General features: G+C 74.3%; 112 protein-coding genes, 1 other RNA gene and 3 pseudogenes (2 of these 116 cut by a window edge). 66 read left to right on the forward strand and 50 right to left on the reverse strand.

Going from position 1 to position 111,074, the window contains the following annotated elements; translation table 11 throughout:
• Window positions 1-477 carry the start of a bifunctional [glutamine synthetase] adenylyltransferase/[glutamine synthetase]-adenylyl-L-tyrosine phosphorylase gene (locus QSK03_RS18170; RefSeq protein ID WP_285654731.1) on the reverse strand. The gene continues 2,607 nt to the left of window position 1, outside the view, so 477 of the gene's 3,084 nt are visible here — the first part of the coding sequence; it begins with the start codon at window positions 475-477; its stop codon lies off the left edge, out of view.
• Between QSK03_RS18170 and QSK03_RS18175 the strand changes: the two genes are divergently transcribed.
• Window positions 476-745, forward strand: a complete 270-nt coding sequence (locus QSK03_RS18175; RefSeq protein WP_285654734.1) for a DUF4177 domain-containing protein — start codon at window positions 476-478, stop codon at window positions 743-745. The genes QSK03_RS18170 and QSK03_RS18175 overlap by 2 nt on opposite strands.
• Here QSK03_RS18175 and glnA read toward each other — a convergent pair.
• Window positions 742-2,085, reverse strand: a complete 1,344-nt coding sequence (gene glnA / locus QSK03_RS18180; RefSeq protein WP_285654737.1) for a type I glutamate--ammonia ligase — start codon at window positions 2,083-2,085, stop codon at window positions 742-744. The genes QSK03_RS18175 and glnA overlap by 4 nt on opposite strands.
• 85 nt (window positions 2,086-2,170) lie before the next feature.
• Entirely contained in the window at window positions 2,171-3,745 is a 1,575-nt protein-coding gene (locus QSK03_RS18185) for an alpha/beta hydrolase (RefSeq protein ID WP_285654740.1), read from the reverse strand.
• Between the two features lie 182 nt (window positions 3,746-3,927).
• Here QSK03_RS18185 and panB point away from each other — a divergent pair, with 182 nt between their 5' ends.
• Window positions 3,928-4,776, forward strand: a complete 849-nt coding sequence (gene panB, locus QSK03_RS18190) for a 3-methyl-2-oxobutanoate hydroxymethyltransferase (RefSeq protein ID WP_285654742.1) — start codon at window positions 3,928-3,930, stop codon at window positions 4,774-4,776.
• A gap of 51 nt (window positions 4,777-4,827) precedes the next feature.
• Here panB and QSK03_RS18195 read toward each other — a convergent pair whose 3' ends face one another.
• From QSK03_RS18195 to QSK03_RS18210, 4 genes are all read right to left on the reverse strand, one after another.
• A complete protein-coding gene (locus QSK03_RS18195) occupies window positions 4,828-5,652 on the reverse strand; it encodes an alpha/beta fold hydrolase (protein WP_285654744.1) in 825 nt (274 codons plus the stop codon).
• 53 nt (window positions 5,653-5,705) lie between these two features.
• Window positions 5,706-8,510 (reverse strand): ATP-binding protein, encoded by a 2,805-nt coding sequence (locus QSK03_RS18200; protein ID WP_285654746.1) that lies wholly within the window; start codon window positions 8,508-8,510, stop codon window positions 5,706-5,708.
• A gap of 94 nt (window positions 8,511-8,604) precedes the next feature.
• On the reverse strand, window positions 8,605-9,294 hold the full coding sequence (npdG, locus tag QSK03_RS18205) for an NADPH-dependent F420 reductase (RefSeq protein ID WP_285654748.1): 690 nt from the start codon (window positions 9,292-9,294) through the stop codon (window positions 8,605-8,607).
• A gap of 49 nt (window positions 9,295-9,343) precedes the next feature.
• The gene (locus QSK03_RS18210) at window positions 9,344-10,273 is read right to left on the reverse strand and encodes an alpha/beta hydrolase fold domain-containing protein (protein WP_285654750.1); all 930 of its coding nucleotides are present in this window, start codon (window positions 10,271-10,273) and stop codon (window positions 9,344-9,346) included.
• A 288-nt stretch (window positions 10,274-10,561) separates the two neighbouring features.
• On the opposite strand from QSK03_RS18210, the gene QSK03_RS18215 reads away from it, so the two are divergent.
• The 7 genes from QSK03_RS18215 to QSK03_RS18245 all read left to right on the forward strand — a co-directional run bounded on the left by QSK03_RS18215 (window position 10,562) and on the right by QSK03_RS18245 (window position 14,860).
• The gene (locus QSK03_RS18215; protein WP_285654752.1) at window positions 10,562-10,879 is read left to right on the forward strand and encodes a hypothetical protein; all 318 of its coding nucleotides are present in this window, start codon (window positions 10,562-10,564) and stop codon (window positions 10,877-10,879) included.
• Between the two features lie 138 nt (window positions 10,880-11,017).
• Window positions 11,018-11,395, forward strand: a complete 378-nt coding sequence (locus QSK03_RS18220) for a hypothetical protein (RefSeq protein ID WP_285654754.1) — start codon at window positions 11,018-11,020, stop codon at window positions 11,393-11,395.
• Between the two features lie 33 nt (window positions 11,396-11,428).
• The gene (locus QSK03_RS18225; RefSeq protein WP_285654756.1) at window positions 11,429-11,560 is read left to right on the forward strand and encodes a hypothetical protein; all 132 of its coding nucleotides are present in this window, start codon (window positions 11,429-11,431) and stop codon (window positions 11,558-11,560) included.
• 475 nt (window positions 11,561-12,035) lie between these two features.
• Complete coding sequence (locus QSK03_RS18230) at window positions 12,036-13,166, forward strand: alpha/beta fold hydrolase (protein WP_285654758.1); 1,131 nt, start codon at window positions 12,036-12,038, stop codon at window positions 13,164-13,166.
• 98 nt (window positions 13,167-13,264) lie between these two features.
• Window positions 13,265-13,711, forward strand: a complete 447-nt coding sequence (locus tag QSK03_RS18235; RefSeq protein WP_285654759.1) for a DUF6918 family protein — start codon at window positions 13,265-13,267, stop codon at window positions 13,709-13,711.
• An 88-nt stretch (window positions 13,712-13,799) separates the two neighbouring features.
• Complete coding sequence (locus QSK03_RS18240; protein ID WP_285654761.1) at window positions 13,800-14,096, forward strand: EthD family reductase; 297 nt, start codon at window positions 13,800-13,802, stop codon at window positions 14,094-14,096.
• A gap of 134 nt (window positions 14,097-14,230) precedes the next feature.
• Window positions 14,231-14,860, forward strand: a complete 630-nt coding sequence (locus QSK03_RS18245) for a class I SAM-dependent methyltransferase (RefSeq protein WP_285654762.1) — start codon at window positions 14,231-14,233, stop codon at window positions 14,858-14,860.
• A 1-nt stretch (window position 14,861) separates the two neighbouring features.
• Here the strand turns inward: QSK03_RS18245 and QSK03_RS18250 are convergent, their stop codons facing one another.
• On the reverse strand, window positions 14,862-15,521 hold the full coding sequence (locus QSK03_RS18250) for a biliverdin-producing heme oxygenase (RefSeq protein WP_285654763.1): 660 nt from the start codon (window positions 15,519-15,521) through the stop codon (window positions 14,862-14,864).
• 98 nt (window positions 15,522-15,619) lie between these two features.
• Here QSK03_RS18250 and QSK03_RS18255 point away from each other — a divergent pair, with 98 nt between their 5' ends.
• Window positions 15,620-16,444: an NAD-dependent epimerase/dehydratase family protein gene (locus QSK03_RS18255; protein WP_285654764.1), complete on the forward strand. Its 825-nt coding sequence runs from the start codon at window positions 15,620-15,622 to the stop codon at window positions 16,442-16,444.
• Here QSK03_RS18255 and QSK03_RS18260 read toward each other — a convergent pair.
• Complete coding sequence (locus QSK03_RS18260; RefSeq protein ID WP_285654766.1) at window positions 16,428-17,177, reverse strand: GNAT family N-acetyltransferase; 750 nt, start codon at window positions 17,175-17,177, stop codon at window positions 16,428-16,430. The genes QSK03_RS18255 and QSK03_RS18260 overlap by 17 nt on opposite strands.
• Window positions 17,178-17,245: 68 nt before the next feature.
• Here QSK03_RS18260 and QSK03_RS18265 point away from each other — a divergent pair, with 68 nt between their 5' ends.
• The 3 genes from QSK03_RS18265 (at window position 17,246) to QSK03_RS18275 (ending at window position 18,373) form a co-directional block, all read left to right on the forward strand.
• On the forward strand, window positions 17,246-17,533 hold the full coding sequence (locus tag QSK03_RS18265) for a putative quinol monooxygenase (RefSeq protein WP_285654769.1): 288 nt from the start codon (window positions 17,246-17,248) through the stop codon (window positions 17,531-17,533).
• A gap of 99 nt (window positions 17,534-17,632) precedes the next feature.
• The gene (locus tag QSK03_RS18270; RefSeq protein WP_285654772.1) at window positions 17,633-17,806 is read left to right on the forward strand and encodes a hypothetical protein; all 174 of its coding nucleotides are present in this window, start codon (window positions 17,633-17,635) and stop codon (window positions 17,804-17,806) included.
• Window positions 17,807-17,881: 75 nt separating this feature from the next.
• On the forward strand, window positions 17,882-18,373 hold the full coding sequence (locus QSK03_RS18275; protein ID WP_285654775.1) for a pyridoxamine 5'-phosphate oxidase family protein: 492 nt from the start codon (window positions 17,882-17,884) through the stop codon (window positions 18,371-18,373).
• 3 nt (window positions 18,374-18,376) lie between these two features.
• Here QSK03_RS18275 and QSK03_RS18280 read toward each other — a convergent pair whose 3' ends face one another.
• From QSK03_RS18280 to QSK03_RS18305, 6 genes are all read right to left on the reverse strand, one after another.
• Window positions 18,377-19,234: a polysaccharide deacetylase family protein gene (locus QSK03_RS18280; protein ID WP_285654779.1), complete on the reverse strand. Its 858-nt coding sequence runs from the start codon at window positions 19,232-19,234 to the stop codon at window positions 18,377-18,379.
• Window positions 19,235-19,464: 230 nt separating this feature from the next.
• The gene (locus QSK03_RS18285; protein WP_285654782.1) at window positions 19,465-20,562 is read right to left on the reverse strand and encodes a class I SAM-dependent methyltransferase; all 1,098 of its coding nucleotides are present in this window, start codon (window positions 20,560-20,562) and stop codon (window positions 19,465-19,467) included.
• A gap of 8 nt (window positions 20,563-20,570) precedes the next feature.
• Window positions 20,571-20,876 (reverse strand): hypothetical protein, encoded by a 306-nt coding sequence (locus QSK03_RS18290; protein WP_285654785.1) that lies wholly within the window; start codon window positions 20,874-20,876, stop codon window positions 20,571-20,573.
• 253 nt (window positions 20,877-21,129) lie between these two features.
• Complete coding sequence (locus QSK03_RS18295; RefSeq protein ID WP_285654786.1) at window positions 21,130-22,455, reverse strand: extracellular solute-binding protein; 1,326 nt, start codon at window positions 22,453-22,455, stop codon at window positions 21,130-21,132.
• Window positions 22,452-23,690, reverse strand: a complete 1,239-nt coding sequence (locus QSK03_RS18300; protein ID WP_285654789.1) for a vWA domain-containing protein — start codon at window positions 23,688-23,690, stop codon at window positions 22,452-22,454. Before QSK03_RS18300 ends, QSK03_RS18295 begins: the two co-directional genes overlap by 4 nt.
• A gap of 927 nt (window positions 23,691-24,617) precedes the next feature.
• Window positions 24,618-24,968, reverse strand: coding sequence for a VOC family protein (locus tag QSK03_RS18305; protein WP_285654792.1), 351 nt, complete (start codon window positions 24,966-24,968; stop codon window positions 24,618-24,620).
• A 31-nt stretch (window positions 24,969-24,999) separates the two neighbouring features.
• On the opposite strand from QSK03_RS18305, the pseudogene QSK03_RS18310 reads away from it, so the two are divergent.
• Window positions 25,000-25,299, forward strand: a pseudogene (locus tag QSK03_RS18310) (MmcQ/YjbR family DNA-binding protein); the annotation flags it as partial.
• 85 nt (window positions 25,300-25,384) lie between these two features.
• Here QSK03_RS18310 and rnpB read toward each other — a convergent pair.
• Window positions 25,385-25,783, reverse strand: an RNA gene (rnpB, locus tag QSK03_RS18315) — RNase P RNA component class A.
• A gap of 179 nt (window positions 25,784-25,962) precedes the next feature.
• Here rnpB and QSK03_RS18320 point away from each other — a divergent pair.
• Window positions 25,963-26,673 carry a GntR family transcriptional regulator gene (locus tag QSK03_RS18320; RefSeq protein WP_285654795.1) on the forward strand — a complete coding sequence of 237 codons (711 nt, stop codon included), beginning with the start codon at window positions 25,963-25,965 and terminating at the stop codon, window positions 26,671-26,673.
• On the opposite strand, the gene QSK03_RS18325 is transcribed toward QSK03_RS18320, so the two are convergent.
• The gene (locus QSK03_RS18325) at window positions 26,604-28,034 is read right to left on the reverse strand and encodes an MFS transporter (RefSeq protein ID WP_285654797.1); all 1,431 of its coding nucleotides are present in this window, start codon (window positions 28,032-28,034) and stop codon (window positions 26,604-26,606) included. The two genes, QSK03_RS18320 and QSK03_RS18325, sit on opposite strands and share 70 nt — an antisense overlap.
• 66 nt (window positions 28,035-28,100) lie before the next feature.
• The gene (locus QSK03_RS18330) at window positions 28,101-29,117 is read right to left on the reverse strand and encodes a 2-dehydropantoate 2-reductase (protein WP_285654798.1); all 1,017 of its coding nucleotides are present in this window, start codon (window positions 29,115-29,117) and stop codon (window positions 28,101-28,103) included.
• A 210-nt stretch (window positions 29,118-29,327) separates the two neighbouring features.
• Between QSK03_RS18330 and QSK03_RS18335 the strand changes: the two genes are divergently transcribed.
• The 6 genes from QSK03_RS18335 to QSK03_RS18360 all read left to right on the forward strand — a co-directional run bounded on the left by QSK03_RS18335 (window position 29,328) and on the right by QSK03_RS18360 (window position 38,214).
• A complete protein-coding gene (locus QSK03_RS18335; RefSeq protein ID WP_285654799.1) occupies window positions 29,328-31,064 on the forward strand; it encodes a thiamine pyrophosphate-binding protein in 1,737 nt (578 codons plus the stop codon).
• Between the two features lie 25 nt (window positions 31,065-31,089).
• Complete coding sequence (frc, locus tag QSK03_RS18340; RefSeq protein WP_285654800.1) at window positions 31,090-32,319, forward strand: formyl-CoA transferase; 1,230 nt, start codon at window positions 31,090-31,092, stop codon at window positions 32,317-32,319.
• Window positions 32,319-34,511: an acetate--CoA ligase family protein gene (locus tag QSK03_RS18345; protein ID WP_285654805.1), complete on the forward strand. Its 2,193-nt coding sequence runs from the start codon at window positions 32,319-32,321 to the stop codon at window positions 34,509-34,511. The genes frc and QSK03_RS18345 overlap by 1 nt, the downstream gene beginning before the upstream one ends.
• A gap of 133 nt (window positions 34,512-34,644) precedes the next feature.
• Window positions 34,645-36,105, forward strand: coding sequence for an OFA family MFS transporter (locus QSK03_RS18350; protein WP_285654807.1), 1,461 nt, complete (start codon window positions 34,645-34,647; stop codon window positions 36,103-36,105).
• 107 nt (window positions 36,106-36,212) lie between these two features.
• Window positions 36,213-36,971, forward strand: coding sequence for a sulfite exporter TauE/SafE family protein (locus QSK03_RS18355; RefSeq protein WP_285654809.1), 759 nt, complete (start codon window positions 36,213-36,215; stop codon window positions 36,969-36,971).
• A gap of 1 nt (window position 36,972) precedes the next feature.
• Entirely contained in the window at window positions 36,973-38,214 is a 1,242-nt protein-coding gene (locus tag QSK03_RS18360) for an SLC13 family permease (RefSeq protein ID WP_285654812.1), read from the forward strand.
• On the opposite strand, the gene QSK03_RS18365 is transcribed toward QSK03_RS18360, so the two are convergent.
• Complete coding sequence (locus QSK03_RS18365) at window positions 38,192-39,064, reverse strand: helix-turn-helix domain-containing protein (protein ID WP_285654814.1); 873 nt, start codon at window positions 39,062-39,064, stop codon at window positions 38,192-38,194. The genes QSK03_RS18360 and QSK03_RS18365 overlap by 23 nt on opposite strands.
• Window positions 39,065-39,165: 101 nt before the next feature.
• On the opposite strand from QSK03_RS18365, the gene QSK03_RS18370 reads away from it, so the two are divergent.
• The 3 genes from QSK03_RS18370 to QSK03_RS18380 all read left to right on the forward strand — a co-directional run bounded on the left by QSK03_RS18370 (window position 39,166) and on the right by QSK03_RS18380 (window position 42,030).
• Entirely contained in the window at window positions 39,166-40,020 is an 855-nt protein-coding gene (locus QSK03_RS18370; protein ID WP_285654819.1) for an oxidoreductase, read from the forward strand.
• 64 nt (window positions 40,021-40,084) lie between these two features.
• Entirely contained in the window at window positions 40,085-41,203 is a 1,119-nt protein-coding gene (locus QSK03_RS18375) for a DUF2332 domain-containing protein (protein ID WP_285654822.1), read from the forward strand.
• A gap of 92 nt (window positions 41,204-41,295) precedes the next feature.
• Window positions 41,296-42,030 (forward strand): MerR family transcriptional regulator, encoded by a 735-nt coding sequence (locus tag QSK03_RS18380; RefSeq protein ID WP_285654825.1) that lies wholly within the window; start codon window positions 41,296-41,298, stop codon window positions 42,028-42,030.
• 143 nt (window positions 42,031-42,173) lie between these two features.
• Here QSK03_RS18380 and QSK03_RS18385 read toward each other — a convergent pair whose 3' ends face one another.
• From QSK03_RS18385 to QSK03_RS18395, 3 genes are read right to left on the reverse strand one after another with little or no spacing between them, the layout of a single operon-like run.
• Entirely contained in the window at window positions 42,174-42,839 is a 666-nt protein-coding gene (locus tag QSK03_RS18385; RefSeq protein WP_502872188.1) for a histidine phosphatase family protein, read from the reverse strand.
• On the reverse strand, window positions 42,839-43,582 hold the full coding sequence (locus QSK03_RS18390) for a zinc ribbon domain-containing protein (RefSeq protein ID WP_285654828.1): 744 nt from the start codon (window positions 43,580-43,582) through the stop codon (window positions 42,839-42,841). Before QSK03_RS18390 ends, QSK03_RS18385 begins: the two co-directional genes overlap by 1 nt.
• Entirely contained in the window at window positions 43,579-44,400 is an 822-nt protein-coding gene (locus tag QSK03_RS18395) for a Nif3-like dinuclear metal center hexameric protein (RefSeq protein ID WP_285654830.1), read from the reverse strand. The genes QSK03_RS18390 and QSK03_RS18395 overlap by 4 nt, the downstream gene beginning before the upstream one ends.
• 143 nt (window positions 44,401-44,543) lie before the next feature.
• Here QSK03_RS18395 and QSK03_RS18400 point away from each other — a divergent pair, with 143 nt between their 5' ends.
• Genes QSK03_RS18400 through QSK03_RS18410 form a run of 3 tightly spaced genes read left to right on the forward strand, consistent with a single transcriptional unit; the run spans window position 44,544 to window position 46,690 of the window.
• Entirely contained in the window at window positions 44,544-45,005 is a 462-nt protein-coding gene (locus QSK03_RS18400) for a low molecular weight protein-tyrosine-phosphatase (RefSeq protein WP_285654833.1), read from the forward strand.
• A 41-nt stretch (window positions 45,006-45,046) separates the two neighbouring features.
• Window positions 45,047-45,814 carry a fructosamine kinase family protein gene (locus QSK03_RS18405; RefSeq protein ID WP_285655056.1) on the forward strand — a complete coding sequence of 256 codons (768 nt, stop codon included), beginning with the start codon at window positions 45,047-45,049 and terminating at the stop codon, window positions 45,812-45,814.
• A gap of 30 nt (window positions 45,815-45,844) precedes the next feature.
• On the forward strand, window positions 45,845-46,690 hold the full coding sequence (locus tag QSK03_RS18410) for an SURF1 family cytochrome oxidase biogenesis protein (protein ID WP_285654836.1): 846 nt from the start codon (window positions 45,845-45,847) through the stop codon (window positions 46,688-46,690).
• A gap of 31 nt (window positions 46,691-46,721) precedes the next feature.
• Here the strand turns inward: QSK03_RS18410 and QSK03_RS18415 are convergent, their stop codons facing one another.
• Together QSK03_RS18415 and QSK03_RS18420 are read right to left on the reverse strand one after the other, a co-directional pair.
• Entirely contained in the window at window positions 46,722-47,738 is a 1,017-nt protein-coding gene (locus QSK03_RS18415) for a cobalamin biosynthesis protein (protein ID WP_285654839.1), read from the reverse strand.
• Window positions 47,739-47,777: 39 nt separating this feature from the next.
• Complete coding sequence (locus tag QSK03_RS18420) at window positions 47,778-49,409, reverse strand: purine-cytosine permease family protein (protein ID WP_285655059.1); 1,632 nt, start codon at window positions 49,407-49,409, stop codon at window positions 47,778-47,780.
• Between the two features lie 131 nt (window positions 49,410-49,540).
• Between QSK03_RS18420 and tenA the strand changes: the two genes are divergently transcribed.
• On the forward strand, window positions 49,541-50,212 hold the full coding sequence (tenA, locus tag QSK03_RS18425; RefSeq protein WP_285654841.1) for a thiaminase II: 672 nt from the start codon (window positions 49,541-49,543) through the stop codon (window positions 50,210-50,212).
• 1 nt (window position 50,213) lies between these two features.
• On the opposite strand, the gene QSK03_RS18430 is transcribed toward tenA, so the two are convergent.
• Window positions 50,214-50,537, reverse strand: a complete 324-nt coding sequence (locus QSK03_RS18430; RefSeq protein ID WP_285654843.1) for a hypothetical protein — start codon at window positions 50,535-50,537, stop codon at window positions 50,214-50,216.
• A 27-nt stretch (window positions 50,538-50,564) separates the two neighbouring features.
• Entirely contained in the window at window positions 50,565-50,951 is a 387-nt protein-coding gene (locus tag QSK03_RS18435) for a hypothetical protein (protein WP_285654846.1), read from the reverse strand.
• 125 nt (window positions 50,952-51,076) lie between these two features.
• Here QSK03_RS18435 and QSK03_RS18440 point away from each other — a divergent pair, with 125 nt between their 5' ends.
• Both QSK03_RS18440 and QSK03_RS18445 read left to right on the forward strand, forming a co-directional pair.
• Window positions 51,077-51,316 carry a hypothetical protein gene (locus QSK03_RS18440; protein ID WP_285654849.1) on the forward strand — a complete coding sequence of 80 codons (240 nt, stop codon included), beginning with the start codon at window positions 51,077-51,079 and terminating at the stop codon, window positions 51,314-51,316.
• A 42-nt stretch (window positions 51,317-51,358) separates the two neighbouring features.
• Window positions 51,359-51,898 (forward strand): GNAT family N-acetyltransferase, encoded by a 540-nt coding sequence (locus tag QSK03_RS18445; protein WP_285654852.1) that lies wholly within the window; start codon window positions 51,359-51,361, stop codon window positions 51,896-51,898.
• 74 nt (window positions 51,899-51,972) lie between these two features.
• Here QSK03_RS18445 and QSK03_RS18450 read toward each other — a convergent pair whose 3' ends face one another.
• Window positions 51,973-52,101: a hypothetical protein gene (locus QSK03_RS18450; protein ID WP_285654855.1), complete on the reverse strand. Its 129-nt coding sequence runs from the start codon at window positions 52,099-52,101 to the stop codon at window positions 51,973-51,975.
• A gap of 318 nt (window positions 52,102-52,419) precedes the next feature.
• On the opposite strand from QSK03_RS18450, the gene QSK03_RS18455 reads away from it, so the two are divergent.
• Both QSK03_RS18455 and QSK03_RS18460 read left to right on the forward strand, forming a co-directional pair.
• On the forward strand, window positions 52,420-53,835 hold the full coding sequence (locus QSK03_RS18455) for an MFS transporter (protein WP_285654858.1): 1,416 nt from the start codon (window positions 52,420-52,422) through the stop codon (window positions 53,833-53,835).
• 70 nt (window positions 53,836-53,905) lie between these two features.
• Window positions 53,906-55,324 carry a glucose-6-phosphate dehydrogenase gene (locus tag QSK03_RS18460; RefSeq protein ID WP_285654861.1) on the forward strand — a complete coding sequence of 473 codons (1,419 nt, stop codon included), beginning with the start codon at window positions 53,906-53,908 and terminating at the stop codon, window positions 55,322-55,324.
• A 54-nt stretch (window positions 55,325-55,378) separates the two neighbouring features.
• Here QSK03_RS18460 and QSK03_RS18465 read toward each other — a convergent pair whose 3' ends face one another.
• Window positions 55,379-57,754 (reverse strand): xanthine dehydrogenase family protein molybdopterin-binding subunit, encoded by a 2,376-nt coding sequence (locus QSK03_RS18465; protein ID WP_285654863.1) that lies wholly within the window; start codon window positions 57,752-57,754, stop codon window positions 55,379-55,381.
• A 188-nt stretch (window positions 57,755-57,942) separates the two neighbouring features.
• Between QSK03_RS18465 and QSK03_RS18470 the strand changes: the two genes are divergently transcribed.
• Window positions 57,943-58,872: an SCO6745 family protein gene (locus tag QSK03_RS18470; protein ID WP_285654864.1), complete on the forward strand. Its 930-nt coding sequence runs from the start codon at window positions 57,943-57,945 to the stop codon at window positions 58,870-58,872.
• Here the strand turns inward: QSK03_RS18470 and QSK03_RS18475 are convergent.
• Complete coding sequence (locus QSK03_RS18475; RefSeq protein ID WP_285654866.1) at window positions 58,869-60,947, reverse strand: NAD(+) synthase; 2,079 nt, start codon at window positions 60,945-60,947, stop codon at window positions 58,869-58,871. The two genes, QSK03_RS18470 and QSK03_RS18475, sit on opposite strands and share 4 nt — an antisense overlap.
• Before the next feature lie 46 nt (window positions 60,948-60,993).
• On the reverse strand, window positions 60,994-61,275 hold the full coding sequence (locus QSK03_RS18480) for a PspC domain-containing protein (RefSeq protein WP_285654868.1): 282 nt from the start codon (window positions 61,273-61,275) through the stop codon (window positions 60,994-60,996).
• Between the two features lie 318 nt (window positions 61,276-61,593).
• Between QSK03_RS18480 and QSK03_RS18485 the strand changes: the two genes are divergently transcribed.
• The 4 genes from QSK03_RS18485 (at window position 61,594) to QSK03_RS18500 (ending at window position 64,337) form a co-directional block, all read left to right on the forward strand.
• Window positions 61,594-62,046 (forward strand): DUF6220 domain-containing protein, encoded by a 453-nt coding sequence (locus QSK03_RS18485; RefSeq protein ID WP_285654871.1) that lies wholly within the window; start codon window positions 61,594-61,596, stop codon window positions 62,044-62,046.
• A 15-nt stretch (window positions 62,047-62,061) separates the two neighbouring features.
• The gene (locus tag QSK03_RS18490; RefSeq protein WP_285654874.1) at window positions 62,062-63,561 is read left to right on the forward strand and encodes a multicopper oxidase family protein; all 1,500 of its coding nucleotides are present in this window, start codon (window positions 62,062-62,064) and stop codon (window positions 63,559-63,561) included.
• A gap of 70 nt (window positions 63,562-63,631) precedes the next feature.
• Window positions 63,632-63,958 carry a hypothetical protein gene (locus QSK03_RS18495; protein ID WP_285654876.1) on the forward strand — a complete coding sequence of 109 codons (327 nt, stop codon included), beginning with the start codon at window positions 63,632-63,634 and terminating at the stop codon, window positions 63,956-63,958.
• A 223-nt stretch (window positions 63,959-64,181) separates the two neighbouring features.
• Window positions 64,182-64,337 (forward strand): hypothetical protein, encoded by a 156-nt coding sequence (locus QSK03_RS18500; protein WP_285654879.1) that lies wholly within the window; start codon window positions 64,182-64,184, stop codon window positions 64,335-64,337.
• 46 nt (window positions 64,338-64,383) lie between these two features.
• Here QSK03_RS18500 and QSK03_RS18505 read toward each other — a convergent pair whose 3' ends face one another.
• Window positions 64,384-65,919: a serine/threonine-protein kinase gene (locus QSK03_RS18505; RefSeq protein WP_285654882.1), complete on the reverse strand. Its 1,536-nt coding sequence runs from the start codon at window positions 65,917-65,919 to the stop codon at window positions 64,384-64,386.
• A gap of 286 nt (window positions 65,920-66,205) precedes the next feature.
• On the opposite strand from QSK03_RS18505, the gene QSK03_RS18510 reads away from it, so the two are divergent.
• The gene (locus QSK03_RS18510; RefSeq protein ID WP_285654885.1) at window positions 66,206-67,405 is read left to right on the forward strand and encodes a fatty acid desaturase family protein; all 1,200 of its coding nucleotides are present in this window, start codon (window positions 66,206-66,208) and stop codon (window positions 67,403-67,405) included.
• A 50-nt stretch (window positions 67,406-67,455) separates the two neighbouring features.
• On the opposite strand, the gene QSK03_RS18515 is transcribed toward QSK03_RS18510, so the two are convergent.
• From QSK03_RS18515 to QSK03_RS18525, 4 genes and pseudogenes are all read right to left on the reverse strand, one after another.
• Entirely contained in the window at window positions 67,456-68,055 is a 600-nt protein-coding gene (locus QSK03_RS18515) for an NAD(P)-dependent oxidoreductase (protein WP_285654889.1), read from the reverse strand.
• A 70-nt stretch (window positions 68,056-68,125) separates the two neighbouring features.
• A pseudogene (locus QSK03_RS33165) lies at window positions 68,126-68,470 on the reverse strand (NAD-dependent formate dehydrogenase); the annotation flags it as partial.
• Between the two features lie 56 nt (window positions 68,471-68,526).
• Window positions 68,527-69,381: an SDR family oxidoreductase gene (locus QSK03_RS18520; protein WP_285654893.1), complete on the reverse strand. Its 855-nt coding sequence runs from the start codon at window positions 69,379-69,381 to the stop codon at window positions 68,527-68,529.
• Window positions 69,382-69,481: 100 nt separating this feature from the next.
• Complete coding sequence (locus tag QSK03_RS18525; protein WP_285654896.1) at window positions 69,482-69,994, reverse strand: hypothetical protein; 513 nt, start codon at window positions 69,992-69,994, stop codon at window positions 69,482-69,484.
• A gap of 209 nt (window positions 69,995-70,203) precedes the next feature.
• Here QSK03_RS18525 and QSK03_RS18530 point away from each other — a divergent pair, with 209 nt between their 5' ends.
• The 5 genes from QSK03_RS18530 to QSK03_RS18550 all read left to right on the forward strand — a co-directional run bounded on the left by QSK03_RS18530 (window position 70,204) and on the right by QSK03_RS18550 (window position 76,148).
• Entirely contained in the window at window positions 70,204-72,177 is a 1,974-nt protein-coding gene (locus QSK03_RS18530; RefSeq protein WP_285654899.1) for a molybdopterin oxidoreductase family protein, read from the forward strand.
• A 4-nt stretch (window positions 72,178-72,181) separates the two neighbouring features.
• Window positions 72,182-74,083, forward strand: a complete 1,902-nt coding sequence (locus tag QSK03_RS18535; protein WP_285654901.1) for an NAD(P)H-dependent oxidoreductase subunit E — start codon at window positions 72,182-72,184, stop codon at window positions 74,081-74,083.
• Window positions 74,083-75,261, forward strand: coding sequence for a 2Fe-2S iron-sulfur cluster-binding protein (locus tag QSK03_RS18540; RefSeq protein WP_285654904.1), 1,179 nt, complete (start codon window positions 74,083-74,085; stop codon window positions 75,259-75,261). Before QSK03_RS18535 ends, QSK03_RS18540 begins: the two co-directional genes overlap by 1 nt.
• A gap of 172 nt (window positions 75,262-75,433) precedes the next feature.
• A complete protein-coding gene (locus QSK03_RS18545) occupies window positions 75,434-75,670 on the forward strand; it encodes a hypothetical protein (protein ID WP_285654906.1) in 237 nt (78 codons plus the stop codon).
• A gap of 55 nt (window positions 75,671-75,725) precedes the next feature.
• On the forward strand, window positions 75,726-76,148 hold the full coding sequence (locus QSK03_RS18550) for a hypothetical protein (protein ID WP_285654908.1): 423 nt from the start codon (window positions 75,726-75,728) through the stop codon (window positions 76,146-76,148).
• Window positions 76,149-76,281: 133 nt separating this feature from the next.
• Here QSK03_RS18550 and QSK03_RS33430 read toward each other — a convergent pair.
• From QSK03_RS33430 to QSK03_RS18565, 3 genes and pseudogenes are all read right to left on the reverse strand, one after another.
• Window positions 76,282-76,503: pseudogene (locus QSK03_RS33430) on the reverse strand (hypothetical protein); the annotation flags it as partial.
• 68 nt (window positions 76,504-76,571) lie between these two features.
• The gene (locus QSK03_RS18560; RefSeq protein ID WP_285654911.1) at window positions 76,572-77,540 is read right to left on the reverse strand and encodes a ferritin-like domain-containing protein; all 969 of its coding nucleotides are present in this window, start codon (window positions 77,538-77,540) and stop codon (window positions 76,572-76,574) included.
• A 151-nt stretch (window positions 77,541-77,691) separates the two neighbouring features.
• Window positions 77,692-78,405: a HemK2/MTQ2 family protein methyltransferase gene (locus QSK03_RS18565; protein WP_285654914.1), complete on the reverse strand. Its 714-nt coding sequence runs from the start codon at window positions 78,403-78,405 to the stop codon at window positions 77,692-77,694.
• A gap of 225 nt (window positions 78,406-78,630) precedes the next feature.
• Between QSK03_RS18565 and QSK03_RS18570 the strand changes: the two genes are divergently transcribed.
• On the forward strand, window positions 78,631-79,665 hold the full coding sequence (locus QSK03_RS18570) for an iron-containing redox enzyme family protein (RefSeq protein ID WP_285654916.1): 1,035 nt from the start codon (window positions 78,631-78,633) through the stop codon (window positions 79,663-79,665).
• On the opposite strand, the gene QSK03_RS18575 is transcribed toward QSK03_RS18570, so the two are convergent.
• From QSK03_RS18575 to QSK03_RS18595, 5 genes are read right to left on the reverse strand one after another with little or no spacing between them, the layout of a single operon-like run.
• Entirely contained in the window at window positions 79,557-79,823 is a 267-nt protein-coding gene (locus tag QSK03_RS18575; protein ID WP_285654918.1) for a CDGSH iron-sulfur domain-containing protein, read from the reverse strand. The genes QSK03_RS18570 and QSK03_RS18575 overlap by 109 nt on opposite strands.
• 24 nt (window positions 79,824-79,847) lie before the next feature.
• A complete protein-coding gene (locus QSK03_RS18580) occupies window positions 79,848-80,906 on the reverse strand; it encodes a LacI family DNA-binding transcriptional regulator (RefSeq protein ID WP_285654920.1) in 1,059 nt (352 codons plus the stop codon).
• A gap of 22 nt (window positions 80,907-80,928) precedes the next feature.
• Entirely contained in the window at window positions 80,929-82,101 is a 1,173-nt protein-coding gene (gene galK, locus QSK03_RS18585; RefSeq protein WP_285654923.1) for a galactokinase, read from the reverse strand.
• The gene (gene galT / locus QSK03_RS18590) at window positions 82,098-83,084 is read right to left on the reverse strand and encodes a galactose-1-phosphate uridylyltransferase (RefSeq protein WP_285654926.1); all 987 of its coding nucleotides are present in this window, start codon (window positions 83,082-83,084) and stop codon (window positions 82,098-82,100) included. Before galT ends, galK begins: the two co-directional genes overlap by 4 nt.
• Window positions 83,081-83,206 (reverse strand): hypothetical protein, encoded by a 126-nt coding sequence (locus QSK03_RS18595; RefSeq protein ID WP_285654928.1) that lies wholly within the window; start codon window positions 83,204-83,206, stop codon window positions 83,081-83,083. The genes galT and QSK03_RS18595 overlap by 4 nt, the downstream gene beginning before the upstream one ends.
• Before the next feature lie 107 nt (window positions 83,207-83,313).
• Here QSK03_RS18595 and QSK03_RS18600 point away from each other — a divergent pair, with 107 nt between their 5' ends.
• Window positions 83,314-84,975, forward strand: a complete 1,662-nt coding sequence (locus QSK03_RS18600) for a sodium:solute symporter family protein (protein WP_285654929.1) — start codon at window positions 83,314-83,316, stop codon at window positions 84,973-84,975.
• A gap of 10 nt (window positions 84,976-84,985) precedes the next feature.
• Entirely contained in the window at window positions 84,986-85,288 is a 303-nt protein-coding gene (locus tag QSK03_RS18605; RefSeq protein WP_285654931.1) for a hypothetical protein, read from the forward strand.
• 67 nt (window positions 85,289-85,355) lie between these two features.
• On the opposite strand, the gene QSK03_RS18610 is transcribed toward QSK03_RS18605, so the two are convergent.
• Window positions 85,356-85,718, reverse strand: a complete 363-nt coding sequence (locus QSK03_RS18610) for a VOC family protein (protein ID WP_285654933.1) — start codon at window positions 85,716-85,718, stop codon at window positions 85,356-85,358.
• Window positions 85,719-85,812: 94 nt separating this feature from the next.
• Window positions 85,813-86,163: a PadR family transcriptional regulator gene (locus tag QSK03_RS18615; RefSeq protein ID WP_285654936.1), complete on the reverse strand. Its 351-nt coding sequence runs from the start codon at window positions 86,161-86,163 to the stop codon at window positions 85,813-85,815.
• Window positions 86,164-86,307: 144 nt separating this feature from the next.
• Between QSK03_RS18615 and QSK03_RS18620 the strand changes: the two genes are divergently transcribed.
• From QSK03_RS18620 to QSK03_RS18650, 7 genes are all read left to right on the forward strand, one after another.
• The gene (locus QSK03_RS18620) at window positions 86,308-86,781 is read left to right on the forward strand and encodes a YbaK/EbsC family protein (RefSeq protein WP_285654939.1); all 474 of its coding nucleotides are present in this window, start codon (window positions 86,308-86,310) and stop codon (window positions 86,779-86,781) included.
• Between the two features lie 29 nt (window positions 86,782-86,810).
• Window positions 86,811-87,662 (forward strand): aminoglycoside phosphotransferase family protein, encoded by an 852-nt coding sequence (locus QSK03_RS18625; RefSeq protein WP_285655063.1) that lies wholly within the window; start codon window positions 86,811-86,813, stop codon window positions 87,660-87,662.
• An 82-nt stretch (window positions 87,663-87,744) separates the two neighbouring features.
• On the forward strand, window positions 87,745-88,488 hold the full coding sequence (locus tag QSK03_RS18630) for an SDR family oxidoreductase (protein WP_285654942.1): 744 nt from the start codon (window positions 87,745-87,747) through the stop codon (window positions 88,486-88,488).
• 2 nt (window positions 88,489-88,490) lie between these two features.
• Window positions 88,491-89,093 carry a TetR-like C-terminal domain-containing protein gene (locus QSK03_RS18635; RefSeq protein ID WP_285654945.1) on the forward strand — a complete coding sequence of 201 codons (603 nt, stop codon included), beginning with the start codon at window positions 88,491-88,493 and terminating at the stop codon, window positions 89,091-89,093.
• A 121-nt stretch (window positions 89,094-89,214) separates the two neighbouring features.
• A complete protein-coding gene (locus tag QSK03_RS18640; protein ID WP_285654948.1) occupies window positions 89,215-89,394 on the forward strand; it encodes a hypothetical protein in 180 nt (59 codons plus the stop codon).
• A gap of 129 nt (window positions 89,395-89,523) precedes the next feature.
• A complete protein-coding gene (locus QSK03_RS18645) occupies window positions 89,524-90,153 on the forward strand; it encodes a TetR/AcrR family transcriptional regulator (protein WP_285654951.1) in 630 nt (209 codons plus the stop codon).
• Window positions 90,150-91,268 carry an FAD-dependent oxidoreductase gene (locus tag QSK03_RS18650; RefSeq protein ID WP_285654954.1) on the forward strand — a complete coding sequence of 373 codons (1,119 nt, stop codon included), beginning with the start codon at window positions 90,150-90,152 and terminating at the stop codon, window positions 91,266-91,268. Before QSK03_RS18645 ends, QSK03_RS18650 begins: the two co-directional genes overlap by 4 nt.
• Before the next feature lie 7 nt (window positions 91,269-91,275).
• Here QSK03_RS18650 and QSK03_RS18655 read toward each other — a convergent pair whose 3' ends face one another.
• On the reverse strand, window positions 91,276-93,051 hold the full coding sequence (locus QSK03_RS18655) for an ABC transporter ATP-binding protein (protein ID WP_285654957.1): 1,776 nt from the start codon (window positions 93,049-93,051) through the stop codon (window positions 91,276-91,278).
• A gap of 90 nt (window positions 93,052-93,141) precedes the next feature.
• Here QSK03_RS18655 and QSK03_RS18660 point away from each other — a divergent pair, with 90 nt between their 5' ends.
• A complete protein-coding gene (locus QSK03_RS18660; protein ID WP_285654960.1) occupies window positions 93,142-93,567 on the forward strand; it encodes a MarR family winged helix-turn-helix transcriptional regulator in 426 nt (141 codons plus the stop codon).
• Window positions 93,568-93,611: 44 nt separating this feature from the next.
• On the forward strand, window positions 93,612-94,688 hold the full coding sequence (locus QSK03_RS18665) for a saccharopine dehydrogenase NADP-binding domain-containing protein (protein ID WP_285654963.1): 1,077 nt from the start codon (window positions 93,612-93,614) through the stop codon (window positions 94,686-94,688).
• Here QSK03_RS18665 and QSK03_RS18670 read toward each other — a convergent pair whose 3' ends face one another.
• Both QSK03_RS18670 and QSK03_RS18675 read right to left on the reverse strand, forming a co-directional pair.
• The gene (locus QSK03_RS18670; protein WP_285654966.1) at window positions 94,689-95,558 is read right to left on the reverse strand and encodes an alpha/beta fold hydrolase; all 870 of its coding nucleotides are present in this window, start codon (window positions 95,556-95,558) and stop codon (window positions 94,689-94,691) included.
• Between the two features lie 67 nt (window positions 95,559-95,625).
• Complete coding sequence (locus tag QSK03_RS18675; RefSeq protein WP_285654968.1) at window positions 95,626-96,102, reverse strand: MarR family winged helix-turn-helix transcriptional regulator; 477 nt, start codon at window positions 96,100-96,102, stop codon at window positions 95,626-95,628.
• 76 nt (window positions 96,103-96,178) lie between these two features.
• Here QSK03_RS18675 and QSK03_RS18680 point away from each other — a divergent pair, with 76 nt between their 5' ends.
• Window positions 96,179-96,589 carry a DUF5313 family protein gene (locus QSK03_RS18680; RefSeq protein WP_285654970.1) on the forward strand — a complete coding sequence of 137 codons (411 nt, stop codon included), beginning with the start codon at window positions 96,179-96,181 and terminating at the stop codon, window positions 96,587-96,589.
• A gap of 30 nt (window positions 96,590-96,619) precedes the next feature.
• Window positions 96,620-97,069 carry a DUF5709 domain-containing protein gene (locus QSK03_RS18685; protein WP_285654973.1) on the forward strand — a complete coding sequence of 150 codons (450 nt, stop codon included), beginning with the start codon at window positions 96,620-96,622 and terminating at the stop codon, window positions 97,067-97,069.
• A 4-nt stretch (window positions 97,070-97,073) separates the two neighbouring features.
• Here QSK03_RS18685 and QSK03_RS18690 read toward each other — a convergent pair whose 3' ends face one another.
• Window positions 97,074-98,576: an MFS transporter gene (locus tag QSK03_RS18690; RefSeq protein WP_285654976.1), complete on the reverse strand. Its 1,503-nt coding sequence runs from the start codon at window positions 98,574-98,576 to the stop codon at window positions 97,074-97,076.
• Window positions 98,577-98,794: 218 nt separating this feature from the next.
• Here QSK03_RS18690 and QSK03_RS18695 point away from each other — a divergent pair, with 218 nt between their 5' ends.
• The 4 genes from QSK03_RS18695 to QSK03_RS18710 are packed head-to-tail and all read left to right on the forward strand — an operon-like array spanning window position 98,795 to window position 100,373.
• Window positions 98,795-99,259 carry a DUF7144 family membrane protein gene (locus tag QSK03_RS18695; RefSeq protein ID WP_285654978.1) on the forward strand — a complete coding sequence of 155 codons (465 nt, stop codon included), beginning with the start codon at window positions 98,795-98,797 and terminating at the stop codon, window positions 99,257-99,259.
• 21 nt (window positions 99,260-99,280) lie between these two features.
• Window positions 99,281-99,877: a potassium channel family protein gene (locus QSK03_RS18700; protein ID WP_285654981.1), complete on the forward strand. Its 597-nt coding sequence runs from the start codon at window positions 99,281-99,283 to the stop codon at window positions 99,875-99,877.
• The gene (locus QSK03_RS18705) at window positions 99,874-100,110 is read left to right on the forward strand and encodes a hypothetical protein (protein ID WP_285654985.1); all 237 of its coding nucleotides are present in this window, start codon (window positions 99,874-99,876) and stop codon (window positions 100,108-100,110) included. The genes QSK03_RS18700 and QSK03_RS18705 overlap by 4 nt, the downstream gene beginning before the upstream one ends.
• The gene (locus tag QSK03_RS18710) at window positions 100,110-100,373 is read left to right on the forward strand and encodes a DUF3040 domain-containing protein (protein ID WP_285654987.1); all 264 of its coding nucleotides are present in this window, start codon (window positions 100,110-100,112) and stop codon (window positions 100,371-100,373) included. The genes QSK03_RS18705 and QSK03_RS18710 overlap by 1 nt, the downstream gene beginning before the upstream one ends.
• Window positions 100,374-100,376: 3 nt before the next feature.
• Here the strand turns inward: QSK03_RS18710 and QSK03_RS18715 are convergent, their stop codons facing one another.
• Window positions 100,377-100,613, reverse strand: a complete 237-nt coding sequence (locus QSK03_RS18715; RefSeq protein WP_285654989.1) for a DUF8691 family protein — start codon at window positions 100,611-100,613, stop codon at window positions 100,377-100,379.
• 187 nt (window positions 100,614-100,800) lie between these two features.
• On the opposite strand from QSK03_RS18715, the gene QSK03_RS18720 reads away from it, so the two are divergent.
• The 5 genes from QSK03_RS18720 to QSK03_RS18740 form a co-directional block, all read left to right on the forward strand.
• A complete protein-coding gene (locus QSK03_RS18720) occupies window positions 100,801-103,170 on the forward strand; it encodes an arylsulfatase (protein ID WP_285654992.1) in 2,370 nt (789 codons plus the stop codon).
• A gap of 247 nt (window positions 103,171-103,417) precedes the next feature.
• Complete coding sequence (locus QSK03_RS18725; RefSeq protein ID WP_285654994.1) at window positions 103,418-106,063, forward strand: winged helix-turn-helix domain-containing protein; 2,646 nt, start codon at window positions 103,418-103,420, stop codon at window positions 106,061-106,063.
• Window positions 106,064-106,086: 23 nt separating this feature from the next.
• Window positions 106,087-107,373 carry an MFS transporter gene (locus QSK03_RS18730; RefSeq protein ID WP_285654996.1) on the forward strand — a complete coding sequence of 429 codons (1,287 nt, stop codon included), beginning with the start codon at window positions 106,087-106,089 and terminating at the stop codon, window positions 107,371-107,373.
• Window positions 107,374-107,377: 4 nt separating this feature from the next.
• Entirely contained in the window at window positions 107,378-110,113 is a 2,736-nt protein-coding gene (locus tag QSK03_RS18735; protein ID WP_285654998.1) for a winged helix-turn-helix domain-containing protein, read from the forward strand.
• Between the two features lie 119 nt (window positions 110,114-110,232).
• A protein-coding gene (locus tag QSK03_RS18740; RefSeq protein ID WP_285655001.1) for a winged helix-turn-helix domain-containing protein crosses the window boundary here: on the forward strand, window positions 110,233-111,074 show its start. The gene runs 1,855 nt beyond the window's last position; the window shows 842 of its 2,697 coding nt (coding positions 1-842); the start codon lies at window positions 110,233-110,235; its stop codon lies beyond the right edge, outside the window.

The following is a 111,074-nucleotide window of genomic DNA, read 5'->3' on the forward strand; positions in this document are numbered from 1 at the left end:
GGTCGCCCAGGGATCGTCGACGGACGCCCCCACCGCCCCCAGCAGCGTCGCCGTCCGCTCTGCGAGGTCGGGCAGCTGGGACGCGTCGTAGGTCCGGCCCGGGGTGCCCTCGCTGCGCAGCGTGCGCCAGCGCTCGGGATGGGCGACGAGGTGGTCGCCGAGCGCGGTCGACCCGCCCAGGACGCCGAACAGCCGTCCCCGCAGGCCCTGATCGCAGCGCAGCGCCTCGACGAGCGCGCCCCACTCGGTCTCGCCGAGCGCCTCGCGCAGCCGCTCGAGGGCCAGCAGGGCGAGGTCCGGATCGGGGCTGCGCGCCAGCGCCCACACGGTGGGCTCGGCGTCCGCCGTCGGCGCGTCGCCGTCCCACCACCCCAGGGCGGCGAGCCGCGGGCCGGCGTCCGGGTCGGTGAGCCCGAGTCGCGCCGGGGCCCGCCCCGTGCGGTCGCGGCGCCGGCTCGACATCGCGGACTCGGTCATGCCCCGAGGATTCCAGCTCGCGACGCCGCGGGCCCGTCCGCTGGCAGGATCGGCGGACATGCAGCGCTTCGAGTACAAGGTCGTCCAGCTCCGCGAGAGCCTCATGGGCGGCAAGCTCTCCGACGACAAGCTCGAGAAGGTCCTCAACGCCGAGGCCGCCGACGGCTGGCAGCTCCGGACGATCACCAGCGCCGACGTCAAGGGCCGCATCGGGCCGGGCGGCGTCGACGGGCTGCTGGTGACGTTCGAGCGCCCGGTCCAGCGCTAGAGCGTCGGCAGGTAGGTCGCCAGCTCGTAGGGCGTGACGTTGCGGCGGTAGGCGTCCCACTCCGAGCGCTTGTTGCGCAGGAAGAAGTCGTAGACGTGCTCGCCGAGGACCTCGGCCATCAGTTCGGAGCGCTCCATCGCCGCGAGCGCGCCGTCGAGGTTCTGCGGCAGCGTCTCGTAGCCCATCGCCCGGCGCTCGTTCTCCGAGAGCATCCAGACGTTGTCCTCGGCGGCCGGCGGCAGCTCGTAGCCCTCGGCCACGCCCTGCAGGCCGGCGCCGAGGATCGCGGCGTAGGCGAGGTACGGGTTGGCCGCGGTGTCGATGGTGCGCACCTCGACGCGGCGCGAGGACGCCTTGCCCGGCGAGTACATCGGGACCCGCACGAGCGCGGAGCGGTTCGCGTGGCCCCAGCACACCGTCGTCGGCGCCTCGCCGCCCACGATGAGGCGCTTGTAGGAGTTGACGAACTGGTTGGTCACCGCGGAGATCTCGCGGGCGTGGCGCAGGATGCCCGCCACGAACGCCTTGCCCGTCTTCGAGAGCTCGTAGGGCTCGGCGGCGTCGTGGAAGGCGTTCTGGTCGCCCTCGAAGAGGCTCACGTGCGTGTGCATCGCCGAGCCGGCGTGCTCGGTGAACGGCTTGGGCATGAAGGACGCGCGCACCCCCTGGGTGATCGCGACCTCCTTGACGATGTAGCGGAAGGTCATGATGTTGTCCGCCATCGTCAGGGCGTCGGCGTAGCGCAGGTCGATCTCCTGCTGGCCGGGGCCGCCCTCGTGGTGGCTGAACTCCACCGAGATGCCCATCGCCTCGAGCGACTCGATCGCCCGGCGCCGGAAGTGCGGCGCGGCGTCGTGGCTCGCCTGGTCGAAGTAGCCGCCGGTGTCGGCGGGGACCGGCGGCGTCCCGTCACCGGGCAGGTCGCGCAGCAGGTAGAACTCGATCTCCGGGTGCACGTAGCAGGTGAACCCCGCCTCGGCCGCCCGCGAGAGCCCGCGGCGCAGCACGTGGCGCGGGTCGGCCCACGACGGCGAGCCGTCGGGCATCGTGATGTCGCAGAACATGCGCGCCGAGTAGTGCCCGCCGCCCGCGGTCTCCCAGGGCAGCACCTGGAACGTCGACGGGTCGGGCTTGGCGACCATGTCGGACTCGTAGACCCGCGCGAAGCCCTCGATCGCCGAGCCGTCGAACCCGATGCCCTCCGCGAAGGCCCCCTCGAGCTCGGCCGGAGCGACGGCGACCGACTTGAGGTACCCGAGCACGTCGGTGAACCACAGCCGCACGAAGCGGATGTCGCGTTCCTCCAGCGTGCGCAGGACGAACTCCTGCTGGCGATCCATGGGGCGACCCTAAGTCCGCGTTCAGACGCCCGAAAGCGGGGGACCGGTCACACGGGTGACGGGCGACCGGGCGTTCACGTGGCCGTCACGTCGCCGGGCACGTCGCCCCGGGTGGCGCCGGGGTGTTGTCGATCAGGTACCGCGTGACGATGTCGTCGACGCACGGGGAGTTCTGGAACGTCGCCGTGTGCTCGTCGCCGATCTTGGTCAGCAGCGAGCCGCCGAGGGCCCGGGCCAGCTCGACCCCGGCCTGGTACGGCGTCGCGGGGTCGCCCGTGGTCGACACGACCAGCGGCGGCGTCAGCCCGGGCACCTGCGGGACGTGGGGCTGGCTGGTCGGGGGCACCGGCCAGAACGCGCAGCTGTCGCGCGCGGCGGACACGCCGCGCCCGCTGTCGAGGAACGGCGCCGCCTGGTTGTAGGCCTCGGCGCGGGCGAGCGACTGGGCCGGGTCGGTGACCCGCGGGTCATCGACGCAGCGGACGGCCTCGAACGCGTCCTGCGAGGAGGCGTAGGTGCCGTCCGGGTTCCGCTCGTAGTACTCGTCGGCCAGGGTCATCAGCCCGTTGCCCTGCCCGGCGCGCAGGTCGGCGAGCGCGCGGTTGAGGCGGGGCCAGTAGGCCTCGACGTAGAGCGCGTTGATCGTGCCCTGCTGCGCGTCGGCGTAGGACAGCACGCGGCCGCCCGCCAACGGCAGCGGCCGCGCGATCAGCGGCCGGGTCAGGTCCTGGTAGACGCGGGTGGCCTGGGCGGGGTCCTGGCCCAGCGGGCAGTTCGGGCGGGTGGTGCAGTCGCGCGCGAAGGCGTCGAACGCCCCCTGGAAGCCCCGGCCCTGCTCGACCAGCTCCGTCGTCGGGTCCTGGTCGGGGTCGAGCGCGCCGTCGAGCACCATCGCCCGCACGTTGCGCGGGAACTCCTCGGCGTAGGTCGAGCCGATCCGCGTGCCGTAGGAGAAACCGAGGTACGTCAGCCGCGGGTCGCCGAGCGTCGCCCGCAGCACGTCCATGTCCTTGGCGACGTCGCGCGTGCCGACGTTCGCGAGCACGTCGACCCCGCTGCGCTGGGAGCACAGGTCGACGGTCTGGCGCTCCTCGGCCTCGGTGGACGCGACGCCGGCGGGCGACGGGTCGGTGTCGTCGTCGCGGCGGTCGGCGTCGCGCTCCGGTCCGGAGAGGCAGCGGATCGCGGGCTCGCTCGCCCCGACGCCGCGGGGGTCGAAGCCGACGATGTCGAAGCGTCGCCCGACCTCGGTCGAGGACAGCGACGACGCCAGGTAGGCGGCGGTCTGGATGCCCGAGGCCCCCGGCCCGCCCGGGTTGAGCACGAGCGAGCCGATGCGCTGTGGCGAGGCGGGCGCGGCGTGGCGCAGCACCGCGATCGAGGCGGTGCGGCCCTGCGGCGCCGCGTAGTCGAGCGGGACCTGCATGCGCCCGCACTGCAGGGCGGGGTCCGCGTAGATCTGGCGGTCCTCGTCGGTGGCCGCGAACGGCGCGCACGGACCCCAGTCGATCTGCTGGCCGTAGAACGTCTCGAGCCCGGCCGGTGCGCTGCCGGCGGCGTCGGGCACGGCCACGCCGGGCACCACCTGCGCGCACGCCCCGAGCAGGAGGGCGGCGAGCCCGGCGATCACGGCGACGACGGGGGCTCGGCGGGGACGCACGGCGGTCACCCTGCCACGGGCGCCGTCGCGCTCCGGTGACGGGATGCACCGGCCCCGGCGCTGTGAGTCTGGTCCCAGCGGGCGGCCGGGGAACGCCGCCGGTGACACCGTGGCGCTACTCCCACCCCGACGACCCGGGGACCCGCCGCAGCCGGTGGGCCTCGAGGCAAGGACGGACGACGATGACGTCACCCTCCGGCACGGTGTCGACCCCCGCTGGGCGCCCGAAGCGCACCCGCGTCCACCACCTCCAGGAGATGAAGGCCCGCGGCGAGCGCTGGCCGATGCTCACGGCCTACGACGTGAACACCGCGCGGATCTTCGACGAGGCGGGCGTGCCCGTCCTCCTCGTCGGCGACTCGGCCGGCAACACCGTGCTCGGCTACGACACGACCGTGCCGGTGACCACCGAGGAGCTGCTGATCCTCACCCGCGCCGTGGTGCGCGGCGCGCCGAACGCCCTCGTCGTCGCCGACCTGCCCTTCGGCAGCTACCAGGTCTCGACCGAGCAGGCCGTGGCCACCGCCGTCGAGTTCATGAAGAGCGGCGGCGCCCACGCGGTGAAGCTCGAGGGCGGCGCGCACTACGCCGACCGCATCCGCGCGATCGTCGACGCCGGCATCCCGGTGATGGCGCACCTCGGCTTCACCCCGCAGAGCGAGCACGCCCTCGGCGGCTACCGCGTCCAGGGCCGCGGCGACGACGCGGCCGAGAAGCTGATCGCCGACGCCCGCGCCGTCACCGAGGCGGGCGCCTTCGCCGTCGTGCTGGAGATGGTGCCCGCGCACGTCGCCAAGCGCGTGACCGCCGACGTCCCGATCCCGACCGTCGGGATCGGCGCCGGGCCGGAGTGCGACGCCCAGGTCCTCGTGTGGACCGACATGGTCGGCCTCTCGGACCCGGCACGCCGCACCCCGCGCTTCGTCAAGCGCTACGCGGAGATCGGCTCCGCGCTCTCCGACGCCGCGAGCACCTACGCCCGCGAGGTCCGCGACGGCGTCTTCCCCGGCCCGGAGCACAGCTTCGAGTAGGTGCGTTGCGCGCACGTGAGCAGTGTGGACGGCTATCGCTGTCCACACTGTTCACATGGCGTCAGCCACCATCCGCGCGACCAGGGCGGGGTCCTCGAGGGTCATGGCGTGGCCGACGCCGGGCAGGGCGACGAGCTCGGCGCCCGGGATCCAGTCCGCGAGCATGCGGGTGGTCTCCTCGTGGGCCTTCGTCGCGGGGGCGGCGCCGTAGGCGAGCGTCGTCGGCGCCGTCACGCGGGCGGCGGTCTGCTCGTCGATCGGCCACTCGACGGCGGCGACGATCTCGTCGGTGAGGAAGAAGCGCGAGTCGCGCAGCAGCCGGTCCAGTCCCTCGCCGCCGAAGCGCTCCCGGACGAGGTCGGCCCAGTGGGGACCGCAGACGCCGGTCATGAACGCGTCCGTGGCACCCCGGAAGTCCCCGGCCTGCGCGGCGCCCATCGCCGGCCCGACCGCGGTCCGGACCAGCTCCTCGGAGGACGGTCCCCGCGGGCTCGGCGCCGGCTCGATGAGGACGAGGCGCTCGACGGCGCCGGGCGCGTCGATCGCCCCCTGCAGGGCCATGCTCGCGCTCGACGAGTGCCCGACCCAGGTGGCGCGCTCGATCCCGAGGACGGCGAGCAGCTCGCGGACGTACCGGGCGTGGTCGGCGAAGGTGGCGTGGCCCTCGGGCGTGGAGCTCGCGCCGTACCCCGCGCGCTGCACCTCGACGAGGCGCACCCCGTCGAGGGCCGGTTCGTCGAAGACCGGGGCGAACCACTCCCCGAACCCGCCGGCGTGCATCAGCACGACCGGCGCGCCGGAGCCGCGCTCGCGGTAGTGGAGCCGGACCTCGCCCAGGTCGACGTCGCCGGTGGTGATCTCGTGTGTCTGCGTCATGTCCGGGACGGTGCCGCCCGCGCGGCGTGGCCGGATCCGTGCGGCGCACGGAGTTACGGCGGCGGCTGCACGGAGTCAGCCAGCCCGGCGCGGCCCGTCGTCCCGGTCTTGGCCAGCAGGTTCCCGACGTGGGTCTCGACCGTGCGCCGCGAGAGGTGCAGCCGGGCCGCGATCTCGGGGTTGGCCAGTCCCTCGCCGACGAGGCGAAGGACCTCCATCTCGCGCCCGGTCACGCTGCGCGCCCGCAGGTGCGGCGGCACGTCGGTGGTGTCGCGCTGCGGGCGCGGCACGGGCGCCCCGAGGGCTCGCAGCCGGCCGCGGCACCACGCGGCGAAGCGGATCTCCTCGGTGCCGGCGGCCCAGACCAGGACCTCGTGCAGGACGGGCACGGGGTCCCCGAGGACCGTGTGCTCCAGCAGGAAGCAGCGCAGCAGGTGCCGGAAGAAGGGACGGCTCGCGAGCAGCTCGTCGGCCGCCGCGAGATCGGGGTCCGGGTCGTCGCCCCGCTCGGCGGCGGCCACGGCGTCGCAGAGGTGCAACGCCCCGCGGTTGAGCGACTGGACGAGCACGTCCGAGTGGCGCAGCTCCTCGCGCGGGCCGGCGTCGGCGGGATCGAGCGCGGTCCGCAGCACCGCCCGTTCCCCCCACCCCGGGGTCGGGCTCGTGCCCTCGGCGCGGCGCAGGAGGTCGACGGCCTCGTCGTACGCGGGCACGGCGCCGGCCGGGTCGTCGGCGAGCCAGCGGTCGTGGGCGCGGGTGAGCGCGCGGGCGCTCGCGATGTGCACCGGGTTCGCCGCGAGCCCCGCCGCCTCGGTCAGCAGCGCGTCGACCCCGTCCATCCGGTCGGCGAACACCCGGCCCCGGGCCACGAACCCCAGGGCCTGCGCCCGCATCCCGCGCAGCCCGAGGCGCCCGGCCCGCGCCGCGGTCCGCGCGGCCTGCTCGCCGGCGGCCACGGGTCCGATCCGCCCGTTGTCGACCGCCACGAGCTGCAGCTCGAGCATCGTCGCCGTGCCGAGCATGCCGGCGTCCGCGGCCAGCCCCCGCGCCTGGCGCAGGGCGGCACCCTCGCCGGGCCCGAAGATGTCGGCCACCCCGAGCTCGGCCAGCGCCCGGATCCGCCAGGCCGTCAGGCCGTGCTGCCCGGCGATCTCCGCCGCCCGGACGAACGCGGCCGCCGACCGCTCCGGGTCCCCGCGGCGGTGCGCCCGGCCGACGACTTCGAGGGCCTCGCACGCGGCCTCCGGGAACGCCGGGTCCACGGCCGGTTCCGCCAGGCGCAGCGCCTCCGCGACCTCCCCCGCGCCGAGGGCCACGTGCGCGGCCAGCGCGAGGACCCGCGGATCCTCGGGGTCGCCGGCGCGGGCTAGCATCCCGCGGGCGTCGTCGAGGCGGTCGGCGGCCACGCAGGCGCGGGCGAGCGCCAGGGCGAGCGCCGTCCGCTCGACGCCCCGGGCCGCGCCGAGCAGCGGTTCGCCGACCCCCAGCGCCTCGTCGGTGCGGGCGACGAGGGCGAGCACCTCGACGCGCTCGAGCACGACGGGCACGCGGTGCGCGGTGCCCGCGAGCGCCGTCGCCTGCTCGAGGACGGCGAGTGCCGCGGCCGGCGCTCCCGCCGCCCGGTGCTCGCGGGCGTGCCGGAGCAGGAGCTCGGCGGCGCGGTCGGGGTCGCCGCCGCGGGCGTGCAGCTCGGCGACCCGGGCCAGCAGCGGGCCCGCGAGGTCGGCGCGGTCGGACGAGTCGAGCGCGCGGGCGGCGCCGGCGGCCAGGACCGCCCGCTCCGGCCCCGTGAGCGCGGAGAGCACCGCGTCCTGGGTCAGGGCGTGGCGCCAGCGCAGGCTCCCGTCCGCGCCGGCCACGAGCAGCCGCGCGTCGACGGCCCGGCGCAGCGCGCGGGCGGCGGCGGCCGCGTCGACCTCGGCGGCGGCGGGCAGCAGGTCCCACGGCAGGTCCCGGCCGAGCAGCGCGGCGACGCGCACCACGTCGCGGGCGTCCGGGTCGAGCGCGGCAACGCGCGCCCCGACGGCCTCGGCGAAGGCCTCGGGCACCTCGCGCGGGAGCGGGCCTGCGGCCACCCACCGGCCGTCGCGCCGGACCACGGCGCCGGACTCGGCGAGGCGGGCCGCCAGCTCCTCGACCAGCAGCGGCAGGCCCTCGGCGGCGTCCACGACGTGGTCGCGCACCTCGTCGGCGAGCTCCGCGCCGAGCACCGCGGCGGCGAGCCCGCCGGCGTCGTCCGCCGCGAGACGCCCGAGCTCGACGGTCGTGACCCGGGCGCCGCGGCGCAGCGGCGCGAGGCCGTCCGGGGGGTGCTCGTCGGAGCGCACCGACGCGAGGATCCGCGTCCCGTCGAGGCGCCCGCCGACGTACTCGAGGACGGCGAGCGTGTCGCGGTCGGCCCAGTGCAGGTCGTCGAGGACGACGAGGACCCGCCCCTCCCCCGCGATCACCCCGAGCAGGTCGGCGACGGCCTCGCCGAGCACCAGGACCGGGTCGACCAGGTGCGGCCCGGCGCCGCCGTCGGCCGGCGCCGCGGTCCAGGCGGGCAGGATGCGGGCGAGCACCGCCCGGAACGGCGCGAGCCGGGGGTCGTCGGCGAGCGCGGGGTCCGCGGCACCGGCGAGGGCTTCGGCGAGCGGCCGGTACGGACCGCCGCCGGGCACCGCGTGGCCCCGCAGGACGCGCGCGCCCGCCGCCGCGGCGCGCGCGGCGACCTCCTCGAGCAGGCGCGTCTTCCCGCTGCCCGCCTCGCCGCTGACGAGCGTGACCCCGCCGGGGCCGGAGAGCGCGGCGCCGACCAGCGCCCCGATCTCGTCCCCGCGCCCCACGAGCGGCGCGCCCCCCGGCGTGACCTGCACCGACGCAGTATCGGTCGGCGCACGCGGTTACTGGCTGGTATCGCTCGCTGAGCGAGCGATACCAGCCAGTAACCGCCGTCGGCGAGCCCCGGCGTCAGTCCAGGTCGGTGATCTTGATGCCCGCGTGGACCTTGTAGCGCCGGTTGATCGCGATGAGGTTCGCCGTCAGGCACTCCACCTGGTAGGCGTTGCGCAGCCGGCCGCCGTAGATCCCGCGCACCCCGGGAATGGCGTCGGCGAGGGCGCGCACGACGTCGGTCGCCTCGCGGTCGTCACCCAGCACCAGCACGTCGCAGTCGACCTGCGGCTGTTCCAGGTCGGCGAGCAGCACCGCCGACACGTTGTGGAACGCCGCGGTCACCCGCGTGTCGGGCAGCAGCTGCTCGGCCTGCTGCGCGGCGCTGCCCTCCTCGACGGGCAGCGGGTAGGGACCCTTCTTGTCGAACCCGATCGGGTTGACGCAGTCGATCAGGATCTTGCCCCGCAGCGGCTCGGCCAGGCCCTGCAGGGTCTCGGCGTGCGACTCCCACGGGACCGCCGCGAGCACGACGTCGGCCTGCGCGGCGCAGCTGGCGTTGTCGGTGCCGCTGACGTGGTCGACGCCCGTGGCCTCGCAGTACTCGTGCGCCGAGTTCTCGGCCCGCTCGGCGGCGCGCGAACCGATGATCACCTTGATCCCGGCGGCCGCCCAGCGCAGCGCCAGGCCCTTGCCCTGGTTACCGGTGCCGCCGAGCACACCGACGGTGAGCGTGGTCGGGTCGATGGCCTCGCTGGCGTCGGTCACGCGGTGGCTCCCTGGCACGAACGGTCAGAACGGACTGTTTCTATCACGGTCAGCCCGCCAGCAGCCCGGCGAGCTCGGCGTGCAGCGCCCCCACGGCGGCGTCCGCGGCCGGGACCGCGGCGGTGAACCCGTAGAAGCCGTGCACGAGCGCGGGATGCTCGCGGCGGCGGACGTCCACACCCGCGGCGGCGACCGCGTCGGCGTACGCGTGTCCGGCGTCGCGCAGCGGGTCGAAGCCGGCCGTGGCCACGATCGTCGGCGGCAGCCCGGCCAGCGACGCCGCCCGCAGCGGGGAGAGCCGGACGTCGCCACGCGGGTCGTGGCCCGCGAGGTAGAGCTTGGAGCAGGCGCGCACGTCGCGCGCGGTCAGCCAGTACCCCTCGGCGTTCTCGGTCACCGAGGGATAGCGCCCCTCGAAGTCCGGCGGCGGGTAGACCAGCAGGCTCGCCGCCGGCGCCCGGCCCTCGTCGCGCAGCGCGAGCTCCGCGGCCGCCGCCAGGTTCGCCCCGGCGCTGTCGCCGACGAGCGCCCACCGGGACGGGTCGACGCCGGCGGGCGGCGCGTCCTGCAGCGCCCGGATCGCGGCCTGCGCGTCGTCCAGGGCGGCCGGGAACGGGTGCTCGGGCGCGAGCCGGTAGTCGACGGCGGCCACCACGGCCCCGAGATCGTCGGCGAGCCGGGCGGCGACGGCGTCGTAGGCGTCGCCGCCGCCGAGCACCCAGCCCCCGCCGTGGAGGAACACCGCCCACGCGTCGGACGTGGACGCGGCCGGCCGGTGCACCCGGACGGGGACGCCGCCGGCGTCGCGGACCTCCGGCACACGCGGAGCCGGGCCGGCCGACTCCGTGAGCTGGGCGATGAACCGGGCCCGCGGACCGGAGACGTCCTCCGCCGTCGCCCCCTCGAACATCGCCGGGTCGCCCGACCAACGCCCGAGCAGCGCACGCACCCCGGGGTCGGGCTCGGTGGGAGCAGTCATCGGCGACACCCTAGAGCGGCCGCAAGGATCACCCTCTCAGGTCATCCCGTCCATGTGGGTGACAGGTGGACGATGGGCACCGACGCCGGGCACCCGCCGTTGCCGAATCGATACCGAACTGCCGGGAACCCGCTGGAACCCCCGGGCGTCATGTCGGGTGTCGATCCCCGCGACGCCCCGGAGCGCGGCCGGGTGGCCTTCGAGCCACCCGGAGCCACCCGAGCTCCGGCGCGGTCTCCCGACGCGCCCCGCTGGACCCTCACGACCCCGAAGGACCGACGCACCCCGATGGCTCTCCCCTGGCCGCACAGCACCCCGACCCTGCCCCGCCCCGTCCCCGCCGCGCCGCGACCCGCCGCGCGCGCCGGAGTCGCCGGCCTGGCCGACCGCGCCGGCACGGCGGCCCGCCGCAGCCCGCGACTGGCCCGCCTCGGCGCGTTCGCGACCAACCCGCTGACGGCCCTGGTCGTCATGCTCGTCGGCCTGGCACTGCTCTTCGTCCTGCCGCTGGTCGGGCTGCCGTTCGTGGCCGTCGTCGTCCTGCCGGCCGTGATCTACCACCTGCGCCCCGAGCACCGCACCGCGCTGCGCCGCCCGCGCGGCTGAGCACGGCGCCACCGGTCCCACGCACCGACGGCCCCGTCTCCGCTCGAGGGGGACGGGGCCGTCGGCGTTCCCGGGAGCTGTCAGCCGTCGGCCGCACCCGAGGACGGCGGCGTCGAGCCGCTCTCCGGTGCCGAGGACGTGGGCTCCTGGCTCGACGGCTCGGACGGCGCGGAACTCGACGACGGCGAGCTCGGCTCGGAGCTGGGCGACTCGGAGGCCGGCGGCTCGGAGCTCGCGGGCGGGCTCGACGGGCTCGACGGGCTCGACGGTCTCGTCGGCTCCGAGGTCTCCGACGACGGCAGCGGGGTGCCGCCCCCGGTCGACGGGGTCGTGGTGCCCGTCGGGGTGCCGCTCGGCGTGCCCGTCCCCGGCGCGGATGTCGGCCGGTCGACGCGTGCCGGCGGCCCCGCCGCGCCGGGCCCCGGCACTCCGGCGAGCGGACCGCCGGCGGTCGGGACGCCGAGGGCGGGCGAACCCGGCGCCGGCGGCGCCGCCGTCCCCGGGAGGGGCTGCTGATCGGCGCGCAGGGCCAGGTCGGCGACGGTCGGGGTGATCGTCGCCGACGACGAGGGCGCCCCGGCCGGCACCGCGGTCGCCGCGCCCCACGGCAGTGGCGTGTCGATCTCCGCCACCTCGCCCGGCAGGCTCACCGTCGTCGAGGACTGGGTGATCGTCTGGTAGACGGCGGTCGTCAGGGAGGCCGCGCCCATGAGCCCGACGCCCAGGCCCGCGGTGACCCGTGAGCGCCGGCGGCGCCGGTCGTCGTGATCGCTCCGCGGCGGGTCGCAGGGCGTCTCGCTCCGGATGTCGCCCCGGGGCGCTCCCCCGAACATCGCCCCCGCCGCACGCTCGACCACGGTGCCCGCTCTCCTCACCCCGTCCGGCGGCCCCGGTGGAGGGCGCCTCGCCGCCCCGAGCGGTGGCCCGGGGCGGCGCCACTTGATCCAACGCGGTGCGGGTGTAGTGGTGGCTCGGACGATCGGGCGGAGCAGCGACGGCCCGGACGGCCCAGCCCCGGCGGACCGGATCTCCGCATCGAGCTGCGGGAACGGACGTGACGCCCGCGAGGACGTGTCACCGACCGTGAGGATCGATCACGACGCGTGAGTGACGTGCGCGTATCGGGACGCCACGGACGGCCCTACCATCGGCCCGCGTGACCGCCGAGCAGCTGCCCCACGAAGAGGCCTCCGCGCCGTCGACCGGAGGCTCGGCACACGGCCCGGACCCCACCCGCGCCCTCGTGAAGGCCTGGGACAACCTCGGGGACTGGGTCACACGCGGGCATCTCGCCGACACCCGCCGGATGCCGCGGCTGCCCGTGCTGCTGGGCGACGGCTACACCGTGCACCGCTACGAGCCGACGGTGACGCCGGACCCGGCGCTCGCCCCGTTGCTGCTCGTGCCGCCGCTCGGGGCGCCGGACTTCGCGTTCGACCTGCGCCGCGGCGCCAGCCTGGTCGAGGACCTGCTCGCGACCGGGCGCGAGACCTACATCGTCACCTACGACGCCACGGGCCGGGCCGCCGGTCGGCGGGGGCTCGAGCTGTGGGTCGACGAGATCGTCCCGGCCGCGCTCTACGCCGTCGCCGGCCGGCACGACGACACCACCGTGCACCTGGCCGGCTGGAGCCTCGGTGGGCTGTTCACCCTGCTCACCGCGGCCAGCGGCGTCTCGAGCGCCCCGATCCGCTCGGTGACGGCGTTCGCGTCGCCCGTCGACGTCTCCGCGGTGCCCCTCGTGGCCCCGTTCCGTTCGGTGGCCGAGTACACCGGTGGGCGGGTGTTCTCGGCGGCGTACCGCACGCTCGGGTCGTTCCCGGCGACGGTGGTCAAGTGGGCCTTCCAGCTCAGCAGCGTCGAGCGCTACCTGACCAAGCCGGTGACGGTGCTGACGCACCTCGACGACCGGCAGCTGCTCGAGCAGATCGAGGCCGTCGACCTGCTCATGGACAACATGACGGCCTACCCCGGGCGGGCGTTCGGGCAGATCTACCACCACGTCGTCCGGTCGAACGACCTCGCCGAGGACCGCCTCGCGCTCGCCGGGCGACCCGTCCGCCTGGCCGACGTCCGGGTCCCGGTGCTGCTCGTGGCGGGTGCCGACGACGTCATCGCCCCGGTCGCGGCGGTCGAACGGGCCACCGAGCTCCTCACCGCGAGCCCCGATCTGCGGTTCGTCGTGCGCCCGGGCGGACACCTCGGCGTGCTGGCCGGGCGCCGCGCCCGCGAGAACTCCTGGGCCGACCTCGAGACGTTCCTCGCGGCCCACGACGACCGGTCCTGAACCACATCGGTGTCGTTCGGCCGGGGACCTGCCGGAGATCCCTCCCCCGACCTGTCGTACGGTCGGCCCCGCTCCCTGCTCCCCGAGGAAGGACAGCGATGGCCGAGACGCTCAAGGCACGCCTTCTCGACACGGATCGTCGCGGCGCCGTCGTCGACGACCTGAACGCTCTCGTCGACAGCGAGGTCGCGAACAAGAGCGGCCTGTCGGGCGGGGTCGTCAAGACCGGCTACGCGGGTGTCAAGAAGGTCAAGCCGGGCTTCGTCCGCGAGGCGATCGACAAGATGCTCGACGACTTCGTCGAGCAGCTCGAGCCCTTCTGGGCGACGTTCACCACCGAGGCCACCGGCGACTTCGGCACATTCCTGGCCACCCGTCCGCACGAGGCCTCCGAGGCCCTGCTGACCGTGACCGACCGGCGCGCCGAGCGCAGCAACCGCGCGGCGGTCACGTCGATCTACAGCAAGCTGCGCCCGAAGGCGCAGGAGAACGTCATCGAGGCCCTGCCCGGCCTCGGTGCCGTGATCGAGAAGCACGGCCGCTGACCCGGCCCGCTCCCCTCGACGGCCCCGGCGCCCGGACCTTCGCTTCTGGTCCTGGCTCCGGGGCCGTCGTGCGTGGTGGGGTGATCCGATGCACATCGTCACCGTCCTCTACGGCCACCCGACCGACCCCGCGGCGTTCGACAAGCACTACCGCGAGGTCCACGCGCCCATGGTCGACCCGATCCCCGGCCTGAAGTCGTTCTCCTACCGGCACTGCGCCTCCCTGGACGCGAACCCGGCGCCCTACTACCTCATCGCCGAGCTCGCCTTCGACTCGCTCGAGGACCTGCAGGCGGGGATGGGCTCCGAGGCCGGCCAGACCGCCGCCGGGGACGTCCCGAACTTCGCCTCGGGCGGAGCCACGATGTTCGTGGCGCACGACTGACAAGAGAGATCGACGGCGCGCCCCCGCCGGCGGCGGGGCCGCCGTCACCTCCGCGGCTCCCGATCCCTTGACCTCGACGAAGGTCGAGGTCACAGGATCGGATGCGTCACCGTCCGCGACCCCCGGAGGTCCCCATGACCACCCCCGCACCCTCGGCCTTCCAGGAGGCCTACGTCTCCGGCGAGCCACCGTGGATCATCGGCGAGCCGCAGCCAGCCGTGATCGCCGCCGAGGCCGAGGGCCTGCTCCGCGGTCGGGTGCTCGATCTCGGCTGCGGCACCGGCGAGCACGCCGTCCTGCTCGCCGAGCGCGGCTACGACGTCGTCGGCGCGGACTCCGCGCCGGCCGCGCTCGACCGGGCGCGTGCCGTCGCGGCCGCCCACGGCGTCGCTCCCGAGTTCGTCGAGGCGGACGCCATGCACCCGTCGGAGCTGCGCGGATTCGACACGGTGCTCGACAGCGCCCTGTTCCACATCTTCGACGGCGACGACCAGGCGCGGTACGTCGATGCGCTGCGCGACGTCGTCGTCGACGGGGGTCGCGTCGTGCTGCTGGGCCTGGCGCCCGGCCCCGCGTTCGGCCCCGAGGTCACCGACGACGAGATCCGGACGGCGTTCAGCAGGCCCGGCTGGACCCTCGAGGAGATCCGGGAGAGCACCTACCGGGGCCGGGTCCCCGACGACGACCAGGCCGCGAAGCTCGGCGTGCCGGTCGGCGGGCACGTCGACCTGCCCGCTTGGCTGGCGCTCGCGCGGCGCACCTGACTCACGCCGCGAGGTTCTCCGGCGGCACCGTGCCGGCGAGGTCGGCGAGCATCGCGATGTTGAGCTCGAACGCGTGGCACGCCTCGTCGGCGATCCGGGCGCGCTCCACGTCGTCCCACGCGGCGGTGTCGAGCAGGGCCCGGTACCGCGTCCGGAACGGCGGCACGGGGCCGAGGGCACCGAAGTCGTAGAACCGCGCCCCGTCGCCCGTCACGCCGTAGGTGCGCCGGAGCAGGCCGCGCACCGCCTGGCCGCCGGCGAGGTCGCCGAGGTACCGGGTGTAGTGGTGGGCCACCCAACCGCCGGGCCACTCGTCGACCATGGCGCGGATGCGGGACGCGTAGCGCGCGGTGGCCGGCAGGGGCGGGAGGTCGTCGGCCCAGCCGGGACCCCGCAGGGCGGCGAGGTCCGCCGCGATCGCCTCCCGGCGCCGCAGCGCGTCGACCGCGAAGCCGCCGACCACCGGGTCGTCGGCCAGCCGGTCCGCCCCGTCCTCGAGCGCGCCGTAGACGTGCCAGTACTGCACGACGAGCGTCGCGTAGTCGTCCAGCGCGAGCCGCCCGCCGAGCAGGGCGTCCATGTAGGTGGAGTGGTGGGCGCGCTCGTGGGCCGCGGCGGTGGATCGCCGCAGGAGCTGGGAGAAGGGCTGGTGCTCGCTCACGGTCCGGCCTCCGGTGTCGCTGGGCTACCGCTGACGACACTAGGGTCCGCGCCCGGGTAAGGCTAGCCTCACTTCGATCGTGTGCGAGGCTCCCGGCCGTGCGGGTGGCGGTGACGGGCGCCGGCGGCTTCGTCGGGCGGGCGGTCGCGTCCGCGCTGGGCGGCGCCGGTCACGACGTCGTGCCCGTGACCCGCGCGGTCGCCGACGTCGAGCGGCCCGACCAGGTCGCGGCCGTGCTCGCCGACGTCGAGGCGGCGTGCCACCTCGCCGCGGTGGTGCGGGTGCGCGACTCGCTCGCCGACCCGCTGGGCACCTGGCGCACCAACCTCGGCGGCACGCTCGCCGTCCTCGGCGCCCTGCGGCCGGGCGCGCGGCTCGTCCTCGCCTCGACCGCGGCGATCCACGACGACGTCCCGCCCGCGCACCCCTACGGCGCGTCGAAGCTCGCCGCCGAGCTCGCTGCGCGGGACGCGTCGGCCACCGGCGCGCTCGGCACGGTCTCGCTCCGCCTGGCCAACGTCGCCGGCCCGGGCGACACCGACGGTTCCCGGCTCCTGCCCGCGATCCTCGCCGCGGCCTGCGGGGGCACGCCGTTCACCGTGAACGGCGACGGCTCGGCGGTGCGGGACCTGGTGCACGTCGACGACGCCGCCGCCGCGTTCGTGGCCGCGCTCGACGTCGCCGCGCCCGGGTCGTTCCGGGCGGTCCCGGTCGGGAGCGGCCGGCCGGTGACCATCCGGGAGGTGCTGGCGTCGGTCGAGCGCGTCACCGGCCGCGCGGTCGCCGTGGCGTACCGCGACGCGGCTCCGGAGCCTCGAACGGTCACCGTCGACCCCACGGAGGCGCGGTCGGCGCTGGGCTGGGCCCCGCGGCGTTCCACGATCGACCGCATCGTGCGCGACGCGCTCACGTCGGGGGCGTGAGCGAGCGGAGGATCACCGTCGGCCGGAAGCCGAGACGCGCGTACCACCTCATCGGGGTGTCCGACGGATCCGCACCGATGACCACCGGGCCCGCGCCGCCGACCCGCGCGTCGGCCACCGCCGCGCCGATCAGCGCCCGGGCGTAGCCGCGGCCACGACGGTCCTCGTGGACGAAGAGGTCCTCGACCACCCCGGTCCCTCGCGCGCCGCCGGCCCAGCTCGCGAAGAACCCGACCGGGCCCTCGCCGTCGTCCGCGACGAACCAGTGCACCGACGGCCCGAGCGCCCACCGCTCCTCGACCGTCGCGTCGGTGCGCTCCTCGCTGCGCGCCGCTCGCCCCGACCGGCGGTCCGTCTCGAGGTGGTCGGCGCGGAAGAGCGCGCGGAGCGCCTCGCGGTCGGCGTCCGCGGCCGGCCGCACCGGGCCGTCGGGCGCCGGACCCGAGGCCCCGGGCGGGAGGACCAGCTGGACGGAGGTGTCGATGCGCCACCCCCGGACGACGAGCTCCGCCTCGACGAACGGCGGCGCGTCCGGGTCCAGCACGATCTGCGGGACCTGCGCGATGGTCCGCGCGGCGTCGAGCGCCGAGTCGAGCTCCTCGACACCCCGGGGGCGCAGGCGGTGCAGGAAGGTCGACCGCGGGAGGCCGGGCCGGCGCACCAGGACGGCATCGCCGAGGTCGTCCACCTCGGCCCCGAGCGACCAGTAGTCCGTGACGACGTCGGCGACCATGACGGCCATCGTGGCTGACCAGTGAAGTCCTGTTATCGTACCGATCACTTCATCGAGAGGATCGAGCAATGGTGATCGTCGCCGGCCACATCACGGTCGAGCCCGCCGAGCGCGAGAACTACCTGGCCAACTGCGTGGCGGTGGTCGTCCAGGCCCGCGCGGCCACGGGGTGCCTGGACTTCTCCATCACCGCCGACCTCGTCGAGCCCGGCCGGATCGCCATCTTCGAGCGGTGGACGTCACGGGAGGCCGTCGAGGCGTTCCGCGGGAGCGGGCCGAGCGAGGAGCAGGGCGCCGCCATGCTCTCGGCCGACGTCGCCGAATACGACGTCTCGGACGTCCGCAGCCTGACCTGATGGCCGGGACCCGCCGGCGGATGGTCACACGCACGGGCCGACACGCCACGATCCGGGGGGTCGTCCCGGACCCGCGGGCGCGTCATGCACCGTGGGGGCATGCGTCCCACGCACGACCAGACCGAGGCCGCCGGCACCGATCCGGCCGCCATGCAGGCCCTGCTGCGCCAGCGCCAGCGTGAGGCGACCGAGTCTCCCGACGGCCCCCGCGAAGGCATGCCCGCCGCGCTCCAGGCCCGCGACAACCTGCGGCGCCTTCTCGACCGCGCCTGACCGGCGGTGCTCCGCCGGCCCAGGAGGCCGGCGGAGCACCCGTGAGTGTCGGGGGTCACCCCTAGCGTCCGGTGGATGGCTCTCTGGACCGACTTCGCCGCGGCCGCGCCCCACATCGCCGAGGTCTTCACGCGGCGGCACAGCGCCACCGACAACCTCTGCATGCTCGGCACGCTGAGACCCGACGGCTACCCCCGCGTCAGCCCGATGGAGCCCCGGTTCCTCGAGGGCGACCTGTGGATCGTCGGCATGCCCGACACCGCGAAGTTCGCCGACCTGCGGGCCGATCCACGCTTCACCCTGCACACCGCGACGGTCGACACGCAGGTCGGCGAGGGCGACGCGAAGATCTGGGGCCGCGTCGAGGACGTGCGCGACACGGCGCTGCACCAGCGCTTCGCCGAGGCGGTGTTCGAGGAGATCGGTCTCGACCTGCGCGGGCAGGAGTTCGACCAGTTCCTCCGGGCGGACATCGTCGGCGCGGCGTCCATCGCGGTCGGTGACGGCCACCTGGACGTCACCACCTGGCGCGAGGGCGGCGCGGAGAAGGTGATCCGCAAGCACTGACCGTCAGGTCGGGAAGGTGAACTCGTAGCCCTGGTCCTGCAGCCACGGGATCACCTGGCGCAGCGCCTCGACGGTCTGCTCGCGCGGCCCGCCGCCGTCGTGGAAGAGGATCACTGCGCCGGGGTGCACCGACCGCTGGACGGCCTGGACGATCGATGCGACGCCGGGCTGGGTCCAGTCGAGGGTGTCGACCGACCATCCCAGCGGCCGCATGCCCGTCGCGGCGGCGACGTGGTCGAGCTGCGGCGACCATTTGCCTTCCGGGGCGCGGAAATAGTCGACCGAGACCGGCGGGTTGACGACCGTGGCCAGCGACTGGTGGCTGCGGCCGAGCTGGGTGCTCATCAGCCCCTCGTCCACCGAGCCGACGGTCGCGTCGTGGGTGAACGTGTGGTCGCAGAGCCGGTGCCCGCCGGCCACGACCCGCTGAACCATCGCGGGCTCGGCCACGGCCTGGTTGCCGATCATGCAGAACGTCGCGCGGATGCGGTGCTCGGCCAGGATGTCGAGCACCTGCGGGGTGAAGGTGCTCGGCCCGTCGTCGAACGTGAGGGCGACGGTCGGGCGGTCGGTCGTCGTCGACGTCACCGACAGCAGCGACGGCGTGATGGCGGGGCGCGCCTCGCCCGGCATCCCGAACGCGGGCGCGTCCTCGACCGTCCGGGCCCGGATGCCCGCCGGGGCCGACGACACCGCCGGGTTCGCGCCGGCCGCGACCACCGTCGGGGCACCGACGTCGGCGAGCACGACGACGGTGACGCCGACCATGAGCCCGATCGTCGTCACCAGTCCGGCCCATCGATAGATGTAGGGCGGGCTGACGATCTGGCGCAAGATGACCCGCTGCCGCGCAGTGAACATCGGCACCATCCGTCCCATCCGTCACATGAGTAACAGTCGGGATCACCATAGAGGGCCGTTCTCGTCGCCTGCGAGCAACCCTCCACCTCCGATCGAGTGAAGACAGATTTCTCGTGACCGTGGTCGGTGTCCTGCGTCGCCATCTCCGGGTGCTGCGCCCCGGCCCCCGTCCGCGCGGGCAACGCCGTGGTCGTGGACCACCGCCCCGACCACGACGTCACCCACAGGACTCAGGGCCGCAGCTCGTAGACGAGGTTGACCTCGGTGGACGTCGCGAGCCGGGCGTCCCCGAAGCCCGCCTCGCGCGCGAGCTCGCAGGTGCGTGTCGGCCCCGCCTGGTTCCCGAGTCCCGCGCCGGGGTCGGCCGAGAGTCCGCTCGGCAGGCACACGAACATCGACGCGCCGAAGAGCAGCCGGCCCAGCGGGTTGAGCGCCTCGGGGACCGTGTCCCAGCTCATGGGCTCGACCAGCATCACCGAACCACCGTCGCCGACCGCACTACGGGCCGCACGCAGCGCTCCGACGGGGTCCGGCATGTCGTGCAGGCAGTCGAAGAAGGTGACCAGGTCGTACTGTCCGGCCAGGTCGATCGCCGGACCCACGCGGAACGTCACGCGGTCGGCGACCCCGGCGGCGTCGGCACGGCCGCGGGCGAGCTCGACCGAGCCGGGGTGGTAGTCCAGACCGACGAACGTGGCGCGGGGGTAGGCCTCCGCCATGATGATCGTCGAGGAGCCCAGCCCGCAGCCCACGTCGGCGACCGTGCCGCCGGCCCGGAGCCGCTCGTCGATCCCGGTCAGGGCGGGGATCCAGGAGCCGGTGAGGTTCGCGAGGTAGCCCGGCCGGAAGAAGCGTTCGGTCCCGCGGAACATGTCCTCGTGCTGCTCGTGCCAGCCGATCCCCTCGCCGGTACGGAAGGCCTCGGTGAGCCGGTCGAGCATGCGCGTCGCGGCGGTCAGGTTCTGGAAGGCGCCCGCGAGGTAGGCCGGGCTGTCAGCGTTGGTGAACACCTCGGCCTGCTCCGGCGACAGACGGAAGCGCCCCGAGCGGGCGGACCCGTCGGTGTCCCCGCCGTCGTAGGTGATGTAGCCGGCCGCGGCCATGGTCATGAGCCATTCCCGCAGGTAGCGCTCGGAGAGTCCGGTCTCGGCGGCCAGCTGGGCGGCGGTCATCGCGTCGCGGCCCGCCATCGCGGTGAACAGGCCCAGCCGGTCACCCAGCAGTCCCAGCGGCACCACCAGCGCGGCGCCCGCATCGGTGACGATCTGCCCGACCAGCGCCTCGAGCACCGCGGGATCGACGTTCACGGCCGGCTTCGTCGTGGTCATCGTCGGCCTCAGACGCGATCGGGTGTATCGATGATCCGGCACACGGTCACGACGGGCTCGCTCATCACCCCCGCCGCGGCCAGCACCTTCTTGATGTCCTCCTGCCCGGCGAAGAACCGCTGGAACGTCTCCTCGTCCGGCCACTCGTCGACGACCAGGGCGTTGCCCTCCGAATCCTCCGCGAACTGGTGGTGGATGAGTCCCTGACGCTGCCCGTCCTGCGTGATGGACATGATCATCTCGCGGTGATCGTTGACGGTCTTCTCCATGACGTCCGCCGAGATCGGGAACTTCATCGTGATCATGACGCTCATGGCGCCTCCTCTCGAGGGAGCGTCACAGTGTGATGGCACACGACATGATCGGCGGCTCGTTCACTCGTTGAGACCAGCCAATCGTGCCCGCTACTCACTCATCGCTGTCGATACGTGAGGAGTGGGACGCCGGTCCAGGATGTGGTCGCTCCGGCGGCGTGGAGGTCGTTGACGGCCGCCTACCCCGACGTCCGGTCGCCGGCCCGAACGCCACCAGGACCAGCCCTCATGACTCGAGCGGGCCGGATGATCCTCAGTCGGACGCGATCCGGCCGGCCGCCGCATCCTCGAGTCGCGGCACGAAATCCGGTGGAAGGCTCCGACGACTCCCATTGCCGTACTCGGCGGCGGTCTGCCGGAAGACCGCCGAGAACCGCGCGTAGTGCACCAACGACGGCCGGGGCAGGGCGTCATCGAGCCCGGCGCGCAGGTCCGCGGCGAACGGGTAGCGGCGACGCACTTCTGGGTCCTCGTACACCACAGCACGTGCCGCCGGCAGCCCACCGCGGTCGAAGAGGACCTGCTCGCTGCGGTCGCTGGTCAGGAAGTCGATCAACGCTCGCGCGGCCCGAGGCCGCTCGGTCTGGCTGGAGATCGCCAGGTTCTGTCCACCGAGGATCCCGGAGTCGTCTGGCAAGGTCGTCACACCGATCTCCCGGTCAGGCTGGCCGGCCTCGCGGGTCGCCGACAGGGCCAGGTACGCGCGCGGCCAGTTCCGCATGAACACCGCGCCGCCCGCCCGGAAGGCTTCGGAACTCTCGTCCTCGGTCTGTCCTGCGAGGCCGAGGGAGAGCACGCCGAGACGGCTGAACGCCGTCTCGATGTCGGGCAGGTGCGCACCGGCGGTGACGGACCCGTCGGGGCCGACCACCTCGCCGCCCTCTCCTCGGACGAGCTCCAGGGCGTTCACGGTCAGGCCCTCGTAGTCCGCGAACTGACCAACGTAGGCCGGACCTCGATATCCCGTCCGGCGGATGTCCTCGACGTCGGATTGCAGCTCCCGCCAGGTGCGGGGCGGGTCGGCGTTCGGGCGACCGAGCAGGCTCTGCAGGAGGTCACGCCGGTAGTAGAGGAGGCCGAGGTCGGTGTTGAACGGCAGCGCCCACAGACGACCTTCCGTGTCGCGGCAGCTGTCGAGCGGCCGCTCGAGGAAGTCGTCGACGCGTACCGAACCCTCGTCGATCGGTGCGAGATAGCCGTTTCGCGCGAACTCCTCGGTCAGGGTGACGTCAAGATTCATGACGTCCGCGCCGGCCCCAGCCTGGGCTCGCGCGATCATCTCGCTGCGCTGGGCGTCCGCGACAGGCGGGAGCTCGATGACCTGGACCTGGTTGTCCTTGTGGATCGCGTTCCACTCCCGAACGAGCTCGATCCGCTGCCGCCCGACGCTGTCGTCACGGCCGGTCACGAGGACCAGCGGGCCAGGCTCGAGACCGGTGTCGGGGTCGATGAACGGCAGGCTCGCGGCGATCAGCAGCGCGACGAGGAGCAACGACATTCCCGCCGTCAGCGCGAACGCACCCCACGGCATCGCTCTGGGTGGGTGCCCATCGCGTGGGGGCCGGTCGGCGGCGGTCATCGGCCGCTCCAGATGTCGTCGACGGTGTCCTCGAGGACAGGCCCCAGGTTCGCCGGGTCGGCGTCACGGCACTCGACCTGGCTCGACGCAGCCGTCAACGTCGAGAGCCCCGGGCCGTTGCACCGGATCTCACCGAGGGTGATGACGGTCAGACGAGTCCCCGCCCGAAGCGCCGTCGCGACGGCCTGTGGCGTCAGGCCGCTGTTCGTGTCCTCGCCGTCGGTGATCACCACGGCTCCCGACGTGACGGTCGGATCGCCCGTGCCGACTGCCCCGACGCCGTCGACCATCGCCCGGTACAGCGGTGTGTTCCCGGAGGCTCGCGCTGTGCCGAGGGAGCGCCGGACCTGGTCGAGGCGATCCGGCGCGGCCGGGCCGACGGGAACCAGCTCCTGATGCCCGCTCGCCACGCCGCCCGGGAACACCCAGAGGCCGACCTCGTCGCGGGGGCCTGCGAGCCGGAGCGCGCCTCCGACCGCACCGCGGACCACGTCGAGCCGGGTACCAGTGGGGGCCCCCGCGTCCATCGAGCCCGAGGTGTCCACCGCGAGAAGAACGCGCCCGCGGGGTTGCGCGTCCCGATGGCGCGCCAGCATGTCGGCCAAGACGTCCGCCGACACCCCCGAGAGGTCGGCCTCGGCGTTGAGATCCACGCCATTCTGCGAGTCGAGCAGTCCTCCCCTGGGCGCGGCGAAGTCGCCCGGGGGACGCAGACCCTCCGCGAGGAGCGCTCCCCTCCCGTCCTCGGCCCCGAGCCAGTCCTCGAAGTCGCGCGCTACCGAGGCCTGCTCATCGGTGGTGCGCGAGGTAGCCACGCCAGGACGGGAGCTTGCCGTCCACGCCATCCGCGCGATCTGGAAGTCGAGACCGTGGGTGTCGCTGGGGTAGACGGCGTCGAGGCGGACGTCCCGTGACATGCCGTCGGGGACGGCATCGGGACACGAGGTGCCGAGAGGGTCACCGCGGTCGAGGCGGGCGAGTTCCTGCTCGGTGGTGATCACGGCGGTCCGCGCGACGGCGCTGCCCGGCATCATCGCCCCGACGGAGGGGGTCGCCCGGCGATACGCGCAGAGCTGAGCCGCCGACGAGCCCGTCGGGAAACCACCCTGCGCCCGCGCAGCAGCGAGCGCGCCCTCGACCTGGCCGGGGTCGAGCGCCCCTGGCGCACCCTGGCCGTACAGCACGGCCGTCGAGACCGCTCCCGCGCCGGGGGCGTCGGGGTCGGGTCGAGCCACGAGCTCGCCCCCGAACACCAGTGACCGGAAGACCTCGGACCACCGCCGACCCTCCACCTGGTCGGTTCCGACCGCGGACGAGGGGCGAGAGGCCCACGACGACCGGAGTGGAGGCGATCGACCGGGGGTCCTCGGCGAGCGCGGTCCCGGGAACCGCGACCGGTGTCATTTCGGCGCGTGTCGAGGTGAGCCAGAGATCGGGCTGCGGGCCGATCGCGGACAGTCCGGTGTCCGGGTCCCACCAACTGTCGGGAGCGCGGGCATGTGCCGCGACGATGCGAGAGTCCACGGCGAAGACGCTGACCTCGACTTCCGGGCACCCGTGATTTTTGGTAGCGGTGTACGACTCGTAGCGGCGCGCGAGGTGGCGAGCGGTCACCTCGTTGTCAGGACCGGCGACGAGGCGCAGCTCCTGCGGCGAGGAGCAGCCGGCGAGGGCGATTTTCAGCTGCCCCGACAGGTCCAGACCCGGCGCACCGAGCAGGATGCCGAGCGCCACGAGGATCGCGAGGGGGACGAGCACCCGTCGCCGAGCTACCGACAGCAGAGTCCGACGCAGCGTCCCGGTCACCCGCGGGACGATCCTGAGCAACACCCCCCTCGCCCATGCCGCGGTGGCGGCGGTCGAGAGGACGGCGCCCACGACGAGGAGGGCCCAGTCGCCGATGGTCTCGGGCGGGGTCGGAGCCAGCGCGACGAGGAGGATGCCGCCGACTCCGGCGAGAAACAGCACCACGAGCACGAGCCCCTGGAGCCACCGGGGATGCTCCTGCCCGTCTGCCCCCGCCTCGGCCACCCGCTCCCCCGCCACCGTTCACCCGAGCCCGCCGATCATGACGGTGCCGGTGGGCCATCGGCTGGCGCCCGTCATCTGTTACACCGCTCACAGGAGACCGTTGCGCCGATCGGGCGTAGCGAACACGAAGCTCAGTCCACGTGCTGAACGATGTTGAGGACGTTGCCGTCGGGCGCCCGCACGAAGAACCGCCGCACTCCCCACGGCTCGGTGGTCAGCGGGTGCACGATCTCGTACCCGCGCTGCTGCGCCTCCGCGTACGCCGCGTCGACGTCGTCGACCTTCACCGACGCCACCGGGTCCTCCGGGGCCGTCCTGTCGTGGGTGACGAGCTGGACGCTCGCGCCGGTGTCGGAGGAGAACCGGGTCACCCAGTCCATGTTGATCTCCTCGTGGTCCATCCCCAGGTAGCCGGCGTAGAAGTCCCGGGCCGCGGCGATGTCGGGCACCCGCAGGTCGGCGTAGAAGGTCGTGACTCGCATGCGCTCTCCCCTTCGGTCGTCTCCGGGGAACATGCTCTGTCCCGTGGCCGAGGTCGAGGACGTGCGAGGGCTGGGTTCGAGCCTGGAGCGGTCGTACCCGGCGTACGTCCGCGGCCGCCTGCGGTTCCGGGTCGGGCAGATCGTCTACGTCGCGTTCTCGCTCGACGAGACGGAGATGGGGTTCGCGTTCCCGAAGGAGGAGCGGGCGGCGCTCGTCGAGGCCGAGCCGGACCGCTTCCACCTGCCGCGGCCCTCGGAGCTGCGCTTCGGATGGGTGGAGTCCGATCTCGCGACCCTCGACCCGACCGAGGCACGGGAGTTCGTCGTCGACGCCTGGCGCATGGTCGTGCCGAAGAAGCTCTCCCGCGCCTACGACCTGGCGCACCCCGAGGGACCCGGGCTGACGCGGTGCGGGGCGGACGAGCCGGCCTGTAAGCCGGATCCTGTGCCCACGTCCCTCACGGGAGCGTGGGTGGCGACCATCCATCTCGGCCCGCCGTCGCCGGCGGGCTCCAGCGGTCTACCCGCAGGTCTCGGGCGGGCAGCCCTCGGACGACCTGCGCGGCCGGTCCTCGCGGACCGGCCTTCTTGACCTTGCTCCGGGTGGGGTTTACCGAGCCGTCCTGGTCACCCAGGACGCTGGTGGTCTCTTACACCACCGTTTCACCCTGACCACCGAGCGGACCCGGTGGCGGTCTGTTCTCTGTGGCACTGTCCCGCGGGTCACCCCGGGTTGCTGTTGGCAACCACCCTGCCCTGTGGAGTCCGGACTTTCCTCGACGGGGATCACCCGCCGCGGTCGCCCGGCCGACTCATCCGCGCGACCAGGCTACGACACCCCGGTCGGGAGACGGCGCGGCGACGCCCGGTCGGCGCGGGGTGACGGTCACGCTCTGTTCACACCGTCGTGGTCGGGGCCGGGCCCCTCTGCGGTACGTCGTATGCTGTAGGCCGTGTACGCGACCCGGCCGACGGCCGAGGGAGGGGGCTCGACGTGACGCCACCGGACACGTCGCGGCGGATCGCGCGCCCGGTGCCGCTGCGCGAGAGCGTGTACGAGGCGATCCTCGAGATGATCGTGTCCCGCAGCCTGGCGCCCGGCCAGCACCTCGCCGAGGCCGAGCTGGCCGCGACGCTCGGCGTGTCCCGGCAGCCCGTGCGCGAGGCCCTGCAGTGGCTGAAGAACGACGGCTGGGTCGAGCTGCGTCCCGGCTACGGCGCCTTCGTGCACGCCCCCACCCCGCAGGAGGCCGAGCAGCTGCTCAGCGTGCGGTCCCTGCTCGAGACCGAGGCCGCCCGGCTCGCGGCGGAGAACGCCGCCGAGGCCGACGTCGCGCACCTGCGCGAGCTGTGGCGGCGGGGCGTCGCGACGGTGGAGGCGGACGACCGGGACGGGATCGTCGAGGCCAACGCGGAGTTCCACCGGGCGGTGACCCGGGCCTCGGGCAACGACGTGCTCATCGAGCTCGCGGCGCAGGTCGACCGCCGGGTCCGCTGGTACTACGCCTCGGTCGCGCAGCGCCGCGGGGCGCGCTCCTGGGACGAGCACGCCGCGCTCATCGAGGCGATCGCCGCCGGTGACACCGAGGAGGCCTCCTCGGTGATGCGCGCCCACACCGAGGAGACCCGGCGCTCCTACCTGGCCGCGGCCGAGGAGGACGGTGTCGACGCCCCGGACGCGGACGAGTTCGAGAACGCGCGCTGACCCGGCGCGCCCGCCACGACCCGCGCGACCGGGCCGGGCAGGGTGCGCGGCAGACCGGGGCGAGTGAAGGCCCGGGCGCCCAGCGCCGCCGCCGCGGAGACCGCCACGGCGAGACCGAACGCCGCGGCGAACCCCCACTGGGTCACGACGGTCGCGGCCAGCCCGACGCCGAGCACGCCGCCGACGGCCTTCGCGCTGTAGACGACCGCGTGGACCTCCACGGCGCTGTCCCGGCCGAAGAACTCGCGGGTCAGCCCGGCGAACAGCGGATAGAACGCTCCTCCCCCGGCGCCGGCGAGCGCACCACCGGCCACGACGAGGCCCACCGATCCCGAGGCCGCCGCCATCGCGAGCACGGCCTGCGCGACCGCCTGCACCAGGAGCACCGCGCTGATCGTGCGGACCGCCCCGACCCGGTCGCCGACCGTGACGGCCACCGAGCGCCCACCGCCCGCGAACCCGACCAGCAGGGCGGCGGCGAGCACGACCGGACCGGGGCCGGCGCCGAGCCCGAGGGCGAGGACGACGAGGAAGGCGGCGTCGAGCAGCGACACCGCGACCGCGGCGGCGAGGACGACCGCGACGAGCAGCAGGGCCCGGGTGCGCAGGGCCTGCCGCGGGGTGTACGAGCGCCCGGAGGCCGGGTTCTGCAGCCGTGACGGGCCGCGGCGCAGCGCCCAGCGGCGCGGATCCACGTCGGCGGGCCACCAGTGCGGCGGCGGATCGGCGAGGAGCACGCCCGCGGCCGCGACGACGACCAGGACGACCAGTCCGGCGCCGACGAGCGCCGGGGTGAGCGCGCCGGGGTCGAGGGCCACGAGCGCGGCGACGACCACCGGCAGGGAACCGAGGGCGAACGCGCCGGTCACCAGGCTCACCCGCTGCGGGGCCCGCTCCGGGTACCAGGCGGCGACCACCGAGCTGCAGGTCGCGTAGACGATCCCCGCGCCGCTGCCGCCGAGGACCGTGTACGCGACGGCGCCGAGCGGACCGCCCGCCCCGAGACCGACGAGACCGAGCCCGCACAGGAGAGCGGCCGCGACCATCAGCGAGCGCGGCCGCACCGCGCGGCGCCCGTGCAGGGTCGCGACCGGGAAGCCGGCGCCGGCCTGGAACACGATCCAGCCCGCGAGCAGCCAGAACGTGCCCTCGAGACCCCAGCCGCGCGCCGCCATCAGCGCGGGGGCCACCGCCCCGAAGCCGTACTGCATGACGCCCACCGCCGCCATCGCCACGGCCGACGCCGCCAGGACCGACCCCCGGGGACGGCCGAGGAGATCGCGCGGGTCCTCGCCCGTCCGGTAGCGGCGGCCGTCGCAGTCACGCACCTCGTGCACGGTCCGCCCGTCGTCGACGATCATGGCGAGCTCCTTCCATACTGTATGCACAGAGTGGAGGAAGCGTGACCTGGAGCACAAGACCCCTCGTCAGGCGACCCCGGCGCCGGCCGAGGACGCGGCCGGCGGGACGTCCCCGGGAGCGAGGCTGCGATCGAGCAGGTCGGTCAGCGCCGCGACCGCCCGCAGGACCGGCACGTCGGTCTCGGTGAGCTCGGCGAGCTCGACGACCGCGTGGAGCAGGACGTCGAGCTCCAGGGGCCGGCCCCGTTCGAGGTCCTGCAGGGTCGAGGTCTTGTGCTCGCCGACGCGCTCCGCCCCGGCGAGACGGCGATCGACGGAGACCGCCGGGTCCGCACCGAGGCACCGGGCGACGAGCAGCGTCTCCTCCATCATCGAGCGCACCAGCTCGCGGGCGCCGTCGTGGCGGCAGATGCCGGCCATCGTGGCGCGGGTCAGGGCGCTGATCGGGTTGAACGAGATGTTGCCCATCAGCTTGACCCAGATGTCGTTGCGGATGTCCGGCTCCACCGGGCAGCGCAGGCCACCGGCCTGCATCGCCGCGGCGAACTCCGCGCAGCGCGCGGAGGCGCTGCCGTCGGGCTCCCCGACCGAGAAGCGGGTGCCCTCGACGTGCCGGACCACGCCCGGTGCGGCGAGCTCGGTGGCCGCGTAGACGACGCACCCGATCGCCCGCCCGGGCGGTAGCGCCGCACTCACCGTCCCGTCGGGGTCGACGGCCTCGATCCGCCGCCCCGCGTACGGCCCGCCCAGGCCGTGGAAGTACCACCACGGGATGCCGTTCTGGGCGGCGACCACCGAGGTCGTCGCGTGCAGCAACGGGCGCACCATCGGCCCGGCGGCGGCGTAGGCGTTCGCCTTGAGCCCGAGGACGACGTGGTCGACCGGACCGATCTCGGCCGGGTCGTCGGTGGCCGGCGGGTGCGCCACGAAGTCGCCGCGGGCGCTCTGCACCCGGACACCGTCGCGCCGCAGCGCCTCGAGGTTGGCCCCGCGGGCGACCAGGTGCACGTCCGCACCGGCCCGCGACAGGCACGCGCCGACATAGGCACCGATCGCCCCGGCTCCCAGGATCGCAACCTTCACGTGGTTCTCCGTCCCGTTCGTCGTCTTTCTTCCGGACACCCGTCCTCGCAGGTCAGCGCCTACGTCGAGCGACCACGGGACCACGGTCGGCGACCGGGACCCCTGGACACGAGCACGGAGTGAGGTGTACCACTTCCATACGGTATGCAGTATGTGATCTTGAACGACCGAGGGAACGGTCACACCCCGCCGACGAGGAGTGAGCCCGCGATGACACAGACGTCCCCCGCCGCACCCCCGACCAACGGTGCCGGCGAACCGCGGGATCCCGCGGCGCCCCCGGAACAGATCTCCGGCGGCCACCTCGTGGCGAAGGCGCTCAAGGCCGAGGGCGTGGACACGATCTACACGCTCTGCGGCGGGCACATCATCGACATCTACGACGGCTGCGTCGACGAGGGCATCAGCGTGGTCGACGTGCGTCACGAGCAGGTGGCCGCGCACGCCGCGGACGCCCACGCCCGCGTCACCGGCCGGCCCGGATGTGCCGTCGTGACCGCGGGCCCGGGCACCAGCGACGCGGTGACCGGCGTCGCCAACGCCTTCCGCGCCGAGAGCCCGATGCTGCTCATCGGCGGTCAGGGGGCGCTGAGCCAGCACCGGATGGGGTCCCTGCAGGACCTGCCCCACGTCGACATGATGTCGCCGATCACGAAGTTCGCCGCGACGGTGCCCGGCACGGCACGCGCGGCCGACATGGTCTCGATGGCCTTCCGCGAGTGCTTCCACGGCGCGCCCGGGCCGAGCTTCCTCGAGATCCCCCGCGACGTCCTCGACGCCCGAGTGCCGGTCGAGAAGGCCCGTGTCCCGTCACCCGGCGCCTACCGCGCCTCCCGCCGCTCGCTCGGGGACCCCGCGGACGTCGAGCGCCTCGCCGAGCTCGTCAGCCGGGCCGAGAAGCCCTGCGTCCTGCTCGGCAACCAGGTCTGGACGTGCCGCGCCACCGACGACGCGATCCGGTTCGTCCGCGAGCTCGCGGTGCCCGCCTTCATGAACGGCGCCGGCCGGGGCACCCTGCCGCCGGACGACCCGATGCACTTCCAGCTGGCCCGGCGCTACGCCTTCGACAACGCCGACCTGATCATCATCGTCGGCACGCCGTTCGACTTCCGGATGGGCTACGGCAAGCGGCTCTCCCCGAACGCGACGCTGGTCCAGATCGACCTCGACTACCGCACGGTCGGCAAGAACCGCGACATCGACCTCGGCATCGTCGGCGACGCCGGCACCGTGCTCTCGGCGGTCGCCGATGCGGCGTCGGGCGGGCGGGACGCCGCCACGACCGCCCGCCGGGAGTGGATCGCCGAACTGCGGAACGTGGAGGACGAGGCCTACCGCAAGCGGCTGCCGCGGCAGCACTCGGACGCCTCCCCCATCGACCCCTACCGGCTCGTGCACGAGATCAACGAGTTCCTCACCGAGGACTCGATCTACATCGGCGACGGCGGCGACATCGTCACCTTCTCCGGCCAGGTCGTGCAGCCGAAGTCGCCCGGCCACTGGATGGACCCCGGCCCGCTCGGGACGCTCGGCGTCGGGGTGCCGTTCGCGATGGCCACGAAGCACGCCCGCCCCGACAAGGAGGTCGTCTGCCTCTTCGGGGACGGCGCGCTGAGCCTCACCGGCTGGGACTTCGAGACCATGGTGCGCTTCGACCTCCCGTTCGTCGGGATCGTCGGCAACAACTCCTCGATGAACCAGATCCGGTACGGCCAGGAACAGAAGTACGGCCGCGACCGCGGACGCGTCGGCAATTCCCTCGGCGACGTGCCCTACGACCAGTTCGCCCGCATGCTCGGCGGCTACGGCGAAGAGGTCCGCGACCCCGCCGACATCGCCCCCGCACTGGCACGTGCACGGGAGTCCGGCAAGCCCTCCCTCATCAATGTCTGGGTCGATCCCGAGGTCTACGCCCCGGGAACGATGAACCAGACCATGTACAAGTGACCGGCTCACGAACAGGAGTTCGCTGATGGAGAAGGCACTGGCGGGCGTGCGGGTGCTCGACATGACCCACGTGCAGTCCGGTCCCTCGGCCACCCAGGTCCTCGCCTGGCTCGGCGCCGAGGTCGTCAAACTCGAATCGCCGACGGGCGACATCACCCGCAAGCAGCTGCGGGACCTGCCCGACGTCGACAGCCTCTATTTCACGATGCTGAACTGCAACAAGCGCAGCATCACGCTCAACATGAAGTCCGACCGCGGTAAGGAGCTCTTCACCGAACTGGTGAAGTCGTCGGACGTCCTGGTGGAGAACTTCGGTCCCGGAGCGGTGGACCGGATGGGATTCACCTGGGATCGGCTGCAGGACATCAACCCGCGACTCGTGTACGCCTCGATCAAGGGTTTCGGTGAGGGCCCGTACACCCATTTCAAGGCCTACGAGGTCGTCGCCCAGGCGATGGGCGGATCGATGAGCACCACCGGCTTCGAGGAGGGCCCGCCGACCGCGACCGGCGCCCAGATCGGGGACTCGGGCACCGGCATCCACACCGTCGCCGGCATCCTGGCCGCCCTCCTGCAGCGCGAGCACACCGGTCGCGGACAGCGCGTCTCGGTGGCCATGCAGCACGCGGTGCTCAACCTGTGTCGAGTGAAGCTGCGTGACCAGCAGCGCCTCACCCACGGCCCGCTCGCGGAGTACCCCAACTCCGAGTTCGGCGACGAGGTCCCGCGGTCGGGCAACGCGTCCGGGGGCGGTCAGCCCGGCTGGGCGGTGCGCTGCGCGCCCGGCGGCCCGAACGACCACGTCTACGTGATCGTCCAGCCGCCCGGCTGGAAACCGATCGCCGCGCTGATCGGTCGCCCGGAGCTCGCCGACGATCCGGAGTGGGCCACCCCCGAGGCACGTCTGCCGAAGCTGGACAAGATGTTCCAGATGATCGAGGAGTGGTCGATCAATCACGGCAAGTGGGACGTGCTGGCCACCCTCAACGCCCACAACATCCCCTGCGGGCCGATCCTCTCGACCAAGGAACTGATCGAGGACTCCTCGCTGGTCGACAACAACATGATCGTCACCGTCGACCACCCGGAGCGCGGGGCGTTCACCACGGTCGGCTGCCCGATCAAGCTGTCCGACTCGCCGGTGAAGGTGGAGTCCTCACCGCTGCTCGGCCAGGACAACGAGCACGTCTTCCGCGAGCGGCTCGGCATCGACGCCGAGGAACTCGCCGAGCTGCAGTCGGAAGGGGTGATCTGATGGCCACCACGACGGAGACCGACGTGCGGCCCGGGACCGGTGCCGACGATCGCTACGACCGGGAGACGGTCCGGGCCGTCCTCGCGGCCGCCCGCCGCGACGGGCGCGGCTCGCTGACCGCGCCCGAGGGGCGCGAGGTGTGCCTGGCCTACGGCATCCCCACCCCTGCCGAGGGGCTCGCGAGGTCCGCCGACGAGGCCGTGGACCTGGCCGCCCGCATGGGCGGCACGGTCGTCCTGAAGATCGTGTCGCCGGACATCCTGCACAAGACCGAGGCCGGCGGGGTCCGGGTCGGGGTGCGGGGCGAGACCGACGTGCGGCGTGCCTACGACGACATCGTCGCCGCGGCCGGCGCGTACGACGCCTCGGCCCGCGTTCACGGAGTGCAGATCCAGCAGATGGTCGGCGCGGGCCAGGAGGTCATCGTCGGCGCCACCACGGACCCCACGTTCGGCAAGGTCGTCGTGTTCGGCCTGGGCGGGGTGCTGGTCGAGGTCCTCCACGACGCGACGTTCCGGCTCGCGCCCGTCGACGGGCCGACCGCACGCGGCATGCTCGACGACATCGCCGCCGCCGACGTGCTGCGCGGCGTGCGGGGTGCCGAGCCGGTGGACGCCGACGCGATCGCCGACGTGATCCGCCGGCTCTCCGACCTCGTCGCCGACTTCGACGAGATCCGCGAGTTCGACCTCAATCCCGTGTTCGCCGATGCGCACGGTGCGGTTGCCGCCGATGTGCGCGTCGTGCTCGACGACGAGGTCCGGCCGCCGCCGGTGCGCTACGACCAGCAGGAGATGCTGGCGACGATGACCCGGCTCATGCGGCCCCGGTCGGTCGCGGTGATCGGCGCCTCCGCGGAGCACGGGAAGATCGGCAACTCGGTGATGCGCAACCTCGTCGACGGCGGGTTCGCCGGCGAGATCCACCCGGTGAACCCCAAGGCCGACGAGATCCTCGGACGGCGGGCGTACGCGTCGGTCACCGACATCCCCGGCGAGGTCGACGTGGCCGTCTTCGCGGTTCCGGCGAAGCTGGTGGCGGCGCAGGTCGAGCAGGTCGGGCACAAGGGGATCCCCGTCGCCGTGCTGATCCCCTCGGGCTTCGCCGAGGTCGGCGAGGTCGAGATGCAGGAGCACCTCGTGGCCACGGCGGCCGCGCACGGCGTGCGCCTGCTGGGCCCGAACATCTACGGCTACTACTCGACCCACCAGGACCTCTGCGCGACGTTCTGCACCCCCTACGACGTCCGGGGAGGCGTCGCGCTCACGTCGCAGAGCGGCGGGATCGGCATGGCCATCCTCGGGTTCGCGAGGACCACGAAGATGGGCGTCTCGGCCATCGTCGGTCTGGGCAACAAGTCCGACGTCGACGAGGACGACCTGCTCACCTACTTCGAGGCCGACGAGGCCACGCAGTGCGTCGCCATGCACCTCGAGGACCTCAAGGACGGGCGGGCGTTCGTCGAGACCGCCCAGCGCGTCACGGTGAAGAAGCCGGTGGTCGTGCTCAAGGCCGGCCGCACCGCGATGGGCGCCCGCGCCGCGGGCTCGCACACCGGGGCGCTCGCCGGTGACGACCAGGTCTACGACGACATCCTCCGCCAGGCGGGGGTGATCCGGGCGCCGGGGCTCAAGGACATGCTCGAGTACGCCCGGGGCCTCCCGGTCCTCCCCACGCCGCAGGGCGAGAACGTCGTGATCATCACCGGCGCCGGCGGGTCCGGGGTGCTGCTCTCCGACGCCTGCGTCGACAACGGGCTGACCCTCATGGACATCCCGCCGGATCTCGACGCGGCCTTCCGGGCCTACATCCCGCCCTTCGGTGCGGCCGGCAACCCCATCGACATCACCGGTGGCGAACCGCCGAGCACCTACGAGTCGACGATCAGGCTCGGGCTGCAGGACCCGCGCATCCACGCGTTGGTGATCGGCTACTGGCACACGATCGTCACCCCGCCGATGGTCTTCGCCGAGCTCGCCGCACGCGTGGTCGCCGAGGCGCGGGACGACGGCATCCACAAGCCGGTGGTGGTCTCGCTCGCGGGCGACACCGAGGTCGAGGAGGCCAGCCAGTACCTCTACGACCGCGGGGTCGTGGCCTATCCGTACACCACGGAGATGCCCGTGGCCGTGCTCGGCGCCAAGTACCGCTGGGCCCGGTCCGCCGGCCACCTCGGCGCGCACGACCGCTGACGCCGCACCGAACGAGCACCCCGCGTCGACGCGCACTCCCGCGCGCCCGACCGTCGGCCCCCCGTACGGCGGGTCCGGCCCCCTGACGAGCGACGGAGGTCGCCACTCTCGTCATTCTGTCAAAGGAGACATCGTGACCGTCACCGACCCCCCGTACCGCGAGATCACCGACGCTCGCGGCCGCGTCTACCGAGTCGGAGAATCGCCTCAACAGATCCTCGGCGTGTCCCGCAAGTGGATGGTCTGGCTGCCCTGGCTGGCCATGATGGGCATCAGCGTCTTCGAGTACGGCTACGGCGCCGCGGAATCGACCCTCGAGGACGTGCACGGCTGGAGCCTCAGCCAGGCCTTCTGGCTCGTGGCGGTCTGGACCGTCTTCCAGGCCGGTGTCGCGTTCCCGGCCGGACGGCTGCGGGAGCAGGGCAAGTTCTCGGCGCGCACCGCGATGTTCGTCGGCGCCGGATGCGTGTTCCTCGCGTTCGCCGTCCTGGGCGTCACCAGCAGCCTGCTGCTGAACTTCCTCTTCTACTCCGTCATCGGCGGCATCGGCTCCGGGCTGGTGTACGCGACCTGCATCAACATGGTCGGCAAGTGGTACCCGGAGAAGCGGGGCGGGAAGACCGGATTCGTCAACGGCGGGTTCGCCTACGGTGCCGTGCCGTTCATCTTCGTGTTCAGCTACCTGTTCGACAAGGACACCTTCACGCTCGTGCTGGTGCTCGTCGGTGTCTACATGCTCGTCGTCGTCGCGCTCTGCGCGATCCTGTTCAAGGACCCGCCGAAGAACTGGTGGCCCGAGGAGGTCGACCCGCTCACGTATCACACCAATCCGAAGTCGGCCCGGAGCCTGGAGAAGAACCCGCCGGCGGTTCGCCAGTACACGCCGATGGAGGCCATCAAGACCGGACAGCTGCCGCTGATGTGGCTCTCGTTCGCGATCATCGGCGGCGTGTCGCTCTTCGGGATCGGCTATCAGGTGGACTTCGCCGAGGAGGTCGGGTTCGGGCCCTTCATCGCGGCCTCGTCGGCCGGCGTGCTCTCGATCGTCAACGGGGTCGGGCGGGGCGTCGTCGGGTGGGTCTCGGACCTCATCGGCCGGCGCCAGACCCTCGTCCTCGTCCTGGCCATCGAGGGCGTCGCCCAGTTCGGGCTGCTGTGGAGCGGCAACGCCGGCAACGAGGTCGGGTTCATGTTCTTCGCCTTCGTGGCCGGCTTCGGGGGCGGCGCGTTCTTCCCGCTGTTCGCGGCCCTCACGCCGGACTACTTCGGCGAGAACTACAACGCGACCAACTACGGCCTGGTCTACAGCGCCAAGCTCGTCGGGGGCCTGTTCGGCCTCGGGGCGGCCTCGCACGTGGTGGAGGTGTGGGGCTACGACGGCGCCTACACGATCGCGGGCGTGATCGCCTTCGTCTCCGCGGGCACGGCGGCGATCCTGCGCCAGCCCGGGCGGACCCGCGACGGGAAGGTCCCGGCGAGCGGGCTCTTCGACGACACCCCGGGGATCGAGACCGCTGAGGACGGCACCGCGGCGGCCGCGCCGCCGGGTCCGACAGCTCCCGCCGGGGAGACCACCGGCCGGCGCGAGAGCTGAGCCGCGGGGCCACCACCTGCCGCCCCGGCGCCCGGACAAGTGCGGTCCGGGCGCCGGGGTCCCTCACGTCCTGACGGCATCCCACCGCCGGGCTAGCCTGACCGCTCGTGTCCGACGCGTCGGTCTGGGAAATCGTCCTGCTGGGCCTGCTCGGCCTGCTCGCCGGGGCGGTCAACGCCGTCGCCGGCGGCGGGTCGCTCATCGTGTTCCCGGCGCTGCTCGCGGTGGGGATGCCGCCGCTGCCCGCCAACGTCACCAACTCGGTCTCGCAGTGGCCCGGGTACGCCGGATCGGTGGTCAACGCCCGCGGCGACCTGCGCGAGCAACGCCGGCGACTGGTCACCACCGCGATCGCCGCCGCCGTCGGCGCCGCGATCGGGTGCACATTGCTGCTGATCCTGCCGCAGTCGGTGTTCGACGCGGTCGTGCCCGTGCTCGTGCTCCTCGCGAGCCTCACGCTCGGCGCACAACCGTGGATCAAGAGGTGGACCCGGCGCGAGGAGCGGGCGGCGGACAGCCCGCGGGTGCTGCTCCCGGCGATCTTCCTCGCCGCGGTCTACGGCGGCTACTTCGGCGGGGCGCTCGGGGTGGTGCTCATCGCGGTGCTGTCCCTGTTCGCCCACGACACCCTCCAGCGGCTCAACGCGCTGAAGGTGGCGCTCTCGCTGGTGACGAGCACGGTGACCGTGGTGCTGTTCGCGCTCTTCGCCCCCGTCGACTGGTTCGCGGTGCTCCTGCTGGCCCCGACGACGCTGATCGGCGGCTACCTCGGCATGGCGGTCGCCAAGAAGATGCCCGACGGGGTGCTGCGCTGGAGCGTCGTGGTGCTCGGCGTCGCGGTGGCGATCTACCTGTTCCTGCGGTGACGTGACCGTCCTCGCCGTCGCGCTGCTGGCGGTCGTCCTCGTCGTCGCCGTCACCCGGCCGCGCGGCCTGCCCGAGGCGGGTGCGGCGGTCCCGGCGGCGATCGTGGTGCTCGCGGTCGGGCTGCTGACGCCGGACCGGGCGTGGCAGGAGGTCGGCGAGCTCGGACCGACCGTCGGCTTCCTCGCCGCGGTGCTGGTGCTCGCCCACCTCGCCGACGCGGAGGGCGTCTTCCGCTGGGCAGGCGGCGTGCTCGCTCGGCGCTCCCACGGGCGCACCCACCGCCTGTTCCTGCTGGTGGTCGTCGCGGCGGCCCTGACCACGGCGGTGCTGAGCCTCGACGCGACGGTGGTCCTGCTGACACCGGTCGTGCTCGACACGGCCCGCCGACTGGCCGCCCGGCCCGCGCCGCACGCCTTCGCGTGCGCGCACCTCGCGAACAGCGGGTCGCTGCTGCTGCCCGTCGCGAACCTGACCAACCTGCTCGCCCTGCAGGCCACCGGCCTGACGTTCCTCGGCTTCGCGGGGCTGATGCTGCTGCCGCAGCTCGCGGTGCTGGTCGTCGAGTACGGGGGGCTGCGGCTGACGTTCCGCGCCGACCTCGCCGCGCCGACCGAGGAGGCGCCGGAGACCGAGGAGCCGCCCCTCCCCCGGTTCGCCGTCGCCGTCCTCGCCGCGACGCTGCTCGGGTTCGCGGCCTCGTCGCCGCTGGGCATCGAGCCGGTCTGGGTCGCCGTCGCGGGCGCCGTGGTGCTGGCGGTGAAGACCGTCGCGACGCGGCGCTCGCGGGTGCGCGACGTGGTACTCGCGGCGTCGCCGCTGTTCTGCCTGTTCGTGCTGGCGCTGGGCGTCGTGGTCGCGGCGGTGACCGACCGGGGGCTCGGCGACCTCGTCGCCGGCGTGCTGCCGACCGGCACCTCGTTCCCGGCTCTGCTCGGGCTGGCGGCCGTCGCGGCGGTGCTCGCGAACGTCGTCAACAACCTGCCCGCGACCCTCGTCCTGCTGGCCGCGCTCGGTCCGGCTCCCGCCACGGCGGCCGTGCTCGCCGTGCTCATCGGGGTGAACATCGGCCCGAACCTCACGCCCGTCGGCTCCCTGGCGACCCTGCTGTGGCGTCAGGTCCTGGCTGCCCGGGGCACCCCGGCGTCGCTGCGCACCTTCACGCTGGCGGGGCTCGCGACCGTCCCCCTGGGCGTCGTCGCGGCCACGGGGGCGCTCTGGCTCACCGTGACGCTGACGGGCTGACGGGGGCGCGCGGGACCGCCATCGCCTCCGTCCCCACCGCGCCGAGCAGGTCGAGGCGGCCGCGGGCGTCGGCGTCGGCGGGCGTGAAGACGAGCAGGCGCAGGTCGTCCTCGGCGGTCGTCAGCGTGTCGCAGTCCAGCTCCACGTCGCCGACGTCGGGGTGAACGACGGTCTTGTGGCTCTGGTGGTGCCCGGCGATGGCACCCGAGTCCCACAGAGTCCGGAACTCCTCGCTGGCGTCGTGGAGGTCGCCGACGAGGGCGCGGAGGTCGGGGTCGCCGGGATAGCGGCTCGTGCTGCCGCGCAGGTCGGCGACCAGGGAGCGGGCGAGGGCGTCGCGCTCCTCGGTGGTGTGGCGGACGCGGTCGCCGGCCTCGCCCTCGGTGAACAGGCGCCGGAGCGTGTTGCGCCGGTGCTCCTCCACGGCGGTGGGATCGCCCATGAGCGCGGCGTAGAGGGGGTTCCAGGAGATCAGCGTCCAGGTGGCGTCGAGGACGCCGACGGGGTGGTCGTGCAGGGCCTCGAGGATGCGGCGCACACCGGCCGGGATGCGCCGGGAGATCCGTCCGCGGTCGGCGGCGTGCCCGGCCAGGCGGAACAGGTGGGCCTGCTCGGCGTCCGACAGGCGCAGCGCGCGGGCCAGGGCGGCGCACACCTGTGCGGACGGGGTGCGCGTGCGGCCCTGCTCGAGGCGCACGACGTAGTCGATCGAGATGCCGGCGAGCAGCGCCAGCTCCTCGCGCCGCAGACCCGGGGCGCGCCGGGGCGCGTTGACGGCCATGCCGACCTGGGCCGGGTCGGTGCGGTCGCGCCAGGTGCGGAGGGCGGCAGCGAGCTCGCCGGTGCTCATCGCCCGATCATGCGCCTGAACGACCTCTCGTGGGGGGTACGCGGTGTACCAGGACGATCCGTCGCTCCCCACCACCCCGAGCCGGGATGAAGGTAGGACCCATGACCACCTCGGAACTGACCGACCGCCTCGCCCTCGCCGACGACCTCGTCCTCACGCGCATGGGCTACGGCGCGATGCAGCTCGCCGGCCCCCACGTGATGGGCCCGCCACGCGACCGCGACGAGGCGATCGCCGTGCTCCGGGAGGCCGTCGACCGGGGCGTGACACACGTCGACACCGCCGACTTCTACGGCCCGTTCGTCGTCAACGAGATCCTCCACGAGGCCCTGCACCCCTACCCCGCCGACCTGCGGATCGTCACCAAGGTCGGCTGCCGCCGCGGGGAGGACGGGTCGTGGAACCTCGACACGTCGCGCGACGAGCTGATCCGTGAGGTGCACGAGAACATCGGGCGCCTGGGCGTCGACGCCCTCGACGTCGTCAACCTGCGGGTCTCCGACGACCCGGACGCGTCCCTCGCGGAGCCGTTCGGGGTGCTGGCGGAGCTGCAGCAGGAGGGCCTGATCCGCCACCTCGGCGTCAGCAACGTGTCCCACGCCCAGTTCACCGAGGCCCGCGCCGTCGCGCCGGTGGTGTGCGTCCAGAACCTCTACAACCTCGTCCAGCGCCAGGACGAGGACATCCTCACCGAGTGCGCGGCAGCGGGGATCGGGTTCACCTCGTTCTTCCCGCTCGGGGGCTTCTCGCCGCTGCAGTCGGACACGCTCGCCGCCGTCGCCGGGCGCGTCGGGGCGACGCCCCAGCAGACCGCGCTGGCGTGGCTGCTGCAGCACTCGCCGGCGATGCTGCTCATCCCGGGCACGTCGTCGCGGGGGCACCTGCGCGAGAACCTCGCCGCGGCCGACCTCGTCCTGCCCGCCGACGCCGTCGCCGAGCTGGACGCGATCAGCTGAGTCGCCGTCGTCCCGGGCCGCGTCGCGTTGCACGACCGGCCCGGGGCTCGGCAGGCTACGGCGCGTGACGTCGCTCGAGGCGCAGGCCCGCGCCCGTGTCCGGGAACAGGCCCTCGGCATCGCGGCGGGCTGGTCGCCCCCGGACGCGCCGCCGGAGTGGGCGCTGACCGCGGAGAGCTTCCGGGCCATCGCCACCGAGCCCGACCTGCTCGCGCTCGCCGCGGACATCCCGGCCGACCGGTTGCCGCCGCTGCTGCTCAGCGCCGCGATCCGCCACCTCGTGGCCCGGCACGCACCGGCACCGCTCGCCGGCTACTACCCGACGCCGGGATCGGGCCAGCCCACCCTCGACGAGGGCTACCGGCCCGCGCTCGTGGCGTTCGCCCGCGAGCACGCCGGGGAGCTCGGACAGCTCTGCGCCGAGCATCGGTACCAGATGAACGAGGTCGCCCGCAGCGCCGACGTCCTCGCCGCCCTGAGCCGGCTCGACCCCGCGGAGCCGATCGCGCTGGTCGACCTCGGCACCGGCGCGGGGCTCGGACTGCACCTGGACCGCTACCGGTACGACTTCGCCGGTCGCACGCTCGGCGACGGCGACGCCGCGCTGACCATCGCCCCCGAGCTGCGCGGCCGCCCGGCACCGCTGCCCGCCCGGATGCCCGAGATCGCGGCGCGGGTCGGCGTCGACGTCGAGCCCCTCGACCTCGACGACCACCGCGTCCTCGCCTGGCTCGCCGCGTGCATCCCGCCCGAGACGACGGCCGTCGACCGCTTCGCGGCGGCGTCCACCGTCGCCCGCGAGCACCCGGCGACCACCGCGCGCGCCGACGTCGTCGACGGCCTGCTCGACCTGTGCGCGGGGATGCCGCGCGACGCCCGGCTCGTCCTCGTCGACACCTACGTCCACGTCTTCCTCAGCGGCGACGAGCGCGCCCGGTTCCGCCGGCAGCTCGCGGCGCTGGGCCGCGACGTCGAGTGGATCTCGGTGGACCCGCTGGTGCCGCTGGGCGGGGAGGGCACGGAGAGCACCCAGTACCTGCCGGTGCCCCCACGGGCTCTCGAGGCGACGCGCCAGGGCGTCACGGGCGTGATCGGGCACCTGTCGGTCGGCCGTGACGGCACCTCCGACGGCGAGGTCCTCGGCCTCGCCCATCCCGGCGGCGCGTGGCTGGAGTGGCTCTGAGGGTGGGTGACGCGCGGCACGCTTGACCATGCCGTGGCGGCACGGTTTCCACTGAGCATCGGAAACGGACACATCGCCCGAGGAGTGGACCCATGGCCTGGAGCACCAAGCAGCTGGCCGAGCTCGCCGGCACCAGCCTGCGCGCGGTGCGGCACTACCACGACGTCGGCCTCCTCTCCGAGCCCGAGCGTCGCGCCAACGGCTACAAGCAGTACGGGGTGGCGCACCTGGTGCGCCTCCTGCGGATCAAGCGCCTCGTCGACCTCGGGTTCTCGCTGACCCAGATCGCCGAGATGGACGACGACGAGGACCACCCCGAGCAGGCCCTGCGCACCCTCGACGCCGAGCTCGCCGCGACCATCGAGCGGCTGCAGCGCGCCCGCGTCGAGCTCGCCACCATCCTCGACCGGTCCGGGTCGGCCGACCTGCCCGCCGAGCTCAGCGACGTGAGCCAGACCGCGCGGTTCTCCGCGGCGGACCGGTCGTTCTCGGTGGTCCTGAGCCGGGTGCTGGGCTCGCAGGGGCTCCAGACCTACGCGGACCTCGTCCGGGACACCCCCGACGACCCGGCGTTCGGCGAGTTCGACGAGCTGAGCGCCGACGCCGACGAGTCGGTGCGCCAGGCACTGGCCGAGCGGATGGCCGGACCCCTCGCCGCGCTCCGCGCCGCCCACCCGCCCCTCGCCTTCGGCGGGGACGCCCCGATCGACGCGCGCCGTGCGCAGCAGACGGTGGGGGCCGCCCTGCGCGAGCTCTACAACGGCGCGCAGATCGACGTCCTGGTCCGGATCGAGACCGAGATCGCCAAGCAGGCTCCCGCCGGGTAGCGGGGCGTCACCGCGCTGTCCGCCGGATGACAGCCCCCGGACCGAGCGGCGCGACCGGCGACGCGCACGACATCCAATGGCAGAGCCCGGACCTGGTCGTCTCGGCGACGGACCTGGTCGACGGGCGCGTCCCCCGCTGACGGTCAGGCCAGGAACGAGGTGTCGTTGACCAGGCGCACCGAGGCGCCGCCGTCGGGCCAGAACTCCACGATCGAGAGGCACGCCAGGTCGAGGTGCAGCCGGTAGAGCATCTGCGGGCCCGCGTCGAGCGCCCGGCGCAGGATCAGCTTGATCGGCGTCACGTGGCTCACCAGCACCACGGTCTGCCCGGGCCAGCGCCGCAGCAGGTCGTCGAGGGCCGCGTTCACCCGTCCGGCCACGAGGTCGAAGCTCTCACCCTGCGGCGGGCTGACCGAGGTGTCCGCGAGCCAGGCCCGGTGCACCTCGGGGTCGCGGGCGGACGCCTCGGCGAACGTCAGGCCCTCCCAGGTGCCGAAGTCGGTCTCGGTGAGCCGGTCGTCGACGGTGACCCCGAGACCGAGGACGCCCGCGATCGGCTCGGCGGTCTGGCGGGCGCGCATCAGCGGCGAGCTGATCACCGCCCGGATGTGCCCGTCCGTGGCGACGGTCCGGGCCGCCAGCGCGGTCGCCGCGGCCGCGGCCTGCTCCAGCCCGTCGCGGGTCAGCTCGGGGTCGCCGCGCCCGGAGTAGCGACGCTCGACCGACAGCGGGCTCTGCCCGTGACGCAGCAGCAGCACGCGGGTCGGGGCGGTGTTCCCCCGCCCCGTCCAGGCCCCGGCGGTCGTCATCAGCTCGTGCCCGCGGTCGTGGCGGTGCGCACGACGATCGCGCCGCACTGCTCGCAGCGCACCACGTCGTCCGGCGCGGCCGCGGCGACGTCGCGCAGCTCGCTGCGGTCCATCTCGAGGCGGCAGGCGCCGCAACGGTTGCCGGTCAGCTCGCCGGCTCCGGTGCCGCTGCGGGCCCGGAGCTGGTCGTAGAGGCCCACGAGGTCCGCGGGGAGGTCCTTCGCGAGCTCGGTCCGCTCGGCGCCGCGGCGCTCCTCGAGGACGTCGAGGTCGCCGAGCACGCCGTCGCGGCGCTCCGCGGCGTCGGTCAGCGTGGTCTCCGCGGTCTCCAGCTCGCCCTGCTCGTGGGCCAGGTCGGTCTCGGCGGCGTCGAGGCGCTCCATGAGCTCGAGCTGCTCGTCCTCGAGGACGCCCCGCCGGCGGGCCAGCGTGTCGAGCTCGTGGGACAGGTCGGTCATCTGCTTGGCCGAGACGCTGCCGGAGTCCATGAGCCCGCGGTCGCGCTCCTCGCGCGTGCGGACCTGGGTGACCTCCTGCTCGAGCTTCGCGACCTCCCGCCCGAGGTCGCTGACCGACGTCTTCGCGCGCACCACGGCGTCGCGGTGGCCGGCCACTGTCGTCTCGGCCTCCTCCACGGCGGTCTGCTCGGGCAGCGTGCGCCGGCGGTACTGGGCCCGGGCGAGCTCCGCGTCCAGCGCGGCGAGGTCCAGCAGGCGGCGCTGTGCCGTCGGGTCGGCCTTCATGGGATCAGGGCTCCTGAGGGGACGCCGACGGTCCACGCGTCGGTACGGGTGGTCGACACGATGATCTCCAGGCTCGGGTCGGCGGCGGTGAGCACACCCGCGGCCTGACCGCACCACGGGTGCTCGGACGCCCAGTGGGCGACGTCGACGAGGGCGGGCGCGCCGGGCTCGGCGAGGTGGTCGGTCGCCGGGTGGTGGCGCAGGTCCGCGGTGACGTAGACGTCGACGCCCGCGGCGCGCGCGAGGTGCAGCATCGAGTCCCCCGCCCCGCCGGAGACGGCGACCTTCTCGACGGTCCTGTCCGGGTCGCCGGCCGCGCGCACGCCCCACGCGGTCGGCGGGAGCGCGTCGGCGACGCGGCGGGTGAACGCGGCGAGGGTCTCGGGCTGCCGCAGCGTGCCGATGCGGCCGATGCCCACCGTGCCGTCGCCCTCGGGCGCGAGCGGGCGCTCGACGGCGACGTCCAGGGCGTCCGCGAGCGCGTCGGAGACACCGGGGGCCGCGGCGTCGGCGTTGGTGTGCGCGGTGAACAGGGCGGTGCCGGCGCGGATCAGGCGGTGGATCGCCGACCCCTTCGGCCCCGTCGTCGCCACCCCGTGGACGCCGCGCAGCAGCAGCGGGTGGTGGGTGACGAGGAGATCGGCCCCGGCGGCGATCGCCTCGCCGATCACGGCGGGCAGGGGGTCGACGGCGATCAGGACCCTCCGGACCGGCTCGTCGGGGTCCCCCACGCTGAGTCCGACGGCGTCCCAGTCCTGCGCCAGCGCCGGGGGGTAGGCGGCCTCGAGCGTGGCGGCGGCCTCGGCGACGGTGAGCATGGCCGTCCATTCTGCCCACCGCGGCTGTGGTGCTCGCCTGTGGTGCTCTTGTGGTGCTCGCCTGTGGTGCAGCGAACGTGGCGTTCGCTGCTTCTCAGCGCGCGAAGTCCCCGTTCGCGTCGCCGTCCGGGACGCGCGGGACCATGGCGGGCGTGCACGTCGTCTTCGTCTGCTCGGGCAACATCTGCCGCTCCCCCGTCGCCGAGAAGGTGTTCCGCGCCAAGCTCGCCGAGGCGGGTCTCAGTGACGGCGTGGAGGTGAGCAGCGCCGGCATCGGGTCCTGGCACGCTGGGGAGCCGATGGACCGGCGCGCCGCCGCGATCCTGCGCGAGCGGGGCTACGACACGACGCACACGGCCCGCCAGGTCGAGCGCGGGCAGCTGGGCGCCGACCTCCTCGTCGCCGCGACCGACGATCACGTGCGCGACCTGGTCGCCGCGGGCGCGGACCCCGAGCGCGTCGTGCTGCTGCGGTCGTTCGACCCCGACGCGCCCGCGGGCGCCGAGGTGCCCGACCCCTACTACGGGGGCCCGGGCGGGTTCGACGAGGTGATGGACATGGTCGAGGCGGCGATGCCCGGGCTGGTGGCGGAGGTCCGCCCGTGACGGTCGACGACCTGCTGACGGGCTCCGGTCACGGCGTGCGGATGGACACCCTCGACGACGGCACCGAGGTCGTCGTCAAGGGTGGCGAGCCCTCCGCGATCGCGGCGGAGGCCGCCGGGCTGCGGTGGCTCGCCGAGCCCGGCGCCGTCGGGGTGCCGGACGTGCTCGGGGAGGCCGAGGGCCGGATGGTGTCGACGCGGGTGCCCGCCGGTCGCCCGGAGCAGGCGGCGGCGGAGACCTTCGGCCGGGGCCTGGCCGCGCTGCACGCCGCCGGTGCGCCCGCGTTCGGATCCCCGCCGCCGGGCGGGCCCGTCCACGCCTGGATCGGCAATGCGCGGATGATCAACGAGACCGGCCCGTCGTGGACGCCGTGGTACGCCGAGCACCGTGTCCTGCCCTACGCCCGCCAGGCGCGCGACCAGGGCACGTTCTCCGCCGGCGACGTCGCGCTCGTCGAGCGGGCCTGCGCGCGCCTCGAGCTCGTCGGCGGGCCGGACGAGCCCCCGGCCCGGCTGCACGGCGACCTGTGGACCGGCAACGTGCTGTGGTCCGGCGGGCAGGGGTGGGTCATCGACCCCGCCGCACACGGCGGGCACCGCGAGACCGACCTGGCCATGCTCGCGCTCTTCGGCACCCCGCAGCTGGACACGATCCTGGCCGCCTACGACGAGGCCGCGCCGCTCGCGGACGGCTGGCGCGACCGCGTCGGGCTGCACCAGCTCTTCCCGCTGCTCGTCCACGCGGTGCTGTTCGGGGGCGGGTACGGCTCCCGCGCCCTCGACGTCTGTGAGCAGTTGGCGACGCCATAGGGGCGCCAACTGCTCACGTAGCCTGGCGCCGTGCGGTTCCTGCTGCGACCCGGGTGGATCGCGCTGACGCTCGCCGTGGTCGCCTTCGCGTTCGCGTGCGCCTACCTGCTCGCCCCGTGGCAGTTCCACCGCAGCGTCGAGCGCGACGGCACGAACGCCGCGCTGGAGCGAGCCGTGGCGACCGCGCCCGTGCCGCGCTCGGAGCTCGTCGCCCCCGGGGCGGAGCCCGCCGACGACGTCGCCTGGCGCCAGGTCACCGTCGCCGGCACCTACCGTCCCCAGGGCGAGGTGCTCGTCCGGCTGCGGACCATCGAGGGGTCGCCGGGCACCGAGGTCATGACCCCGCTGGTCACCACCACGGGCGAGGCCGTCCTCGTCGACCGCGGCTACGTCCGCAGCAGCGACGCGGGCGGCCTGCCCCCGATCGCGCCCGCGCCGGCCGGGACCGTGTCGCTCACCGGCTACCAGCGCCTGGACGAGGGCGCGCCCAGCCGGCCCGCCGTCGTCGCCGACGGCCACCGGCAGGTCTACGCCGCCGACGCCCCCGCGGTCGCCGCCGTGGGCGGCGTGCCCACCAGCCCGGGCTACGTGCAGCTGCTGCCCGGCCAGCCCGGGGTGCTCACCGCCGTGCCGCTGCCCCCGCCCGACCCGAACCCGTCGTACTCCTACGCCTGGCAGTGGCTGATCTTCGGGCTGATGGCGATCGGCGCGTGGATCTACTTCGCGCGCCTGGAGTGGCGCCGCGCCCACGGCCTCGAGCCGCACCGCGAGCGCGATCACCAGGACCCCCGCGACGCCGCCGACGGCACGCCGTGGGACGCGCGGCCCTCACGGGGCACGGAGGAGAAGCTCGCGGACCGCTACGGGCGACGCTGAGTCGAGCGGGTGGCTTTTCTGACGCTCGACGTCAGTCACCCGCCTCCGGCGCGGCAGCTCCCGCTGCGCTCCGTACCGCAGGTGGACGCCAGGCCGACACCACGGCGACCACGAACGCCGCCGTCGCCAGGCCCACGGCGCGGGAGAGGCGGACGGCGCGCGGGAGGTCGGTGACGACGGGGGCGCGGCCGTCGCCGAGCACCGGGCGGTCCTGCACGCCGTACGGGTAGATCGTCCGCCCGCCGAGGCGCAGGCCCAGCGCGCCCGCGAACGACGCCTCGACCGGGCCGGCGTTGGGGCTCGGGTGCGCGGGGGCGTCGCGGCGCCACGCCCGGACGGCGTCGGCCGGGCGCCCCCCGACCAGCGGCGCGCAGGCGGCCGTCACCAGGGCGGACACGCGGGCGGGCACCACGCCGGCCACGTCGTCGGCGCGCGCCGAGGCCCAGCCGAAGCGCGCGTACCGCGCCGAGCGGTGGCCCACCATCGCGTCGAGGGTGTTCACCGCGCGGTGCCCGAGCAGGCCCGGCACGCCCGCGACCGCGCCCCACACCAGCGGCGCGACGACGGCGTCGGCGGTGTTCTCGGCGACCGACTCCAGCGCGGCGCGCGCGAGCCCGTCGGCGTCGAGCGCGGAGGGATCCCGCCCGCAGAGGTGCGGCAACCGGCGTCGCGCCGCGTCGATGTCCGCCGCCGACAGCGACGCCGCCATCGCCGCACCCTCGCCGGCGAGCGACGTCCCGCCGAGGACCGCCCAGGTCGCCGCGGCCGTCACCACGGCCCGGGGCACCGGACGCGCGGCCGCGCGCTCGGCCAGCGCGCCCAGCCCCACCGCGCCGCCGACGAGCACCGCGGCGTACGCGACGCCCGGCGCCCGGCGGTCGGCCCACCAGCGGCGCTCGAGCCACGACGCCACCGCGCCGAACGCCGCGACCGGGTGGCCGCGGTGCGGGTCGCCGAGGACGGCGTCGGCGAGCACCCCCAGCGCGAGCCCCGCCGCCCGCGCCCCCGCGAGGGGCACGTTCCGCACCCGTCGACGCCTGTCGATCATGCGGGACGTGCTCCTCGCGCTGTCACACGCGAGACGATCTCACTGCTGAGGCGGCAGCACGTGCTCCCCGGTCTTGTCCGCCGACAGCGAGAGCGACGAGATGTAGCCGCCTTTCGCGCTGGCCAGCATGTCGGGGCGCTCGAACTCCTGGCCCGAGACCTGATCGAGGTAGTGCGTGGAGGACGGGTTGCCGTCGGCGTCGAGGTAGGGCTCGTCGATGCCGTCGTCGGTGCGCCGCAGGTAGTACCGGCCGCGCGTCAGGACGGCGATCATCGGCGTGAGCACCACCGCGACGACGATCGCCACGATCGTCGAGTACGACGACAGGAACGCGCCGAGCAGCCCGAAGTACGCCGCGATCGAGAGCAGGGAGGCGGCGAGGAACGAGACGACGCCGACGGGGTTCCAGCCGTGCAGCATCCCGCGGCGGAACTCGGGGCGCTTCGGCGAGAGCTTCAGCAGGTACTTGTTCACCGCGATGTCGGTGGCGACGGTGACGACCCAGGCGATCGCGCAGTTCGAGTAGAAGCCCAGCAGCCCGTTGAGGAAGCTGAACATGTTCGCCTCCATGAGGATCAGCGCGATCCCCAGGTTGACGAACAGGAACGTGATGCGGCCCGGGTAGTGGCTGAAGACGCGGGTGAACGCGTTCGTCCACGCCAGCGAGCCCGAGTAGGCGTTGGTGACGTTGATCTTCACCTGCGAGAGCACCACGAGCAGCAGCGCCAGCGGGATGACGAGCCACGTCGGGAAGATCGCCGAGAGCGCGCGGTCGAACTGCTCGATGGGCTCGACGGCCGCATCGGCGCCGACCTCGGCCAGGATCAGCACGGCGAGGAACACCCCGATGATCTGCTTGACCGCGCCGAAGAACACCCAGCCCGGCCCGCCGAGCACCACGGCGGTCCACCACTGGCGCTTGTTCTCCGCGGTCTTGGGCGGCATGAAGCGCAGGTAGTCGATCTGCTCGCCGATCTGCGCCATGAGGGCCAGCGACACGCCCGCGCCGAGCATGATCGACGCGAAGTTCACCCCCGAGCCCTCCGTGCCCGGGTGCGCCAGGAAGCGGCTCACCGAGCCCGGGTCGGCGACGACGAGGAACACCAGCGGCGCGACGATGAGCACCACCCACAGCGGGTTGGTCCACGTCTGCAGCTTGGTCAGCGCCTTCATCCCGTAGATCACGAGCGGCAGGATGACCAGCGTCGAGAGCAGGTAGCCGATCCACAGCGGGATCGACAGGGCGTAGCGCAGGCCCTGCGCCATGATCGAGCCCTCGAGCGCGAAGAAGATGAACGTGAAGCTCGCGAAGATCACCGCGGTGATCACCGAGCCGTAGTAGCCGAAGCCCGAGCCGCGGGTGACGAGGTCGAGGTCGAGGTTGTAGCGCGCGCCGTAGTACGCGAGCGGGAAGGCGCTCACGAAGATCACGAGCGCCGCGACGCCGATGGCCCAGAGGGCGTTGCCGGTGCCGTGCTGCAGCCCGATGCCGGCGCCGATCGAGAAGTCCGCCATGTAGGCCATGCCGCCGAGGGCCGAGCCGCCGACCACGAACGGCGTCCACCGCCGGTAGCTGCGCGGCGCGAACCGGAGCGTGTAGTCCTCGAGGCTCTCGCGGGTGGCGGTGTCCTTCGGGGGCGCGGCAGGGGCGCCGGCGGCGTCGGCGGACATGGCGGGTTCGGTCGTCAAGGAGGCTCCCGACGTGTGAGCGGCCGGTGTGGTCACGACGAACGCTGCAACCCCTCTGTGACGTGTGTGTGACAGCGCCGCTACGGGCGCGAGTGGACACATTCCGTGATGGGATGGTCGCCGTGGGTTTCAGCGACGAGCTCTGGACCGCCGGCGCCGACGTGTACGCCCGGGTCCGCGAGCACCCGTTCCTCACCGGCCTGGCCGACGGGACGCTGCCCCACGCCGCCTTCCGGCACTTCGTCGTGCAGGACGCCCACTACCTGCGCGGCTACGCCCGCGCGCTCGCCGTGCTCGGCGCCCGCGCCCCCACCGCGGACGACACCGTGATGTTCACCCAGCACGCCGCCGGGGCGATCGCGGCCGAGCAGGACATGCACGCCGGGCTCGCTGACGCGCTGGGCCTGACCGCCGCCGACGCCGCCGCGACGCCCGTCGCGCCGACCACCACCGCCTACACCAGCTACCTGCTCGCCACCTGTCACGGCGGCTCGTTCGCCGAGGGCCTCGGTGCGGTGCTGCCGTGCTACTGGATCTACGCGAAGGTCGGCGAGTCCCTGCTCGAGGACTCCTCGCCCGACCCGCTCTACGCCCGCTGGATCGCGATGTACGGCGGCGAGGAGTTCCAGGCCGTCGTCGACGCCGTCCTCGCGCTCACCGACCGCGTCGGGCCGGACCTCGGCGACGCGGAGCGCGCGCGGGTGCGCGAGCACTACGTGACGACCTGCCGCTACGAGTGGATGTTCTGGGACGCGGCCTGGCGGCAGGAGAGCTGGCCGGTGTAGGTCACGGCGCGGGACGGCGCAGCACGAACCGGGTCTCGACGACGTGGTGCGCCGTGCCGGGCGCGGTCGGCACCGGCGCGTGCTGCGGGCCGGCGATGCCCACGAGCTCCCAGCCCTGCTGTCCCAGCCGGTTGAGCTGCTCGGCGTAGACGCGCGCCCACGCCACGCGGTAGGGCCGGAACTCCTCGAGGATCAGCTCGCCGGCCGGGCCGATCGCGTAGATCTGCCACTCGGCCGCGTCGCCGCGGTCGGCGCCCGCCGGCGCGTCCTCGGCCAGGCCGACCGCCGAGATCTCCAGCGTCGCGTACTCCCAGGCGGCGCTCACGCGAGGACCCTAGACCTGCGCGGGAGGTCAGGACGCGCGCCGACGACCCGTGCCGTGGCGCGAGCGCGTCCGCGCCAGCGCCGCCTCGCGCGCGACCTCGCTGGACCGGGCCGTGCGTGCTGCGGCGCGGGCCGGGCGGGGACGCTCGCCGCGCCGGGTCGACCGGGTCATCGGGACACCGCCGCGCGTCCGTTCGGACGCCGGCGGTCCGAGCGTGGTCACCGTGCGCCGGGCGCCGGAGGTGGGCGAGGGCGCGGCGTCGCCGGTGAGCAGGAAGCCGGCGATCTTCACCAGGACGCCGACGACGATGAGGGCGGGACCGACCACCCAGCGACCGGGGACCTCGAGCGCGATGACGGCGACGCCGGCCCCGATCAGGACCAGGCCGCCGAGCAGCAGGAGAGCGGACCGCACCAGGCCACGCTACGTGGTACTTGAACCCTCAGCAGTCAGCCGAACGGGGCAACACGGCCGCGCGGGCGCCGGTGACGATCTCGGGCCGGAGTCGTAGGGTGTGCCGAACGCGTCTGGGAGGGCACATGGAGTTCGCGGTGCGGTACGTCAACGGTCCCCTGCAGGGAGCCGGGTCGATCACGCTGCCCGACGACGCCGGCGGGGAGCCGCCGCTGCTCCAGCGCATCCCGCTCCCGACCGGCGAGCACGGCATCCGCCGCACCGTCTCGGACATGGCGGGCGCCGGTCAGCACGCGATCTACGAGCGCACCCGCTACAACGAGCCGAGCGGCGAGTGGGAGTTCTCGCTGGTCCGCGTGGAGTAGGCCCTGGAGCCGTCGGAGCCCGCAGGGTCCAGAATCGGGTCCGTGTCCACGGATCCCGCCACCGCCACCGGTGTGCTGCGTCCCGCGGCCGCGCAGGACGCGGAGCGGGTCGCGGCGATCTTCGCCGGCTACGTCCTGCAGTCGATCGCGACGTTCGTCGAGGAACCACCGTCCGACGAGTACTGGCGCGAGCGCATCGCGGGCGCCCACCCCGGGTTGCCCTTCCTCGTCGCCGAGGTCGACGGCGAGGTCGAGGGCTTCGCCTACGCGGCGCCGTTCCGCCCGCACGCGGCCTACCGCTACACGGTCGAGGACTCGATCTACATCGCCCCGGAGGCCGCCGGTCGCGGCCTCGGCTCGCGCCTGCTCGCCGGGCTGCTCGACGAGGTGCGGCCCACCGAGGTGCGCCAGGTCGTCGCCGTGATCGCCGCCCTGCCGGGGTCGCGGCACGACACGCCGTCGATCGTGCTGCACCGCAGGCTCGGGTTCGTCGAGGTCGGCCGGATGTCGTCGGTGGGCTACAAGAACGGCCAGTGGGCCGACACCGTGCTGATGCAGATCGACCTGCGTCCCGACGGCTGAGACCCGTACAGACGACGACGGGCCGCCCCGCGATCGCGGGACGGCCCGTCGGGGACCGTGTGTTGCGGGCCGGATCAGGCCTCGAGGGCGACCGCAGTCGCCGGGCGCCGGCTCCAGTTGCGCTGCGCGTGACGCACGAGGGCCGAAGCCACCCCGACGCCCGCTCCCGCACTCACGATCATGCCCATGAACACTGCCGCCATGACGGCTCCTCCTCACCACGTGCACGCGCCGGGGCCGGTGACCGGGTCCGGATGACCCGACCGGTCCGCCGACGCTTGCGAACCGTGGATGCTGTCTGCATCCACCCCTAGAGACGCGTCGATCTCGGGTGATGTTCCATCGCGTTCGCCTCGCGCGGCATGACTCCACTCACAGCAACGTCACCGTTCCGCCGTGTGTACAGCCGCGCCGTTCAGTAGTGTCCGACAAGTACTCGAAGTAAACGGGCGTTAACGACATTACGCACGTTTCCGGCAAATCGGACAACACCGTCCCCGAGCGGGGTGAGGGGAGATGACATGACGCAGACAGACTCCGGTGGCTCCGGAGGAGTGCCCGACGGCGTCACCGTCACCGACACCGGCACGATGAAGCGCGCCGTGGGCGCCGCGGCCGTCGGGAACATCACCGAGTGGTTCGACTTCGGGGTGTACGCCTATCTGGCGACGACCATCGAGGAACAGTTCTTCCCGCCCGACAACCCCACGCTCGCCCAGATCGGTGTGTTCGCGGGCTTCGCGGTCTCGTTCCTGGTCCGGCCCCTCGGCGGGCTGTTCTTCGGACCGCTCGGCGACCGGATCGGCCGCACGAAGGTCCTGTCGATCACCGTCATCATGATGGCCATCGGGACGTTCCTGCTGGGGTTCATCCCGCCGTACTCCGCGATCGGCATCTGGGCGCCGATCCTGCTCGTGCTGTGCCGCGTCGTGCAGGGCTTCTCCACCGGCGGCGAGTACGCGGGCGCGATGACGTTCATCGCCGAGTACTCCCCCGACCGGCGCCGCGGTTTCTTCGGCAGCTTCCTCGAGTGCGGGACGTTCATCGGTTACGCCCTCGGTGCGACCGTCGCGACCGTCATCCCGCTGGTCTCCACCGAGGAGTTCGCCTCCACCTGGGCGTGGCGCATCCCGTTCTTCATCGCGCTCCCGCTGGGCATCGTCGGTGTCTACCTCCGGACGCGACTCGAAGAGACGCCGGCTTTCCAGACCCTGCTCTCGGAGTCCGAGGAGCGCGAGGGCAACCAGGCGACGGCCGGGATCAAGAAGCTGTTCGTGGACTACTGGCCCGCGATGCTCGCCGCGGGCGGGCTCGTCGTGGCCTGGAACGTCCCGAACTACATGCTCACCAGCTACATGCCGACGTACCTGGAGGACAACGTCCAGGTGGTCGGCGGCACGGCCATCGACAGCACCACGTCGCAGTGGCTCCAGATCGGGATCCTCTGGGTGGCCGTCTTCATCATCCCGCTGCTCGGACGGCTCTCCGACCGCGTCGGGCGCAAGCCGATCCTCTGGGTCGGCACGATCGGGACGATCGTGCTCGCCTTCCCGATGATCCTGGTGCTCAAGAGCGGGTCGGTGCCCCTCGTGGGCCTCGGGCTCGCCGTGATGGGCGCGCTGCTGATCTGCTTCTCGTCGACCTGCCCGTCGACGCTGCCGGCCCTGTTCCCGACGGAGATCCGCTACGGCGGTCTGTCGATCTCGTTCAACATCTTCGTCTCGGCGTTCGCCGGGACGACGTCGCTGATCATGACCGCGGTCGTGCTCGGCACCGGGTGGGCGTACTGGCCGGCGGTCTACCTGATCATCTTCGCCGTCGCGGGCGCCGCGGTGCTCATCAAGCTCCGCGACCCGGCCGGGCAGCCGCTCATGGGCTCGAACCCGGCCGTGTCCACCGAGCAGGAGGCCCGCGAGCTGGTCGCCTCCCGCGACTGAGTCACCCATCGGGTCACCACGGTGGGTCGCCGGGGGTGTCGGGCGCCGCGATCACGGGCACGATGAGCCCGTGTCCGCACCCGACTCCCCCGGCCCCACCGTGTTCGTCCTCTTCGGGGCGACCGGTGACCTGGCCAAGCGTCTGGTCCTGCCGTCCTTCTTCCGACTCGTGCAGGAGAAGCTCCTGCCCGACGACTGGCGCCTGATCGGCAACGGGCGCCGCACGAAGACCGACGACGAGTTCCGCGACGAGGTCCACGAGGCCCTGGAACAGTTCGGCGGCCTGACGCCCCAGGACGGGCCGTGGGACGAGTTCGCCGCGGGGCTGCGCTTCGCCGGCGGCGGGTTCACCGCCGACGATCCGGGCGAGCTGCTCGACCGCATCGCCGAGGCCCGCGGGGAGATCGGTGAGGACGCCCAGCTGGTGCACTACCTCGGCCTGCCGCCGAGCACGTTCGGCGAGTACACCCGCGCCATCGGCGCCCACGGCCTCGCCGAGGGCGCCCGCGTCGTCTACGAGAAGCCCTTCGGGACCTCGCTGGAGAGCTTCCGGGAGCTCGACGAGGTCGTGCACGACGTCCTCGACGAGTCCCAGGTCTTCCGCATCGACCACTTCCTGGGCAAGGAGGCCACCCAGGAGCTGCGCGCGCTGCGGTTCGCCAACGGCCTGTTCGGGAGCTCCTGGGACCGCCACCACGTGGCCGCCGTGGAGATCGACGTGCCCGAGGTCCTCGACGTCGCCGACCGCGCCGAGTTCTACGACGCCACCGGCGCCGTGCTCGACATGCTCGTGACGCACCTGTTCCAGGTGGCGGCCGAGGTGGCGATGGACCCGCCGCCCACGTTCCGCGCCGACGACGTCGCCGCCGCCCGCGACGAGGCGGTGCGCCACTTCCGTCCGCTGCAGCGCGACGAGGTGGTCCGCGGGCAGTTCGAGGGCTACCGCGACCTCGACCACGTCGCCGACGACTCCACCACCGAGACCTTCGTCGCGGCGCGGCTGTGGATCGACAGCGACCGCTGGCGCGGCGTGCCGTTCCTCCTGCGCACCGGCAAGCGGATGGCCGCGAGCCACCAGAAGGTCAACCTCGTCTTCCGCGACCCCGAGGACGGCCCGGTCGACGAGCGCGACCTGCCCACCCGCGGCAACGTGCTGTGCTTCGACCTCGCCGGTGACGGCGCCCTGGCGCTGTCGATGAACGTCAAGACGCCGGGCGCCTCGTCCGAGCTCGGCACCGCGTGGACGCAGATCCCGCTCGACAGCCTCTCGGGCGGCGACCCGCTGCCGCCCTACGTCCGCCTGATCCACGACGTGCTCACGGGTGACCGCGCGCTCTTCACCCGCCCCGACGGCCTCGAGGACGTCTGGACCGCCGCCGCCGAGGTGCTCGACGACCACCGGGCGCCCGAGCCCTACGCGCCCGGCTCCTGGGGCCCGGAGTCCGCCCTGCGCCTCGCTGACCCCGTCGGCTGGGTGCTCCCCGGCTGAGCCCTACGTGAGCGAACTTCGGTGCTATGGCACCGAAGTTCGCTCACGTACCGGTCAGTGCTGGGCGCCCGGCTCGCCCGCGTACTGGGGGCCGGCGGCCTGGCGATTGGCCGGGTCGTCGCCCGACGCGCCCTGGATCGCGCGCCACACGGTCTCCGGGGCCAGCGGCATGTCGATGTGCCGCACCCCGAGGTGCGAGACCGCGTCGACCACGGCGTTGTGCACCGCGGGCGTCGAGCCGATCGTGCCGGACTCCCCGATGCCCTTGGCGCCGAGCGGGTTCAGCGGCGTGGGGGTCTCGGTGTTCGTGGCCTCGTAGGTGATCAGGTCCGCCGCCGAGGGGATCAGGTAGGACGCGAGGTTCCCCGACGTCGGGTTGCCGTCCTCGTCGTAGGTCACCCGCTCGTAGAGGGCCTGCGAGATGCCCTGGGCGATCCCGCCGTGCTGCTGGCCGGTGACGAGCATCGGGTTGAGGATGCGGCCGCAGTCGTCGACGGCGACGTGCCGGCGCAGCTTCACCATGCCGGTGTCGAGGTCGACGTCCACCACCGAGATGTGCGTGCCGAACGGGAAGCTCGACTGGCCCTGGGTGAAGTCGAGCTCCTCGAGCAGCTGCTTGCCGCCGACACCGGGGTCGTAGCCCGTGCCGTCCTCGGACGCCGTCGCGACCTGCGCCCACGAGACGTGGGTGTCGGCGATGCCCTTGACCCCGAACCCGCCGTCGACCTGCTCGATGTCGTCGGGCGACGCCTCGAGCATGTGCGCGGCGATCTCGCGGGCCCGCGACACCAGCTGCTCGGACGCGGTCCAGATCGCGCTGCCGCCGGTCTGCAAGGACCGGGAACCGGCGGTGCCCGCGCCGCTGCGCACCAGCTCGGTGTCGGACTGGACGAGGCGCACCTTCTCCATCGGCACGCCCAGGATCTGCGAGGCGATGTGGGTGAAGGCGGTCTCGTGGCCCTGGCCGTGCGCGCTCGTGCCGGCCTTGACGGTGAACGTGCCGTCGGGGTGGGCCTGCGCCGAGCCGAACTCGACGTCGAGACCCAGCGGCGCGGTGACCTCGACGTAGGACGCGATGCCGATGCCCATGGCCACGCGCGCGCCCGCCGCGCGCTTCTGCTGCTGCTCGGCGAGCAGGTCGTCGTAGCCCGCCGCCGCCTTCGCCGCGTCGAGCGCCTTGGCGTGCTCGGCGTTGTCGTACTGCGCGCCGGTGAGGCTGGTCATCGGGAACTTGTCCGGCGTCAGGAAGTTCTTGCGCCGCATCTCGAGCGGGTCGACGCCGATCTCGTCGGCGGCGATGTCGATGATCCGCTCGAGCATCTGCGTCGCCTCGGGACGCCCGGCGCCGCGGTAGGCCCCGATCTGCGTGGTGTTGGTGGCGACGGCCTTCCACGTGAAGTCGATGGCCGGGATGTCGTAGACGCCCTGCGCCATGAGCTGGGTCAGGCTCGGCAGGATCGTGCCGAGGACGGGGTACGCGCCGGCGTCGCCGATGGCGGTGGCGCGCAGCCCGACGATCCGGCCGTCGTTCTTCACACCCATCTCGACGTACTGGACCTGGGCGCGCCCGTGGACCATCGAGAGCATGTTCTCGGACCGGGTCTCGGTCCAGCGGACGGGCTTGCCGAGCGCCCGCGCCGCCGCGCCGACGATCCCCCACTCCTGGTAGGCGTGCATCTTCGGCCCGAACCCGCCGCCGACCCGCGGAGCGATGACGTGGACGTTCGCGCCGTCGACACCGAGGTCGCCCGCGATGGCGTCCCGCGCGCCGTGCGGACCCTGGCTCGAGACGTACATCTTGATCTTGTCGGCCTCGCCGGGGATCGCCACGCAGGCGTTCGACTCCATCGGCACGCCGGCGAGCTTCTGGTTGTAGAAGGTGTGCTTCACGACGGTGTCGGCGGTGTCGAAGATGCCCTCGACGGTGCCGGTGCCGTCGCCGGCGACGAGGTTCGACCCGAGGTCGTCGAAGAGCTTCGGGGCGTCGTCGGCGAGCGCGGCCTCGATGTCGGTGACCGCGGGCAGCGGCTCGATGTCGGCGAAGACCGCCTCGGAGGCGTCCAGCGCCTGGCCGGCGGTCTCGGCGATGACGACCGCGACGATGTCGCCGACGAAGCGCACCTTGCCGCGGGCGAAGGCCGGGCGGCTCATGGCGTCGGGCACGACACCGGGCAGGCCGGGGCGGTCGTTGACGTTCAGCTCGCCGTCGACGTACACCGCGACGACGCCGGGCATCGACCGCGCCTCGTCGGCGTCGATGCTGGTGATCGTGCCGTGCGCGATCGGCGAGCGGACGAAGACCGCGTGGTACGAGCCCTCGACCGGGAGGTCGCCGGTGTAGTCCTCGGCGCCCCGGATCAGGCCCTTGTCCTCGGTGCGCTTCACCGAGTTGCCGAAGATCGACGTGGAACGGGTGGGGGTGATGGTCATTGCGGGTCCTCCAGTGGTGCCCGTGCCGGGGGGATCAGAAGATCAGACCAACGGGGCGGCGTCGAGTCGGGACTTCCCCCAGTGGACCGAGTGTTCGCCCGGCCGCGTCCGACCGGGCGACCGCGGTCACGCCGTACGGTAGGGCACAACCGGGTCGCGGAAAATCGGAGACGCTGGACGAAGCCCCGGTGCCCCACGACCATCTGCAGACCATGGACTTCGCCGAGGCCCGGGACACCTTCTGCCGGCCGCGGACGGGGCCGGTGGTCGACCCGCCCGCCACCACGCCCGCGCGGCGGCTGCGCGACGCGATCGAGCCGCTCGCGATGGTGACCGTCTGGGGCGAGCCCACCGCCGAGCGGGCCGGGACGGCCGGCCTCGACTTCCTCGGCGCCTACGTCGGCGGCCGCGGGTCCGCGCTGGGCGACGTCGAGGGCGGCGTCGTCGCCGCGGCGTTCGCCGTGTTCGAACCGGGCCTGGTCGGCGGGCTGTGGGACCAGGCGCGCGCGACGTGCTCGGTCGCCGACCTGCGCGCGCTGCGCGAGCACGCCGGCACCGAGGCCCTGCGCACCGTCCTCGCCGACGTCGACGAGGCCGAGATCGATGCGGTGGTCGACCTCCTGCGCGACGGCCTCGCGGGCGCCGACCTCATGGGCCGACCGCTGTTCGCCGGGTCCACCGCGCTGCCGTGGCCCCAGCACGCCCACGGCCGCCTGTGGCACGTGACGAGCCTGCTGCGCGAGCACCGGGGCGACGCGCACGTCGCGGCCTGCGTCGCCGCCGGGCTCGACAGCATCGAGGCCAACATCCTCACCGAGCTGTGGGTGGGCTTCGCGCTGCTCGAGTACACGGCCACCCGCGGCTGGCCGCAGGAGGCGATGGACGCCGCGATCGCCCGGCTGCGCGAGCGCGGCCTGGTCGACGGGGACGCGCTCTCCGCCGACGGCCGCCGGTTCCGCGACGGGATCGAGGAGGCCACCGACCGCGCCCAGCAGCCGGTCGTCGACGCCCTCGGGAACCGTCTCGACCGCACGGTCGACGCCCTGGCCGGGTGGTCGGACGCCGTCGTGGCGCACGGCTGGTTCCCGCCCGATCCCTACAAGCGGGCGGCCGGCTAGCTCTCGGGCACGCACTTCTCGATCTCGTCGAGCCAGATCCGCGCCGACGAGTCCGACGGCGCGCGCCAGTCGCCGCGGGGCGAGAGCGAGCCGCCGGCGACGACCTTCGGTCCGTTGGGCATCGCGGAGCGCTTGAACTGCGCGAACCCGAAGAACCGCTGCGCGAAGACCAGCAGCCAGCGCCGGATCTCGGCGAGGTCGTAGGACGTGCGGTCGCCCTCGGGGTAGCCCGGGGGCCAGGCGCCGGCGTCGAGGTCGCGCCACGCGTGCCAGGACAGGAACGCGATGCGCGAGGGACGGAACCCGTACCGGAGCACCCAGTAGAGGGTGAAGTCCTGCAGGTCGTAGGGCCCGATCTTCTGCTGGCTCGACTGGATCTCCTCGCCCGCGTCGGCCGGCACGAGCTCTGGGCTGATCTCGGTGTCGAGCACGTCCTGCAGCACGGTGGCCACGTCGTCGTCGAACTGCCGCGAGCTGATCACCCACCGGATGAGGTGCTGGACGAGCGTCTTCGGCACGCCGGTGTTCACGGTGTAGTGCGACATCTGGTCGCCGACGCCGTACGTGGACCACCCGAGCGCGGCCTCCGACAGGTCGCCGGTGCCCAGCACGATCCCGCCCCGCTGGTTGGCGGCCCGGAACAGGTAGTCGGTGCGCAGCCCGGCCTGGACGTTCTCGAACGTGACGTCGTACTGCGGCTCGCCCCGGGAGAACGGGTGCCCGAGGTTGGCGAGCATGAGCCGCGCGGTCTCGGTGATGTCGATCGTCTCGAAGGTGACGCCCAGGGCCTCGGCGAGGCGCTGCGCGTTGGACTTCGTCCGCTCGCCGGTGGCGAAGCCGGGCAGGGTGAACGCGAGGATGTCCGAGCGCGGGCGGCCGTCGCGGTCCATCGCCCGGGCGGCGACGATCAGCGCGTGGGTGGAGTCGAGCCCGCCCGAGACGCCGATGACGACCTTCGGCCGGCCGATCGCCCGCAGCCGCTGCTCCAGCCCGGCGACCTGGATGTTGTAGGCCTCGTAGCAGTCCTGCTCGAGACGCGCGGGGTCCGCGGGCACGAACGGGAAGCGCTCGACCTCGCGCCGGAACCCGATGTCCCCGGTGGACGGCTCGAGGGCGAAGCCGATCGTGCGGAACGCGCGCTCGTGGCGGCGGCGGTTGTCGTCGAACGTGCCCATCCGCAGGCGCTCGGAGCGCAGCAGGCGCAGGTCGACATCGGCGACGGCGTGGCGCTCCCCGGACGGGAAGCGCTCGGTCTCGGCGAGCAGGACGCCGTTCTCGTGGATGGAGGTCTGGCCGTCCCAGGAGACCTCGGTCGTCGACTCCCCCTCCCCCGCGGCGGCGTAGACGTAGGCGGCCGAGCACCGGGCCGAGGCCGAGCGCGCCAGCAGCTGGCGGTCGTCGGCGCGCCCGACCGTGATCGGGCTGCCGGAGATGTTGGCGAGCACGGTGGCCCCGGCGAGGGCGGCCTCGGCGCTCGGCGGGATCGGGACGAACATGTCCTCGCACACCTCGACGTGCAGCACGAGACCGTCGACGTCGTCCGCCGCGAACAAGAGGTCGGCGCCGAAGGGCACGTCGGCGCCGAGGAGGCGGATCGTGCCCTCCTCGCCGGCGCCGGCGGCGAGCTGGCGCGGCTCGTAGAACTCGCGGTAGTTCGGCAGGTAGCTCTTCGGCACCACGCCGAGCACGCGGCCCCGGTGCACGACGACCGCACAGTTGTAGGCCCGCGGCCCGCGGCGCAGCGGGGCGCCGACGACGAGCACCGGGGTCAGCCCGGTGGACGCGGCGACCACGTCGGCCAGCGCGTCGACCACGCCGTCGAGCAGCGTGTCCTGCATCAGCAGGTCCTCGATCGAGTAGCCCGAGAGCGTGAGCTCCGGGAACACGACGAGGCCCACCCCGTCGTCGTGGCACTCCCGGGCGACCGAGAGCAGCGACGCGGCGTTGGCCGCCGGGTCCGCGATGGTCGTGCGCAGCGTCGCGGCGGCGACCCGCACGAAGCCCTGGTGGTACACCGAGGTGAAGGGCGGGGTGGGCATCTCCGGGCGGTCCTCCTGCTGGTTGTCCCGTGACACGGCGGCCGGGCGAGCGTAGATCGCCCACCCGGTCGCCGTGGTGCGGTCACACCGCGGTGTCGGTGGACTCCGGCGGCGCGGTCGGGGGCGCCGGGGCCGCCGGCGTCTCCTCCGGCACCAGCGCCCAGGCGGCCAGGTAGGCGATCAGACCGATGAGGTGCCCGAAAACGGCGAGGAGTACCGCGAGGACGCGGACGAGGGTCGGGTCCAGGCCGGTGCGCTCGGCGATGCCGCCGCACACGCCCGCGATCCAGCGGTCACGCACGCTGCGGCGGAACCCGAGCGTGGACGGGGTCGGGGCGGCGGGGGTGTTCTGCGGTGTGGTCATGGCGTCGAGCCTGCCGCCGCGGACGCCACCCGCCCTCCGGGTCCGACCCCGGCCGGACCCGGATCCTGCGCCGGGAGCTCCTCGGGGTCGGTCGGGGAATGTGCGAGGTCGTCGCCCTGAAGGCCGCACCGACTACTGACACCGCGTAGTCATTTCACGCTAGACGGTCCCCTGTTCACTCTTTCAGCCTAGCTCTTTGATGGTGATCTGACTTACAGTGAGCGACACCGTCGGCCGAGGCCGGCGGACCACCACCGTGAGGTGCGGGGGGCGAGCGCCGCGGATGCGCGCGGGCCCACCCGCGGGAAGGGGCCGATCGTGCGGACGACCTATCGGGTGCTGGCCTGGATCCTCGCCCTGGAGGTGGTCGTCCAGGCGGCGGCCATCGCGTGGGCGGTGTTCGGGCTCACGGCCTGGATCGAGGGCGGCGGGGTGCTCGACGCCGCCGCGATCCAGAGCGACGTGCAGTTCGACGGCGTCGTGGGCTTCATGGTCCACGGGATGAACGGGCAGATCATCGTGCCCGCCGTGGCGTTGATCCTGCTGGTCGTCTCGTTCTTCGCCAAGCTGCCCCGCGGGGTGGCGTTCGCCGCCTCCCTCTTCGGCCTGGTCGTCGTCCAGGTGCTGCTGGGCATGTTCGCCCACGCGGTGCCGGCGCTCGGGATGCTCCACGGCGCGGTGGCCCTGGCCATCCTCGTGGTCGCCGTCATGTCCGCCCGCCTCACGGCCACGCCGACGACGACGTCGCAGGCGCCCGCGGCGATGGTCTAGGGCGGAGCACCGACGATGCTGCGGGCGCGGCGCCGGACCTGGGGCACCCGGGCCCACCGGCGGACCCTGGTGGCCGTCCTCGCCGCGCTCGCCGTCGTCGTCCCCGTCGGCTGGATGTGGGCCGACAGCCTCGTGCCGGCCCGCTACTCGGTCGAGGACATGGGGACCCCGGACTTCGGCGGCGGCCCGGCCGGCATGCCGGATCACGCCGGCACGGCCGGGATGGCCGGGATGGGCGGGACGTCGGTCGACCAGCTGCGTGAGCCCCCGGGCCCGGCCGACGTCGACGTCACGCTGGTGGCGCGCGCCGGGCGGGTCACGCTCGCGTCCGGCCGCGTGATCGACGGGTTCACGCTCAACGGCGTCACCCCCGGCCCGGAGATCCGGGCCGTGCAGGGCCAGATGGTCCAGGTCCGCCTCGTCAACGAGAACGTCACCCAGGGCGTCACCCTGCACTGGCACGGGTACGACGTCCCCTCGGGCGACGACGGCGTGGCCGGGGTCACCCAGGACGCGGTGCCGGTCGGCGGCTCGTTCGTCTACCGCTTCCGGGCCGGGCAGGCCGGGACGTTCTGGTACCACTCGCACCAGGTCGCCGACCCGCAGGTGCAAGGCGGCCTGTTCGGCGCGCTGGTGGTCACGCCGCCGGGCGGGCTCGGCGCGACCGGGGACGTCCTCGCGCTGACCCACGTCTACCAGGGCCGGCGGACCGTCGACGGGCGCGAGGGCGACGTGCCCGCGCCGGGCGCGCCGGGGACGCGCGTGCGCGTGCGGGTGGTCAACACCGACAACGGCCCGGTGCAGGCGTGGGTCGGGGGCGCGCCGTACCGCCTCGTCGCGATCGACGGCCACGACGTGAACGCTCCCGCGCCGACGACCGACTCGCTGTCGATCACGGCGGGCGCCCGCGCCGACCTCGAGGTCGACCTGCCCGCCGACGGCGCCGGCGTGCGCGTCGAGCTGGGCGGCGCGTCGGCGGTCACCTTCGGGCGGCCGCTGCCCCCGACACCCCGGCCGGCCGGCGAGCTCGACCCGCTGCGCTACGGCACGCCGGCCGCGCTGCCGTTCGACCCCGACGCCGCCGACCGCCGCTTCGACTACGACATCGGCCGGCGCATCGGGTTCCTCGACGGCACTCCCGGGCTGTGGTGGACGGTCAACGGCCACCTGTGGCCCGACGTGCCGATGTACGTGGTGCGCGAAGGCGACGTGGTGCGGATGCACATCGACAACCAGAGCGGCGAGCTGCACCCCATGCACCTGCACGGGCACCACGCCGTGGTCCTGGCGCGCGACGGCGTCCCGGCCACCGGCAGCCCGTGGTGGGTGGACAGCCTCGACGCCCAGACCGGCCACAGCTACGACATCGCGTTCGTCGCGGACAACCCCGGGCTGTGGATGGACCACTGCCACAACCTCGCCCACCCGGCCGAGGGCCTCATGGCGCACCTCATGTACGAGGGCGTGACGACGCCCTACCGCGTGGGTGGGGACGCCCACAACGACCCGGAGTGACGACACCGCCGTCCGGCGGGATACTCGTCGGTAACCCGAGCGGTCCGCCCGGATCGCGTGGAGGTGACCGATGTCCGCCCCGACCGCACTGCACGAGACCGGTGCCCCCTGGCTGCTCGTCCACGCCGGCGCGTGCGCCGAGGCCGTGACCAGCGCGCTCGACCTCCTCGAGGCCGACGACGTCGAGACCGTCGAGGACGCGACCGGCGCCGGCTTCACCCTGTGGGTGCACGCCGATCCCCTGCGCGCCGTCCGGGCGCTGCACTGGTCGGCCGAGCAGGGGTGGGCCGTGACGGGCGACTCGCCGCGGCGCGACCGTCAGCGCTGGTCAGCGCTGCCGCTGGACGTCGACGCCGACCCCCTCGACGTCTGCGACGCCGTGCGCGCCCTGGTCTGAGGGAGCCGCACCCGGAGGGTCGGCGCCGGTGCGGGCCCCTCGATCCGCACCGGCGATCCCGAGCCGGAACGTACCGGGCGGTCCCCTCGCGACCAAGGACGTCACCCGACGCGCGCAGCGCCCTGGGCCCGATGTACGCACATTGACGTACAGCGCCGCGGACCGCCGCCGCTCTAACCTTCGGGATCGACGCTCCGCGACCGCGGGCGCACGGGAGGCGACGATGGGCGACCGCAGGGACGATCACCTGATCCAGGAGCCGCGCATCCGCCGGGTCCTCCGCCGGACCCCGACCGCTCCCCCACCGTCGACGGGCGACGAGCCGGCCCGCGTCCCCGCGCCGCGCGGCGGGGTCGCCGACGAGAGCCCAGAGGACTGAGCGCCCCGATCACGTTCCCGGGCCCCGGTGAGGCGGGGGGAGCGGCTCAGCGACCGCCGTGCCCCCGGCCCTGGCCGCGGCCGTGCCCGTGGCCGTTGTCGGCCCCGTTGCCGTGGCCCCGGTCCGAGCGGGCCTGGGCGTCGCGGTAGCGCTCGAACCAGCGCTCCCAGGCCGCGGCCACCCGCTCGGCGTCCCGGTCGCGGGAGCGACGGGTGGTCGGCTCCGAGGTGGACGCGACCTCGTCGACGTCCTCGACGGCGGTGCGGCGCGCCGTGGTCGTGGTGGTCGTGGGGCCCGCCGGGATGACCGGCGGTGCGGCGACGGGCACCGGCAGCGGGGCGGGCAGGGCGGAGCCCGCGGCGTCCGGCGACGCCGCGACCGGCACGGGGTCGGAGGTGTTCGCGGCCACGAGGCCCCCGGCGGCGCTCAGGACGCCGACGAGGCCCGCGCCCGCGGCGACAGCACGCCGGGCGGGCCGGAGGCGCTCCGAACGCTTGCGGCGGGCCGACCGCGCGCCGACGGGGGTCTCCGCCCGGGTCACCGCGAGTGACGCGGCACCCGCGGGGATGGCGATCGGCCCGGTCAGGGCATCGCCGTCCGGGACGTCGGGGCCGTCCGGGCCGTTGGGCGGGACGGCTGTCCGGGCGGTCGAGGGCGGGACACCCACGTCGGTCGCCGGGTCACCGGACACGACCGCCGTGGCACCGGAGCCCGTCGCGGCGGACGCGGGGGCCGACGCGTCGCCGCGCAGCAGGCGGGCGGCCCGCGCGGCGTCCGGGCGGCTGGCGGGGTCGTGGGCGAGGAGGGCACGCAGGACCGGCGTCAGCTCGCCGGCGTGGCGCGACGGCTGGACGACGCCGGTGGCCACGCGGGAGAGCACCTCGAGGGCGTTGCCGCCGTCGCCCGCCGGCGGGGTGCCCTCCATCGCGGCGTAGAGCGTGGCGCCGAGGGAGAAGACGTCGGCGGCCGCGGTGGCCGGCCCGCCGCGGGCGAGCTCCGGGGCCATGTAGTGGGGCGTCCCGGCGACGAGCTGGTCGGCGGTGCCCGGATCCGTGTCGACGACCGCGATGCCGAAGTCGGCGACGGTCACCGTGTCGGCGTCGCCGATCATGATGTTGGCGGGCTTGACGTCGCGGTGGACGATGCCGCGCTCGTGCATGGCGGCGAGGCCCTCGGCGATCTGGGCCCCGATGGCCGCGACCCGCGCCGGCGGCAGCGAGCCCTCGCGCTCCAGGAGGTCGCCGAGCGAGGGTGCCGCGACGTACTCCATGACGAGGCAGACCTCGCCGTCCAGCTCGGTCATGTCGAAGATCGCGGCGAGACGCGGGTGGTGCAGGCGGGCGGCGACGCGGCCCTCGCGGTGCGCACGCTCGCGGACCTGCCGCGCACGGTTCTCGTCCAGCGCGCGGCCACCGTGCAGCCGCTTGATCGCGACGTCCCGGTCCAGCAGCTCGTCGTGGGCGCGCCAGACGGAGCCCGACCCGCCGCGCCCCACGGGGGCGAGCAGGAGGTACCGGCCGGCGACCAGGCGGCCGGGCTCGATGGTGGCCGAGGCGCTCGGCACCGAGGTCGGCGTCGACATGCCCCTCCCTTCTGCTCCGTGACCGCCTATCGCGGGCCGTGACCGATCCGTTACCGAATTCGCACCGGTTCGGGACCTGACCCCCGATCGAGTGGCGTCCCGCATCCTCGCCCACTCCCCCGGCGGCGTCGCACCGACCCGCCCCGCGCGGTGTGTGACCGGGGCCATGCGCCGTGTGGTGCGCAGGGACACAGCGACATCCGCACCACCTGCTAGGTACCGTCAGTACCGAGTACTTCACGTACTCCTATCCGATGCCCCCGAACGACGCGGAGGAACCGCCGTCATGGCCATCTCGGACATCAAGGAGTTCACGCACCTGAGCGAGGCCGACGTCGCGGCGATCGGGCGTGAGTTCGACCAGATCCGCCGCGACGTCGAGGCGTCGCGCGGCGAGGACGACGCCGCCTACATCCGTGGCGTCATCAAGCTCCAGCGCCGGCTGGAGATCGGCGGGCGGGTCGCGCTCGTCGGCAGCGTCCTGCCGCCGCTGTGGATCGCCGGCACCGCCGCCCTGGCCGCCTCCAAGATCATCGAGAACATGGAGATCGGCCACAACGTCATGCACGGCCAGTGGGACTGGATGAACGATCCGGAGATCCACTCGGCGCAGTGGGAGTGGGACAACGTCTGCCCGGCCGAGCAGTGGAAGCACTCCCACAACTACCTGCACCACACCTATACGAACGTGATCGGCAAGGACAAGGACGTCGGGTACGAGATCCTGCGCGTCCGGTCCGACCAGCCGTGGCACCCCTACTACCTGGGCCAGCCGCTCTACAACGCGCTGCTGATGTTCCTGTTCCAGTGGGGCGTCGCGCTGCACGACCTCGACATCGAGGGCGCGGCGAAGATGGACGCCGACCCCGAGGAGATGAAGGCCAAGCTGCGCCAGATCGGTCGCAAGGCCGGGAAGCAGGCGCTCAAGGACTACGTGGCCTACCCGGCGCTCTCGGGCCCGTTCTTCCCGGCGACGATCGCCGCGAACGCCACCGCGAACCTCCTCCGCAACGTGTGGTCCTACGCGATCATCTTCTGCGGGCACTTCCCGGACGGCGCCGAGGTGTTCACGGAGGAGGAGCTCGAGGGCGAGACGTGGGGCGAGTGGTACCTGCGCCAGCTGCTGGGCTCGGCCAACTTCACCGGCGGGAAGCTCATGCACCTCATGAGCGGCAACCTCGGCTTCCAGATCGAGCACCACCTGTTCCCCGACCTGCCGTCCAACCGGTGCCCGGAGATCGCGGAGAAGGTGCGCGACATCTGCGCGCGCTGGGACCTGCCCTACACGACCGGGCCGTTCCCGCGGCAGTTCTGGCAGTCGACCCGCTCGATCTGGAAGCTGTCGCTGCCGGTGGCGGGCGAGCTCAAGCGCTTCGTCGACCGTCTGGTCGGGCGCGAGAAGCCGACCGGGCCCGTCGACGTCCCCGCCCCGCGCGCGGAGACCCCCGCCGACGAGCGCCGCGTCGAGGAACCCGTCGCCGCCTGACCCCATGTGAGTGATTGGCGCCCCGATCGGGGCGCCAACCACTCACATTCCTAGGCCGCGGCGTCGACCACGACGAAGTCCTCGGGGAGCGGGCGGCCGTCGAGGTGGGCGGCGAGCATCTCGCGCACGCCCTCGGCGATGCGGTCCTGCGCCTCGAGCGTCATGCCCGAGCAGTGGATGGTCATGGCCTCGGAGCCGTCGGGCAGCGAGCGCCACGGGTGGTCGGCGGGTGCCGGCTGCGGGTACCAGGTGTCGCCGGCGTAGCCCGCGAGGTGCCCGGAGGAGATCGCCTCCACCAGCGCGTCGCGGTCGACGATCGCGCCGCGGGCGGTGTTCACCAGCCACGAACCGGGCTTCATGGCCTGCAGCCGCTCCGGCCCGAACAACGCCTGGCTGCCCTCCATCAGCGGCAGCGCCAGACAGATCACGTCGGACTTCTCGACCAGGGTGTCGAGCCGGGCGTAGCGCACGCCCAGCGACGCCTCCTCGCCCGCGGACCGGCGGTGGTTGGCGTAGTAGACCATCTCGACGTCGAAGCCCTTGAGCCGCAGCGCGGTGCGTGCGCCGATGGCGCCGAGCCCGACGATGCCGACGGTCTTGCCCTCGAGGTCCGTGCGACGGCGCGACGACCTTCGCGACGTCCCAGCCACCGTCGCGCGCCTCGGTGTAGGCCGGCACGAAGTTCCGGACCAGCGCGAGGATCTGCAGGACGTTGTGCTCGGCGACGCTGACGACGTTCGAGCCGGTGACCTCGGCGACGGTCACCCCGTGCTGCTGCGCGACCTCGGGGTCGGTGTGGTCGGACCCGATGCCCGCCGTGATGACGATCTTCAGGTTCGTGGCCTTCTCGATCCGCCCCTCGTCGAGGTAGACCGGCCAGAACGGCGTCGTGATCAGGACCTCGGCGTCGGCGAGCTCGGCGTCGAGCCCCTCCCCCGTGTCGGAGGTGGTGACCAGCTCGTGGCCCCGCGAGGTGAGGAACTCCCGGAGCCCGAGCGCGTTGTCGACGTCCGCTGGGACGGAGGCGCCCTCGGACGGTGGGTAGGAGACGTAGACGACCTTCATCGGGTCGGCTACCCGGGCCTCGACGCCGCCGACACGGCCGTGCACGACCGGACGCGTCACCCGGGGTGGGTCTCGCCGCCGGTCGGGGCGAGCACCTCGCCGCTGTAGTACGAGGAGAGCCGGTCGGCCGCGAAGAACACGTAGGACGGCGCGATCTCGTCGGGCGTCGCGGGCCGGCCGATCGGCGCCTGCGCGCCGAAGGAGTCGACCTTCTCCTCGGGCATCGTCGCCGGGATCAGGGGCGTCCAGACCGGCCCGGGGGCCACGCAGTTGACGCGGATGCCGCGCGGCAGCAGCTGCTGCGAGAGCGACATGGTCAGCGCGTGCACCGCGCCCTTGGCCGCGGAGTAGTCGAGCAGCGCCTTGTTGCCGCGCAGCCCGTTCACCGACCCGGTGTTGATGATCGCCGAGCCCTCGCCGAGGTGGGGCAGGGCGTCCTTGGTGATCCAGAAGAAGCTGGACACGTTCGTCGCGAACGTGCGGTCCCACTGCTCGTCGGAGAGCTCCTCGGGGCCGCTCACCGGGGTCTGGGTGGCGGCGTTGTTGACGAGCAGGTCCAGCCCGCCGAGCTCGTCGACCGCCCGCCCGACCATGCGGGCGCAGTGGTCGCGGTCGGCGATGTCGCCCGGCAACCGCACGCAGCGGCGCCCGCGGGCCTCGACCAGCGACTGCGTGTGCTTCGCGTCGTCACCCTCGGACAGGTAGCTGATGGCGACGTCGGCGCCCTCCTCGGCGAACGCCACCGCGACGGCGCGCCCGATCCCCGAGTCGCCGCCGGTGATGAGCGCCCTGCGGCCGGCCAGCAGGTCGCGCCCGACGTAGCCGGTCATCTCGTCGTTCGGCTCGGGGTCCATCGCCCCGGTGCTGCCGGGGTAGGTCTGCTCCTGCGGGGGAGGCTGCTCGGACGTCATGCCTGCAGGCCTTGACGACGGGACCCCGCCCTGAAACGGGCCCGGCAGCCATGTGAGCGAAATTCCCGGCCATGGCCGGGAATTTCGCTCACGTACGACGTCAGCGCAGGCTCTGGATCCTGTCGAGCACGGTCTTGCGGTTCTTCGTGCGCCGCTCGTAGGCGTCGATCTTGCCGAGGTCGGTCGCGGAGAGCCCGTCGAGCTTCTTGACGGCGTCGGCCGCGTTGAGGTCGTCGTAGTCCTTGATCGGGAGCTCCTGCTCCCGCGACACCGCGCCCTTCGCCTCGCCCTCGGCCGTCTTCGCGCCGGGGACCTTCCGCGCCTGGTCCGCGGCGCTGCCGGCCACCCCGGCGACGCCGCCGGAGATCCGCTGCAGCAGCGACGGGAAGGCCTCGGCCAGCTCGCGGGTGAAGGACGCCTGAGCTCGGGCGAACGCCTGGACCCACTCGGCCGTCCGGTCGCCCGCCGCCTCCTCGGCCTCGGCGAGGTTCTCGAGCAGTTCCTTGTACGCCCGCAGCGAGTCCTCGCCGCCCTGGCGGGCACGGCTCACGATCTGCTCGTTGAGCCCCCGGACCTGCTCGACCACCTGCTCGACCTTCGGGTTGCCCGCCATGGTTCCTCCTCGCGACCTGTGCCTCAGCGCACTCCGGACGACCTCCGCTTCCCCGCCGACCGTTCCGTCAAACGGGGTGACCGCGCGAGGGCGAGATGCCGGTCACCGAATGATGTATACGGGATCCGGGCCGACGATGTGACGCACCTCCCAGCGCCACCTACAGTGGTGAGCGCGGCGACACCCAGCGGTCCGGAGGTACTCCAGCCATGCGCAAGCCACGCCACGTGCGGATCACCGAGCCCCTCGTGCGGGAGAACGGTGCCCTGCGACCGGCGAGCTGGGACGAGGCGCTCGAACGCGCGGCGGCGGGTCTGCGCGGGGTGCCGGCCGACGCGTTCGGGATGTTCAGCTGCTCGAAGGCCACCAACGAGATGAACTACGCCGCGGAGAAGTTCGCGCGGGTGGTGATGGGCAGCAACAACGTCGACAGCTGCAACCGCACTTGACACGCTCCCAGTGTCGTCGGTCTGACGACGGTGTTCGGTGCCGGCGGCGGCACCTCCGCCTATGTGGAGGCGGAACACGCCGACCTGCTCGTGCTGTGGGGATCCAACGCGCGCGAGACGCACCCGATCTTCTTCCACCACGTGCTGCAGGGGCTGCGCAACGGGGCACGGCTGTACTCGGTGGATCCGCGCCGCACGTCCACGGCGCACTGGGCGGATGCCTGGCTGGGTCTGGACGTCGGGACCGACATCGCGCTGGCGAACGCGATCGGTCGCGAGATCATCCACGCGGGCCTGGTCAACCGTGCATTCGTCGACCGCTCGACCACGGGCTTCGACGACTACGCCGCCACGGTGGAGCCGTACACGCTCGAGCGCGCCGAGGAGATCACTGGCGTGCCGGCGGCGACGATCCGCGAGCTCGCGCACGCCTACGCCCGGGCCGACCGCGCCCAGATCTGCTGGACGCTGGGGATCACCGAGCACCACAACGCCGCGGACTACGTGTTCGCCCTGATCAACCTCGCGCTGCTCGCGGGGCACGTCGGGCGCTACGGGTCGGGTCTGGTGCCGCTGCGCGGGCAGAACAACGTGCAGGGCGGCGGTGACATGGGCTCGATCCCGGCCAAGCTGCCCGGCGGTTACGACGTCTTCGACGAGGACGCGCGCGCCCGCTTCGCCGCGGTGTGGGGCAGCGACGACTACCCGCGCGAGCCGGGCATGCACCTCTCGCAGATGTTCGAGGCGATGGAGCGCGGCGAGCTCAAGGCGCTCTACTGCATCGGGGAGAACCCGGCGGAGTCCGAGGCCAACGCCACCCACGCGCGGCACATGCTGGAGGGCCTGGACTGCCTGATCGTGCAGGACATCTTCCGCACGGCGACCGCCGAGCTCGCCGACGTCGTGTTCCCGGCGACGGCGGACTGGTGCGAGTACGAGGGCACGGTCACCAACTCCGAGCGCCGCGTGCAGCGCGTGCGCAAGGCGATCGACCCGCCGGGGCAGGCCCGGCCGGACACCCACATCATCTGCGGGCTGGCCACGGCGCTGGGCCACGACTGGGGGCAGCCCACGGCCGAGGAGGTCTGGGACGAGCTGCGCTCGGTGTCGCTGAACTGGCACGCGGGCATGAGCTACGCCCGCCTCGACGAGCTCGGCGGCCTGCAGTGGCCCTGCCCGTCGGAGGACCATCCCGGCACGCCGCTGATGCACGCGCGCCTGTGGGCCGACACCCCTGCCGAGCGCGGGAAGCCGGCGCCGTTCACCCCGGTCGAGCACGTGGCGCCCGTCGACGCACTCGACGCGGAGTTCCCCATCCGCCTCACGACGGTCCGGGTGCTCGACGCCTACAACTCCGGGGTGCAGACCGGCGGGTACGCCTCGCCGCTGCGCCGCCGCGAGTCGCTGCGCATCGACGCCTCCGACGCCGCCGGTCTCGGGATCGCCGACGGCGAGCGGGTGCGGGTCGTCTCGCGGCGCGGAGCGGTCGAGGCGCCGGTGGCGGTCGACCCGTCGCTGCGCCCGGGCCTCGCGTCGTTCACGCCGCACTTCACCGAGGAGGTCGACGTCAACGTCCTGACCAACGACGCCTGGGACCCGAAGTCGGGCACCTCGGAGTTCAAGGCCACCGCCGTCCGCGTCGAGAAGCTGTCCGACCAAGCAGACCGAGCAGACCGAGCCGAACGCGCCGAACGCGCCGAACGAGCCGCCGCGCTGCCCGCGGCAGGAAGCTGATTCCTTGGATCTCCACCTCTCCACCGCCGAGCCCACCGACGTCGAGCGCGAGGCGATCGACGTCGCGTTCGACGTGCTCGCCGACCCGGCGAGCACCGCGGAGGACCGGCCCACCCGCACCCACCACGCGGGTCACGACGCCCGCGCGCAGCGCCACCTGCTGCTGCCGGTGCTGCACGCGGTCCACGACGCCGTCGGCTGGATCTCCGAGGGCGCGCTGAACCACGTCGCCCGCACCCTGTCGGTGCCGCCGGCGGAGATCTACGGGGTGGCGACGTTCTACGCGATGTTCGCCGTCGAGCCCCGCGCACCGCGGGTCGTGCACGTCTGCGACGACGTCGCCTGCGGGCCCCACGGCGGCGAGGAGATCGCCACGGCGCTCACCGACGCACTGGGCCCCGAGGGCCAGGGCGAGCAGGCGTGCTGGGTCCGCAGCCCCTGTCTCGGGCTGTGCGAGCGGGCGCCCGCGGTGATGCACCAGCGGGCGGGCGAGCCCGACCTCAGCCAGGCCCCGGCGTCCCCGGACACGGTGCTCGCGGCCGCGCGGACCGACGACCCCGGGACGGCCGACGAGGCGGACGCGGTCTTCGACGACACCCGGGTCAGCGCACCCCAGGCCGGTCCCGGCGGCACACTGCCCGAGGGCGGGCCGCTGCGCCTGCTGCGCCGCGTCGGCGTCGTCGACCCGACCAGCCTCGACGACTACCGCGCCCACGGCGGTTACGCCGCGCTGCGCCGCGCCGTCGACCTCGGGCCCACGCGGGTGATCACCGAGCTGGAGGACTCGTCGCTGACCGGGCGCGGCGGCGCCGCGTTCCCCACCGGCGTGAAGTGGAAGGGCGTGGCCGGCGCGCCGGAACGCCCGCACTACCTCGTGTGCAACGCCGACGAGTCCGAGCCGGGCACGTTCAAGGACCGGGTGCTGATGGAGGGCGACCCGTTCGGGCTGGTCGAGGCCATGACGATCGCCGGCTACGTCACCGGCGCGCGCACCGGCTACCTCTACATCCGCGGCGAGTACCCCCTGGCCACGCGACGGCTGCTCGGGGCGATCGAGGCCGCGCGGGCGCGCGGCTTCCTCGGCGAGGACGTCATGGGCGAGGGCTTCGCCTTCGACATCGAGCTGCGCCGCGGCGCCGGGGCCTACATCTGCGGCGAGGAGACCGCGCTGCTCGAGTCGATCGAAGGGTTCCGCGGCGAGCCGCGGAACAAGCCCCCGTTCCCGAGCGTGTCAGGGCTGTTCGGCAAGCCGACCGCGATCAACAACGTCGAGACCCTCTACAACGTGCTGGGCATCCTCGACATCGGCGGCCAGGCGTTCGCCGAGATCGGCGGCGGGCGCTCCACGGGCACCAAGCTGTTCTGCGTCTCGGGTGCGGTGGGCACGCCCGGGGTCTACGAGGTCGACTTCGGGACGACGCTCGGCGGGCTGCTCGAGCTCGCCGGGGGCGTGCGCGGGGAGCTGCGCACCGTGCTGCTCGGCGGCGCCGCGGGCGGCTTCGTCATGGAGGAGAACTTCGACGTCGCGCTGACCCTCGAGGGCACCCGCGACATCGGCGCGACCGTCGGCTCGGGCGTCGTGCTCGTGTTCGACCAGCAGGCCGACCTCACCGGCACGCTGCGGCGGATCGCGGCGTTCTTCCGCGACGAGTCCTGCGGTCAGTGCGTGCCGTGCCGGGTCGGCACGGTGCGCCAGGAGGAGGCGCTGGCCCGCCTCGAGCGGGACACGCCGATCGGCTCGCGCGAGACCGAGATCGCCCTGCTTGACGACCTGGCCCGCGTCATGCGCGACGCCTCCATCTGCGGGCTCGGCCAGACCGCGCCCGCCGCGATCACCTCGGCCCTGCAGCTCGGGCTGCTCGACCGACCCGACGCCCGTTCCCCCAACGGCAAGGTGCCCCACTGATGACCACCACCAGCGGCAAGGGACCGGCCCCGGCCGGCAGTGGGTCCGCCGCGCCCGTGGGCGAGACGATCGACGGCGCGGACGAGGCCGTCGGGGGCGCGGCCGTCGGCGGCGACGGGAGCGGCCCGCCCCCGGGCGAGCGCACCGACGGCGACACCCACCCCCACACGGCGGTCGGCCCGACGGTCGTCGACCCCGCCGCGCCGGGCCACAAGCCCGAGGAGCGCCTGCGCACCGGCACGGTGATGCTCGGCCAGATCCAGCGTCGGGTCAGTGTCGAGCTCGACGGCCGCGAGGTCCGTGTGCCGGAGGGGACGACGATCCTCGGCGCGCTGCACGACGAGGGCACCCCGCAGCAGGCCGACACGCCGACGCTGTGCTGGGCGCCGAACATGGACCCCATCAACGCCTGCCGGGTCTGCGTGGTCGAGGTCGAGGGCTCGCGAACGCTGGTGCCGTCGTGCGCGCGCAAGTGCGAGGACGGCATGAAGGTCCGCACCGACACCGAGAAGGTGCGGCACAGCCGGCGCATGGTCCTCGAGCTGCTGACCTCGTCGGTGGACATGGACCGCGCCAGCGGTGACGTCCAGCGCTGGATCGGCGAGTACGGGGTCGACACCAGCCGCTACGGCCCGCCCGCCGCGCCGGCTGCCGCGGGCGAGCGCGACCGTCGCCACCCGGGCCACCACCACCTGCCCGACGGGGCCACCGCCGCCACCGTCGCGCAGCCCGTGAAGGTCGACAACGAGCTCTACGTGCGCGACTACTCGCGCTGCATCATGTGCTACAAGTGCGTCAACGCCTGCGGCACCGACGCGCAGTTCACCTTCGCGATCGCCGCGGCCGGGCGCGGGTTCGACGCCCGGATCGCCACCGAGTTCGACACCCCGCTGCCCGACTCGGCCTGCGTCTACTGCGGCAACTGCATCGGGGTCTGCCCCACCGGTGCGCTGATCTCCCGCGAGGAGTACGAGCTGCGCGAGGCCGGCGACTGGCACCCCGAGGACGAGACGGTCACGACGACGATCTGCTCGTTCTGCGGCGTCGGCTGCAACCTCGAGCTGCACGTCCAGCAGAACCGCATCGTCAACGTGTCCAGCCCGTCCGACCACTCCGTGACCCACGGGCACCTCTGCATCAAGGGACGCTTCGGGTTCCAGCACGTGCAGAACCTCTGACGGTCCCGCCCGGCGCTGGACCGCTCAGGGTCATCACCGAACGCGAACGGCCGAACACGCCCCGCCATCGGGCGCCAAGGCGGTGGGGGACCTTCTCGCCCGGGCACCCGCCTGATGAGGTGTGCGCAACCGAGGCCCGCTCGATGCGGTGTCTCGACGAAGGGAGTCCGCCGTGGCGAGCACGAAGAGCAGCAAGCGGGACCGGACGGCCGAGGTGGTGCAGGGTCTGCACCAGCTGGTCGAGGCCGGTCGGGTGGACGACGTCGAGGCGGTGCTCACGACGCTGATCGAGAGCGAGCCCGTCGAGGACCCGACCGTCGAGGAGCGCGAGACGCGGTCCTACGCCGAGGGGATGCGCGACGGGCTGGCGCTGGCCCGACGGGCCCACGACGCCACCGAGCACGGCTGACCCCGGCACCCCGCCATCCCCCGCGACAGCACCCCGACACCACCGAGGAGCACCCATGACGGCTGCGGCCGCGTCCGTTCAGGAGGTCGGCGGGCCGGCGGCAGCGTCCGCCGGCGTCGCCGGCACGGCGGCACCACCGTCCGCGGGGGAACGCCTCCAGCGCCTCGCGGTCGTCCTGATCGACCGGCTGGCCGCCGTGGCCGCGGACAAGGTCGAGGACTTCGCCGGCCGGCTGGAGGAGCTGAAGGCCAACGGCGGCGTCGGGTTGAACGCCCTGCTGGCCGGCGGGCTCGCGAAGCTGCAGGGCCAGAACCCGGTGTGGGCCGCGATCAAGGGCGCGGTCGGGGCCATGAGCACGACCACCAAGGTGCTGGTGGCGCTGCTGCTGATCCTCGTCGCGGTGCTGTCGCCGGTCGCGCTGCTCGTGCTCGCGCTGGTCCTGCTCGTGGCCGCGATCGTCGGCGCCGTGACGGGCTGATCAGGTGCCCTCGGTGGCGGCGGTCGCCGCGACCGACTGGGCCGATGGTGAACAGCGGCAGGCCGGAGATCTCCACGCCGTCGGAGCTCTCGATGGGTCGGGAGAACGCGAAGCTGATGTTCTTCGCCGGTCCCTGGCCCACGTTCTCGACCGCGAGGCTCAGCGCCCGCGTCCCGTGGTCGAACTCGTCGTGCACGGCGACGACCGGCCGGCCGGCGGCCAGGAACTCCTGGCGCACCTCCCGGACCGACTCCCGGGCGGCGCGCAGCTGGAACCAGATCACCACGATGAACGCGGCGTAGAGCAGCGGCGAGAGCGTCTGCGCGACGCTCGCGATGTCCTGGAGCACCGTCACCTCCGGGGGTGGAGACGCGGACGGCCGGACCCCGACGAGGGGGCCCGGCCGGGCGCGCGTGGGTCCGCTCAGCGGACGCCGGCGACCTCCTGGGCCAGCGCGGCGTGCCGCGTCTGCGCGGCGGAGACGACGCCGGAGCGGTTCTTGTTCGCCTCCTCGTAGACGATGACCTTGTTCAGGTCCTCGACCTCGTCGAGCTGCTTGATCTTCGACACGGCGTCGTTGACGCCCAGGCCGTCGTAGTCGCGGATCGGGAGCTCCGAGGCCTGGAGCGCCCCGAGCCGGGTGCGCGCCTCGTGCAGGGCGTCCGCGGCCGCGGTGTTGCCCTCGCGGCGGCTGACCTGCTCGGCGCGGTTCAGCGCGGCGTCGCGGCCGGTGGTCACGACGTCGCGGGCGTCCTCACCGAGACGGGCGGCGCGTCCAGCCGTGTCGGTGACGACGGCGCGGACCTGGTCGCCGCGCTGCTGCAGGCGGGCCGCCCAGCGGCTGACCTGCTCGCGGGCGAAGTCGACCGGCAGCCGCACGGCGCGCGAGGCGCCGCCGATGACCATCTGCACCGGCGTCGGCTGGATGGCCGGCGGGCCGCCGAGGGCGTGCTCGGCGAGCACGGTGGTCAGCCACGCGATGGTGGCGCTGTGGGCCTTCTCGAGCCGGTCGGCCAGCGAGCGCACGCCGGTGTCCTTCGCTGACTCGGCGAGGCTGCGCAGGTACACCGCGCGGTCGCGGAGCTGATGCTCCAGCGTCAGGTCGCCGAGCAGCGCGTCGTCGACCGGGCCGGCCTGCTCGACCGTGCTCTTGACGACCGCCCCGACGCGGCCCACCAGCGGGGACACGACGTCGGCGACGCCCCCGAGCCGCTGCAGCTCGCGCGTGATCTCCTCGGTCCGCCGCTCGGCGTTCCGGGCGTTCTCGGTCAGCTCCTTGCGCACCGCCTCGGTGCGGGCCTGGGCGACGCGGATGCGGGCGACCTGGATCTCGGCCTGCGTCAGCTGCAGCATCGCGCGGAGCTGGGCGATCATGTCGGTCTTCGTGCTCATACTTCTCCCCTGCTGGGTGGATGGCGAAGTGGCTCGCCGCGGGGACGGCCGCGGCGGATGTCGTGCCGGCCTCCCGGCCGGAAGTCCCCGGCTACCCACGGGTCGCCGCCGCCTATTCGTCGTCGGCCGGATCGCTCCGTGCGCTGGGGCGTCAGGCCGGTGCCTGGGCCCGGACCACGACGAGCTGCTCGGTGCGCTGGTCGGGCCGGGCGAGCCCACGCTCCTGCAGCAGCGCGCTGCGCGCCGTCAGCACCGGGCCGTACGGGTGCTCGTGACGGGCGACGACCTCGGCCGTGAGCCCCCGCTCCTCCAGCCGGCGGACGGTGAGCTCCGGATCGTTGAACGCCGAGTGCACGACGAGCAGGCGCCCGCCCGCGGTCAGGACACGCGGCGCCTCGTCGCACACGCGGTCGAGCACGGCGCGCCCGTCGCGGCCGCCGTCGAACGCCCGGGCGAGACCGTGGTCGGGCAGCTCGTCGGTCTCGGCCGGGACGTAGGGCGGGTTGGAGACCACCAGGTCGAACCGCTCCCCCGCCACCGGCGCCGTCAGGTCCCCGCGGCGCACCCGGACCCGACGGCCGTGGCGGACGGCGTTGATCCGGGTCGAGAGCAGGGCGCGCCGCGAGAGGTCGACCGCGGTGACCTCGGTGCACGGCACGCCGGCCGCGACCACCGACAGCGCGCCGGCGCCCGCACCGAGCTCGAGCACGCGGCAGGACCGGCCCGGCCCGCAGCCGTGGTCGGTGAGCTCGGCGCGCAGGACGTCGGCGAGCAGCCACGTGTCGCGCTGGACGGGGTAGACACCCGGCACGCGGAACACGCGGTGGTGGGGGCGAACGGCGGGCTGGGGCGCGACGGCGGTCATGGGACTCCTCGGCTCGGTGGTGACGAGTCGGGTCGCAGGCACCGGCAGCGGCGGATTCGACCTCGGCGTCGACCCGGGGCAGGCGTTACCCGCCCGCACCGCTCCGGGAGCCCGCGGGGCCGCGTCACGGATCTCACGTGCGGGGAGGCGCTGGGGCGGCGACCCGATCGGGTACCAGGTCGGCCGCCCAGCGGTCCGACGTCAGCGACACCGAAGGAGCCCTCCGTGCCCGTCCTGCCCCGCCCCCGCGGCCCGGTGTCGGCCGCCGTGCTCGACGTGCTCGGTGGACGGCGTGCGGCCGGCGACCTCCCGTCGCACCCCGACGGTGACCCGCTCGGCGCGGACGTACAGCTCGCGCTGTACTGCTGCTACGAGCTGCACTACCGGTCGTTCGACGGGGTCGCCGACGATCTCGAGTGGGACCCCGACCTGCTCCGCGTGCGGCGGCGCCTCGAGGACCGCTTCCTCGACGCCGTGCGGGCCGAGGTCGAGGGTGGCGACGACGTCGAGGCGGCGGTCGACGCGCTGCTGGTCGAACCGACCGAGGGCTCGGGGCCGTCGTGGCACCTCGCGCGGGACGGCGAGCGCTGGCAGCTCGACGAGTACGTCGCGCTGCGCTCGATCTACCACCTCAAGGAGGCCGACCCCCAGGCCTGGGTGATCCCGCGCCTCGACGGCGTGGACGGCCGGGCGAAGGCGTCACTGATGACCGTCGAGCACGACGAGTTCGGTGCCGGGCGGGCCGACCGCGTCCACGCCCGGATCTACGCCGACATGATGGCCGCTCTCGGCCTCCACACCGGCTACGGCGCCTACCTCGACGCAGCGCCGGCCGAGGTCCTCGCGACGGTCAACATCATGTCGCTGTTCGGCCTGCACCGCCGGTGGCGCGGGGCGTCGGTGGGCCAGTTCGCGCTCATCGAGATCACGTCACCACCCGGGTCGGCGCGGCTCGTGACGGCGATCGAGCGCCTGGGCCTGCCGGCGGCGGCGACCGCGTTCCACGCCGAGCACGTCGAGGCCGACGCGGTCCACGAGCAGGTGGTGCGCCGTGAACTGATCGCCGGGCTCCTCGAGCGCGAGCCGCAGCTCGCCGCCGACGTCGTCCTCGGCATCCAGGCCTCGACGCTGCTCGAGGACCGGTTCGCCGACTACCTCGTGCGCCGCTGGTCGGACGGGGAGTCGGCGCTGCTCGCCCCGGTGGCGTCGGCGGCCTCAGGGCGGACCTTGCGCCGGTGGCTGGTGTCGCAGAACGGGTAGCGCTTGGTGCGCCGGCAGGCGCACAGTGCCACGACCGGGCGCTCGCTGGTCACCGTGCTCCCGTCGGGGAGCTCCAGCTCGACGGGTCCCTCCACGAGGAACGGCCCGCCCTCGGTCATCGTGACGCGGGTGGGGCGTGCGTGGGACGGGGCAGCCATGGCGGGCGGCTACCCGCACCGGGGTCATCCCGAACGACGGACCACCAGCGCCGCGGGCAGCAGCCGGTGCTCGGCGGCGGCGCCCGACTCGTCGCGGCGCGCGCGCACCACACCGTCGAGCACCTCGACCAGCGTGCGGCCCAGCTCGTACTTGTCGGTGTGCACCGTGGTCAGCGGCGGGTCGAGGTCGGCGGCGAGGGTCAGGTCGTCGTACCCGACCACGGCGCAGTCGTCGGGCACGCGCCGACCCCGCTCGCGCAGGGCCCGGATCGCGCCGACCGCCATGAGGTCGTTGAACGCGAAGAGCCCGGTGACCTCCGGGTGCTCGCCGAGCAGCTGGGCGGCGGCCGCCGCGCCGCCGGTGATCGTCGGCGGCGCGGTGACCACGGGTGTGCGCGGCGCGGTGGCGGCGGTGAAGGCGTGGCGCCGGACGTGGTCGACGCCGACGGCGCCGTCGAGCATCCCGAGGTGCCGGTGGCCGCGGGCCTGGAGGTGCTCGACGGCCAGGCGGGTGCCGGTGGCGAAGTCGGACGACACGCTCGCGACCCCCGGGGCGGGCGCCCGCCGGTCGGCGACGACGAGCGGCACGCGCCGGTGCAGCCCGACCAGCTCCTCGTCGCCGAGGGCCTCGAAGAACCCGATGACGCCCTCGGCGCCCCGCTCGAGGATCTCGCGCGCGGCCGCCGACTCGCGGCCGGCGTGGGCGTCGGTGTTGTGGACGACCACCGAGAAGCCGAGGGCCGCGGCGGCGTCGAACACCCCGCGCGCGACGGCCGGGAAGAAGGGGTTCGCGATGTCGGAGAGGATCAGCCCGAGCGTCCCGGCCCGGTGGGTGCGCATGCCGCGGGCGAACATGCTGGGCCGGTAGTCGAGCTCCTCGATCGTCGCCAGCACCCGGCGGCGGGTGGCCGCGCTGATCTCGCCCTTGCCGTTCATCGCGCGCGACACGGTCTGGCGCGAGACGCCCGCCGCCCGCGCGACGTCGTCGATCGTCACCCGTACCGTCCCGGCGGCGCTGCCGTCGGCCCCGTTCGCTCCGTTCGCGCCGTCGGCTCCGTTGCCCATGGCCGTTCCCTCGTCCACGCACCCTCCCCCACCGGTGACCCTAGTCCCGGTCCCCGGGCGCCCACGCCTCGCGACGGGCGCCGCCCGCGGGGTGCACAGCCCGGACGACGGGATCGGGGTGACCGCCGTCGGCGGCGCGACGGCGCACGGCCGCGGTCAGCCGGTCGGTGGACGCGGCCGGCGCGAGCACGAGGACGCTGCCGCCGAAACCGCCGCCCACGAGCCGGGCGCCGAGCGCCCCGTCCTCGAGCGCCGCCTCGACCACGGCATCGAGAGCCGCCACCGAGACCGCGAAGTCGTCGCGCAGCGAGGCGTGCGACGCCGTGAGCTCCGGCCCGACGGCCTCGGGGCGCCCGGCGCGCAGGAGGTCGACGACCCGGTGCACCCGCGACTCCTCGGTGACGACGTGCCGCGCGCGCTTGAGCAGGTCGCCCTCGAGCGCGTCGAGCATCGCCGGCGTCGCGTCCCGCAGCGCGGGGACGCCGAGGGCCTCGGCCGCGGCGACGCAGGCGGCCCGGCGGTCGGCGTAGCCGCCGTCGGCGAGGTCGTGGCGCACCCGGGTGTCGACCACCAGCGTCGCGAGCCCGACCTCGTCGAGCCCGAGCGCGACGTCCTCGGACTCCAGCGTGCGGCAGTCGAGCAGCAGGGCGGCGCCGTCGCGGCACAGCAGCGACGCGGCCTGGTCCATGATCCCGACCGGGGCGCCGACGACGTCGTTCTCGGCCCGGCGTCCGGCGCGGGCCAGGGTGTGGCGGTCGAGGCCGGCCCCGCTCAGGTCGGACACGGCCAGGGCCACCGCGCTCTCCAGCGCCGCGGAGGACGACAGCCCGGAGCCCAGCGGGACGTCGCCGGCGACGACGAGGTCCCAGCCGTCGTCGCCCGGCACCCCGGCCTCGCGCAGCGCCCACACCGTGCCCAGCGCATACGCCGACCAGCCCCGGGCGTCCGCCAGCGCGCCGAGCGTCGTCGTCACGGTCGCGCCGGGCTCCTGGGCGGAGCGGACGGTGACCGTGTCGTCGGCGCGACGACCGACCGCGACCCGGCACCGGCGGTCGATGGCGAAGGGCAGGACGTGGCCCTCGTTGTGGTCGGTGTGCTCGCCGATGAGGTTGACCCGGCCCGGCGCCGAGAAGACGCCCTCGGGGTCGTGGCCGACGGCGTCGCGGAACGTCTGCGCCAGGTCGTGGGCGAGGTCGTGCACGGGCTCGCTCACGCCGGCACCACCGCCCGTCCGGCCGCCTCGCGCAGCCGCGCGGCCGCGACCTCGGGGGCGACGTCGGTGAGGAACGCGCCGCCGAAGGTCTCCGAGCCGGCGAGGTACTTGAGCTTGCCCCCGCCGCGGTGGGGCGGGCAGATCTCGAGGTGCAGGTGGGCGACGTCGCGGTCGGTGCCGTCGGTCGGCGCGGCGTGGATGCCGAGCAGGTACGACGTGCTGAAGCCGAACCAGGCGTCGCAGGTGGCGAGGACCTTCGCCAGCACGCGGGCGAGGTCGGCGCGGGCGTCGGCGGAGAGCTCCGGCAGCGACGGGACGTGCTCGCGGCTCCAGATGTCGACCTCGTAGGGGAAGCGCGCCCACGGCGGCACCGCGGCGACGAAGTGCTCCCCCGCCACGACCTCGCGCGCCCCGCCGGCCTCCGCGGCGACGACGTCGCAGAACACGCAGTGCCCGGTGCGCTCGTGGTGGCGCCGTCCCGCGGCCAGCTCCCGGGCGGGGCGGGGCGGCACGTCGGGGTAGGCGTAGATCTGGCCGTGCGGGTGGTGCAGCGTCACGCCGACCGCCTCGCCCTTGTTCTCGAAGGGCAGCACGTAGCGCACACCGGGGTCGGCGCCGAGGTCGGCGACCCGACGCGCCCAGGTCTCGACGAGCAGGGTCACCCGGGCGACGCCGACGGAGGCGAGCGTCGCGTCGTGGTCGTCGGTGAAGACCACGACCTCGCAGTGCCCGTACGCGGGCTCGACCGGGACCAGGTCGGTGCCCGCGACCGACGGCTCGGGCGGGTCGGTCGACAGCGACGGGAACCGGTTGTCGAACACGACGACGTCGAAGTGCTCGCGGGGGATCTCGGTCGGCTCGTGGCCGGGCACGGTCGGGCAGAGCGGGCACGCGGCCGCCGACGGCTTGTACGTGCGGTCCTGGCGGTGCGTCGCGAAGGTGACCCACTCGCCGTGCGTCGGGTCGTAACGGCGCTCGCTCACCGGTCGTCCCCCACCCAGGAGAAGAAGCGGATCGTCCGGCCGTCGGCGAGCTGTTCGACCTCCTCGGCGACCTCCCCGGGGATCTCGTCGTCCGGCACGTCGCACGCTCCGTGGTCGTCCAACTACCTCTCCCTCTTGACGCAAGCAACGTACCGGTATCAGTCTCGTGAACCATCACGTTAACGTTCACGGCGCGCTGTGACGACCCGCTTCTGCGACAGGAGACGCGATGCTGCGGCTCGACTTGGGATGGCTGGACTACACGCTGCTGGCGGTCTACTTCGTGGTCGTGCTGGGCATCGGCGTCGTCGCGCGACGCGCCGTGGGCACGAGCGCCGACTTCCTGCTCGCGGGTCGTTCGCTGCCCGCCTGGGTGACCGGCCTGGCCTTCGTGGCCGCGAACCTCGGCGCCACCGAGATCATCGGGATGGCGGCCAACGGCGCCCAGTACGGCGTCGCGACCGTGCACTACTACTGGATCGGCGCCATCCCGGCGATGGTCTTCCTCGGCATCGTGATGATGCCGTTCTACTACCGCTCGAAGGTGCGGTCGGTCCCCGAGTTCCTCAAGCTGCGCTACAACAACCAGACCCACGTGCTCAACGCCGTGGTGTTCGCGGTGGCCAGCGTGCTGATCGCCGGCGTGAACCTCTACGCGCTGGCGATCGTGCTGCAGGCCCTGCTCGGCTGGCCGCTCTGGGCCGGCATCCTCGCCTCCGCCGCCGTCGTCCTGATCTACATCGGCGCGGGCGGCCTCGGCAGCGCCATCTACGGCGAGGTGCTGCAGTTCTTCATCATCCTGGCCGGCCTGATCCCCCTCGCGATCGTCGCGGTGCGCTCGGTCGGCGGCTTCGGCGAGCTGGGACGCCGGGTCGAGGCGTCCGCGCTCGGCCCGAACGGGCTGCACGCGTGGTCGGGGACGGGCGTCGGGGACGTCAGCAACCCGATCGGCGCGAACTGGATCGGCATCGTCCTCGGCCTCGGCTTCGTGCTGTCCTTCGGCTACTGGACGACGAACTTCGCCGAGATCCAGCGCGCGCTGTCGGCCAAGGACCGGTCGGCCTCGCAGCGGACCCCGCTGATCGCCGCGTTTCCCAAGATCTTCATCCCGGCCGTGACGATCATCCCGGGCCTCGTCGCCCTCGTCGCGATCCCGAACTTCGGCAACGACGACACCGGCGGCCTCGAGTACAACGACGCGATCCCCGCGCTCATGGGCCAGCTGCTGCCGCAGGGCGTGCTGGGTGTCGCCGTCACCGGCCTCTTCGCCTCGTTCATGGCCGGCGTCGCCGCCAACGTCAGCTCGCTGAACACCGTCGTGACCTACGACCTCGTGCAGCCCTACCTCGCGCGGGGCCGCTCGGACGCCTACTACCTGCGGATGGGCCGCGTCGTCACCGCAGGCGGCGTGCTCATCGCGGTCGGCACCGCGTTCCTCGCGGCCGGCTTCAACAACATCATGACCTACCTGCAGTCGCTGTTCGGCATCTTCAACGCGCCGATCTTCGCGACCTTCATCCTCGGCATGTTCTGGAAGCGGACCACCGGCTGGGGCGGGTTCTGGGGCCTGCTCTCGGGCGTCGTCGCCGGGACCGCGGTGTTCGTGCTGTCCAAGGCCGGCGTGCTGACGTTCGGGTCGGACATCGAGGTGACCTTCTACCAGGCCGGCGCCGCGTTCTTCGTCGACGTGATCGTCACCGTCCTGGTGTCGCTGTTCGGCCGCGCACCGGCCCGCGAGCGGCTCGCCGGGATCGTCTACGGCGTCGCGGGCGCCGACGGCGTCGTGCCGACGATCAAGCAGCCGCGCGAGGCCGTCTGGTGGCGGCGCCCGATCCTGCTCGGTGGCCTGGCGCTCGCCCTGACCGTCGTGCTCAACATCCTGTTCGCCTGAGGGAGCCGTCATGACCGCTGACCACACTCCGGCAGAGAACACTCCCGCCGTCACGAGCCGGATGGCCCGCCTGTTCGACGTGCGCTACGTGATCGGCGGCCTGCTCGGGCTCTACGGCGTCGTGCTCGTGATCGTCGGGCTCACCGACGGGCCCGAGCAGTACGCCCAGGCCGCGGGGTTCGCCGTCAACCTCTGGACGGGCGTCGCCCTCGTCGTCGTCGCGGTGGCGTTCCTGCTGTGGGCGTCGCTGCGCCCCCTGGGCATCGAGGTCGACGCCGAGGCCGAGGACCTGGCGGCCGGTCCCCCGACCTGACCGCGACCGGCACGTCCCGCAGCTCGTGGGCGCGGTGCGAGCTGCGGAACGTGCCGCTCGCGGGGGGTCAGCCCCGCGGCTCGAGGAACTCGAGGCGGTTGCCGAAGGGGTCGTGGGCGTAGAAGCGGCGGAAGCCCGGGAAGTCGCCGTCCCAGGTCACGTCCTGCCCGGTGGCGGCGACGCGGCGGGCCACGTCGTCGAGGTCGTCGACCAGGATCCCCGGGTGGGCCTTGCGCGCCGGGCAGAAGTCGTCCTCGACCCCGAGGTGCAGCTCCAGCCCGCCGCCCCGGAACCACGCGCCGCCCCGCGCGGCGAGCACCGGCGGCTTGGCGATCTCGACCATGCCGAGGACGCCCGCGTAGAAGCCGCGCGCCGCGTCCTCCTTTCCGGCGGGCATGGCGAGCTGGGTGTGGTGGAGCCCGGTGAACACCTCACCAGTCTGGTCGGCGGCGGCGGGACGCCCATGATCGCTCCAGGTGCTCCGTCCACCCGATGTCACGGGGTCTGCGGAGCAGCGGGAGCGATCATGCTCGCCCGGAACCGTCGGCGAGGTGGTGCACCGACGCCGCGAAGGAGTCCGCGGCGCGCCGGCGGGCGGCGAGGGAGCGCGTGCCGACCTCGGTGAGGCGGTAGCGCCGGGGGTCGCGGGTCGAGCGCGAGACGAGCCGGTTGCGCTGGAGACGGTGCAGGCTCGGCACGATCCGCGAGTACGGCAGGTCGAGGGCGTCCCCGACCTGGGTGCGGAGGGTCTGCGCCACCTCGTCCTGGCGCTTCGGGCCGTCGGCGAGCGCGGCGAGGACGAGGGCGTCGATCTGGCCCCGGTCCCGGATGCGGGCCCGGGAGCCCGACGGTGCAGGTCGGGACGTCGTGGTCATGACCAGCAGGGTTACCGGGAAGTCGGGGCCGTGACACTCCCCCGGCGGGCTCAGCCGGTTGGGACGGGCGGGCCAGCGGGAGTGGACGCCAGCACCGGGAACCGCCTCGCCGCGGCGCCGGGCCGCGCCCTAGTCTGCGTCGCCGTGACCACGGGGAGGGAGACGGTACGGCGGGCCCTCGCGGCCGCCGGCGCACCACGCGACATCGAGGTCTTCACGACGCCCGTGCCCTCGGCCGCCGCGGCCGCCGAGCAGCTCGGCTGCGAGGTCGGGGCGATCGCCAACAGCCTGGTCTTCACCGCCGGCGACGGCGTGGTGCTCGTGCTCGCGTCCGGCGCGCACCGGGTGGACCCCGGCCGCGTGGCGGTGCACCTCGGCGTCGCCAAGCGCCGGGTGAAGCGTGCGGACCCCGACACCGTGGAGCGCGCGACCGGGCAGCGCGTGGGCGGGGTCGCGCCGATCGGGCACCCCGCACCGTTGCCCTGCGTCGTGGACGTCGCGCTGACCGCGTTCGGCACGGTGTGGGCGGGAGCGGGCGACGAGCACTCGATGTTCCCGACCACCGCCGCCGAGCTCGTCGACCTCACCGGCGGGACGCTGCTCGAGGTCGCCGACTGACGCGGCCGTCGGCGGCGACCGTCCGCGCCCTGGTCGACGACCAGTTCCCGCGGTGGGCCGGTCTGGCTCTCGAACCGGTCCCGGTCGACGCCGGGTCCGACCACGTCCTGCACCGCCTCGGCGACGACCTCGTCGCCCGCTTCCCGGTACGGGCCTCCGCGGCCGCCCAGGTGGCCGTCGAGCAGCGGTGGCTCCCGGTCCTCGCGCCCGCCGTGCCGGTCCCGATCCCCGCACCGGTCGGCCGCGGGCGGCCCGGGCACGGCTACCCCTGGCCGTGGTCGGTGCTGCGCTGGCTGCCCGGCGAGGACGCGACCCGGGCGCCGGTCGCCGACCCCCACGCGCTCGCCCGCGATGTCGCCGCCGTCGTCCGTGGGCTGCGCGGGGTCGACACCGCCGGCGGCCCGAACCCGACGGTTTCCGGACGGGGCGTCCCGCTCGCCGATCGCGACGGTGAGGTGCGCGCGGCCCTGGACGCGCTGCGCGCCGACCCCGAGCCGGGGATCGACCTCGCGGCCGCCGGGCGGGTCTGGGACGACGCGCGGGCCGCGCCCGTCCACGACGGACCCCCGTCGTGGCTGCACGGCGACCTCCTGCCCGGAAACCTGCTGATCGGCGGCGGGCGGCTGAGCGCGGTGATCGACTTCGGCTGTGCGGGCGTGGGCGACCCGGCGTGCGACCTCCTCCCCGCCTGGGCGGTGCTGCCGCCCGGCGCCCGGGCGACGTTCCAGGACGCGGTCGGCGCCGACGAGGAGTCGTGGCGACGCGGGCGTGGCTGGGCCCTCGCGTTCGGCCTCGTCGCGCTGCCGTACCACCGCACCCGCACGCCGGCCCTGGCCCGCGTCGCCCGGCGCGCCGTGATCGAGGCGGTCTCGGGCGCGTGAGCCCGCTCTCAGATATGGACGCACCGTTCTTTTCCTGCTTCGATATGAACACTTAGTCCACATCGTAGTCCGGGAGCAACCGATGAGCAGCACCGAGCCCAGCACCCGCGTCGCCCTCGTGACCGGCGGGTCCGGGGGGATCGGCCGGGCCGTGGCCGAGCGCCTCGCGGCCGACGACATGGCCGTCGGCGTGCACTACGCGGGCAACAAGGCGCGCGCCGAGGAGGTCGTCGCCGCGATCGAGGGCGCCGGCGGACGGGCGATCGCCGTCGGCGGCGACGTCGCCGAACCCGAGGAGATGGCGTCCGCGTTCGATGCCGTCGAGGAGGCCTTCGGCGGCCTCGACGTCGTCGTGAACACCGCCGGGATCATGACCCTGGCCCCGATCGCCGAGCTCGACCTCGACGACCTCGACCGCATGCACCGCACCAACATCCGCGGCACGGTCGTCGTCGCGCAGCAGGCCGCCCGCCGGGTCCGCCGCGGTGGGGCGATCGTCGCGTTCTCGACGTCGGTCACGCGGCTGTCCTTCCCGACCTACGGCGGGTACGTCGCCAGCAAGGGCGCGGTCGAGGCGCTCGTGCCGGTGCTCGCCCGGGAGATGCGCGGCCGCGACGTCACCGTCAACGCCGTCGCTCCCGGACCCACGGCGACGCCGCTGTTCCTCGACGGCAAGACCGACGAGCAGGTCGCGGGCCTCGCCGCCGCGCCGCCGCTCGAGCGCCTCGGGCAGCCCGCCGACATCGCCGAGGCCGTCGCGTTCCTCGCCGGGCCGGCCCGGTGGGTCAACGGCCAGACCCTGTTCGCCAACGGCGGGCTCGCCTGAGCATGGAGACCGGGGAACGGCGCGAGCGGCGGGGCCGCGGTCGCCGCCCCGCGGACGAGGTCCGGGGCGAGGTGCTGTCGGCGGCGGCGGAGCTGCTGCTCGCCGAGGGGATGGGCGGATTCACCTTCGAGCGGGTCTCCGCGGTCTCCGGGGCGAGCCGGACGACGTTGCACAAGTGGTGGCCGTCCCGCGGCGCCCTGGCCCTCGAGGCCTACTTCCGCACCGTCGAGAGCACCCTCGCCTTCCCCGACACGGGCGACATCGCCGCGGACCTGACCGAGCAGGTCACCGCCTTCGTGCGGCTGATGACGCGGACGGCGGCGGGACGGGTGATCGCCGAACTGATCGGCTCCGCGCAGACCGACCCGGAGCTCGCCGGGGCCTACCGCGAGCACTACTCGGCCCCCCGGCGGGCGCTGGCCGTCGCGGCCGTCGAGCAGGCCCGCGACCGCGGCGAGCTGCGGGCCGACGTCGACGCGGAGGCGGTGGTCGACCAGCTGTGGGGCGCCTGCTACCACCGCCTGCTGATCCCCGACCAGCCGCTCACCGAGGCGTTCGCGCGCACGCTCGTCGATCAGCTCGTGCACGGGATCGGGCGGGGCTGAGCACCGGCACAGCGATCGGAGGACACGCCCGCGAGCCGCCGTCTCGCGATCGTTGACCGGGGCGTAACATCGGTGTCGGTCCTTCTGGATCGATCCCGTTCCACCGTTGGAGAGAACGCCCGTGCCTGCCAGCACATCCCCCGAATCCGAGGTCGACGCCCTCGACACCGAGATCGCCGAGCTGCGTCAGATCCTCGACCGCCTCGACGGCCTCACCCACCAGGCGCGCACCCGCCTGCGCCGCATCGAGCAGCACCGCAACGGCGTCGACGCCCGCTGGATCGAGCGCTCCCTGCGCTGACGCCGCGCTCCGTCCGAGTCCCGGCCCGCCCCGCACGTCGTGGGGCGGGCCGTCGTGTGTCCGGAGCCGGAAACCTTGGGCATGCACGAAAATTTGGCATTCCCAAGGATTTGCGCCTACCGTGGCGCCGTGGCCGGGCTCCGGGAGCGCAAGAAGGCGCAGACACGTCAGCACATCGCCGACACCGCGGCGCGGCTGTTCGCGGCGCACGGCTACGACGAGGTCGCCATCGCCGACGTCGCCCGCGCCGCGGAGGTCTCCGACCAGACCGTCTACAACTACTTCCCCACCAAGCTGGACCTCGCGCTCGACCGGGCCGACGAGATCCGCGAGCAGCTGTCCAGCGCGGTCCTCGACCGGCCGGCGGGCACCACCCCCGCGGAGGCGCTCCGCGGCATCGCGCGCCGGGCCCTGGGCGTGCACCGACGCTCCGAGCTCGATCACGCCCGCGGCGAGCTCCCCGCCCTCGCCGCCGGCAGCCCCGCGATCCGCCGGGCCGTGCTCGAGACCTTCGACCGGCAGGTCGAGGCCGTCGCCGAGGCCATCACCGGGTCCGACCCGACGGTCCACCCCGCGGTCGCGCGGGCGCGCGCGGCGGGCCTGCTCTGGATCTTCCAGCACATCGCCGACCGCGTCGGACGCGGCGTCCTCGACGGCCGCCCACCCGCCGTCGTGGCCGACGAGCTCGCCCCCGAGGTCGAGGCGGTCTTCGACGACCTCGACCGCCCCTTCCGCAGCATCCAGGAGGACCCCCGATGAGCACCCCGGTCACCATCATCGGCGCCGGGCTCGGCGGGCTCGTGCTCGCCCGCGTCCTGCACGTCCACGGCATCCCGTCCACCGTGTACGAGTCCGAGATCTCGGCGACGGCCCGTGCCCAGGGCGGGCTGCTGGACATCCACGCCGAGGACGGCCAGCCCGCGCTCGAGGCCGCGGGCCTGTCCGAGGGGTTCCGCGACCTGGTCCTCGAGGGTCGCCAGCAGTACCGCGTCCTCGACATCGCCGGCACCGTGCTGCTCGACCGGCCCGACGACGGCACCGGCGGGCGTCCCGAGGTGCCGCGGGCCGACCTCCGCCGGCTCCTGCTCGACGCGCTGCCCGACGGCGCGGTCCGCTGGGGCCACCGGGTGACCGGCGTCCGCGGCCTCGGCGACGGCCGCCACGAGCTGACGTTCACCGACGGCGGCGTCGTCACGACCGACCTGCTCGTCGGCGCGGACGGCGCCTGGTCCCGGGTCCGGCCGCTGGTCTCGGACGCGGTCCCGGCCTACGTCGGCGAGTCGTTCGTCGAGACCTGGCTGTTCGACGCCGACACACGCCACCCGGCCGCCGCCGCGGCCGTCGGCGGCGGGTCGCTGTTCGCGCTCGACTCGGGGCAGGAGTGGATCGGCGCCCACCGGGAGGGCGGCGGGACCCTGCACGCCTACGTGGCGCTCTCCCGGCCGCAGGAGTGGTTCGACGCGATCGACTTCGACGACCGCGACGCGGCCACCGCCGCCGTCGCGCGGGAGTTCGACGGGTGGGCACCGGAGCTCACCGCGCTGATCACCGAGAGCGACGTGGCGCCGGTCCTGCGACCCCACCACACGCTGCCGGCCGGGCACCGCTGGGAACGGGTCCCCGGGGTGACGCTGGTCGGCGACGCCGCCCACCTGACACCGCCGAACGGCGAGGGCGCCAACCTGGCGATGCTCGACGGCGCCGAGCTCGCGGCCGCCCTCGCCGCCCACCCCGACGACGTCGAGGCCGCGCTCGCCGTCTACGAGGACGCGATGTTCGCCCGCAGCGCCGCGGTCGCCGCCGCCACGCAGGAGGCCGACCAGGGGAACCCGACCGTCCAGGACGTCGTCGCGTTCTTCAGCCGGGCCTCGTAGCCGGACCTCAGGCCGCGAGGGCCGCGTACCGGCCCTCGCGGTCGACCAGCTCGGCGTGCGTGCCGGTCTCGACGACGCGGCCGTGGTCGAGCACCGCGATCCGGTCGGCGTGGCGCACGGTGGACAGGCGGTGGGCGATCGTCAGCGTCGTGCGGTGTCGCGCGAGGTCGTCGAGCGCGAGCTGCACGGCGCGCTCGGTCTCCGTGTCCAGCGCGCTCGTGGCCTCGTCCAGGACGAGCACACGCGGGTCGCGCAGCAGCGTGCGGGCGATCGCGATGCGCTGCTTCTCGCCGCCGGAGAACCGGTGGCCGCGCGCGCCGACCATCGTGTCGTAGCCGTCGGGCAGGTCGGCCACGACCTCGTGGATGCGTGCGGCGCGTGCGGCCGCCTCGATCTCGGCGTCGGTCGCGTCCGGCTTGGCCGCGCGCAGGTTCTCGCGCACGGTGGTGTGCAGCAGGTAGGTCTCCTGGCTCACCACGCCGACGACGCCCGCGAGGTCGGCCAGGCGAAGGTCGCGCAGGTCGACGCCGTCGATCGTGATCCGCCCGGCGTCGAGGTCGTGGAGCCGGGCGACGAGTGCGCCGAGCGTGGTCTTGCCCGATCCCGTCTCCCCCACCAGCGCGAGCGTCGTGCCCGCCGGGATCGCGAGGTCGACGTCGTCGAGCGCGGGCCGGTCGCCGCCGGGGTGGGTGAACGTGACGCCGTCGATCGCGACGTCGCCGCGCACGTCGCCCAGCTCGACCGGGTGCTCCGGGTCGGCGATGTCGACGGTCAGGTCCTGGTACTCGAAGATCCGTGAGAACAGGGCCAGCGAGCTGGCCACCTGGACGCCGACGTCGAGCAGGCCGGAGAGCGGCCGGAAGATGCTGCCCTGCAGCGCGGTGAAGGCGACGAGCGTGCCGATCGAGAGCTCGCCGAGGGTCCACGGCAGGCCGGCGCCGAGATAGATCACGGCGGGGATCGCCGCGAACACCACGCTCATGGTGGCCATCCGCCAGCGCCCGGCGAGCTGGGAGCGGATCTCGAGGTCGGTGAGACGCAGCGAGGACGACGTGAACCGCTCGACGAGGGCAGGACCGGTGCCGAGCGTGCGGTGCAGCGCGGCGGCGTCGACCGACAGGCCCTCCTCGATGGTGACGTTGAGGTCGGCGAGCTCGCGCTGGCGCGCGGCGGTCAGCTCGCGGCGCAGGCGCGCGACGCGGCGGCTGATCAGCACGGCCGGCGGCAGCACGACGAGCGTGATCAGCGAGAGCTGCCAGGACAGGGCGACCATCGCCACGGCGGTCGCGACGACGGTGGTGAGGTTGGCGGCGATCGAGGTGGCCGTCGACGTGACGACGGTCTGCATGCCGCCGATGTCGTTGGTGATGCGCGACTGCACCTCGCCGGTGCGGGTGCGCGTGAAGAAGCCCAGCGACTGGCGCTGCAGGTGGGCGAAGACGTCGGTGCGCAGCCGGTGCATGACGCGCTGCCCGACGCCGGTGGAGATCCAGGTCTGGACGACGCCGAGCACGGAGGTCACCGCGGCGACACCGATCATGCCGGCGGCCAGCATCGCGAGCAGGGGTACGTCGCGGTGGGGCAGCGCGTCGTCGATGACGGCGCGCAGCAGGAACGGCGAGGCCAGCCCGACGACCGACGACGCCGCGATGACGGCGACGACGACGGCGAGCGGGCCGCGGTGGGGACCGAACAGGCGCGCGATGCGCCGCAACGAGACCCGGCGGGCCTCCTCGGCCTCGCGGGCCCGGGTCTCGGGTGGGGGTTCGACAGGGCGGGGCAAGGGGCGCCTCCGGGGAGGAGTGGTGGACCGAAGTTTGTTGAGGTTACCTCATCATGAGGTGACAACAGCATCCGGCGCTACGCTGTTCCCGTGCACGATGCGGCCCGCGACGACGGTTCGCTGGCCGACGCCTTCTGGCTCGTCGCCCGCCGGCTGCGCCACCAGTCGCGCGAGGCCCTCGCGCCCTACGGGGTCTCCCGCTCCCAGCTGCGGGCCCTCGACGTGCTGCTGCACCACGGCGCTCTGCGCCCGGGCGAGCTGGCCGAGCACCTGCGCATCGCGCCCCGCTCGGCCACCGAGGTCGTCGACGCCCTCGAGGAGCGCGGTCTCGTCGAGCGCCGGCCCGATCCGGCGGACCGCCGCGCCCGGCAGGTGACGGCGACGCCCACGGGTGCCGAGCTCGCCGAGGCCGTGCGGGCGACGCGGGCCGCCGAGGCCGACCGCGTGTTCGCCCGGCTCGACGACGCCGACCGGGTCGAGCTGGGCCGCCTCCTGCGCCGGCTCGCGGAGGACTGACCGCGCGTACGCTGATGTCAGGAACTGTCATCAGGGAGGCCGGCGTGAGCGGGAGCGAGATCTGGATCCTCGGGGCCACCGGGCGCAGCGGGCGCGCGATCGCGGCACGGGTCGCCGGACGCGGCGCGCCCGTCGCGCTGGTCGGGCGTGACGCCGAGCGCCTCCAGGAGGTGGCCGCCGGGACCGGCGACGGGACCGGCGGGGTCCGTTCGGTGGTCGCCGGGGACGTCGCGGCGATGGCGGAGCGCATCCGCAGCCAGCACCCCGCCGTCGTCGTGAACACCGTCGGACCCTTCGCCGCCACCGCGGTGCCCGTCGCCCGGGCCTGCCTCGCGGGCGGCAGCCACTACCTCGACCTCGCCAACGACGTCGCGTCCGCCGGCGCCGTGCTGCACCTCCACGACGAGGCGGTCGCCGCCGGCCGCACGGTCGTCACCGGCGCGGGCTTCGGCATCGTCGCCGCCGAGGCCGCCGTGACCGCGCTGTGCCGGGACCGCCCCGTGCCCGCGGCCGTCCGGACCGACACCGTCCCGTCCCTGGCGAGCGACGGCGGCCGGGTCGGCGAGGCCCTGGCCGCGTCGCTGATCGACGCGCTGCCCGACGGCGGGCGCCGCTACCGCGACGGGCGCCTGGTGCGCACCCGGCTCGGCGCGGACGCGGCCGAGGTCGCGCTCCCCGACGGCGACCGCGTCACCACGGTCGGCGCCCCGTTCGGCGATCTCGTGGCGGCCTGGCGCGCCAGCGGGGCGCCCGACGTCGTCGCCGCGACCAGCGAGCTCCCGAGCTCGCCGCCGGCCCGGGTGGCCCTGCCCCTCGCCGGCGCCGTGCTGTCGATCGGCCCGCTGCGCCGTGTCGCCCGCCGGCGGTTCGCCGAGGTGTCGCTGCCGGCACGGGACCGTCCCCGCGAGCACTCCTGGGCCCGGGCGACGGGGCGGTGGGACGACGGCACCGCGCGGGAGCAGTGGCTGCGCCTCGGCGACGCCTCCGAGTTCACGAGCACCGCGGCCGCGGTCGTCGCCACCCGGCTCGCGGCCGGACGGGCCCGGCCCGGCGCCGACACGCCCGTCGCCGCCCTGGGGCTCGACGTGGCGACCGAGGCCGGCGGGACGCTCCTGACGTGATCAGGCGCCGTCGAGGACCGCGCGCAGCGTGGCGGCGAACTCGTCGGGCTTGCCCGGCCAGCCGAACTCCCCGTCGAGGAAGCCGCCGTGGTGGCTCGGGAAGACGACGGCCTCCCGGCCGAGCGCCGCGGCCGTCGCCCGGCCCGTCCGCGCCGTGTAGGTGTCACCGGTCTCCTCGCCCACGGCGATCACGACGCGGGTGGGCACCGAGGTCAGCCGATCGACGTCGAGGACGTAGTCGGTGACGGCCAGCGACCGGTCGGAGAGCAGCGGGTCGTCGCGCGAGCCGTCGTCCTCGGTCGGCATCCCGAACATCCCGGGGTCGGGCGCGGGCTGGGCGAAGTACGCGTCGGTGAACTCGCCCGGCCAGGAGCCCAGCGCCATGAAGCCCGCCATGCCGTGGCCCCATCCTTTGGCCTGGTAGGCCTCGCGGAACTGCCGGCTCGCGCGGTGGGCGGCCTCGGCGTCCGGCAGGACGCCGGTGATCGGCGGCTCGTGCGCCACGAGCGTCACGACGTCCTCGGGGTGCGCGGTGACGAGCTGCAGGCCGGTGACCGCACCCCCGCTGCTGCCGAACACCTCCACCGGGCCGGCGCCGATCTCCGCGATCAGGGCGTGCAGGTCCTCGGCCTGGGTCTGCGGCGTGTTGTCGGTGCGGCCGTCGGAGCGGGTGCTGCGCCCGAGACCGCGGGGGTCGTAGGCCACGACGGTGCGGTCGGCGAACCGCGCGGCGAGCGCCCGGAAGCCGCTGGCGTCCATCGGCTGGCCGATCATCAGCAGCACCGGGCGCCCGTCGGCGGGCGGCAACGGCCCGTGGACGTCGTAGACGATCTCGGCACCGTCCGCGTGGAGCACCTTGGTCTCGGCCACGACCCGACCTCCCGGAGTACTGTTCTCGGACCAACGAGTTGTAGCGTTGCGTTCAACCGGGAGGTTGTCAAGAACGGGACTGCGCCCGCCGGGCCGCAGCGATCACCTCGGTGAGCGCCCCGTGCAGGTCGCGCAGCTCGTCGAGGCCCATGTCCAGGCGCTCCACGATCGCCGGCGGGATGCGCTCGGCCCGGTCGCGCAGCGCGACCCCGGCGGGGGTCAGGCGCACGGCCAGCGTGCGCTCGTCGCCCGGCGAGCGCCCCCGGGTGAGGTAACCGGCCGCCTCGAGGCGCTTGAGCAGCGGCGAGAGGGTGCCGGGATCGAGCTCCAGGCGACGGCTCAGCTCCGTCACCGACAGCGGCGCCTCACCCCAGAGCGCCAGCATGACCAGGTACTGCGGATGGGTCAGGTTCATCGGCTCCAGCAGCGGCCGGTACACCGAGATCACGGTGCGGGCGGCGACCGCGAGGGCGAAGCAGACCTGGTTCTCCAGGGCCAGCGGGTCGATGTTCTCGAGCGTGGCCTCCCGCGTGCTGTCGTCCATCCCACTCCTCCCGTGACCCGATGACGGTCATACTAATGGTGTGCAAACCCTTGGGGCACCAAGCAAGGAGGCTTACGTGCCCGGACCGAACGCCACGCGACCGAACCCGCTGCAGTGGCCCTGGTACGCCTACGGCGGCGGGCTGCCCGCGCGCTGCGCGCCGTGGGTCCTGCACGACACGACCTGCCGCACGTGGTGGGTGCGCCACCTCCTGCGCGCCGTCGTCCAGATCGCCCCGTTCGTCATCGCGATCATCGTCTTCGTCCCGGGCCCGCTCTGGCTGCGCACGATGTGCGCCCTCGGCGGGGCGATCATGGGCCTCATCTTCTCGGTGAGCTACCTGCACGAGACCGCCGAGCACCGCCTGGTCAAGGCCGGTTACCCGCCGGGCACCGGACCGGCCGCGCGGGCCGAGCGCACCGCGGACCGTGACGCCGCGGCCGCGGAGCGCTACGCCGCCCGCTACCGGACACCGCCGGGGTCCTGAGCAGCTCTCGCGAGGGGCAGACTGTGCCCCGTGAGCACGCCCGAAACCCCGGACTCCCTCGGCGGCGACGACCCCGACACCGTCGACGACACCTCGCTCGAGCAGCTCGACGAGGCCGAGTCGCTCGACGACCGCGACCTCGACGACCAGCTCGACGAAGGCGTCTCCCCCAACGAGCAGCCGTGGGGCACCGACGCCTGGGGCACCACGCAGGAGGAGGAGGAAGAGGGCGAGCCGCTCGCGGGCCGGCTGCGTCGCGAGGTCCCGGACGACGACGTCGACGACGAGGACGACGACGGCCTCGGCGACGCGAGCGACACGGACGGCGAGCTCTGGGACGACGAGGTCGGCGAGGCGCGCTCGGGGCGCCTGGTCCTGCGGGAGGACGGCGAGGACTTCTACGCCGACGACGTCGGCGTCGACGGGGCGGGCGCCAGCGCCGAGGAGGCCGCGATCCACCTGGTGGACGACGAGCGCTGAGCGATCACGTTCGCACCGGCACCGCGTCGTGCACGGGGAGCGTGTGGCTGATCGACGCGGCGGCCGCGGCGAGCTCCACCGAGGTCGGCTTCTTCTTGCGCCCGGCGCGGCGGGCGAGCGGGATGCCGAGGGCGCTGACGACGACCAGGGCGAGGCAGGACGCCGAGAACGCGGTGGCGAGGGCGTCGGGCGGGGACGCTCCCTGGGCCGTCTGGTTCGCGTCGACCGAGGTGTAGAGCCCGGCGACGACCGCGGTCACGACCGCGCCGCCGACGTAGCGGGCCATGTTCGAGATCCCGGAGGCCGCGCCGACCTGGGCCGGGGGCACCGACTCCGTCGCGGCGGACGACGCGGGGCCGTTGGACAGGCTCAGGCCCAGCGCGACGGCGAGCAGTCCGGGCAGGAACATGAGGTAGGACCAGCCGGCGCCCACGAAGGTCAGCAGGACGAAGCCGCCGGTGAGCAGCAGGAAGCCCAGGACGACCACCGGGCGGCCCCCGAAGCGGTGGGCCAGGGGGGCCACGGCGGGCGCCGCGATCACGACCACCAGCGCCACCGGCAGGCACGCGAGGCCGGCCTGCAGGCTGCTCATGCCGAACGCCGCAGGGCTCTGGAAGTACAGGCTGATCAGGAACGAGATCCCGGCGATCGCGCCGGCGCCGATGAGGATCGCGATCGTCGACACGACGAGCAGCAGGTTGCGCAACAGCGCGAGGTCCACCAGCGGCGCGGTCACCCGGCGCTCGACGAGGACGAAGCCGACGACCGCCAGCGCCGAGACGACGAAGCAGCCGATCGTCGCCGCGGAGCCCCAGCCCCACGTGCCGCCCTCGGTGACGGCGAAGACCAGGGGCGCGAGGATCGCGGCCACCAGCACCGTGCCGGCGTAGTCCACCGAGCGTGGGCGGTCCGGGTCCCGGGACTCCGGCACGGTCGCGATCACCCACGGGATGCACACCACGGCGATGGCGGCGTCGAGCCAGAACAGGCCCTGCCACCCGGTGGCCTCGTTGAGCACGCCGCCGAGCACCGGGCCGGCCGCGGCCCCCGCTGCCGAGGCCGCGCCCCACAGCGTGACCGCCCGCATCCGCGCCTGTCCCTCGGTGGCGACCGAGAGCAGGGACAGCCCCGTCGCGAGGATCCCGGCGCCCGCCGCGCCCTGGATGACGCGGCCGAGGACGACCATCTCGCCGGTGCGGGCGAGCGCGATGAGCACGCACGAGGCCACGAACAGCACCAGCCCGGCGACGAAGAGACGGCGACGCCCGAAGACGTCGCCCAGGACGCCCGAGGTGACGATGGTCGCCGCGCCGACCAGCAGGTAGCCGGTCACGGCCCACTGCAGCAGGTCGATCGAGGCGCCGAGGTCGGCACTGATCGACGGCAACAGGATGCTGACCGCCGAGGTGTTCGCGTTGACCACGAACGTCGACAGGCAGCTCGTGCCCAGCGCGCCGGCGGCCGCGGCACGCCCGACCCGGGCCGTCGTCGCCCCGGTGACCTCCATCCGGACCTCCCTCTCCCCGCCACTCCCCGCGGCCGGTCCGCAGTCTCGGGCGATCCGAGGGGTGGGCGCCTCATCCGCCGCGGGTGAGGGCGCGCCCACGGTCGGAGGACGCGGCTCCCGGCCGGGTCGGGCGCTCTCATCCGTCGCGGGTGAGGTCCGGCCGTGGCGCAGGGAGCACCGTTCCGCCACAGCGATCCGACGTGTGTCTGGAGGAGACCATGACCGAACAGCAGATCCCGACCCCGATGACAGGGTCCTCGATGCCCCGGACGGAGAACGGGGTGTCCGCCCCGGCGCGCTCCGGCGCCTGGATGGGATGGGTCCGCTTCGCGGGCGTCATGATGACGATCATCGGCGCGTTCGCCGTGGTCGAGGGCTTCTTCGCCCTGTTCTCGCCGACCTACGTGACGCTCACCGGCGCCGGGGTCCTGCTCTTCGACCTCTCGGCGTGGGGCTGGATCCACCTCCTGATCGGCATCCTGGTGCTGGCGACCGGCCTGGCGCTCATCGGCAGCGCTCCGGGGTGGGCCCGCGGAGTCGGCATCACCCTGCTGGCGATCAACACCGTGGTGCAGCTGGCCTTCATGCCGGCGTACCCCTTCTGGTCGCTGGTGCTGATCGTGCTCGACATCGTCGTGATCTACGCGCTGATGGTCACCTGGGGCCAGGACGCCGACCGCTGATCCGGCACGGGGAGCGCGGGGGTGGTCGTGGAGGCCGGAGGCGCCGAGACGCCGTCGTGGCGGCGGATCACGCTGGTCCTCACGCGGTCGCTGGCCACCGTCGCGCTCCTCGTCGTCGTGTACTTCGCGGCGCCCCTGCACCCGCAGGAGGACACCGGCACGCTGGTCCTCTTCCTGGCGGGGTTCGTCGCGCTGGTCGCGATGATCGTCTGGCAGTTGCGCGCGATCGTGGGCGCCCGCTACCCGGGCCTGCGGGCCGTGGAGGCCTTCGCGAGCGCGATCCCGCTGTTCCTGCTCCTCTTCGCGACGACGTACGTGGTGGTCGCCGCGGCGCGGCCCGACACGTTCACCGAGTCCCTGGACCGGGTCGACGGCCTGTACTTCACCGTGACCGTGTTCGCGACCGTCGGCTTCGGCGACATCGCCCCGGTGAGCTCGACGGCCCGCATCCTGGTGACCGTCCAGATGGTCGCCGACCTGCTGGTGCTCGGGCTGCTCGTCAACTCGGTGCTCGAGGCGGTCCGCCGCGGACGCTCCCGGCGCAGCTCCCCCGACCCCGCCCCCGACACCCCCGACACCCCCGCTGCCCCCGACCACCGTGAGGAGCCGTCGCGATGACGACACCGATCCGCCCTCCGAGCCGTGGGTGGCACGTCGACGTGCCGCTGCTGGGGCCGGTCGGCTGGCCGCCCACCGGGACCCTCGCCTTCGTGGTGGTCCTCGGCGGCCTCGCCGCCGCGGAGGTCGTGGCCTGGCCGGTGGCGATCGCCGTCGGCGTCGGGCACGTGCTCGCGCGCGACCACGACCACCGGGTGCTCCGGGAACTCGGCGAGGGGTTGGAGGTGGCGTGATGCTCGACGACGCCGAACGGCACGCCCTCGAGGAGACCGAGCGGGCGCTGACCCGGGCCGACCCGGACCTCGACCGCCTCCTGCGGGAGGGTCACTCCCGCCGGCAGCAGGTCATCGCCTGGGTCGGCGGCGTCGTCGGCGCGCTGCTGGTGATCGGGCTGCTCTGGCTCGCCCTCCCGGGTCAGGCACTGATCGTCGCCACGCTGACGACGCTGCTCGTCCTGCGGTACCGGGTGCCCCTGCGGCGGCCCCGCCGCGGCTGACCGTCACCCCTCGGGCCGGGCGGGCACCGGGTGCGCGGCCACGACCCGCAGCCCGAGCAGGTGCAGCTGCTCGAGGATGCCGTGCAGGTGGGCGTCGTCCACGACCGTGCCCCGCAGCACCGCGCCGGGCCGCGTCTGCCCGACGTCCGGATCGGCGTCGACGTCCATGTCGCAGAACGCGTCGCGGGCCTGGACGGGCAGGCGCCCGTCCACGCGGAACTCGTAGAACCGGTCCGTCATCCGTCCTCCCCGGGCTCACCCCCACCCTGGCGGCCCGCGGGTCGGCCCGGCCTCACCCGCCCAGGGTGGCCGGACCGTCGGGTGGACGTCGTTCATCCGGCCCGGGTGATCCGCGACGACCCGCCGACGTCGACGGTCGGGAGCGAGAGGGGCCGCCGGTGCCCCGCGACCTCCAGGAGATCGCACGATGAGCTCACCCGACCGCCACGTCCGCGCGATGCTGCCCATCCCGGACCGGCCGGCCCCCGGGCTCACGACGTACGACGCGAAGGACCCCGACACGTCCTTCGCCCCGATCGAGCCGCTGCTCCCCCCGTCCGGCGCTCCCCACGTCGTCGTCGTCCTGCTCGACGACGTCGGGTTCGGCGCCTCGTCGACGTTCGGCGGCCCGTGCCGCACCCCCACCGCCGACCGGCTCGCGACCCGGGGTCTGCGCTACAACCGCTTCCACACCACCGCGCTGTGCGCGCCCACCCGCCAGGCGCTGCTCACCGGCCGCAACCACCACTCGGTCGGCATGGGCAGCGTCACCGAGGCCGCGACGGCGGCACCGGGCTACACCTCGCTGCGGCCGAACACGAAGGCCCCGCTGGCGATGACGCTGAAGCTCAACGGCTACTCGACCGCGCAGTTCGGCAAGTGCCACGAGGTACCGGCCTGGCAGACCTCGCCGATGGGCCCGTTCGACGGCTGGCCGACCGGCGGCGGGGGCTTCGAGACGTTCTACGGGTTCATCGGCGGCGAGAACAACCAGTGGGAGCCGTCGCTCTACGAGGGCACGACACCGGTCGAACCGCCCGCCACTCCCGAGCAGGGCTACCACCTCACCGAGGACCTCGCCGACCGCGCCACCGGCTGGATGCGCCAGCAGAAGGCGCTCATGCCCCAGCGGCCCTTCTTCGTGTACTTCGCGCCCGGCGCGACCCACGCCCCCCACCACGTGCCGCGGGAGTGGGCCGACCGCTACCGCGGCGAGTTCGACGACGGGTGGGACGTCGCGCGCGAGCGCACCTTCGCCCGCCAGAAGGCGGCCGGGGTGATCCCGCCGGAGGCCGAGCTCACCGACCGGTGCGCCGAGATCCCGGCCTGGGACGACATGCCCGACGAGCTCAAGCCCGTGCTGGCCCGGCAGATGGAGGTCTACGCCGGGTTCCTCGAGCACACCGACCACCAGGTCGGCCGCCTCGTCGACACCCTGGAGGACCTGGGGATCCTGGACGACACGCTGATCTTCTACATCGTCGGCGACAACGGGGCCTCCGCCGAGGGCACGATCAACGGCGCGTTCAACGAGATGGCCAACTTCAACGGGATGGCCGGCCTCGAGACCCCCGAGTTCCTGCGCAGCACGATGGACGAGCTCGGGTCGCCGACGTCCTACAACCACTACGCGGTGGGCTGGGCCTCGGCGATGTGCACGCCGTTCCAGTGGACCAAGCAGGTCGCGTCCCACTGGGGCGGCACCCGCAACGGCACGGTCGTGCACTGGCCGCGGGGCACCGCGGGCCCCGGTGGCGTGCGCTCGCAGTTCACCCACGTCATCGACCTGGCCCCGACCGTTCTCGAGGCCGCCGGCATCCCGGAGCCGACGACCGTCAACGGCGTGCTGCAGTCCCCGATGGAGGGCACGAGCATGCTCGACACCTTCACCGAGCCGGACGCCCCGGAGCGCCACGACCTGCAGTACTTCGAGATGGCCGGCAACCGCGGCATCTACCACCGGGGCTGGAGCGCGGTGACCAAGCACCGCACGCCCTGGCTCATGGTCGGCCACCAGCCGCCGCCCTTCGACGAGGACGTCTGGGAGCTCTACGACGGCCACAGCGACCACAGCCAGGCCCGCGACCTCGCCGCGGAGAGGCCCGAGGTGCTCGCCGGCCTGCAGCGGCTCTGGCTCATCGAGGCCACCAAGTACGGCGTGCTCCCCCTGGACGACCGCCTCTCGGAGAGGATCAACCCGACCCTCGCCGGCCGCCCGACCCTGATCCAGGGCGACTCCCAGCTGTTCTTCCCGGGGATGGGGCGGCTCTCCGAGAACAGCGTGGTCAACGTCAAGAACCGCTCGTACGCCGTGACGGCGGAGGTCGACGTCCCGGCCGGTGGCGCGCGGGGCGTCCTCATCGCCCAGGGCGGGCGGTTCGGCGGGTGGGCGGTCTACCTGCACGAGGGCCGGTTGACGTTCTGCTACAACGTGCTCGGCATCCGGATCTTCACGACGCGCGCCGGCGACCCGGTGCCGGCCGGGGTGCACCAGGTGCGGGCCGAGCTCGCCTACGACGGGGGCGGCCTGGCCAAGGGCGGCGACGTGTCGCTGTGGGTCGACGGCGCCGCCGCCGGGACCGGGCGGGTCGAGATGACCCAGCCGATGATCTTCTCGGCCGACGAGACCACCGACATCGGCCGCGAGGAGGGCACGCCGGTCAGCCCGGACTACACCGGCCCGACGAGCCGGTTCACCGGGCGGATCCACTGGGTGCAGCTCGACGTCGGCAAGGACGACCACGATCACTACGTCGACCCCGAGGAGCGGCTCCGCGTCGCGATCGCACGCCAGTAGACCGCGGGCTGATCGCGCACAACGGGACCACCCGTGACCGGGCACTTCCGCGCCGTGGCGCACTGCTCCGAACGCCCGCGCGTGTGCGTCCTGTAGCCGCTCCGAACCAGGGAGTTGCCTGCTTCCGGGCCGATCCCGCAGATCCTATCGTGATCGAGGTCAGCGTCCGTGGCGTCGACCACCCGGGCGAACGGACGACCACCGCATCGGCGCGACGGCGCGCGTCACGACCCGGAGAGGACGCCGCATGGCCCAGGTCGGCCGGTCGCGGATCGGTCCACCGGTGATCCCGGCCGAGTACGTCCGGCGCCGGGACCTGGAGGCTGCCCTCGCCCGCGGCGCGGACCGCGACCTCGTGCTGGTGTCCGCGCCCCCGGGCTTCGGGAAGACCTCGCTGCTCGCCTCGTGGGTCGGCGACGACCACGGGCGGGGCACGGCCTGGGTGCGCCTGGAGCCCGAGGACCGCGATCCGCGACGGCTGTGGAACGCCGTGCTCGCGGCCCTCGCCGCGCTGCCGGCAGTGCCCCCGTCGAGCCGGCTGCACCGCCTCGTCGTCTCCCGGTCGACGGTGGCCCCGGAGTTCCTCGGCGAGCTGGCCGAGGCGCTCGCGTGCCTGCCGTCCCCGGTGCGGCTCGTGCTCGACGACGTCCAGCACGTCACCGACCCGCTCTCCCGGCGCGGGCTGGAGATGCTCGTGCGCGACGCCCGCCCGGGGCTGCGGCTCGTGCTCGCCGGCCGGCGGGACCCGGCGCTGCCGCTGCCGCGGCTGCGGCTCGAGGAGCGCGTCACCGAGCTGCGGGCCGCCCAGCTGCAGTTCTCGCCCGACGAGACGGCGGCGCTCGTCGACGCCTGCGGGCTGGCGCTCGACCCCGCGCAGCTCGCCGCGCTGCACGAGCGGACCGGCGGCTGGGTGGCGGGCCTGCGCCTGGCCGCGCTGTCGCTGCGCGACCACCCGGACCCCGACCGCTTCCTCGCGTCCTTCTCCGGCGACGAACGGCCCGTTGCCGACTACCTCGTCGACGAGGTCCTCGGCGGGCTCGCGGCCCCGCACGTCGAGGTGCTGCGGCGCACCAGCGTGGCCGGGCGGGTCCCGGCCGGTCTCGCAGCGGCGCTCGCCGGGCGCGAGGACGCCGCGCAGCTGCTCGACGAGCTCGCCCGCGACACCGGCCTCGTCGCGGGCACCGGCGCCCGCGGCGACCCGTACCACCTGCCCGAGCTCCTGCGCTCGTACCTGGCGGCCGACCTGGGGCGGCGCGGCCCGGCGGTCGCGGCCGGGCTCCAGGCCACGGCCGCCGGGTGGTGGTCCGAGCACGGCGACCCCGTGCGGGCGCTGCAGCACGCCGCCGCGTCCGGCGACCCCGCGGTCCTCGCCGGGTTGATCGGGCGCTGGGGCCCCTGGCTCGCGGGTCGCGGCGAGCACGGGCCGCTCGCCGCGGCGCTCGCCGCCGCGGAGCCCGAGGGCCGTCGGGATCTCCGTCTCGCGACCGCCTACGTCCACGTGCAGCTCGCCCGCGGGGACGCGGCCGGCGTTCGTGACACCCTGCGCCGCGCACGGCGCGCGCGCCCGGTCCGCGACTCCGAGACAGCCGACACGGCTGACCCGGCAAACACGGCAAACACGGCCGACACCGTCGCCTTCCGCACCGCCACCGAGCGGATGCTGGGACGCCGGGTGCCGGTCACGGGGACCGAGCGCGTCCCCGCCGACCCGGCCCTCGCCGCGGCGGTGCGCGTCGGGCGCGGCGCGGCTGCGCTGCTCGCCGACGACCCGGGACGGGCCCGTGCCGAGCTCGGGGCCGGTCTCGCGCTGGCGCACCGGCAGGGTCTCGACGTGCTGGCGCACCGCGGCCGCGGACTGCTCGCCGTCGCCCTGTGGGCGGCAGGCGACGTGCCCCGGGCCGGGGAGACGGCCGAGCGGGTGCTCGCGGCCGCCGACGCGGACGGACCGGCGGCCGCGCCGTGGACGGCGCCGGCCCGGGCGGTCGACGCCCACGCCTCGCTGCTGCGCGGCGACCCCGCGCGGGCACGGACCACGGCGGGCGGGGCGCTCGGCGACGACGACGGCGGCACCGCCGCGGCCTCCGCGACCTCCGGGGCCGCCCCGCTCGCCGCGGTGCGGTTCGCGCTGCGCGCCGCCCGGGGCGGGGCGGCGTTCGACCTGGGCGACCGGGCGTCCGGACTCCTCGAGCTGCAGGCCGCGCGGGCCGAGCTGGGCGACGTCCCCGTCCCGACGGCCCTCGCGGAGGTCGCGGCGCTCCTCGAGCACCGCGCGGCGGTCGCTCTCGGCCACCCGACCGCGGCGGTGGCCGTCGCCGCCTGGCTCGCCGGCCGTGTGCCCCTCGGACCGGCCGCCGCCCTGATGCGCGCCGGGGCCGCAGCGGCAGCGGGCGACCACGTCGCGGCCCGCCAGGCCGTGGCGCCCCTGCTGGCCCGGCGGTCGCGACCCACGCCGGACGCCCTCGAGGTCGAGGCCTGGCTGGTCGAGAGCCGCGGGCGCCTGGCGCGCGAGGACCGGCCCGGCGCCCGGACCGCGGCGCGCCGCGCCGTGGACCTCGCCGAGCCGCTCGACGCCCTGCGCCCGTTCGCGCACGCCGACGGGGCGGTGCGCGCGCTGCTCGTCGACGAGCTCGCGGCCGGGGCGGCCCGGGCCGGCTTCGTCGCCCGGGCGCTGGCCGCCGGCGCCGCGTCGACGGCCGGGATCGCCCTCAGCGGGCGGGAGCACGACGTCCTGGCCCGCCTGCCGTCGCTGGAGAGCCTCGACGAGATCGCGGGCGACCTGGACGTCTCGATCAACACGATCAAGACGCACGTCCGGGCCCTCTACGGCAAGCTCGGCGTCACGACCCGCCGGGACGCCGTGCTCGTCGCCCACGAGCAGGGTCTCCTGGGATGACCCGGCCGGACGGGACTGGCGGGATGGACGGGACGGACGGGACGGGCCCGCCCCGAGCGGTGCTCGCCCTGCTCTGCGGGCTCATGCTCCTCGACTTCGCCGACCGCCAGGTCCTCGTGGCCGCCTTCCCCTACCTGCGCCAGGACTGGGGGCTCGACGACACGGTCCTCGGGGCGCTCGTGTCGGTGGTGACCCTGACGGTGGCCGTCGGGGCCCTGCCGGTCGCCTCCCTCGTCGACCGGTGGAGCCGGGTGCGCGCCATCGCGGTCATGGGCACGGTGTGGAGCGCGGCGTCGGCGGCGTCGGGGCTCGCCGCGTCCCCCGCCGCGCTGTTCGCCGCGCGGATCGGGGTGGGGGCCGGCGAGGCCGGCTACGGCCCCGCGGGCGGCGCGCTGCTCGCGACCCTCTTCCCGGCGCGGCGGCGCGCCGCCGTGCTGGGCGCGTTCCAGGCCGCGGGCCCGCTCGGGACGGTCGTGGGGATGGCCCTCGGCAGCGCGGTCGCCGCGGTGTGGGGCTGGCGCTGGGCCGTCGGGGTCCTGGCCGTGCCCGGCCTGCTGCTCGCCCTCGCCGTGCTGCGGGTGCGGGACTACCCGACTGTGCCCGCCGTCGCGCGCGGCCCCCGGGCCGTGGCGGGCGTGCTGCGCACGCGGACCGTCGTCGCGACGGTCGCGGGCATGGCGCTCCTGCTCGTGATCGCCTCGTCGCTCTACACGTGGCTGCCGACCCTCCTCGAGCGCGAGCTCCACCTCGCCCCCGCGCGGGCGGGCGGCCTCGCGGCGGTGGTGATGCTGGCCGGGGTCGTCGGGACGGTGGTCGCGGGCCTGCTCGCCGACCGGTCGGCGCGTCGCGACCCGCACGCCCGGCTGCGCACACCGCTCCTCGCGGGGCTCGCGGCGAGCGCACTGCTCGTGCCGGCATTCGCCGTGGTGGCGGCCGGCCCGGGCCAGCTCGTCCTCGTCGTGCTCGGGTCGGCGGCGGTGACGGCGGCGGTCGGGCCCGCGGCCGCCGCGGTGGTCGACGTGACGCAGCCCGGCGTCCGCGCGACCGCGGTCTCGGTGCTGGTCGTGGCCCAGAACCTCCTGGGCCTCGCGGTCGGCCCGGTGCTCACCGGCGCCCTCGCCGACGCCCTCGGGCTCGGCACCGCGCTCGCCCTCGTGGCCGGGCTCGGGGTCGCGGCGGCCGCGGCCTTCGCGCGGGCGGGACGGACCTATCGCGACGACCGGGCAGCGGTCGGGCCCGACCTCCCCGACCGGCCGGTCGCCGGCGCGGGGACCGCCGGGCCTGCCGAGCCCGCCGGGAGCGGGGGGTAGCGCCGTGGTGACCTCCCCCGCCGAGCCCCACGGACCGGTCATCGAGGGGCCCTGGACGACCCCGCCCCGCCCCGCCGGTCCCGATCCGCTCGCCCGGCGCAGCGACCCGGAGCACGCCGCGCCGGTCGCGACCCACGTCGTCGGCCGACCGCGCCTGCAGGCGCTGCTCGACCGCGCCACCGCCGAGGCGGCGGTGACCCTCGTCGTCGGTCCGGCGGGATGGGGCAAGACGCTGCTCGTGGGCTCGTGGCTCGCCACGGGCGCGGGCGGGCGCGAGGCGGCCTGGGTGACGCTGGGCCCGGCGCACGACGACCCCGCGACCTTCTGGGCGGCGCTCGCCCGTGCCGTCGGGCCCCGCGCCGGCGCGGCCACCGCGGCGGCCCTGCGCCGGCTCGGCGGGCGCGGCACCGCCCCCGAGGAGCTGCCCGGGGTGTTCGCCCACGCCCTGTGGCAGGCGGAGCGGCCGGTCGTGCTCGTCCTCGACGACCTCCACGAGGTGTCCTCCCCCGCCGTCCACGAGGGCCTGCGCGGCCTCGCGGAGCGCCCGGTGCCCGCGCTCGCGCTCGTCGCCACCACCCGGCGGGACCCGCCGTGGCCCCTCACCCGGCTGCGGCTCGCGGGCCTGCTCGCCGAGGTCCGGCCCGACGAGCTCGCGTTCCGCGACGACGAGGCGGCGGCGCTGTTCGCCCAGCTCGGGGTGCCCGCCGAGGCCGGCCACGTCCGCGAGATGGTCGCCCGCACCGGCGGCTGGGCGGCCGGGATGCGCCTGGCCGCCCTCGACCTCGCGACCCGCCCGGACGTCGACGCGGCGGTCGCGGCGTTCTCCGGCGACGCCCACAGCGTGTCGGGCTACCTGCTCGAGGAGGTCCTCGGTCGCCAGCCCCCCGACCTCGTCGACTTCCTCGAGTGCATCAGCGTCGTCGACCTCGTGTGCGCCGACCTCGCCGACGCCCTGACGGGGCGCGACGACGGCGAGCAGCGGCTGGCCGAGCTCTCGGCGTCGCACCTGTTCGTGCAGGCCCTCGACCACCCGGGGCGCTGGTACCGGCTCCACCGGCTGGTGCTCGACCTCCTGCGGGCCCGCCCGGTCCCCCGGCGGACCCGGCGCGACCGCGACCGCCGGGCCGCGGAGTGGTTCCGCCGGGAGGGCATGCCGCTCGAGGCGCTGCGCTCCGCGGTCCGCGGCGAGCTCTGGTCGCTCGCCGCCGAGGTGGCGGGCGGGCACGTGGTCCCGCTCGTGCTGCGCGGCTCCGCCGACGAGGTCGCCCGCGTCCTCGACGACGTCCCCGACCCGGTGCTGCTCGGCCGCCCCGAGCTGGCGACGGCGCTGGCGGGCGCGCGGGTGGTCGGCGGCGACACGACCCGGGTCAGCGAGCTCGTCGCCGCCGCGCGCCGGGGCGCCGGGGCGCTCGACGAGAACCGCCGCCGGCGGCTCGCGGTCTACCACGGGCTCATCGAGGGCGCCCGCGCCCGCGCGGAGGGCGACCTCGCCGCGGTGGCCAGCGCGTACCGGTCCGTGCCCCTCGACGTGGGCCTGCTCGACGGCTGGGGCGTGCTCGAGCCCGCGATCGTCCCGGCCGTCGTGCTCGCCAACCTCGGCACCGCCGAGCTCTGGACCGGCGACCTCGAGGCCGCGGATCGCCACCTCCGGACGACGGTGGACGAGTCGGGCGCCGGCCGCCCACCCACGCTCCCCCGCGTCAACGCCGCGGCCCACCTCGCCCTGCTGGCGTGCGAGCGCGGCGACCTCGACACCGCCGTGCAGCGGTCGCACGACGTGATCGCGGCGGCCGGCGGGTCCGGCTGGGAGCGCACCCCCCAGGTCGGGCCCGCCTACCTCACGCTGGCCCGGGTGAGCGTCGACCGCGACGAGCTCGGCGGCGCGGACGACTGGCTCGCGCGGCTCGCCGACGTCGAGGAGCTCGCCCCCGAGCCGCACGTCCTGCTCGCCCGCTCCCTGGCGCTCGCCGCCCTCCGCGAGGCCACCGGTGACCGGGAGGAGGCGCTCGCCGTGCTCCGGGCCGCCGGCGCGCGGGCGGGGTCGTGGGTACCGCCGCGTCCCCTGGCCGAGCGGTGGACGCTGGGCCAGGCCGGGCTCCTCGCCCGCAGCGGCAACCCGGAGGCGGCCCGGGCGCTCGCCGCCCGCCTCGGCGCGCCCCGCACCGCGGAGGGCCGTGTCGCGGCGGCCCGGCTGCGCCTGCACCTGGCCGGCTCCGCGGACGTCGGCGAGATCGCGGAGATCGACGGGCTCCTGGGCGGGACGGCGGCGAGCCCGCTGCCCCGGGTGCGGGCGGGTGCGGGCGTCGTCGCCGCCCTCGTCGCCGAGCACACCGGCCTCGCGGACCGCGCGACCGATCTGCTGGAGAACGCCCTGCTGGCCGCCGCCCCGCACGGGCTGCGCCGGCCGTTCCTCGCCGAGCCGGCGGTCACCGTCGTCCTGCGCCGGCGCGTCGACCGCGGCAGCGGGGCCGCCTCCTTCGCGGTCGACCTGCTCGAGCGGCTCACCGGCACACCCCCCGAGCCGGGAGCACGCCGGCCCGGCCTCGCCGAACCCCTCACCGGGCGCGAGGCGACCATGCTGCGCTACCTCGCGAGCACCCTGTCGAACACCGAGATCGCGGCCGAGCTCTACGTCTCGGTGAACACCGTGAAGACCCACCACCGGGCCGTGTACCGCAAGCTCGGCGTGACCGGCCGCCGGGAAGCCGTCCACCGCGCACGCCTCCTCGGTTTGCTCTGAGTGACCGGAGCGCGGATCATCCTCCCCCATTCGCCTCATCCTCTCGGTAGGACGCCGTCTCACCCGCCCGCGCGACACGCTCCGTGTCTGCGCGAGCAGCGAGACGGAGGTCGCCCGAGATGGTCCGGATTCCCGCGAGCAGGACGGCCGTGCCGTCGCTGCCGGCGTGGTGCGTCCCCCGACCGGCGCTGTGGCAGCGCCTGGAGGCCGCCGACGCCGGGCAGCTCGTCGCGGTGATCGCCCCCGCGGGGAGCGGGAAGACCGTCCTGCTGGCCGAGTGGGCCCACCACGGCGACGGCACGCCGACCGCCTGGGTGGGCCTCGACCGGGACGACGCCGACCCCGACCGGTTCTGGTCGGCGGTGCTCGCCGCGGTCCTCGGCTCCGGCGCGGTGCCCGCCGACAGCCCGCTGCACCGCCTCGACGACCTGGTCACCGCGGAGGACGAGACCGTGGACGCCCTGCTCGACGGGCTCGCGGCACTGCCGACCCCGATCCGTCTCATCCTCGACGACGTCCACGTCCTCGCCACCCGGACCACCGGGAGCCGGGCGCTCGCCCGGCTGGTGCGCCACCGCCCCGCCGGGGTGCGCCTCGTGCTCGCGGCGCGCTCCGACCCGGCCGTCGGCCTGCCCCGGCTCCGCCTCGACGACGGGCTGCGCGAGCTCCGCGCCGACGGTCTGCGGTTCAGCGCCGAGGACACCGCCGCCCTCGCGGCCGCCTGCGGGGTCCTCCTCGACGCCGAGGAGGCCGCGACGCTGCACCGGCGTACCGAGGGCTGGGCGGCCGGGCTGCGGCTCGCCGTGCTCGCGCTGCGCCGCGACGGCGGCGCCGAGGGGACCCGCGCCTTCCTCGCCCGCTTCTCCGGCGACGAGCGCTCGGTCGCCGACTACCTCGGCGGCGAGATGCTGGACGGTCTGCCCGCGAACGACCACGAGCTGCTGGGCGACCTCAGCGTCTG

The sequence above is a fragment of the Actinomycetospora sp. NBRC 106375 genome (assembly GCF_030269665.1).
Classification (GTDB): Bacteria; Actinomycetota; Actinomycetes; order Mycobacteriales; family Pseudonocardiaceae; genus Actinomycetospora.

What these genes read in the sequence shown, in the direction of transcription:
- QSK03_RS18240 (WP_285654761.1), top strand. Translation starts at nt 13,800, where the DNA reads ATGCACATCGTCACCGTCCTCTACGGCCACCCGACCGACCCCGCGGCG.
- QSK03_RS18635 (WP_285654945.1), top strand. Translation starts at nt 88,491, where the DNA reads ATGGAGACCGGGGAACGGCGCGAGCGGCGGGGCCGCGGTCGCCGCCCC.
- QSK03_RS18265 (WP_285654769.1), top strand. Translation starts at nt 17,246, where the DNA reads ATGGTGATCGTCGCCGGCCACATCACGGTCGAGCCCGCCGAGCGCGAG.
- QSK03_RS18370 (WP_285654819.1), top strand. Translation starts at nt 39,166, where the DNA reads ATGACCACCTCGGAACTGACCGACCGCCTCGCCCTCGCCGACGACCTC.
- QSK03_RS18500 (WP_285654879.1), top strand. Translation starts at nt 64,182, where the DNA reads ATGGGCGACCGCAGGGACGATCACCTGATCCAGGAGCCGCGCATCCGC.
- QSK03_RS18605 (WP_285654931.1), top strand. Translation starts at nt 84,986, where the DNA reads ATGACCGCTGACCACACTCCGGCAGAGAACACTCCCGCCGTCACGAGC.
- QSK03_RS18420 (WP_285655059.1), bottom strand. Translation starts at nt 49,409, where the DNA reads ATGTCCGCCGACGCCGCCGGCGCCCCTGCCGCGCCCCCGAAGGACACC.
- QSK03_RS18385 (WP_502872188.1), bottom strand. Translation starts at nt 42,839, where the DNA reads ATGACGACCGCCGGGGCCTGGACGGGGCGGGGGAACACCGCCCCGACC.
- QSK03_RS18455 (WP_285654858.1), top strand. Translation starts at nt 52,420, where the DNA reads ATGACGCAGACAGACTCCGGTGGCTCCGGAGGAGTGCCCGACGGCGTC.
- QSK03_RS18345 (WP_285654805.1), top strand. Translation starts at nt 32,319, where the DNA reads ATGGCCACCACGACGGAGACCGACGTGCGGCCCGGGACCGGTGCCGAC.
- QSK03_RS18285 (WP_285654782.1), bottom strand. Translation starts at nt 20,562, where the DNA reads ATGACCACGACGAAGCCGGCCGTGAACGTCGATCCCGCGGTGCTCGAG.
- QSK03_RS18505 (WP_285654882.1), bottom strand. Translation starts at nt 65,919, where the DNA reads ATGTCGACGCCGACCTCGGTGCCGAGCGCCTCGGCCACCATCGAGCCC.
- QSK03_RS18465 (WP_285654863.1), bottom strand. Translation starts at nt 57,754, where the DNA reads ATGACCATCACCCCCACCCGTTCCACGTCGATCTTCGGCAACTCGGTG.
- QSK03_RS18450 (WP_285654855.1), bottom strand. Translation starts at nt 52,101, where the DNA reads ATGGCGGCAGTGTTCATGGGCATGATCGTGAGTGCGGGAGCGGGCGTC.
- QSK03_RS18400 (WP_285654833.1), top strand. Translation starts at nt 44,544, where the DNA reads ATGGCGGGCGTGCACGTCGTCTTCGTCTGCTCGGGCAACATCTGCCGC.
- QSK03_RS18280 (WP_285654779.1), bottom strand. Translation starts at nt 19,234, where the DNA reads ATGTTCACTGCGCGGCAGCGGGTCATCTTGCGCCAGATCGTCAGCCCG.
- QSK03_RS18395 (WP_285654830.1), bottom strand. Translation starts at nt 44,400, where the DNA reads ATGCTCACCGTCGCCGAGGCCGCCGCCACGCTCGAGGCCGCCTACCCC.
- QSK03_RS18710 (WP_285654987.1), top strand. Translation starts at nt 100,110, where the DNA reads ATGCTCGACGACGCCGAACGGCACGCCCTCGAGGAGACCGAGCGGGCG.
- QSK03_RS18325 (WP_285654797.1), bottom strand. Translation starts at nt 28,034, where the DNA reads ATGATCGTCGACGACGGGCGGACCGTGCACGAGGTGCGTGACTGCGAC.
- QSK03_RS18260 (WP_285654766.1), bottom strand. Translation starts at nt 17,177, where the DNA reads ATGGTCGCCGACGTCGTCACGGACTACTGGTCGCTCGGGGCCGAGGTG.
- QSK03_RS18215 (WP_285654752.1), top strand. Translation starts at nt 10,562, where the DNA reads ATGGCTCTCCCCTGGCCGCACAGCACCCCGACCCTGCCCCGCCCCGTC.
- QSK03_RS18725 (WP_285654994.1), top strand. Translation starts at nt 103,418, where the DNA reads ATGGCCCAGGTCGGCCGGTCGCGGATCGGTCCACCGGTGATCCCGGCC.
- QSK03_RS18210 (WP_285654750.1), bottom strand. Translation starts at nt 10,273, where the DNA reads ATGACTGCTCCCACCGAGCCCGACCCCGGGGTGCGTGCGCTGCTCGGG.
- QSK03_RS18275 (WP_285654775.1), top strand. Translation starts at nt 17,882, where the DNA reads ATGGCTCTCTGGACCGACTTCGCCGCGGCCGCGCCCCACATCGCCGAG.
- QSK03_RS18380 (WP_285654825.1), top strand. Translation starts at nt 41,296, where the DNA reads ATGGCCTGGAGCACCAAGCAGCTGGCCGAGCTCGCCGGCACCAGCCTG.
- QSK03_RS18195 (WP_285654744.1), bottom strand. Translation starts at nt 5,652, where the DNA reads ATGACGCAGACACACGAGATCACCACCGGCGACGTCGACCTGGGCGAG.
- QSK03_RS18175 (WP_285654734.1), top strand. Translation starts at nt 476, where the DNA reads ATGCCCCGAGGATTCCAGCTCGCGACGCCGCGGGCCCGTCCGCTGGCA.
- QSK03_RS18495 (WP_285654876.1), top strand. Translation starts at nt 63,632, where the DNA reads ATGTCCGCCCCGACCGCACTGCACGAGACCGGTGCCCCCTGGCTGCTC.
- QSK03_RS18490 (WP_285654874.1), top strand. Translation starts at nt 62,062, where the DNA reads ATGCTGCGGGCGCGGCGCCGGACCTGGGGCACCCGGGCCCACCGGCGG.
- QSK03_RS18705 (WP_285654985.1), top strand. Translation starts at nt 99,874, where the DNA reads ATGACGACACCGATCCGCCCTCCGAGCCGTGGGTGGCACGTCGACGTG.
- QSK03_RS18390 (WP_285654828.1), bottom strand. Translation starts at nt 43,582, where the DNA reads ATGAAGGCCGACCCGACGGCACAGCGCCGCCTGCTGGACCTCGCCGCG.
- QSK03_RS18675 (WP_285654968.1), bottom strand. Translation starts at nt 96,102, where the DNA reads ATGGACGACAGCACGCGGGAGGCCACGCTCGAGAACATCGACCCGCTG.
- QSK03_RS18600 (WP_285654929.1), top strand. Translation starts at nt 83,314, where the DNA reads ATGCTGCGGCTCGACTTGGGATGGCTGGACTACACGCTGCTGGCGGTC.
- QSK03_RS18630 (WP_285654942.1), top strand. Translation starts at nt 87,745, where the DNA reads ATGAGCAGCACCGAGCCCAGCACCCGCGTCGCCCTCGTGACCGGCGGG.
- QSK03_RS18305 (WP_285654792.1), bottom strand. Translation starts at nt 24,968, where the DNA reads ATGCGAGTCACGACCTTCTACGCCGACCTGCGGGTGCCCGACATCGCC.
- QSK03_RS18415 (WP_285654839.1), bottom strand. Translation starts at nt 47,738, where the DNA reads ATGATCGACAGGCGTCGACGGGTGCGGAACGTGCCCCTCGCGGGGGCG.
- QSK03_RS18270 (WP_285654772.1), top strand. Translation starts at nt 17,633, where the DNA reads ATGCGTCCCACGCACGACCAGACCGAGGCCGCCGGCACCGATCCGGCC.
- QSK03_RS18510 (WP_285654885.1), top strand. Translation starts at nt 66,206, where the DNA reads ATGGCCATCTCGGACATCAAGGAGTTCACGCACCTGAGCGAGGCCGAC.
- QSK03_RS18730 (WP_285654996.1), top strand. Translation starts at nt 106,087, where the DNA reads ATGGACGGGACGGACGGGACGGGCCCGCCCCGAGCGGTGCTCGCCCTG.
- QSK03_RS18650 (WP_285654954.1), top strand. Translation starts at nt 90,150, where the DNA reads ATGAGCACCCCGGTCACCATCATCGGCGCCGGGCTCGGCGGGCTCGTG.
- QSK03_RS18715 (WP_285654989.1), bottom strand. Translation starts at nt 100,613, where the DNA reads ATGACGGACCGGTTCTACGAGTTCCGCGTGGACGGGCGCCTGCCCGTC.
- QSK03_RS18560 (WP_285654911.1), bottom strand. Translation starts at nt 77,540, where the DNA reads ATGAGCACGAAGACCGACATGATCGCCCAGCTCCGCGCGATGCTGCAG.
- QSK03_RS18480 (WP_285654868.1), bottom strand. Translation starts at nt 61,275, where the DNA reads ATGACCACACCGCAGAACACCCCCGCCGCCCCGACCCCGTCCACGCTC.
- QSK03_RS18295 (WP_285654786.1), bottom strand. Translation starts at nt 22,455, where the DNA reads ATGACCGCCGCCGACCGGCCCCCACGCGATGGGCACCCACCCAGAGCG.
- tenA (WP_285654841.1), top strand. Translation starts at nt 49,541, where the DNA reads ATGGTCGCCGTGGGTTTCAGCGACGAGCTCTGGACCGCCGGCGCCGAC.
- QSK03_RS18540 (WP_285654904.1), top strand. Translation starts at nt 74,083, where the DNA reads ATGACCACCACCAGCGGCAAGGGACCGGCCCCGGCCGGCAGTGGGTCC.
- QSK03_RS18550 (WP_285654908.1), top strand. Translation starts at nt 75,726, where the DNA reads ATGACGGCTGCGGCCGCGTCCGTTCAGGAGGTCGGCGGGCCGGCGGCA.
- frc (WP_285654800.1), top strand. Translation starts at nt 31,090, where the DNA reads ATGGAGAAGGCACTGGCGGGCGTGCGGGTGCTCGACATGACCCACGTG.
- QSK03_RS18365 (WP_285654814.1), bottom strand. Translation starts at nt 39,064, where the DNA reads ATGAGCACCGGCGAGCTCGCTGCCGCCCTCCGCACCTGGCGCGACCGC.
- QSK03_RS18720 (WP_285654992.1), top strand. Translation starts at nt 100,801, where the DNA reads ATGAGCTCACCCGACCGCCACGTCCGCGCGATGCTGCCCATCCCGGAC.
- QSK03_RS18565 (WP_285654914.1), bottom strand. Translation starts at nt 78,405, where the DNA reads ATGACCGCCGTCGCGCCCCAGCCCGCCGTTCGCCCCCACCACCGCGTG.
- panB (WP_285654742.1), top strand. Translation starts at nt 3,928, where the DNA reads ATGACGTCACCCTCCGGCACGGTGTCGACCCCCGCTGGGCGCCCGAAG.
- QSK03_RS18520 (WP_285654893.1), bottom strand. Translation starts at nt 69,381, where the DNA reads ATGACGTCCGAGCAGCCTCCCCCGCAGGAGCAGACCTACCCCGGCAGC.
- QSK03_RS18695 (WP_285654978.1), top strand. Translation starts at nt 98,795, where the DNA reads ATGACCGAACAGCAGATCCCGACCCCGATGACAGGGTCCTCGATGCCC.
- QSK03_RS18245 (WP_285654762.1), top strand. Translation starts at nt 14,231, where the DNA reads ATGACCACCCCCGCACCCTCGGCCTTCCAGGAGGCCTACGTCTCCGGC.
- QSK03_RS18440 (WP_285654849.1), top strand. Translation starts at nt 51,077, where the DNA reads ATGGAGTTCGCGGTGCGGTACGTCAACGGTCCCCTGCAGGGAGCCGGG.
- QSK03_RS18525 (WP_285654896.1), bottom strand. Translation starts at nt 69,994, where the DNA reads ATGGCGGGCAACCCGAAGGTCGAGCAGGTGGTCGAGCAGGTCCGGGGG.
- QSK03_RS18235 (WP_285654759.1), top strand. Translation starts at nt 13,265, where the DNA reads ATGGCCGAGACGCTCAAGGCACGCCTTCTCGACACGGATCGTCGCGGC.
- glnA (WP_285654737.1), bottom strand. Translation starts at nt 2,085, where the DNA reads ATGGATCGCCAGCAGGAGTTCGTCCTGCGCACGCTGGAGGAACGCGAC.
- QSK03_RS18290 (WP_285654785.1), bottom strand. Translation starts at nt 20,876, where the DNA reads ATGAGCGTCATGATCACGATGAAGTTCCCGATCTCGGCGGACGTCATG.
- QSK03_RS18690 (WP_285654976.1), bottom strand. Translation starts at nt 98,576, where the DNA reads ATGGAGGTCACCGGGGCGACGACGGCCCGGGTCGGGCGTGCCGCGGCC.
- QSK03_RS18405 (WP_285655056.1), top strand. Translation starts at nt 45,047, where the DNA reads ATGGACACCCTCGACGACGGCACCGAGGTCGTCGTCAAGGGTGGCGAG.
- QSK03_RS18615 (WP_285654936.1), bottom strand. Translation starts at nt 86,163, where the DNA reads ATGACCACGACGTCCCGACCTGCACCGTCGGGCTCCCGGGCCCGCATC.
- QSK03_RS18335 (WP_285654799.1), top strand. Translation starts at nt 29,328, where the DNA reads ATGACACAGACGTCCCCCGCCGCACCCCCGACCAACGGTGCCGGCGAA.
- QSK03_RS18575 (WP_285654918.1), bottom strand. Translation starts at nt 79,823, where the DNA reads ATGGCTGCCCCGTCCCACGCACGCCCCACCCGCGTCACGATGACCGAG.